Source organism: Infirmifilum sp. NZ (assembly GCF_022693705.1).
Classification (GTDB): domain Archaea; phylum Thermoproteota; class Thermoprotei; order Thermofilales; family Thermofilaceae; genus Thermofilum.
In genome coordinates this window covers 1196448-1309765 of record NZ_CP094288.1, presented here as the reverse complement: position 1 = coordinate 1309765, position 113318 = coordinate 1196448, and the positions used below count along the sequence as shown (strand labels likewise).

At 56.6% G+C, this 113318-nt stretch carries 112 protein-coding genes and 5 tRNA genes (2 of these 117 cut by a window edge); 46 read left to right on the top strand and 71 right to left on the bottom strand.

The window, feature by feature from the left end; genetic code table 11:
- Nucleotides 1–504 carry the 3' portion of an AEC family transporter gene (locus tag MOV14_RS07145; RefSeq protein ID WP_318536639.1) on the top strand. It extends 372 nt beyond the left edge of the window, so only the last 504 of its 876 coding nucleotides appear in the window; its start codon lies beyond the left edge, outside the window; its stop codon occupies nucleotides 502–504.
- Nucleotides 505–553: 49 nt separating this feature from the next.
- Complete coding sequence (locus MOV14_RS07140; RefSeq protein ID WP_318536638.1) at nucleotides 554–1051, top strand: hypothetical protein; 498 nt, start codon at nucleotides 554–556, stop codon at nucleotides 1049–1051.
- Here MOV14_RS07140 and MOV14_RS07135 read toward each other — a convergent pair.
- Entirely contained in the window at nucleotides 1028–1975 is a 948-nt protein-coding gene (locus MOV14_RS07135) for an isoaspartyl peptidase/L-asparaginase family protein (protein WP_318536637.1), read from the bottom strand. The genes MOV14_RS07140 and MOV14_RS07135 overlap by 24 nt on opposite strands.
- A 66-nt stretch (nucleotides 1976–2041) precedes the next feature.
- Here MOV14_RS07135 and tatA point away from each other — a divergent pair, with 66 nt between their 5' ends.
- Both tatA and MOV14_RS07125 read left to right on the top strand, forming a co-directional pair.
- Nucleotides 2042–2383 carry a Sec-independent protein translocase subunit TatA/TatB gene (tatA, locus tag MOV14_RS09960; protein WP_326403626.1) on the top strand — a complete coding sequence of 114 codons (342 nt, stop codon included), beginning with the start codon at nucleotides 2042–2044 and terminating at the stop codon, nucleotides 2381–2383.
- A 66-nt stretch (nucleotides 2384–2449) separates the two neighbouring features.
- A complete protein-coding gene (locus tag MOV14_RS07125) occupies nucleotides 2450–3418 on the top strand; it encodes a hypothetical protein (RefSeq protein WP_318536636.1) in 969 nt (322 codons plus the stop codon).
- 14 nt (nucleotides 3419–3432) lie between these two features.
- On the opposite strand, the gene MOV14_RS07120 is transcribed toward MOV14_RS07125, so the two are convergent.
- The gene (locus MOV14_RS07120) at nucleotides 3433–3960 is read right to left on the bottom strand and encodes a nicotinamide-nucleotide adenylyltransferase (protein WP_318536635.1); all 528 of its coding nucleotides are present in this window, start codon (nucleotides 3958–3960) and stop codon (nucleotides 3433–3435) included.
- A gap of 252 nt (nucleotides 3961–4212) precedes the next feature.
- Here MOV14_RS07120 and rnhB point away from each other — a divergent pair, with 252 nt between their 5' ends.
- The 3 genes from rnhB (at nucleotide 4213) to MOV14_RS07105 (ending at nucleotide 7175) form a co-directional block, all read left to right on the top strand.
- Nucleotides 4213–4848 carry a ribonuclease HII gene (gene rnhB / locus MOV14_RS07115; RefSeq protein WP_318538147.1) on the top strand — a complete coding sequence of 212 codons (636 nt, stop codon included), beginning with the start codon at nucleotides 4213–4215 and terminating at the stop codon, nucleotides 4846–4848.
- Between the two features lie 31 nt (nucleotides 4849–4879).
- Nucleotides 4880–5485: an acyltransferase gene (locus MOV14_RS07110; protein ID WP_318536634.1), complete on the top strand. Its 606-nt coding sequence runs from the start codon at nucleotides 4880–4882 to the stop codon at nucleotides 5483–5485.
- Nucleotides 5486–5567: 82 nt separating this feature from the next.
- Nucleotides 5568–7175, top strand: coding sequence for a xylulokinase (locus tag MOV14_RS07105; protein ID WP_318536633.1), 1608 nt, complete (start codon nucleotides 5568–5570; stop codon nucleotides 7173–7175).
- On the opposite strand, the gene MOV14_RS07100 is transcribed toward MOV14_RS07105, so the two are convergent.
- The 4 genes from MOV14_RS07100 to MOV14_RS07085 form a co-directional block, all read right to left on the bottom strand.
- Entirely contained in the window at nucleotides 7170–7427 is a 258-nt protein-coding gene (locus tag MOV14_RS07100; RefSeq protein ID WP_318536632.1) for a winged helix-turn-helix domain-containing protein, read from the bottom strand. The genes MOV14_RS07105 and MOV14_RS07100 overlap by 6 nt on opposite strands.
- Nucleotides 7428–7469: 42 nt before the next feature.
- Nucleotides 7470–9395 carry an acetate--CoA ligase gene (acs, locus tag MOV14_RS07095; RefSeq protein ID WP_318536631.1) on the bottom strand — a complete coding sequence of 642 codons (1926 nt, stop codon included), beginning with the start codon at nucleotides 9393–9395 and terminating at the stop codon, nucleotides 7470–7472.
- A gap of 125 nt (nucleotides 9396–9520) precedes the next feature.
- Nucleotides 9521–9612, bottom strand: a tRNA-Ala gene (locus MOV14_RS07090).
- 86 nt (nucleotides 9613–9698) lie between these two features.
- On the bottom strand, nucleotides 9699–11177 hold the full coding sequence (locus tag MOV14_RS07085; protein WP_318536630.1) for an amidohydrolase: 1479 nt from the start codon (nucleotides 11175–11177) through the stop codon (nucleotides 9699–9701).
- 35 nt (nucleotides 11178–11212) lie between these two features.
- On the opposite strand from MOV14_RS07085, the gene MOV14_RS07080 reads away from it, so the two are divergent.
- The gene (locus tag MOV14_RS07080; protein ID WP_318536629.1) at nucleotides 11213–12070 is read left to right on the top strand and encodes a class I SAM-dependent methyltransferase; all 858 of its coding nucleotides are present in this window, start codon (nucleotides 11213–11215) and stop codon (nucleotides 12068–12070) included.
- Nucleotides 12071–12120: 50 nt separating this feature from the next.
- A complete protein-coding gene (locus tag MOV14_RS07075; protein ID WP_318536628.1) occupies nucleotides 12121–12411 on the top strand; it encodes a V-type ATP synthase subunit F in 291 nt (96 codons plus the stop codon).
- On the opposite strand, the gene MOV14_RS07070 is transcribed toward MOV14_RS07075, so the two are convergent.
- From MOV14_RS07070 to MOV14_RS07055, 4 genes are read right to left on the bottom strand one after another with little or no spacing between them, the layout of a single operon-like run.
- A complete protein-coding gene (locus MOV14_RS07070; RefSeq protein ID WP_318536627.1) occupies nucleotides 12408–13043 on the bottom strand; it encodes a V-type ATP synthase subunit E in 636 nt (211 codons plus the stop codon). The genes MOV14_RS07075 and MOV14_RS07070 overlap by 4 nt on opposite strands.
- Nucleotides 13044–13048: 5 nt before the next feature.
- Nucleotides 13049–13399, bottom strand: coding sequence for a hypothetical protein (locus MOV14_RS07065; protein WP_318536626.1), 351 nt, complete (start codon nucleotides 13397–13399; stop codon nucleotides 13049–13051).
- The gene (locus MOV14_RS07060) at nucleotides 13381–13710 is read right to left on the bottom strand and encodes a V-type ATP synthase subunit F (RefSeq protein ID WP_318536625.1); all 330 of its coding nucleotides are present in this window, start codon (nucleotides 13708–13710) and stop codon (nucleotides 13381–13383) included. Before MOV14_RS07060 ends, MOV14_RS07065 begins: the two co-directional genes overlap by 19 nt.
- Before the next feature lie 29 nt (nucleotides 13711–13739).
- Nucleotides 13740–15077, bottom strand: a complete 1338-nt coding sequence (locus MOV14_RS07055; protein WP_318536624.1) for a phosphomannomutase/phosphoglucomutase — start codon at nucleotides 15075–15077, stop codon at nucleotides 13740–13742.
- A 266-nt stretch (nucleotides 15078–15343) separates the two neighbouring features.
- Between MOV14_RS07055 and MOV14_RS07050 the strand changes: the two genes are divergently transcribed.
- On the top strand, nucleotides 15344–15748 hold the full coding sequence (locus MOV14_RS07050; RefSeq protein WP_318536623.1) for a Trm112 family protein: 405 nt from the start codon (nucleotides 15344–15346) through the stop codon (nucleotides 15746–15748).
- Here MOV14_RS07050 and MOV14_RS07045 read toward each other — a convergent pair.
- Entirely contained in the window at nucleotides 15735–17450 is a 1716-nt protein-coding gene (locus MOV14_RS07045) for a glutamate--tRNA ligase (RefSeq protein WP_318536622.1), read from the bottom strand. The two genes, MOV14_RS07050 and MOV14_RS07045, sit on opposite strands and share 14 nt — an antisense overlap.
- Nucleotides 17451–17563: 113 nt before the next feature.
- Between MOV14_RS07045 and MOV14_RS07040 the strand changes: the two genes are divergently transcribed.
- A tRNA-Ala gene (locus MOV14_RS07040) sits at nucleotides 17564–17635 on the top strand.
- A gap of 11 nt (nucleotides 17636–17646) precedes the next feature.
- On the opposite strand, the gene MOV14_RS07035 is transcribed toward MOV14_RS07040, so the two are convergent.
- Entirely contained in the window at nucleotides 17647–18519 is an 873-nt protein-coding gene (locus MOV14_RS07035; RefSeq protein ID WP_318536621.1) for a hypothetical protein, read from the bottom strand.
- Complete coding sequence (locus MOV14_RS07030; protein ID WP_318536620.1) at nucleotides 18516–18920, bottom strand: hypothetical protein; 405 nt, start codon at nucleotides 18918–18920, stop codon at nucleotides 18516–18518. The genes MOV14_RS07035 and MOV14_RS07030 overlap by 4 nt, the downstream gene beginning before the upstream one ends.
- Between MOV14_RS07030 and iorA the strand changes: the two genes are divergently transcribed.
- Together iorA and MOV14_RS07020 are read left to right on the top strand one after the other, a co-directional pair.
- Nucleotides 18911–20821 (top strand): indolepyruvate ferredoxin oxidoreductase subunit alpha, encoded by a 1911-nt coding sequence (gene iorA / locus MOV14_RS07025; RefSeq protein ID WP_318536619.1) that lies wholly within the window; start codon nucleotides 18911–18913, stop codon nucleotides 20819–20821. The two genes, MOV14_RS07030 and iorA, sit on opposite strands and share 10 nt — an antisense overlap.
- Before the next feature lie 5 nt (nucleotides 20822–20826).
- Entirely contained in the window at nucleotides 20827–21414 is a 588-nt protein-coding gene (locus MOV14_RS07020) for an indolepyruvate oxidoreductase subunit beta (RefSeq protein ID WP_318536618.1), read from the top strand.
- Here MOV14_RS07020 and MOV14_RS07015 read toward each other — a convergent pair.
- Genes MOV14_RS07015 through MOV14_RS07005 form a run of 3 tightly spaced genes read right to left on the bottom strand, consistent with a single transcriptional unit; the run spans nucleotide 21376 to nucleotide 25048 of the window.
- Nucleotides 21376–22527, bottom strand: a complete 1152-nt coding sequence (locus MOV14_RS07015; protein WP_318536617.1) for an NAD(P)/FAD-dependent oxidoreductase — start codon at nucleotides 22525–22527, stop codon at nucleotides 21376–21378. The genes MOV14_RS07020 and MOV14_RS07015 overlap by 39 nt on opposite strands.
- 18 nt (nucleotides 22528–22545) lie before the next feature.
- Complete coding sequence (locus tag MOV14_RS07010) at nucleotides 22546–23157, bottom strand: hypothetical protein (RefSeq protein WP_318536616.1); 612 nt, start codon at nucleotides 23155–23157, stop codon at nucleotides 22546–22548.
- A 4-nt stretch (nucleotides 23158–23161) separates the two neighbouring features.
- Entirely contained in the window at nucleotides 23162–25048 is a 1887-nt protein-coding gene (locus MOV14_RS07005; protein ID WP_318536615.1) for a hypothetical protein, read from the bottom strand.
- Between the two features lie 323 nt (nucleotides 25049–25371).
- Here MOV14_RS07005 and lysS point away from each other — a divergent pair, with 323 nt between their 5' ends.
- Together lysS and MOV14_RS06995 are read left to right on the top strand one after the other, a co-directional pair.
- Nucleotides 25372–26997, top strand: a complete 1626-nt coding sequence (gene lysS, locus MOV14_RS07000; protein ID WP_318536614.1) for a lysine--tRNA ligase — start codon at nucleotides 25372–25374, stop codon at nucleotides 26995–26997.
- A 30-nt stretch (nucleotides 26998–27027) separates the two neighbouring features.
- Entirely contained in the window at nucleotides 27028–27354 is a 327-nt protein-coding gene (locus MOV14_RS06995) for a hypothetical protein (RefSeq protein WP_318536613.1), read from the top strand.
- Here MOV14_RS06995 and MOV14_RS06990 read toward each other — a convergent pair whose 3' ends face one another.
- The 3 genes from MOV14_RS06990 to MOV14_RS06980 all read right to left on the bottom strand — a co-directional run bounded on the left by MOV14_RS06990 (nucleotide 27355) and on the right by MOV14_RS06980 (nucleotide 30214).
- The gene (locus MOV14_RS06990; protein ID WP_318536612.1) at nucleotides 27355–28977 is read right to left on the bottom strand and encodes a hypothetical protein; all 1623 of its coding nucleotides are present in this window, start codon (nucleotides 28975–28977) and stop codon (nucleotides 27355–27357) included. It abuts the gene before it with no gap.
- A gap of 124 nt (nucleotides 28978–29101) precedes the next feature.
- Nucleotides 29102–29767: a hypothetical protein gene (locus tag MOV14_RS06985; RefSeq protein ID WP_318536611.1), complete on the bottom strand. Its 666-nt coding sequence runs from the start codon at nucleotides 29765–29767 to the stop codon at nucleotides 29102–29104.
- Nucleotides 29768–29803: 36 nt separating this feature from the next.
- Nucleotides 29804–30214 (bottom strand): hypothetical protein, encoded by a 411-nt coding sequence (locus MOV14_RS06980; RefSeq protein ID WP_318536610.1) that lies wholly within the window; start codon nucleotides 30212–30214, stop codon nucleotides 29804–29806.
- A gap of 44 nt (nucleotides 30215–30258) precedes the next feature.
- Here MOV14_RS06980 and MOV14_RS06975 point away from each other — a divergent pair, with 44 nt between their 5' ends.
- Complete coding sequence (locus MOV14_RS06975; RefSeq protein WP_318536609.1) at nucleotides 30259–30552, top strand: hypothetical protein; 294 nt, start codon at nucleotides 30259–30261, stop codon at nucleotides 30550–30552.
- Here the strand turns inward: MOV14_RS06975 and MOV14_RS06970 are convergent.
- The gene (locus MOV14_RS06970; RefSeq protein WP_318536608.1) at nucleotides 30542–31156 is read right to left on the bottom strand and encodes a hypothetical protein; all 615 of its coding nucleotides are present in this window, start codon (nucleotides 31154–31156) and stop codon (nucleotides 30542–30544) included. The two genes, MOV14_RS06975 and MOV14_RS06970, sit on opposite strands and share 11 nt — an antisense overlap.
- A gap of 237 nt (nucleotides 31157–31393) precedes the next feature.
- Between MOV14_RS06970 and MOV14_RS06965 the strand changes: the two genes are divergently transcribed.
- Nucleotides 31394–31693 (top strand): hypothetical protein, encoded by a 300-nt coding sequence (locus tag MOV14_RS06965; RefSeq protein ID WP_318536607.1) that lies wholly within the window; start codon nucleotides 31394–31396, stop codon nucleotides 31691–31693.
- A gap of 259 nt (nucleotides 31694–31952) precedes the next feature.
- Nucleotides 31953–33377 carry a transposase gene (locus MOV14_RS06960; RefSeq protein WP_318536606.1) on the top strand — a complete coding sequence of 475 codons (1425 nt, stop codon included), beginning with the start codon at nucleotides 31953–31955 and terminating at the stop codon, nucleotides 33375–33377.
- A 254-nt stretch (nucleotides 33378–33631) separates the two neighbouring features.
- On the opposite strand, the gene udg is transcribed toward MOV14_RS06960, so the two are convergent.
- The 7 genes from udg to MOV14_RS06925 all read right to left on the bottom strand — a co-directional run bounded on the left by udg (nucleotide 33632) and on the right by MOV14_RS06925 (nucleotide 42379).
- The gene (gene udg / locus MOV14_RS06955) at nucleotides 33632–34285 is read right to left on the bottom strand and encodes a type-4 uracil-DNA glycosylase (protein ID WP_318536605.1); all 654 of its coding nucleotides are present in this window, start codon (nucleotides 34283–34285) and stop codon (nucleotides 33632–33634) included.
- Nucleotides 34260–34667 (bottom strand): aconitase X swivel domain-containing protein, encoded by a 408-nt coding sequence (locus tag MOV14_RS06950; protein ID WP_318536604.1) that lies wholly within the window; start codon nucleotides 34665–34667, stop codon nucleotides 34260–34262. The genes udg and MOV14_RS06950 overlap by 26 nt, the downstream gene beginning before the upstream one ends.
- The gene (locus MOV14_RS06945; protein WP_318536603.1) at nucleotides 34664–35863 is read right to left on the bottom strand and encodes an aconitase X catalytic domain-containing protein; all 1200 of its coding nucleotides are present in this window, start codon (nucleotides 35861–35863) and stop codon (nucleotides 34664–34666) included. The genes MOV14_RS06950 and MOV14_RS06945 overlap by 4 nt, the downstream gene beginning before the upstream one ends.
- Nucleotides 35864–36055: 192 nt before the next feature.
- On the bottom strand, nucleotides 36056–38830 hold the full coding sequence (locus MOV14_RS06940; protein WP_318536602.1) for a cytochrome c biogenesis CcdA family protein: 2775 nt from the start codon (nucleotides 38828–38830) through the stop codon (nucleotides 36056–36058).
- Nucleotides 38831–39074: 244 nt separating this feature from the next.
- Complete coding sequence (locus tag MOV14_RS06935; RefSeq protein ID WP_318536601.1) at nucleotides 39075–39989, bottom strand: type II secretion system F family protein; 915 nt, start codon at nucleotides 39987–39989, stop codon at nucleotides 39075–39077.
- Between the two features lie 3 nt (nucleotides 39990–39992).
- On the bottom strand, nucleotides 39993–40850 hold the full coding sequence (locus MOV14_RS06930) for a type II secretion system F family protein (RefSeq protein ID WP_318536600.1): 858 nt from the start codon (nucleotides 40848–40850) through the stop codon (nucleotides 39993–39995).
- A complete protein-coding gene (locus MOV14_RS06925; protein ID WP_318536599.1) occupies nucleotides 40847–42379 on the bottom strand; it encodes a type II/IV secretion system ATPase subunit in 1533 nt (510 codons plus the stop codon). The genes MOV14_RS06930 and MOV14_RS06925 overlap by 4 nt, the downstream gene beginning before the upstream one ends.
- A gap of 109 nt (nucleotides 42380–42488) precedes the next feature.
- Here MOV14_RS06925 and MOV14_RS06920 point away from each other — a divergent pair, with 109 nt between their 5' ends.
- The 4 genes from MOV14_RS06920 to MOV14_RS06905 are packed head-to-tail and all read left to right on the top strand — an operon-like array spanning nucleotide 42489 to nucleotide 46019.
- Complete coding sequence (locus MOV14_RS06920) at nucleotides 42489–43454, top strand: hypothetical protein (protein WP_318536598.1); 966 nt, start codon at nucleotides 42489–42491, stop codon at nucleotides 43452–43454.
- Nucleotides 43451–44752: a hypothetical protein gene (locus MOV14_RS06915; RefSeq protein WP_318536597.1), complete on the top strand. Its 1302-nt coding sequence runs from the start codon at nucleotides 43451–43453 to the stop codon at nucleotides 44750–44752. Before MOV14_RS06920 ends, MOV14_RS06915 begins: the two co-directional genes overlap by 4 nt.
- Before the next feature lie 57 nt (nucleotides 44753–44809).
- Entirely contained in the window at nucleotides 44810–45583 is a 774-nt protein-coding gene (locus MOV14_RS06910; protein WP_318536596.1) for a KaiC domain-containing protein, read from the top strand.
- Entirely contained in the window at nucleotides 45576–46019 is a 444-nt protein-coding gene (locus MOV14_RS06905; RefSeq protein ID WP_318536595.1) for a helix-turn-helix domain-containing protein, read from the top strand. Before MOV14_RS06910 ends, MOV14_RS06905 begins: the two co-directional genes overlap by 8 nt.
- Here the strand turns inward: MOV14_RS06905 and MOV14_RS06900 are convergent.
- The 4 genes from MOV14_RS06900 to MOV14_RS06885 form a co-directional block, all read right to left on the bottom strand.
- Entirely contained in the window at nucleotides 46016–47647 is a 1632-nt protein-coding gene (locus tag MOV14_RS06900) for a glycosyltransferase (RefSeq protein WP_326403624.1), read from the bottom strand. The genes MOV14_RS06905 and MOV14_RS06900 overlap by 4 nt on opposite strands.
- On the bottom strand, nucleotides 47638–49569 hold the full coding sequence (locus MOV14_RS06895) for an alpha-amylase/4-alpha-glucanotransferase domain-containing protein (protein ID WP_318536594.1): 1932 nt from the start codon (nucleotides 49567–49569) through the stop codon (nucleotides 47638–47640). The genes MOV14_RS06900 and MOV14_RS06895 overlap by 10 nt, the downstream gene beginning before the upstream one ends.
- Before the next feature lie 54 nt (nucleotides 49570–49623).
- Nucleotides 49624–49717: transfer RNA gene (locus MOV14_RS06890), tRNA-Thr, on the bottom strand.
- Nucleotides 49718–49853: 136 nt separating this feature from the next.
- Nucleotides 49854–49970 (bottom strand) — tRNA-Glu (locus MOV14_RS06885).
- Nucleotides 49971–50110: 140 nt separating this feature from the next.
- Between MOV14_RS06885 and MOV14_RS06880 the strand changes: the two genes are divergently transcribed.
- A complete protein-coding gene (locus tag MOV14_RS06880) occupies nucleotides 50111–51382 on the top strand; it encodes a metallophosphoesterase family protein (RefSeq protein ID WP_318536593.1) in 1272 nt (423 codons plus the stop codon).
- 1 nt (nucleotide 51383) lies between these two features.
- Nucleotides 51384–52073: a hypothetical protein gene (locus MOV14_RS06875; protein ID WP_318536592.1), complete on the top strand. Its 690-nt coding sequence runs from the start codon at nucleotides 51384–51386 to the stop codon at nucleotides 52071–52073.
- 421 nt (nucleotides 52074–52494) lie between these two features.
- On the opposite strand, the gene MOV14_RS06870 is transcribed toward MOV14_RS06875, so the two are convergent.
- From MOV14_RS06870 to uppS, 4 genes are all read right to left on the bottom strand, one after another.
- A complete protein-coding gene (locus MOV14_RS06870) occupies nucleotides 52495–55026 on the bottom strand; it encodes a carboxypeptidase regulatory-like domain-containing protein (RefSeq protein WP_318536591.1) in 2532 nt (843 codons plus the stop codon).
- A gap of 2 nt (nucleotides 55027–55028) precedes the next feature.
- Complete coding sequence (locus MOV14_RS06865) at nucleotides 55029–55469, bottom strand: hypothetical protein (RefSeq protein ID WP_318536590.1); 441 nt, start codon at nucleotides 55467–55469, stop codon at nucleotides 55029–55031.
- Nucleotides 55470–55720: 251 nt separating this feature from the next.
- Nucleotides 55721–55873, bottom strand: a complete 153-nt coding sequence (locus MOV14_RS06860; protein ID WP_318536589.1) for a hypothetical protein — start codon at nucleotides 55871–55873, stop codon at nucleotides 55721–55723.
- A gap of 46 nt (nucleotides 55874–55919) precedes the next feature.
- Entirely contained in the window at nucleotides 55920–56708 is a 789-nt protein-coding gene (gene uppS, locus MOV14_RS06855; protein WP_442786681.1) for a polyprenyl diphosphate synthase, read from the bottom strand.
- Between the two features lie 44 nt (nucleotides 56709–56752).
- On the opposite strand from uppS, the gene deoC reads away from it, so the two are divergent.
- Genes deoC through MOV14_RS06830 form a run of 5 tightly spaced genes read left to right on the top strand, consistent with a single transcriptional unit; the run spans nucleotide 56753 to nucleotide 60484 of the window.
- Nucleotides 56753–57475 (top strand): deoxyribose-phosphate aldolase, encoded by a 723-nt coding sequence (gene deoC / locus MOV14_RS06850; protein ID WP_318536588.1) that lies wholly within the window; start codon nucleotides 56753–56755, stop codon nucleotides 57473–57475.
- A 58-nt stretch (nucleotides 57476–57533) separates the two neighbouring features.
- Nucleotides 57534–58580, top strand: a complete 1047-nt coding sequence (locus MOV14_RS06845; RefSeq protein WP_318536587.1) for a hydroxymethylglutaryl-CoA synthase — start codon at nucleotides 57534–57536, stop codon at nucleotides 58578–58580.
- Nucleotides 58581–59750, top strand: coding sequence for a thiolase domain-containing protein (locus tag MOV14_RS06840; RefSeq protein ID WP_318536586.1), 1170 nt, complete (start codon nucleotides 58581–58583; stop codon nucleotides 59748–59750).
- Between the two features lie 10 nt (nucleotides 59751–59760).
- On the top strand, nucleotides 59761–60165 hold the full coding sequence (locus tag MOV14_RS06835) for a Zn-ribbon domain-containing OB-fold protein (RefSeq protein WP_318538144.1): 405 nt from the start codon (nucleotides 59761–59763) through the stop codon (nucleotides 60163–60165).
- Nucleotides 60166–60190: 25 nt separating this feature from the next.
- Entirely contained in the window at nucleotides 60191–60484 is a 294-nt protein-coding gene (locus tag MOV14_RS06830; RefSeq protein ID WP_318536585.1) for a hypothetical protein, read from the top strand.
- Nucleotides 60485–60492: 8 nt separating this feature from the next.
- On the opposite strand, the gene MOV14_RS06825 is transcribed toward MOV14_RS06830, so the two are convergent.
- From MOV14_RS06825 to MOV14_RS06815, 3 genes are all read right to left on the bottom strand, one after another.
- Nucleotides 60493–61566: an SPOUT family RNA methylase gene (locus tag MOV14_RS06825; RefSeq protein WP_318536584.1), complete on the bottom strand. Its 1074-nt coding sequence runs from the start codon at nucleotides 61564–61566 to the stop codon at nucleotides 60493–60495.
- Between the two features lie 25 nt (nucleotides 61567–61591).
- The gene (locus MOV14_RS06820; RefSeq protein ID WP_318536583.1) at nucleotides 61592–62899 is read right to left on the bottom strand and encodes a hypothetical protein; all 1308 of its coding nucleotides are present in this window, start codon (nucleotides 62897–62899) and stop codon (nucleotides 61592–61594) included.
- Between the two features lie 304 nt (nucleotides 62900–63203).
- On the bottom strand, nucleotides 63204–64025 hold the full coding sequence (locus MOV14_RS06815) for a winged helix-turn-helix domain-containing protein (RefSeq protein ID WP_318536582.1): 822 nt from the start codon (nucleotides 64023–64025) through the stop codon (nucleotides 63204–63206).
- A gap of 119 nt (nucleotides 64026–64144) precedes the next feature.
- On the opposite strand from MOV14_RS06815, the gene MOV14_RS06810 reads away from it, so the two are divergent.
- Nucleotides 64145–64882 carry a hypothetical protein gene (locus tag MOV14_RS06810; protein ID WP_318536581.1) on the top strand — a complete coding sequence of 246 codons (738 nt, stop codon included), beginning with the start codon at nucleotides 64145–64147 and terminating at the stop codon, nucleotides 64880–64882.
- On the opposite strand, the gene MOV14_RS06805 is transcribed toward MOV14_RS06810, so the two are convergent.
- On the bottom strand, nucleotides 64879–65271 hold the full coding sequence (locus MOV14_RS06805) for a hypothetical protein (RefSeq protein WP_318536580.1): 393 nt from the start codon (nucleotides 65269–65271) through the stop codon (nucleotides 64879–64881). The genes MOV14_RS06810 and MOV14_RS06805 overlap by 4 nt on opposite strands.
- Before the next feature lie 61 nt (nucleotides 65272–65332).
- On the opposite strand from MOV14_RS06805, the gene MOV14_RS06800 reads away from it, so the two are divergent.
- The 4 genes from MOV14_RS06800 to MOV14_RS06785 all read left to right on the top strand — a co-directional run bounded on the left by MOV14_RS06800 (nucleotide 65333) and on the right by MOV14_RS06785 (nucleotide 68520).
- On the top strand, nucleotides 65333–65848 hold the full coding sequence (locus MOV14_RS06800) for a hypothetical protein (RefSeq protein WP_318536579.1): 516 nt from the start codon (nucleotides 65333–65335) through the stop codon (nucleotides 65846–65848).
- Nucleotides 65849–66043: 195 nt separating this feature from the next.
- Nucleotides 66044–67276: a phosphoglycerate kinase gene (locus MOV14_RS06795; protein WP_318536578.1), complete on the top strand. Its 1233-nt coding sequence runs from the start codon at nucleotides 66044–66046 to the stop codon at nucleotides 67274–67276.
- 41 nt (nucleotides 67277–67317) lie between these two features.
- Nucleotides 67318–68076 (top strand): proteasome assembly chaperone family protein, encoded by a 759-nt coding sequence (locus tag MOV14_RS06790; RefSeq protein WP_318536577.1) that lies wholly within the window; start codon nucleotides 67318–67320, stop codon nucleotides 68074–68076.
- A 9-nt stretch (nucleotides 68077–68085) separates the two neighbouring features.
- Complete coding sequence (locus tag MOV14_RS06785; protein ID WP_318536576.1) at nucleotides 68086–68520, top strand: Hsp20/alpha crystallin family protein; 435 nt, start codon at nucleotides 68086–68088, stop codon at nucleotides 68518–68520.
- A gap of 4 nt (nucleotides 68521–68524) precedes the next feature.
- Here MOV14_RS06785 and MOV14_RS06780 read toward each other — a convergent pair whose 3' ends face one another.
- Nucleotides 68525–69283 (bottom strand): helix-turn-helix domain-containing protein, encoded by a 759-nt coding sequence (locus MOV14_RS06780; protein ID WP_318536575.1) that lies wholly within the window; start codon nucleotides 69281–69283, stop codon nucleotides 68525–68527.
- 234 nt (nucleotides 69284–69517) lie between these two features.
- Between MOV14_RS06780 and gap the strand changes: the two genes are divergently transcribed.
- Nucleotides 69518–70543 (top strand): type I glyceraldehyde-3-phosphate dehydrogenase, encoded by a 1026-nt coding sequence (gap, locus tag MOV14_RS06775; protein ID WP_318536574.1) that lies wholly within the window; start codon nucleotides 69518–69520, stop codon nucleotides 70541–70543.
- Between the two features lie 3 nt (nucleotides 70544–70546).
- Here the strand turns inward: gap and MOV14_RS06770 are convergent, their stop codons facing one another.
- The 5 genes from MOV14_RS06770 to MOV14_RS06750 all read right to left on the bottom strand — a co-directional run bounded on the left by MOV14_RS06770 (nucleotide 70547) and on the right by MOV14_RS06750 (nucleotide 75229).
- Nucleotides 70547–70819 (bottom strand): DUF504 domain-containing protein, encoded by a 273-nt coding sequence (locus MOV14_RS06770; protein WP_318536573.1) that lies wholly within the window; start codon nucleotides 70817–70819, stop codon nucleotides 70547–70549.
- Entirely contained in the window at nucleotides 70816–72000 is a 1185-nt protein-coding gene (locus MOV14_RS06765) for a radical SAM protein (RefSeq protein ID WP_318536572.1), read from the bottom strand. The genes MOV14_RS06770 and MOV14_RS06765 overlap by 4 nt, the downstream gene beginning before the upstream one ends.
- A 38-nt stretch (nucleotides 72001–72038) precedes the next feature.
- On the bottom strand, nucleotides 72039–73862 hold the full coding sequence (locus MOV14_RS06760; RefSeq protein WP_318536571.1) for a threonine--tRNA ligase: 1824 nt from the start codon (nucleotides 73860–73862) through the stop codon (nucleotides 72039–72041).
- Nucleotides 73863–73914: 52 nt separating this feature from the next.
- A complete protein-coding gene (locus MOV14_RS06755; RefSeq protein ID WP_318536570.1) occupies nucleotides 73915–74082 on the bottom strand; it encodes a hypothetical protein in 168 nt (55 codons plus the stop codon).
- A gap of 244 nt (nucleotides 74083–74326) precedes the next feature.
- Nucleotides 74327–75229 carry a carbohydrate kinase family protein gene (locus MOV14_RS06750; protein ID WP_318536569.1) on the bottom strand — a complete coding sequence of 301 codons (903 nt, stop codon included), beginning with the start codon at nucleotides 75227–75229 and terminating at the stop codon, nucleotides 74327–74329.
- Nucleotides 75230–75357: 128 nt separating this feature from the next.
- Between MOV14_RS06750 and MOV14_RS06745 the strand changes: the two genes are divergently transcribed.
- Nucleotides 75358–75942, top strand: coding sequence for a hypothetical protein (locus MOV14_RS06745; protein ID WP_318536568.1), 585 nt, complete (start codon nucleotides 75358–75360; stop codon nucleotides 75940–75942).
- 1 nt (nucleotide 75943) lies between these two features.
- Here the strand turns inward: MOV14_RS06745 and MOV14_RS06740 are convergent, their stop codons facing one another.
- From MOV14_RS06740 to MOV14_RS06720, 5 genes are all read right to left on the bottom strand, one after another.
- On the bottom strand, nucleotides 75944–77752 hold the full coding sequence (locus tag MOV14_RS06740; RefSeq protein ID WP_318538143.1) for an ATP-dependent DNA ligase: 1809 nt from the start codon (nucleotides 77750–77752) through the stop codon (nucleotides 75944–75946).
- A gap of 60 nt (nucleotides 77753–77812) precedes the next feature.
- Nucleotides 77813–78616, bottom strand: a complete 804-nt coding sequence (locus tag MOV14_RS06735; RefSeq protein ID WP_318536567.1) for a thioredoxin family protein — start codon at nucleotides 78614–78616, stop codon at nucleotides 77813–77815.
- A gap of 84 nt (nucleotides 78617–78700) precedes the next feature.
- Nucleotides 78701–79345 carry a TIGR00296 family protein gene (locus tag MOV14_RS06730; RefSeq protein WP_318536566.1) on the bottom strand — a complete coding sequence of 215 codons (645 nt, stop codon included), beginning with the start codon at nucleotides 79343–79345 and terminating at the stop codon, nucleotides 78701–78703.
- Nucleotides 79326–79814, bottom strand: a complete 489-nt coding sequence (locus tag MOV14_RS06725; protein ID WP_318536565.1) for a Mut7-C RNAse domain-containing protein — start codon at nucleotides 79812–79814, stop codon at nucleotides 79326–79328. The genes MOV14_RS06730 and MOV14_RS06725 overlap by 20 nt, the downstream gene beginning before the upstream one ends.
- Nucleotides 79815–80507 (bottom strand): CBS domain-containing protein, encoded by a 693-nt coding sequence (locus MOV14_RS06720; protein WP_318536564.1) that lies wholly within the window; start codon nucleotides 80505–80507, stop codon nucleotides 79815–79817. It lies immediately after the preceding gene.
- A gap of 219 nt (nucleotides 80508–80726) precedes the next feature.
- Here MOV14_RS06720 and MOV14_RS06715 point away from each other — a divergent pair, with 219 nt between their 5' ends.
- The 3 genes from MOV14_RS06715 (at nucleotide 80727) to MOV14_RS06705 (ending at nucleotide 83802) form a co-directional block, all read left to right on the top strand.
- On the top strand, nucleotides 80727–81035 hold the full coding sequence (locus tag MOV14_RS06715; RefSeq protein WP_318536563.1) for a hypothetical protein: 309 nt from the start codon (nucleotides 80727–80729) through the stop codon (nucleotides 81033–81035).
- A gap of 747 nt (nucleotides 81036–81782) precedes the next feature.
- A complete protein-coding gene (locus MOV14_RS06710; RefSeq protein ID WP_318536562.1) occupies nucleotides 81783–82247 on the top strand; it encodes a hypothetical protein in 465 nt (154 codons plus the stop codon).
- Entirely contained in the window at nucleotides 82240–83802 is a 1563-nt protein-coding gene (locus tag MOV14_RS06705; RefSeq protein WP_318536561.1) for a transposase, read from the top strand. Before MOV14_RS06710 ends, MOV14_RS06705 begins: the two co-directional genes overlap by 8 nt.
- Nucleotides 83803–83816: 14 nt before the next feature.
- Here the strand turns inward: MOV14_RS06705 and rqcH are convergent, their stop codons facing one another.
- From rqcH to MOV14_RS06680, 5 genes are all read right to left on the bottom strand, one after another.
- The gene (rqcH, locus tag MOV14_RS06700; protein WP_318536560.1) at nucleotides 83817–85667 is read right to left on the bottom strand and encodes a ribosome rescue protein RqcH; all 1851 of its coding nucleotides are present in this window, start codon (nucleotides 85665–85667) and stop codon (nucleotides 83817–83819) included.
- 440 nt (nucleotides 85668–86107) lie between these two features.
- The gene (locus MOV14_RS06695) at nucleotides 86108–86629 is read right to left on the bottom strand and encodes a hypothetical protein (protein WP_318536559.1); all 522 of its coding nucleotides are present in this window, start codon (nucleotides 86627–86629) and stop codon (nucleotides 86108–86110) included.
- Nucleotides 86613–87362, bottom strand: coding sequence for an AAA family ATPase (locus MOV14_RS06690; protein WP_318536558.1), 750 nt, complete (start codon nucleotides 87360–87362; stop codon nucleotides 86613–86615). Before MOV14_RS06690 ends, MOV14_RS06695 begins: the two co-directional genes overlap by 17 nt.
- Nucleotides 87363–87414: 52 nt before the next feature.
- Nucleotides 87415–92691 carry a carboxypeptidase-like regulatory domain-containing protein gene (locus MOV14_RS06685; RefSeq protein ID WP_318536557.1) on the bottom strand — a complete coding sequence of 1759 codons (5277 nt, stop codon included), beginning with the start codon at nucleotides 92689–92691 and terminating at the stop codon, nucleotides 87415–87417.
- Between the two features lie 1316 nt (nucleotides 92692–94007).
- Entirely contained in the window at nucleotides 94008–94196 is a 189-nt protein-coding gene (locus MOV14_RS06680; RefSeq protein WP_442786703.1) for an RNA-protein complex protein Nop10, read from the bottom strand.
- Between the two features lie 136 nt (nucleotides 94197–94332).
- On the opposite strand from MOV14_RS06680, the gene MOV14_RS06675 reads away from it, so the two are divergent.
- The gene (locus MOV14_RS06675; RefSeq protein WP_318536555.1) at nucleotides 94333–94746 is read left to right on the top strand and encodes a metal ABC transporter permease; all 414 of its coding nucleotides are present in this window, start codon (nucleotides 94333–94335) and stop codon (nucleotides 94744–94746) included.
- Between the two features lie 222 nt (nucleotides 94747–94968).
- Here MOV14_RS06675 and MOV14_RS06670 read toward each other — a convergent pair whose 3' ends face one another.
- The 6 genes from MOV14_RS06670 to MOV14_RS06645 form a co-directional block, all read right to left on the bottom strand.
- Complete coding sequence (locus tag MOV14_RS06670) at nucleotides 94969–97965, bottom strand: S8 family peptidase (RefSeq protein WP_318536554.1); 2997 nt, start codon at nucleotides 97963–97965, stop codon at nucleotides 94969–94971.
- Nucleotides 97966–98039: 74 nt separating this feature from the next.
- Nucleotides 98040–98282, bottom strand: coding sequence for a hypothetical protein (locus tag MOV14_RS06665; protein ID WP_318536553.1), 243 nt, complete (start codon nucleotides 98280–98282; stop codon nucleotides 98040–98042).
- Nucleotides 98283–99554: 1272 nt separating this feature from the next.
- Nucleotides 99555–99770, bottom strand: a complete 216-nt coding sequence (locus MOV14_RS06660) for an RNA-protein complex protein Nop10 (protein ID WP_318536552.1) — start codon at nucleotides 99768–99770, stop codon at nucleotides 99555–99557.
- A 2-nt stretch (nucleotides 99771–99772) separates the two neighbouring features.
- The gene (locus MOV14_RS06655) at nucleotides 99773–100573 is read right to left on the bottom strand and encodes a translation initiation factor IF-2 subunit alpha (protein ID WP_318536551.1); all 801 of its coding nucleotides are present in this window, start codon (nucleotides 100571–100573) and stop codon (nucleotides 99773–99775) included.
- Between the two features lie 308 nt (nucleotides 100574–100881).
- Nucleotides 100882–101079, bottom strand: a complete 198-nt coding sequence (locus MOV14_RS06650) for a 30S ribosomal protein S27e (protein ID WP_318536550.1) — start codon at nucleotides 101077–101079, stop codon at nucleotides 100882–100884.
- A gap of 1 nt (nucleotide 101080) precedes the next feature.
- Nucleotides 101081–101368 carry a 50S ribosomal protein L44e gene (locus tag MOV14_RS06645; protein ID WP_318536549.1) on the bottom strand — a complete coding sequence of 96 codons (288 nt, stop codon included), beginning with the start codon at nucleotides 101366–101368 and terminating at the stop codon, nucleotides 101081–101083.
- A gap of 291 nt (nucleotides 101369–101659) precedes the next feature.
- Between MOV14_RS06645 and MOV14_RS06640 the strand changes: the two genes are divergently transcribed.
- From MOV14_RS06640 to MOV14_RS06625, 4 genes are read left to right on the top strand one after another with little or no spacing between them, the layout of a single operon-like run.
- Complete coding sequence (locus MOV14_RS06640; protein WP_326403765.1) at nucleotides 101660–101992, top strand: transcription factor S; 333 nt, start codon at nucleotides 101660–101662, stop codon at nucleotides 101990–101992.
- Nucleotides 101993–102048: 56 nt separating this feature from the next.
- Nucleotides 102049–102792: a proliferating cell nuclear antigen (pcna) gene (gene pcn / locus MOV14_RS06635; RefSeq protein WP_318536547.1), complete on the top strand. Its 744-nt coding sequence runs from the start codon at nucleotides 102049–102051 to the stop codon at nucleotides 102790–102792.
- A 10-nt stretch (nucleotides 102793–102802) separates the two neighbouring features.
- Nucleotides 102803–103852, top strand: a complete 1050-nt coding sequence (locus MOV14_RS06630; RefSeq protein WP_318536546.1) for a DNA primase large subunit PriL — start codon at nucleotides 102803–102805, stop codon at nucleotides 103850–103852.
- A 3-nt stretch (nucleotides 103853–103855) separates the two neighbouring features.
- The gene (locus MOV14_RS06625; protein ID WP_318536545.1) at nucleotides 103856–104962 is read left to right on the top strand and encodes a DNA primase small subunit domain-containing protein; all 1107 of its coding nucleotides are present in this window, start codon (nucleotides 103856–103858) and stop codon (nucleotides 104960–104962) included.
- A 186-nt stretch (nucleotides 104963–105148) separates the two neighbouring features.
- Here MOV14_RS06625 and MOV14_RS06620 read toward each other — a convergent pair whose 3' ends face one another.
- Nucleotides 105149–107356 (bottom strand): STT3 domain-containing protein, encoded by a 2208-nt coding sequence (locus tag MOV14_RS06620; protein WP_318536544.1) that lies wholly within the window; start codon nucleotides 107354–107356, stop codon nucleotides 105149–105151.
- A gap of 418 nt (nucleotides 107357–107774) precedes the next feature.
- Between MOV14_RS06620 and MOV14_RS06615 the strand changes: the two genes are divergently transcribed.
- Nucleotides 107775–107936, top strand: coding sequence for a hypothetical protein (locus MOV14_RS06615; protein WP_318536543.1), 162 nt, complete (start codon nucleotides 107775–107777; stop codon nucleotides 107934–107936).
- Here MOV14_RS06615 and MOV14_RS06610 read toward each other — a convergent pair.
- The 9 genes from MOV14_RS06610 to MOV14_RS06570 form a co-directional block, all read right to left on the bottom strand.
- A complete protein-coding gene (locus tag MOV14_RS06610) occupies nucleotides 107920–108402 on the bottom strand; it encodes a hypothetical protein (protein ID WP_318536542.1) in 483 nt (160 codons plus the stop codon). The two genes, MOV14_RS06615 and MOV14_RS06610, sit on opposite strands and share 17 nt — an antisense overlap.
- Nucleotides 108403–108497: 95 nt before the next feature.
- Complete coding sequence (locus MOV14_RS06605; protein ID WP_318536541.1) at nucleotides 108498–109085, bottom strand: hypothetical protein; 588 nt, start codon at nucleotides 109083–109085, stop codon at nucleotides 108498–108500.
- Nucleotides 109085–109438 (bottom strand): OST3/OST6 family protein, encoded by a 354-nt coding sequence (locus tag MOV14_RS06600; RefSeq protein ID WP_318536540.1) that lies wholly within the window; start codon nucleotides 109436–109438, stop codon nucleotides 109085–109087. The genes MOV14_RS06605 and MOV14_RS06600 overlap by 1 nt, the downstream gene beginning before the upstream one ends.
- A 47-nt stretch (nucleotides 109439–109485) precedes the next feature.
- Nucleotides 109486–110316: a UbiA family prenyltransferase gene (locus MOV14_RS06595; protein WP_318536539.1), complete on the bottom strand. Its 831-nt coding sequence runs from the start codon at nucleotides 110314–110316 to the stop codon at nucleotides 109486–109488.
- Nucleotides 110317–110398: 82 nt separating this feature from the next.
- A tRNA-Arg gene (locus tag MOV14_RS06590) sits at nucleotides 110399–110509 on the bottom strand.
- 78 nt (nucleotides 110510–110587) lie between these two features.
- Nucleotides 110588–110896 (bottom strand): 30S ribosomal protein S10, encoded by a 309-nt coding sequence (gene rpsJ / locus MOV14_RS06585; RefSeq protein ID WP_318536538.1) that lies wholly within the window; start codon nucleotides 110894–110896, stop codon nucleotides 110588–110590.
- A 64-nt stretch (nucleotides 110897–110960) separates the two neighbouring features.
- Nucleotides 110961–112262 carry a translation elongation factor EF-1 subunit alpha gene (gene tuf / locus MOV14_RS06580; RefSeq protein ID WP_318536537.1) on the bottom strand — a complete coding sequence of 434 codons (1302 nt, stop codon included), beginning with the start codon at nucleotides 112260–112262 and terminating at the stop codon, nucleotides 110961–110963.
- A 138-nt stretch (nucleotides 112263–112400) separates the two neighbouring features.
- Nucleotides 112401–112964 carry a (d)CMP kinase gene (gene cmk, locus MOV14_RS06575; RefSeq protein ID WP_318536536.1) on the bottom strand — a complete coding sequence of 188 codons (564 nt, stop codon included), beginning with the start codon at nucleotides 112962–112964 and terminating at the stop codon, nucleotides 112401–112403.
- A 5-nt stretch (nucleotides 112965–112969) separates the two neighbouring features.
- Nucleotides 112970–113239: a hypothetical protein gene (locus tag MOV14_RS06570; protein WP_318536535.1), complete on the bottom strand. Its 270-nt coding sequence runs from the start codon at nucleotides 113237–113239 to the stop codon at nucleotides 112970–112972.
- 60 nt (nucleotides 113240–113299) lie between these two features.
- On the opposite strand from MOV14_RS06570, the gene aspS reads away from it, so the two are divergent.
- A protein-coding gene (gene aspS, locus MOV14_RS06565; protein ID WP_318536534.1) for an aspartate--tRNA(Asn) ligase crosses the window boundary here: on the top strand, nucleotides 113300–113318 show its 5' end (the start). 1253 nt of this gene lie beyond the right edge of the window; 19 of the gene's 1272 nt are visible here — the first part of the coding sequence; the start codon lies at nucleotides 113300–113302; its stop codon lies beyond the right edge, outside the window.

The window sequence follows — 113318 nt, the reverse complement described above, 5'->3', positions numbered from 1 at the left end:
AACTCCGTCTCTAACGTCTTAGCTCCCACGCTCTCAAGCAGGATCAGCTCCCCATACTCTCTGGCAAGAAGAATCCTGTCCTTCCCGCCAATCACCGCCGTGATGCTGGGACTGGTGCTAGGAGCAGTAAGGGTAACTTTGCCCAGCCTCGTTATACAGCTCCTGAAGCCGTTTTCCGATGCCGCTGCGACCATAGCCCTAGTCCAGTTAGGGGTTGAGTTCGGCGTTAAGCCTGCGCTTGACCCAGAGGGGTTAAAGTCCTACGCGTACAGGCTCGCCGTAGTAGTTCCCCTCACACTTCTGTTCGTCAAGACAGGTATCCTCGAGGGCGTGGATAGGGGCGTGGCTGTCCTAGAGAGCGTTATGCCCAGCGCCGCGTCCTGTGTACCTATCTCGCGGGAACTTGGCTTGGACGCTAAACGGGTGGCACGCATAGTTGTGACGTCCACGCTTGTAAGCACCGTTGCTGTTCTACCTCTGCTACTCGTCTTCGTTCGGCTGTAGCCTCGATACGTTTAGTTTATTTGTATCTTCGGCTTCATGTAATCGGAGTATGATCAGGTCGATCGTAGCATTGATCGTCTCAATCCTGCTTCTATCGACAACGATAGTTACCTCGCTGGAGAGGCAGGAGGGTCGAAGCGAGGAGGTGAGTACAGCGACCCAGATCAGAACCCTTTCCTCTAACACAACAACGGTACCTTCCCAGCCGTCAGGCAACATCACAAGACATACGCAAGCGACTGCAGGCACGGTCTCAATGCTCTTCGCATCGCTAGTTCTGGCTCTCGGCACACTCTACGTTGTCGCATCAGCACTGAGGGTTAGAGTTGCGCACGGCTTCCTTGAGAGAGAAGCATCGAAGGTCAAGCTCTCAAAAGCGACCTCGTCAGCAAGCCTGTTTTTCGCGCTGCTTTCCGCTGCGCTCGCCGCAGTTAACGCCAACCTCTCGCTGCTTGTCTTCTCGTCAGTGCTGGCTGCGGTATCAGCGCACATGTACATAAAGGGCAAGAGGACAGAAAAAGTGCTAATGAGGCTCCTCGCTTCCTAGCAACGCTACCCGCGGCTCTCCGCCCTTAAACGTGTAACCTCTCAGGAAAACCTCACAGTTGGAGTGAATCCCGATGTTCCCAGCCGCGTCGAGGGCTATCAACCCGATTGTGTTTTCCTCGGAAAACAGCCTCGTGACCTCGTGCACCACGTCACGAACAGCCTGCTCAACGCTTACGCCGGACTTCACCTTGAAGGCCACTCTCGCCGCTGCAAGGTACCTGGCGATGAGCTCCCCGATACCGGTAGCAGAGACCGCCACCACTCCGTTCTCGGCGTAGACGCCTGCTCCGGGGAGGGGTGTGTCGCCCACACGTCCCGGGAGCTTCAACCACAGCCCGCCAGTGCTGGTGGCAGCCGCCAGGTTTCCATCCCTGTCTAAGGCAACTGCTCCGACAGTATCTGGTAGAAAAAGCCTGACGATCTCAAAATTCCTCCTCCATAAATCATAGCCGAGGCTCCTCACCTTTTCGAGAAGCTCTCGATACCTCTCGAGGAGCCTTGGCGAAGGGGGCGGGATACGCTCGAAGCCCAAGGCCTCTGCCAGCTTATCGGCCCCGTAGCCCACGAGAAAGACGTGATCTGTTCTCTCCATGACCTTGCGCGCCAGCGACACGGCATTCCAGGTGTACTTTAGCGAGGCTACGGCTCCGAAGCTTAGGTCTCTCCCGAACATCACGCTCGCGTCAAGCTCCTGCTCTCCCAGAAGGTTAAGTGATGCTCCTTTTCCCGCGTTGAAGACGCCGGAGCCTTCCATGCTCTTCACCGCCGCTTCAACCGCATCCAGAGCGTTTCCCGAGGATAGCGCACTCATGCCATCATAGAGGGCTGAGCGCAATGCCTCCTCGATCGCTGCCCGCTCCTCCAAAATAGAGGGTCTGAACCTCCCCGCACCGCCGTGAATTACGAGCACTTCTCGTGGCACAGCTTAGGCAAGGCTTTCATGGAAATATTTTTTACCACCCTTGCTGAGCTAAGCTTTGGTGCGCAAATGTACCCGGTTGGAGGCTACCCGGTGATCCCCCTTCAGTTCAACATAGGTCCCACCGAGATACTCCTCCTCATCGTAATCGCGCTAATACTCTTTGGGCCGAAGAAGCTTCCCGAGCTCGCTAAGGCCGCCGGTGAGGCTGTCAGGATATTCCGGGAGGAGAGCCAGAAGATAACCTCTTCGGTTGAAGAGGCGGCATCCCCTAAACCCCAAGCAACCTCCCTCTCAGATGAGGAGCTTAGAAAGCTCGCCGAGAAGCTTGGCGTGGAATCCGAGGGCAAGTCCAAGGAAGAACTCGTTGAAGAAGTGATCAAGAAGGCTAAGGAGAAAGGCCTCATATAGCCGTTCAACAGCATTTTAAGCAATACATACATTTTGCTGCAAGCTTTCTCTTCTTCCTAGAGGTTCATGGAAGTCCTGCTTAAAAAGAGGCCGAAGAAGTACCTGCTCGACTACCTGGCTCAGTCCAGCCAGAAAGTGAGTGAAGAGATCTCCAGAGTGGAGCGGCTTTACGAGGAATTGTTGAGGAAAGGCGAGTCCAACGCCTTCTTGAAGGCCCTCGTAGAGAAAATAGCATCCGAGCTCACGATCCCCGACCCACCCCTCCCGCCCGAGTCCGAGGCTCTGCCTCAGAGGCTCGAGGAGTACGAGAGGGGTCTCAGGTCTCTTGAGGAGGTGCTTACACAGACACTGAGCTTCCTTGAGAGAGTTGAGAAAGTGCTACCGGAGGCAGACAGGGCTGTCGAAAGAGTTGAGAGCTACGTGAAGCTCGTGAGCCCGCTCAACCCAACGATGGCCTCTGAAGCCGCCAAAGCAGCGGCAAGGGTGAGAAGGTTTCAAGAGCTGCTACTGAAAGAGCCTAAAATGTCCACTCTGGCAGACCTCGAGAGGGGGCTGGAGGAGCTCGATAGAGTAGAGAGAGCTCTGAGAGCCGAGTACGAGAAGGCTCTCGGTTTCATACTCAGAGATCTGCAGGCGACACGAGAAGTGGCTAGAAGGGCCGTTGCCGCCGCGGTTCTCCAAGAGAAAAGCGTCCTAGAAAGGGAGATCGAAAATCTTAACAGGCTGGAGCAGGAGCTCGTGGAGCTCAAGGTGAACCCCCAGCCGCTGGACACGCAGAAGTTCTACGCGGAGCTTAGAAGGATTAAGAGCACTGCGGAGGAAGTCCTGAACAAGAACCTCGCACCTAGTGAAGCTAAGGTTCTCGAGTCTGTGCTGTGGCTGGCCTCCTCGAGCGACAATAAAGTCTTCGAGTTCTCGGACTTCGTCGAGCTCGTAGCCAGGAGAGGAGAGGTCGGCACAAGCGAGGCACTGTCCGCCCTGTATAGGCTATCGAAAAGCGGCGCAGTGAAGGTGGTTGTGCGGGTCCTCGGGTAGCTGCTCTGCCTGAGCTAGAGCTTGAACACGACGTTCTCGGTTGAAGCCAGCAGGCGCAGTCTATCCTCCCCTCCTATGCTTTTAATGTACTCGGCAACCTCCACTGGGACAAGCTCATCCCACTTACCTCCCTCTGCGATCAGCCTCCTCACAAGCCTTCCCTGGAAAAGCTCCCTATCGAAGTTTGGCGGCCTCACGACCTCATATCCCTTAGCGCGTGCAAGGAGCTCCACAAAGGGATTGCCAGTGCAGACGGCTTCGAATCCAGGTACACGCTTCTCAACGTAGTCTAGCCAGAGAGAATTGTCGGGAATGTTGTCTAAGGGAATCACGTAAAGCCTGTCCCAAACCTCTCTGAGCGCGCGCCTCAGCATCGTAATCCTCTCCCCGGCGGTGAAGGGGTTCTCGAACGTGAAGCTGTACTGCGCCGCCGTGACCAGCACGATCACCTCCTCGCTGATCCCGAGTAACCAGCGTAAGGCTTCAACGTGTCCTTTGTGAACAGGTTGGAAACGTCCTGGGAACAATGTCCTACCGAACACAGAGTAGATAGGCCTGCGGAGCTAAAAAGGGTGTGGTCTTGCCCCCTCGGGGTTCCAGGGAGGAGCGTTATAATTCTTCATATGTGCTGTGACCGCTAAGCGTCGAGGGGGCCACGGATGTAGCTCGAAACCCTCCCACAACATCTTCTCCAACCCTCGGGAGTGAGAGAAAGCATAAGTCGAACACAGAAGAAAACGGGTGAAAAACTAAAAAGTACCATGGATTACGTATCTAGGAGTTGAGCTTTGAGCGTGGTTGCAGGTATCGACGAAGCGGGTAGGGGGCCTCTCATAGGGCCAATGGTTGTCGCGATCGCGTGTGCCAACCCTGTTAAGCTCAAGTGGCTGGAGGCTTTGGGCGTTAAAGACTCAAAGCTCGTTTCCCCGGGACGCCGGGAGAAGATACGGAGAGCTTTAGACAGCATCCTAGAATACTCCGCTTTGCGCGTTGTCCCTCCGGACGAGATAGACAAGGCTGTGCAGAGGGTAGGGTTCGCGAGCTTAAACGAGCTGGAGCTTAGGGTCATGGCTGAGCTGGTGCTCGAGGCGAGGAAAAGGGTTCCCGTCGAGAAAGTGTACGTGGACTCCCCTGACCCGGTACCGGAGAGGTTTGGCAGGAGGCTGTCTGAGCTGATAGGCGGAGGAGTTGAGGTTGTGGCCGAGAACCACGCAGACAGAAAGTACATTATAGTTTCAGCAGCTTCGATCATCGCTAAGGCCGAGCGCGAGAGAATAGTGAGCGAGCTCAAGAAGATCTACGGCGACTTCGGTTCAGGGTACCCATCGGATCCAAAGACCCTCAGGTTCGTCGCCATGTGGATTGAGAGGAAGGGGGCACTACCTCCAATAGTCCGCAGGTCCTGGAGCACTCTGAAAAACCTTAAGTAGTATCCCTTGGGGAACAAGGAGGGGGTTACCTATGAGCCAAAGAGGCTTTTACGCGCACCCCACAGCGGTAGTAGAGGAGGGCGCGGAGGTGGGGGAGGGGACGCGTATATGGCACTTCGCGCACGTGAGATCCGGGGCGCGCATTGGGAGAAACTGCAACATAGGTAAGGACGTGTACATTGACGCTGGTGCCGTGGTGGGGGACCGGGTGAAAATACAGAACGGCGTGTCCGTCTACCGCGGCGTGGTCATCGAGGATGACGTCTTCGTGGGACCGTATGCGGTGTTCACGAACGACAAGTACCCTCGAGCATTCTCCACCGACTGGGAGGTCGTTCCCACAGTCGTGAAGAGGGGGGCAAGCATAGGGGCCAATGCTACGATCGTGTGCGGAGTCACTATAGGCGAGTACGCCATGGTCGCCGCCGGGAGCGTTGTAACGAAAGACGTCCCACCTCACGGTCTCGTCGCGGGGAACCCGGCCCGCCTCATAGGCTTCGTGTGCTACTGTGGGAGGCCGCTTAAAGAGAAGGTTGGTGAGACTAGTGAGAGCGTTATCTTCAGGTGCTCCCACTGCGGTCGAGAAGTTGCTATAAAGAAGGAGCACCTCAAAACCGCTGGAAAAGCTAGCGGTTAAAGCTTATTACCGATAAATGTGTCATTGAATAAAAGCGCATAGTAACTACTCTTTATCTCATAGCGGACGCGATTTACACACGATGCAGAAGGAGTACATTCTAGCCGTAGACGTTGGCACAACCACTGTTAAATCGGCCCTGTTTCACGTAACCGGCAAGCTTCTCGCATTAGAGGGGCAGGAGTACCCGACATACTTCCCGCGCCCGGGGTGGGCGGAGCAAGATCCGGATGACTGGTGGAACACTGCAGTGCAGGTAGTTCGAGGTGTCCTCAAGAAGTCGAGGGTGGATCCTGGGAGTATTCTAGGTGTGTGCGCAAGCAGCCAGCGGGAGACCATGGCTTTCCTAGATGAGAGCGGGCGTAGCCTCGGACGTGTTCCAATTTGGATGGACAGGAGGAGCGCGCCGCAAGCCGAGAAAATAAAGGAGAGGATCAACCCAGAGGAAATATACAGGAAAACGGGTCTAGTCGTCGACGCAACGTTCACCGCAACGAAGCTCTTGTGGTTCAAGGAAAATCAGCCCGAGCTTCTTAAAAGGGCTAAGGTGGGCCTGCAGCCTAAAGACTACATTATTTACAGATTGACCGGGGTAACCGTCACAGATCACACTGTAGCGTCGCGAACGATGCTTTTCAACATACACTCCCAGCGCTGGGATGACGAGCTGATAAGAGACCTCGGGCTAGGCGAGTACGCTGACCTCCTCCCGGAGTCGCTACCTAGCTGGGAAGTCGCCGGCGAAGTTACACCCGAAGCTGCCTCCTTGACCGGCTTGAGGGCAGGCACGCCGGTGCTAGCCGGGACGGGGGACAGGACCGCCGAGATCCTCGGGGCGGGTATCCTTGACCCCAGCCGAGTGGAGGAGTCTACGGGCACTGGTTCGACTACGGCAACCCTGCTCAGGGAGCCGCGCCTAGACCCAAAGATGAGGTTCTCTGTGGGGGTTGGGCCTATACCTGGCACGTGGGCCCTTGAAGCTGGTATGTCGACCGCTGGGGCTATACTGAGGTGGTTCCGGGACAACCTCGCTGAGGGCGTTAACCTGCTGGCTAGCTCAACCAAGCGCAGGGCCTACGAGTACCTAGATATGGAGGCCGAGTACGTTCCACCCGGATCCAACGGCTTAATAGTCCTACCGTTTTTCTCCGGTGCTCGGAGTCCGCGTTGGAACCCCCACGCTAGGGGCGTCATCTTCGGGTTAACGGTGTTCCACACGAGGGCCCACATCTTCAGAGCCATGATGGAGGGGGTCGCCTACGAGTTGAGGAAGATCCTAGAGGTTCTGAGAGAGTTCGAGATAAAGCCGTCGGAGCTCGTGCTGATGGGCGGGGGTGCGAAGTCGCCCACGTGGGCTCGGATTAAGTCGAACGTCACAGGCCTGGAGGTGGTTTTGCCGGAGCTACTGGACGCCGCCCTCGGCGGTGACGCCATGCTGGTGGCGGTTGCCAGCGGGGCCGTCGGCAGCTACGGAGAGGCGGCGAAGTTGTTCTTCAAGGAGAGAGTGAGGATCAAGCCCGAGGCAGGCGCCGTGGAGATCTACAGTCGCTACTACTCCCTCTACGAGAGGCTCGCCGAGGTCCTTAACGACTATTTTAAGGAGGTCTCGCAGTTAGCCGAAGTACCGGTGGTCACTCCACCGTGGGACATCGAGAAGCTTGTCCACCTGCTGTTAAAGCTCGAGTCATAACCTACCCACGTACTCTTTGAGCCAGACAACAACCCTCTCGTAGCTTTCCCTGCCCTTCTGCGTCAGCTCTATGTATTCCCCGTCATCCCCCTCAACAACGCGCAGAAGCCCCTTTTCCTCCAGCCAGCCGAGGTATCTGGTAAAAGCCGGGTAGTTGAGCCTGCTCGCCATCTGGAGGTGGGTCTTCTTCATCCTACCCTCACTGTAGAGCGCGTCGAGTATACGGGCGATCACTATGAGGTCGACTCGCATTATCAACTAGAAGAGAGGGGAAGCAAGAGAAGATAAATATTTTCATTGACTTCTCGAGTTCCCCACAATCATCTTCAGCTCCTCGATAGCGGAGGGGTCTTCGATAGTGGTGACATCACCCAGATTCTGCTCCCCCTTCACGATCGCCCTTATGACACTCCTCATTATTTTACCGCTCCTTGTTTTAGGGAGCTTTCGCACGAAGAAGATGTTAGCGGGCTTTGCAATCGGCCCTATGGTCTCCGAGACGAGGTTCATTAGCTCCTCTTCGAGCTTAACGCTCGGCGTAAACCCCTCCCGCAATACCACGAACGCTACCGGGACTTCTCCCTTAATAGGGTCGGGCTTCCCGACTACAGCGGCCTCAGCCACGGCCGGGTGCGAGACTAGAGCGCTCTCCAGCTCCATCGTCCCAATCCTGTGCGCCGCAACCTTCAGAACCTCGTCTGCCCTGCCGAGAACCCAAAAGTACCCATCCTCGTCTCTCATGGCGTAGTCGCCCGGGTAGTAGAAGCCCGGTAACCTGCTCCAGTACGTTTCGATGTAGCGATTAGGGTCGCCCCATACGCCCAGCAGCATGCCGGGCCAGGGCTTCCTCACCACCAGGTAGCCCTGAGTGTTTGGAGGAGCCACCGCGCCGTCTTCCGTTAGAACCTCCGCATCAACGCCCGGGAGTGGCAGGGTGCAAGAGCCGGGCTTTAAGGGAACTAGGTCGATGCCCGCGGTAGGAGCTATCATGAAGCCTCCGGTCTCTGTCTGCCACCACGTGTCGATGATGGGGCACTTGCCCTTGCCCACCACCTTGAAGTACCATTCCCAGGCCTCGGGGTTTATTGGCTCCCCGACGCTGCCGAGTATTCTGAGCGACGATAAATCATGCATCTCAACCCAGTGGTTGCCGTAGCGCATGAACATCCTGATCGCGGTTGGCGAAGTGTAAAACGCGGTGACTCCGTGCTTCTCGATGATGCTCCATGTCCGATCGGGGGCTGGGTAGTCCGGAGCCCCTTCGTACATCACGGTTGTTAGGCCGTGCATTAAAGGCCCGTAAACCACGTAGCTGTGACCTGTTATCCACCCGATGTCGGCTGTGCACCACCACACGTCTTCATCGTTGGGGTTGAAAGCCCACTTTAGCGTCCAGTAGACCCAGACTAAGTAGCCCCCCGTGCTGTGGTAGATTCCCTTAGGAGCACCGGTGGTACCGGATGTGTAGAGGATGAATAGCGGGTGGTTAGCGTCCAGCTTCTCGGGCTCAACGTACGCACTCCTGCTTATGCCCTCCATTAGGGTGTGGAACCAGAAGTCCCTCCCCTCAACCATGTTCACGTTCACCCCCGCGCGCTTAACAACGATAACGTTCTCGACAGAGAACGTCTGCTCCAACGCCTTGTCGGCTATCTCTTTAAGCGGCACTACTTTCCCCCGCCTGAACCCTCCGTCGGCTGTCACGAGGAGCTTGGCCCTCGAGTCGTTGATCCTTCGGGCCAAGGAGTCGCTGCTGAATCCCGAGAACACCACAGTGTGCACAGCGCCGATCCTGGCGGCAGCGAGCATGAAGATCGGGAGCTCTGGGATCATCGGCAGGTAGAGAGCTATTCTGTCACCAGGCTTAACCCCGAAGTTCTTGAGGAGAGCAGCCACCCTGTTAACTTCCACATACAAGTCCCTGTACGTGTACTTCCTTACCTCGCCATCCTCACCCTCCCACACTAGCGCGACCTTGTTCTTCCTCCAGGTCCTGACGTGCCTATCCAGCGCGTTGTAGCTGGCGTTGATCTTCCCCCCGACAAACCACCTGTAGAAGGGCTTCTGGGAGTCGTCCAGCACTTTGTCCCAAATCCTGAACCACTCCAGCGCGCGGGCGTGCTCGTCCCAGAACTCTTCCGGGTTTTCAAGCGCCTTAGTCCTGAGCTCTTCGAGTCTAGTCGTGAGGACCTTCCTCTGCTCTACCGGAAGCACACCCATCGTTGATCAACAAACACGATTAAGACAGTCACTGAATAGCATTCCCGTGCATTTATCATTACAAAACATACGCGGGCATAGGAGATGGAGCCGGCGTAAGCCATTTGTAAAAATTTTCGGTAAAGTGGACCGGCCGGGATTCGAACCCGGGACCTCCGCCGCGCTTGGGGCGCGGAGCCCTTGCAAGGGCGACATCCTCCCGCTAGACGACCGGCCCTCAAACTGCCCAAAGAGTTAACGTTATTTATTCTTTTCCTGAGATAGATCCTCGATGATGACAGCACGTCAGTTTGAAAGATGATATTATTGGTCTTTGCTGACGTGAGTTAGACCGGTTGGAAGTAAAGCCACTTCTGCTCTCACCTCCTGAAACTCCTGCAGAGAGCGCGGCGGGCTCCTGACGTTAAGGACGACTAGCGATCTGCGTGACGAAGGGTCGGAGACATAGAGGGTTAATGCCTGCTCGAAGCTCAGGCCCTCAAACCACGTGTAGTTGTGTATCGCCAATCCTTCGGGTGCGCCCCGGTGCACCGCGGCGTAGATCCCGAGCCAGGGGTTTATTGGCTCCACGGGGGAGTCGGAGGAGCCCATTACGGTGGCCCCGGTGCTGAGCAGGGATTTGTACGTGTAAACCCACTTCGTCCGCTCCCCCAGCCTCTCAGCGATCCACGTGTCGCTGAGCACGAAGTGCGGCTGAACCGAAATCCTTGGTCTCAACTCTGCTATGGCCTCGAGGAGGTCGGGGGGCGTTACCGAGGCGTGCTCTACTCGGAGCTTGCCCGCGGCACGCCGGGAGGCCTTCAGGGCTTCTTCAACAGCTCGGTCGCCTATAGCGTGTACGGCGGTCTCCAGCCCCTCCCCCGCTGCCTCGGCGGCTATTTCGGCTATTTTCTCAGCGGTCAGCAGTAGGCTCCCGGAGGTCTCGCCGTCGCTGTAGCGCTCCCGAAGGGCAGCCGTCCTGGCGCCTAAGCTTCCGTCGGCAAAGATTTTCACTCCCTGAACAAGGTCAGGGTAATGGCTGTGGACGCCTTCGAGGAACGACTGGTAGTCAATGTACGCCCTGTACTCCTGGATAAATTCCCCACTCTCCTTCAAGCTTTTTACCAGCTCGAGCTCGGATCGCGAGCTGGACATCGAGTGAAGCGAAGTGACCCCATAGGAAAGGTACTCAGAGAGCAAAGTTTTCACCAGGCTCTTTACCTTCTCCGCCGGGGGCGGCGGAATCTTGGATAAAGCGTACCCGACGAGGTCTTCGAAGATTATCCCCGTGGGTTTACCGTCCTCAACGTGGATAAATTTCCCGCCCTCCACGCTTGGCTCAAGCAACCCGAGGATCTCCATGGCCTTTGTGTTGAGAAGGGCCGCGTGCCCGCACACCCTCACCAGGAGTACCGGGTTGTCTCTCGAGACGTCGTCGATGTCATAGCGCGTGGGGAAGCGCTTCTCGGACATCTTGTCTTGGTCCCAGCCCCTACCTACCACCCACTCCCCCTTGCCAGCCGATAATACCGCTCTCCTCACTTGCTCCCTCAGCTCCTCCAGGGATCGAACACCCCGGAGGTCTAGCCTACCGCGGCTTACAGCGGTGGAGTAAAGGTGCATGTGAGCGTCCGTCATGCCGGGAACAACCAACCTCTGATCTACATCGAGCGTCTTGACCGGCTCGAACCTCCTCACCCCCTCCTCTCGGCCCGCGTAGAGGACCCCTTTCCCCGGGGAGAAAACGATGCTGTCCACGTCATCGTTGAGGGGGTAAGACACGTTAACCAGGGCTAGGCGCATGGTAGGGTATTTAGCGCAGCTCACTATATAAAACTGTGCCATCCCTAAGAGAGTTGCTCAAGGATCTGATACCCGGGGATCTTTTGAAACTCGTTCCATCCAGCTTCGACATAGTAGGCTCTAGGGCTGGAGCCGTCGCGATCGTCGAGATACCTGAGGAGCTTGAGCCGTACAAGAGGGTTATCGCGGAGAAGATAATGGAGCTGCACAAGAACGTTAGAGCGGTGTACAGGAAACTCGGGGAGAGGACCGGCGAGTACAGGGTACGTGAGCTGGAGCTTATCGGCGGAGAAAGCGTGAGGGAGGTCCTGCATAAGGAGCACGGCTACCTGCTTAAACTCGACGTGACGCAAGTTTACTTCTCCCCCCGCGAGGCTACCGAGAGGCAGAGGGTCGCTAGCAAGGTTAAGCCCGGAGAATTCGTTGTCGTGATGTTCGCTGGGGTAGGCCCCTTCGCAATTGCCATCGCGAAAAAGCAGCCGCTGGTCGATAAAGTGGTTGCCATCGAGATCAATCCCGTCGCATACAAGTACATGGTGGAGAACATCCGGCTTAACAGGCTCGAGGGGAAGGTTGTGCCGGTTCTAGGCGATGTCCGCGAGGAGGCACCGAAGTTCGCTGGCAAGGCTGATAGAGTCGTGATGCCTCTACCGAAGGGCGCCTACATGTACCTTCGCGAAGCCTTCGCGTGCTTCAAGCGCGAAGGGGGTGTCCTTCACTTTTACTACTGGGACCGTGAAGACGATCTGTTCAAAAGAGGGTTCGAGATCGTTAGGAAATCGGCAGAGGAGCACGGCTTCAAAGCAGAGTTGCAGGAGGCGCGTGTCGTCTCCCCATACGCGCCGAGAGTGTACAAGCTGGCCTTCGACGTTTTGCTGAGCCGAAGAATATAAAGCCGCGATAAGCTATTGCCACGCAACGCTCTGCCTTAAGGGTGGACCAGGTGTTTAAGACTGGTATGAAGTTAAGGATCGGTGCGGTAGTGCTAAGCGATTTAGAGAAGGCTATGCTCAAGAGTGGCGTGGACAAGGTGTACGTAGTCTCAGGGGCTCAGGAAGCCCTCAAGGTGATAGACGAGGTTGTTAGGAAAATGGACGTGGACCTTTTGCTAGTCGATGACGTCATTGCCAATCAGATAGGAAAGAGCAAGCTCTCCGAAATAAAATACCGGAATCCTTTCCCAGCGATCGTCGAGCTTGAGACAAACCGGGTTCCGAAGCCCGTGAACTCTTAGCGGAGCTTTAGGAGCGTGCTTAGGAGCTCTGGGAACGTTTTCTCCCTTATTTCAGTCAACTTCGCCTCAAGCGTTCCGTTATAGTACTCCCTCCCGTCGCTGGAGACCGCGATTATCCCCCCGCTACACTCCACCTCCTCCCCTAGCGACACCTCGAGGTCAGGTTTCAGCTTTGAGAGAGCGGTCAACTTCTCTCTGATTATCTTGTGGACTTTCTGGGAGTCGCCGGTACACGGGTGTACGACCAGCTTGGAGGCACGCATACTCTGAATCGCCTCCTCGAGCCTGCGAGAAAGGAATATGTCGTAGTACTCGGGGTTCTGCTTGAGCTCGCGCACCACTTGGGACAGCATGCTCTCAAGATAGTTGAGGGCGTAACTGTACCTCTCTGCCAAATACTTACGCCTTATCTCAAGCCTCCTCGGCGCTAGCTCGCTCTCAGCTTTCTGGCGCGCCTCAGCGATGAGCTGCTTAATCCTCTGAGCCCTTATCTCCTCTGCTCTTGCAGCGGCTTCCTGGAGTATTTTCTGGGCCTGCTCCTCGGCCTCCTTTAAAATTCTGCGGCTCTCTTCTTCGGCAGCAGCCCTGAGCTCCTCGATCAGCACCTCCATCAGGCTTTTGTTCGTGCTCATGCGCATCACCTAAGGAGAGCTTCAAGCAGGGCTTTCCGTACCTCGTTCTCGTTCTTCGCCAGGGCGATCTTCACCATCTTCAGCTTTTGGCGCTCAGCTCTCTCAAGGGCATCCAGGCTCTCCTGAACCTTGCGCAACTCCTCCTCGAGCATTCTTTTCACGCTCTCGTCTAGGGCTACGTCTTGGGCCTTAGAAAGCATCAGCTTAGCCTGCTCGCGCGCCTTTGCGATAATCTCGTCAGCGATCTTCTTGGCCTCAGCCACACGGGCTTCGGCTTTCCTCTGCTCCTCCAGTATTACCCTGATGTCTAGCTCATCCGTCAACGAAGCAGCGCTTCTTAACCTTTCGTGACCCATTTGAGCCTCACCCCTACGGCTAGCGAAAGCCTGCTATATAACTCTTCCAGGCGGTTAGTGGACGCTTTGTCGGATGATGGGATTACCACGACAAGTGGCGGTTCCTTCATTATCGAGGTGACCTGGTTGAGGCGTTCTCTAACAGCGGAGTAGATCTCGCCCTCCAGGAGAGCCACCCTGTTCTCGAGGATCTTCGAAACTATATTCTCGACCTCTTCGGCGTTCGGCTTCTTGCCCACCTTGATAACCTCGAATCCCAGAAGCCTCAAAGGGTCCACGGTCTCTGTCGCGCCAATGGCGACTATGCTCACGGGCGATCCCGATAACGTAAAACACGTCGTTATTTATCTTTTCCTTTGATCAGCTCCTCGATATCTCTCAGTACCTTTCTCTCAATGAGCCCGAGATCCTCCGGTTTGTATGCCTCTATAGTGACCCTTATCACCGGCTCCGTGTTTGAAGCCCTTACGAGGAACCAGCCCTTATCGGTGTCCACGCGCACTCCATCTATTGTGGTAACTTTATCGTACTCCGCAGAGTACTTGTTCTTTAAGGCTTCTACGATTCTGAACTTCTCCTCGTCGGGAACATCCACCTTAAGCTTCTTGGTAGGGGGCATCGCCACGCGGTATCTTGAGACGGGGCCCCCCAGCTTCTCGACCGCCTCAAGCATGAAGAGCAGAGACAGCACACCGTCGTCCAAGTTGACGCCGTTGTAAGTCACGAAGTGCCCGCTACTCTCCACGCCCAGCTCAGCCCCGGATTTAACTGCGTCGAGGATCATGAATATCCTGCCTACGGGGACGCGTATGACCCTGCCTCCCATCTCGGCTACAACCCTGTCAACCACGCTTGAACACTCAACGTTAGCGGCGACGTTTGCCCTGCCCATCGCGCGGAGCATCACCACAGCTGCCTGCTCGGGCGCCAGGGGCGACCCTGTCTCATCGAAGAATATCACCCTGTCCCCATCCCCGTCGAATGAGACCCCTATGTCCGCCTTTAGGTCCCTGATCAGAGCCGACATGTACGCAGTGTTTTCAGGTGTGGGCTCGCTACCTCTAACCGGGAAACGTGGGTCTACGTCGCAGTTCACCGTGATGACTTCATAGCCCAAGTCTCTGAGGAGCCTTGGGACCACGAGAGAGGCCGAGCCGTTCCCGCAGTCGACGAGCACCCTAAGCCCTCCGGAGTGACCTCCAACCTTGTGAAGGAACTTGATGTACTCTGGGAGAATCTCCCTTGCACGCAGCGAACCATAGCCGCTCAAGCCAGCCCACATCACCCCCGATTCGAGCAAGCTTCTTATCCTCTCTATGTCCCCCAGGCATATCGGCTCTCCGCCAGGCCTGAACATCTTTATGCCGTTCCACTCAGGAGGGAGGTGTGAGGCCGTAATGTAAGCAACGTGGTAGCCCAAGTGCTTCGAGGCGTAAATAGCCATTCCGATGGGCCCGACACCCGAGTCGACGACATTAGACCCCGCGCCCATCAGACCGCTCGCCAGTGCCCGCGCGAGTATAGGAGAGCTGAATCTGACGTCGTGGCAGACGCAGTAGTCCCCGCGTTCCAGGTTGGAAAGAGCGGCCCCTATTAGGGCTACAACGTCCGGTGTGAGGTCCTTCCCGAATACTCCTCGAATATCGTATGCCCTGAAAATATTAGTGGGTAATGCCACAGGAAAGCCTACGGTTACTCGACCTAATATTCGTTTCTGAGTGGGTAATCGTGGTAAAAGTTACTTCTTACTATTTTTTAGTTGCTTCTCCCCCGTGTCGACCTGCGTTGTTGCAACCGTTCGTCGCCCCCATCTACTCCTCGGGGCAGACCAACCGAGCAGTACATTGCACTGTAGGGCGAACTCGAGGCCGAAGAAAGATGATTATTAAGGGGGCTTGTGGGAACCAAAATACCTATATATTTTGTGCGACCTGCAGGGGGTGTATGAAGTTCCGCTTAATGGATCTGTTGGCGTGCCCCTACGACAAGCATTTCCCCCTTGAGCTCTACGTGATCGAGAAAGTCCGATACGAGAGGACTTTCACCTTCAAGAGCAAGCCCGCCTGCGAGCTCTACTGCGCGTTTAAGGGAGTAAAGGTTGAGGAGCTTAAGGGTTCTGACCCAGGGTGCGACGAGTGCATCAAGTACGAGGTGAAGACAGGTGTCCTGTACTGCCCCGAGTGCGGCAGGTGGTGGCCGATCAAAGACGAGATCCCGATAATCCTCCCGGATAACCTTCGTAAAAAGGAGAGTGACTTGAAGTTCCTCGAGAGCGTGAGAGAGAAGCTACCCGAGAAAATAGTGATGGGTGGAAAGCCCTGGAACCTCTCGCAACCTACTCATGAGTAAAGACGTAGAGTCCGGGCTCCTCCACTCTGATGAAACCTATCCTTACGAACTGGACTCTGTCTTCCCTTTTGAGCTGTCGGGTCGCCGGCTCTCCTAGGCCTGCTATAACTTTTACAGTGTCGCCCTCAACCTTCAGGATGCGACCAGGATTGTTGTCCTCCTTGGGGACCCACTGGATAATCTGAAGATCCCTCTCTTTAGCGTACCCAACATCGTTGTTTAAGAACTCTAGAGTACTCCCTCCGTCAACGACCCGGAAGTTTCCAAGGCCCATTAACCTAACCTCGTTTCTTCCGGCGAGCGAGTCGCTCTCTACCACGACGCGCGGCTCGCTAAACTGGATCCTGCGCTTGCCGCGTTCGGGGTACGATGGGTGGACCACGACCTCCGCTGTGACAGGGGTTTGCAGCCCTCTGAGCTCTACTTCGCGAAGAGGCTCTCGAACAAACATGTACCTGTTCGATATCGGCTCGAGGTACTTCTTGTTCAGGGCGTGGATCTTCTCGATGCTTATAGTTGCGGTTGAAGGCTTGATCCCAACCTCGAAGACCATGTCCCATATTGTCTGAGGCAGTATCCCCCTCCTTCTGAGAGCTATGAGGGTCCCAAGCCTCAGGTCATCCCACCCGTCGTAGAGCCCTTTCTCGATGCCCTTTCTTATGACGGACTTGCTCAGAATCATGCCCTCAAGGTTGAGCCTGCCGAAGTGTATACCTACTGGCGGCTTCCACCCGAGGTGCTTGTACACGTACTCCTGCTTAAGCGTATTGACGGCGTGCTCCTCTCCTCTCAGGATGTGGGTAACCCCCATCAGGTGGTCGTCCACCGCGCAGGCAAAGTTGTAGGTTGGCCAGACGATGTACTTGTCTCCGACCAACGGGTGCGGGTACTTCTTCGTGTCTATGATGCGGAAGGCAATCCAGTCCCTGACAGAGGGGTTCGGGTGGGCGGGGTCTGTCTTTACCCTGAGAACCGCTTCCTCTTCACCGTACTCCCCGGCGAGCATCTTTTCCCACCTTTCGAGGTGCTCATCCGGAGGTAGCGTTGAGCAGGGATCGGGCAAGCCGGCGTCCCGATACCTCTTTATCTCGTCTTTGGAGTGCGTGCAGACGTACGCCCCGCCTCTCTCGATGAGCATTTTCGCGTGAGCGTAGTAGATCTCCATCCTCTGGCTCTGCACGTACTCTTCGTCCCAGCTAAGCCCGAGCCACCTCAGATCCTCCTTGATGAGGTCGTAGGCTTCAGGCATCGGACGCTTCGTCTTCGGGTCAGTGTCCTCGAAGCGCAGGATGAACTTGCCCTTGTACATAACCTTCGCGTAGTAGTAGCTCAGGATCGCTGGCCTAGCGCTACCGAGGTGAAGCACGAAGTCAGGGTTCGGGGCAAACCTGGTTACGACGACTCCTCCAACCTCGTCCACCCCAGGCAACGGGGGTAGACCCCTCCTCTCCTCCCTTCTCCCCCCGGCAAAGGCCTCAGGCCACACGTCCCTCAACTCTCTCTCCTGCTCTTCCAGGGTCATCGAGTTAACTCTCTCCACGACCTCTCTGACCACCGCGACGACGTCCCTAGCCCTAGCCCTCAGCTCTGGAACCTCCGCGAAGACCTTGCTTGCAACGGCCTTTACATCGGCCTTCCCACCGTACTTCACAGCGTTAGCTAGAGCGTACTTAAGGGCAATCCGGTGAATATCGAGCTCCATGAGCCTTCGCACTTAGGGGGACCAGCATCTACTAAACATTTTCGCATGCTCCTCGTCGGTTTACGGCGAAAAGCCTATAAGGCAACCATAACCATAACTCCTTGGGTCTGCAAGGGCCGGTAGCTCAGTGGGAGAGCGTCCGCTTGGCATGCGGGAGGTCCCGGGTTCGAATCCCGGCCGGTCCACTTCTGCCCTGTTATTTTACCTCGCTTAAGGCGAAGATACCCTTCAGCGTTAGCTCCACCTGCGCCTGTCTAAAGACCACGTAACCGTACAACAGTAACCGTCGAGCAATGCCTCTACTGCTGGGACCCAAGCTCGACGCTGTGTCCATGAACGCTCTGTGGCTCATCACGCCCCCACTCGCCTCCAGCTCGCTCAGCAGGGCCACGGCCAGCTCCGACTCGTCCCCAAACGCATACTTGACGAGGCTCTGCTCTCGGAAAATCACCGGAGACTTAAAGAGCGGCACATCAGCGCCGAGCGCTTCGTTCTCTCGGAGATTATATCTGCTCCTGCTGAGAGCACCCAACTGGAGCGCGCGGGGAAGAGCCAAGTGCCTAGCAAACGAGTAACCAGTGACACCCGAAGTTCTGAGCTTTTGCCACAGGCTGAACTGCGGCGGGTTCACCAAAACGAGGCGTTCCGTGCCCGAAGAGGAGAGAGCGTGAATGAGCGAGTGGAGATAGTCGGCTGTAAGGCTTTCTGCGTGAATACACGCCTCTTTTTGCCCAAGCGCGGCCAGCGCGGACGTGGCGGGTGCGAAGGGTAAGAGCTGCACGCTCTTGCTCGGCTTCGGCTTAGCCATGTAAAGGGCTACTCGCAGGACTTCCCACCAGTCATCCGGCTCGACTGCAGCGGCCTTGTGGACGGTGTGCGGCCCTGGGGCATCGGCTAGGAGCACAGTCAATCTCCCAGGCTTGCGCAAGCCCACGTCGTGCTTGAGGGCCTCTGAGATAAGCCACTCAGGCGCGTAAGCCCAGGGAGGGGTTTCCCCCCATGGGGTAATCGAGAACACGTTCCCGGGACAAGTCTCGCCGTAAACGGCTTCGATGAGCATGGGGTTCACAGAGGCCGGAAGGTGTCGGGAGGCTGCTGTGATGGCTGCTGGGGCGGGGTGATCGGTAGCATGGGTGGGATCCCCAGCTCCTTCAGTAGGAGCATCACTTCGAAGAAAACCATTGATGTTACGAGCTGCAGGAGCTGAGGGTCAGGGGGGCCGCGCAGGAGCTTGGAGCTCAGCTCCTCCAGCTCGGACCTGTCACCGACTGCTGAGAACTTTCCCTTCACCTTCACCGAGAAGACGGGGGGTGCGCTCTCGACGCTGGCTATGAACTCCGCCGTAAGCTGGTTTCCGGTGGCTGTAACGTTTAATGGGAAGTTGAGCTGCATGTTGACGTTTAGCGGCCCCTGGGGTGGCTCTGTGATTTTTTCAGCCTGTAGGTAGGTGAAGGCTATGGATGTTTGCACGAATAGGTTTAATTCTCAGCCTCGACTTAAAGATTGTGGCGAAAGCTGTTATTTCCGGTGGCCCCGGCGAGAGGAGGCTTCTGCTGGGGAACGAGGCGATCGCCAGGGGTGCGCTGGAAGCTGGTATCTCGGCAGCTACAGCTTACCCGGGAACTCCCTCGACAGAGATAGTCGAGTCTCTGGCAGAGGTTGCAAGGGACTATGGGATCTACGTTGAGTGGAGCACGAACGAGAAGGTGGCGCTCGAGGTCGGTATAGGTGTGTCAATGATGGGCCTCAGGGCGCTCGTCGCCATGAAGCACGTAGGGTTGAATGTGGCGTCTGACCCTCTCATGAGCCTCGGGTACACAGGAGTCGTGGGCGGCCTCGTGATCGTCAGCGCTGACGACCCGAACGCCCATAGTAGCCAGAACGAGCAGGATAACAGGATATACGGGATACACGCCAACATCCCCGTCTTTGAGCCATCCACGGTGCAGGAGGCCAAGGACCTTACGAGGGAGCTCTACGAGCTATCGGAGAAGTTCCGGATGAGCGTGATCCTCAGGACAACGACGAGGCTCGCCCACAGCAGATCCCCCGTGGTCTTCGGCGAGTTAGTGAGGCATGGTAGAGGGGCTTCGTTTCACAGAGACCCCGAGAGGTGGGCGCTACTACCTCCCTACAATTTGGTGAAGCACAGAGAGGTCCTTGAGAGGCTTGAAGAGCTTTCCAAGCACCTCTCTGACTTCAAGTTCAACTCAGTTGAAGAGGGTGAGGAAGACACCGCCATCGTGGTCTCAGGCGTCGCCTACAACTACGTTAAGGAAGCTCTTGAAGAGCTGGGCGTCAGGCTGCCTGTATTCAAGTTCGCCTCAGTTTTCCCTCTACCTCGCGGGCTCGCGCTGAAGGCGCTCTCCTACAAGCAGGTTGTCGTGGTGGAAGAGCTCGAGCCTGTGTTGGAGTGGCAGTTGAAGATTCTCGCATACGATGAAGGCATGCCTGCGAGAATTCACGGTAAGGACGTCCTCCCGCGGGTCGGGGAGCTAAACAAGGAGATTGTGAAAGCGGGCATATCGAGGATCCTAGGCATACCCTACGAGGCTCCTCCAGCACCAGTCCCGCTGGTGGAGCTCCCGAGGCGACCCCCGGTCCTATGCCCAGGCTGCGGCCATAGGTCCACCTACTACGCTGTTAAGCTTGCGGCTCAGCGTGCAGGTGTGAAGCCGGTGTACGCTAACGACATTGGTTGCTACACTCTGGGCTTTTACCCGCCCTACCAGATGGCCGACTTCACGTGGAGCATGGGGTCATCTATAGGGATAGGGCTCGGGATCGCGAGGTTCGGCAGCGAGCCTGTTATAGCGTTCATCGGCGACTCCACATTCTTCCATGCGGGAATCCCGGCGCTGATCAACGCCGTTTACAACAAAACACCCCTGCTCGTCATCGTCATGGACAACGGCGTGACTGCTATGACGGGCCACCAGCCCCACCCTGGCTCTGGAGTAGGGGCGATGGGCGAGCAGAGGCCTACCGTGCGCATCGAGGACATCGCGAAAGCCGTGGGAGTGAGGTTTGTGGAGACGGTCGACGCGTACGATGTTACCGCTGTGAGAGACTCGGTTCAGCGTGCCCTCAAGTTCTTGAAAGAGACGGGTGAGCCAGCAGTGGTGATCTCCAGGCGGCCCTGCGCACTTCTCGTGCTACGCGAGAGGAGGCGTAGAGGAGAGTCCTTCAAGCGTTACACCGTTGTGAAGGAGAAGTGCATCAACTGCGGGATATGCGTTGACAGGTTTGCGTGCCCAGCTATCGTGCGAGATACTGATGGGAAAGTCGCGATATTGCAGGACATGTGTACCGGTTGCGGGGTCTGCGCTGCGATATGCCCGGCTAAAGCCATTCAGCCGAAGGAGGGGTGAGGGGTGTGGTCAAGAGAAGCGTCATAATTGCGGGTGTCGGCGGCCAGGGCTTGATCACCATCGGGAGTATTCTCGGCGAGGCACTAGCGGCAAGAGGCTACAACGTCAGCGTAGGAGAGGTTCACGGCCTCTCTCAGCGAGGAGGGTCGGTAGTCGTCTTCCTCAAGTACGGCGACGGGGCTGTGTCTCCCATAGTCACGCAGAGCGAGGGAGACGTCCTGGTGGGGCTTGAGCTGATCGAAGCTGTTAGACGCCTGCCCTTGATGAAAAAAGACGGGGTTGTAGTAGTCAACGACTTCCTTCTCCCACCCCCGGGTTCGAAGACCGTGCCCGCACGCGACGAACTTCTGGCCGCTCTTCCACGCGGGAACACCTACGTTCTGGACGCCCGGGAGCTAGCGCTTAGAGCTGGGTCAGACATAGCTTTGAACATGGTCATGCTCGGAGCCGTTGTCGCCACCGGGGTGCTCGACTTAGAGTCTTCTGAGGTAGAGGGGGTCCTTTCGAAGAGGTTCAAGGGGGAATTCCTGAAAATAAATCTCCAAGCGCTTAGGCTAGGATACGATAGCATAAAAAAGGGACCTAAGTATTGACAGGTAGAGCTCAGGCCTCTTTCTCAGAATCTCCCACCCGAGGTTCAGCATCACGCGCATCTGTTCATCCATGTGACCGTGGCGCGAGATAATCTCCTCCCCACCGATCTCTTTAACGCTCATCAGAATATAGTCCAGCTGCCCATCAGGTATTCTGTTAAGGACTCTCCTCAAGAAACGCTGACCTGAGATCTCCATCCCAAGCGCTCTCTTTACGCCAGCAGAGTACGCGCGCGGCTCACACGCTTTGAGGGCCTTAGCCAGTAGCAGAGCCGCTGTGGAGTGGTATACCAGCCCCCCTCCGGTTGTGGGTTTTGTCTGCCCAGCCGAGTCCCCAATGTAGAAAACGTTACCCTTAACCTGATCCGCGAGCCCTCCCGTGTAGACTCCCCCTCCTATAACTTTCCGCAACGCTCTAGGGCGTACTTCCCCGTCCGTGAGCCGCTCTAAGCGGCGTAGGAGGTACCTTATCCTCGTAAGCACCATGCCTTTTGATGCTACCCCGATCCTGTATCTCTCCTCGTCGAGGGGGACGGCCCAGGCGAAGAAGCCGTGCGAGAGCTTCGAGCCCAGAAAGATGTACACGTAGTCAGTCTCCGCGCTGTAAACTTGTATATCGTACTGGAGGGCTGGTAGAACCCACCTGCGAGCATCAGGCTTCCGAGACACGAGACTCCTTAAACCTCTGGCATCTACAAGGTACCTCGCTCTCAGCCGTTTAGTGCCGATTTTTACGGAGACACCGTCTATCTCAGCCTTAACCCCTAGCACGACGTCGGCTCTTCTAGAGACGATGTCGAAGAGTTTTTGCTCGTAGAGGGGCCGGTCGACAACTGCGGCTACGCGCGCTTCCTTCTCAACAGTCAGTCTAAAACCGCTCGGCGAGACTATGTGTGCCCCGCGAACGTAGTTCATGGCTACCTGCTCCGGGTTTAGCCGCAGGGCTTTCTCGATGCCGCTGAGGCTAACGAGGCCCGTGCAGTGCTCCGGAAAGCCTACCTGTGCGTCTTCCTCAATTAGCAGGACGCTGAGCTGCCCCGCGATTTCAGCTATGCTCCTTGCCGCTTGGAGGCCTGCGGAGCCTCCACCAAGTATAATTACGTCGTAGTCCATCCCATTTCTCCTACCCTGTTAAAAGTAAGTTTCACGCGTCAGCAGCTTTAAGTCGCGGGAAAGCTGCTTGGCGATTCCTAGGACAAGTTTCTCCTGCCTTTCGCTCTGAAGCCTGAAGCGCTTAACGAAAGCTTCTCCCTCCGACTCCGCTTTTGACGCCAAGACTTTGAGGAGCTCGAGCGGGGATTTGTCGTTGTAGGTCTTCTTGAGGGCTTCAAGCTCCGCGATCACGTCTGCCCCCTTTCTCAAAACAAAGCCGTTCAGAAGAACCCAGCTGTTCGAGAACGCCGAATAGACCTTCCTCGCCTCAGCTATCCCCCTGTCCGTCAAGCGGATGGAGTTGACGTATCTCCCACTCCTGAACTCCATCTTTTCCTCGATGAGGCCCCTCTCTTTCAGGGAGGCAAGGGACCGCTCGATGTCGGAGGAAAACGGGAGGAAAACCGATGGGGACGCGGAAAGCGGAACATAGGGGTAGAGGAACAGGATGACGTGCAAAACCTCTTCCCCGTAAGAGGGGGTTCGTCCGTCAAGGTACAGCAAGAGAAGTGTAAAGTCCTCGTGGGTGGGCGCGAAAACCGGCGTTAGGCCAATCTCCTTCGCTACCTCTAGCCGCCAGTCCTGAGACAAGGCTTCACACCTCAACGATGTGTTGTGACTCTTTCTTAAAACCTTTAGCTACTCTCCTCACGGCAAGCACGACGAAGAGTATGAAGAGAATAAGGAGCGCCAACTCCACGTGGCTTGTCGTTATCGTGAGGCCGTAGAGGCGGGCGATCACGTCCAGCTCGACGAGCTTGAAGGAGTCAGATACGATGGTCAGGTTGAGCGTGCGTTCCTCGATAGCAAGCTTGTACGAACCGCTAGGGATGAGACCGAAGTCTACACGGCCTGAGCTATCTGTGACCGCTTCTCTCTTTACACCTGCACCTATCAGCGAGACCTTAAACCCGCTGAGAGGCTGGTTGAGCGCTCCTACTAACTGCACTCTCAGGCGGTACACCGGAATCGAGAGGACGAAGGTGTTTTGCGAGTCGGACACCTCAATCACACCTGTGAAGACCTTGTCGCCAGACACGTATACCTCGTAAGTGTAAACGCCCGGGAGAACCCCTTCGATCCTTGCCTTCCCACTTAAACCCTGAGCGGAGTAGTTCACCACGCCGCTTCGAAGGAGCAGCGTGAAGTTTTCTATCAGTTCCCCGCTTCCAGTGCGGAGCAATGTCACCTGCACACCGGTCGTATTGGTGGTTATGGGTAGGTAAGCATCGCCAGTCATTTTTACGCTGGTCTTAGCTATGATGCTGTTTGCCAGGTAAGCCACGATAATGTACTCCCCCGGAGGTAATGGACACACCAAGCCCTCTCCGTCCTTGACTGCTCCCGCGGTGACGACCCTCCCGCTTGAGTAGACTGTGAAGTAGGCGTTACGGACTCGACCGCCCGTCTTATCGTAGAGGGTGAAGCTGAGCGTATATAGTGGCGGTGACACCGAGAGCGTGGGCGGGGGAGTCGTCACTATCACGTCCACCAGCGAGACTCCTCTAGCGAAGAATCTGAACGTTAAGGTGGTGTTGTCACCGCTCAGGGTTATGGCTCGCCCAGAGGGGCCTAGCGTTAGCGACTGCCCCAACACGCGGTAGGTGAGGTCCGTAGCTCCGCACAGGCTACTCGGCTGCTTAACATCGAGACTCACGCTGTAAGATACCCTCGGGAACTCTACCTCGGATGAGTTTACCGCCGCGAGGATGACCTTAGGAGGGTTTCCTTTGAGAATGTTGATGACCTGCGTGGCATTCATAGGAGCAGGACTACTGGCGAAGACATACTCCTCGGGGTAAGGGGGAAGCCTGATCCTTGAGCCGAAGAGTCCCTGCAAACCGTAGAGGTAAGAGTACCGAACGCTTATAAAGCCCCCCTTGAGGCTCACGTTCTCGAACGGTACCAGTACCTCAAGAACTGTCAGCGTTTCACCTAGGACAGTGATCGTCGAAGAGTTCACGGTGAAGTACGGCTTGTCCATTATTCCACTCGTATTGCTTCCGCGCACTAGCACCTCAGCCTTGATGCCTAAAGATACAAAGCCGGGAACACGTGGCACGGTGATGTTAATAGGCCTGTCCGTCGACCCACCTGGGACAGCAAAGAACGCCAGTACCGGTGTTCTCGACTGCGTATCCGCGTAACGCATGATCACAGTATGCGGCAGGCCATCTAACTGCAGGACAACAGCATACCACAACACTCCGGTACCGGGGGGTGGAACGTAGCTATACCCGTCGACTTGAACATCCACGGGCTGCTTCCCAGAAGAGGGGTCGTTGCGAACCACAACGATCTTTCCGCTTGTCGTGAAACTGAGTGTCTCGCCGCTGAAGGATATGTAGGTATTTCGCCACGAGTTTCCATCCCACTCGAGTACTTCGGCGTAGTTTATGTAAAGGACTGGAAGAGCCTTTAAAGTAGCCACAATTAGAAGTGAGGAGAGGGCAAAGAGTAGTGCGGAGCGCATGTAAGACATACGTCCCTTACGGCCCACACTAATTTGAAAGTAACGTGCACCTACCTCCTTCTCGCCTAAGCTTTTCCTTTGACCACCAAGCCAGCTTCATGATACGTGTATCCCTGCGCCAAAGTCTCGGGCGTATGTAGTCTTTGTAAACAATAGTTCTAGTAATATTGCCAAAATCCATTCTTCTGGGCGTGCCCGAGAGGGAGTGCACAAGAGGAGTGGTGCCGGTCTCTGAGATGGGTTAAGGAGAGATAGGTAACATGTCGACTAGAGAGCAGATGCTTTAACGCACCAGGTTTATAACTCGCCACCATTTCTCCGTTAGTGATCCCATGAGCGGTGCCCACTGGCTGGAGTCCGTGGCAAAGCGTGTTGTATCAGAGTATGCTAACAGCGATCTGATAGTCGGGAACGGTGGTCTATCGGTCTCGGGTCTACAGCATGTGGGTAGGCTTAGGGGAGAGATAACAATAGTCGATACTGTTCTGAGGCTTGCTAGGAAAAACGGCAAGGAGACAAAACACCTTTTGACTCTATATACTGTAGATGCTTGGAAGGGTAAAGAGGGGCAGCTGAGGCAGTTTAAGGACGTCGAGGAGGCGCGTGGATACATAGGGTGGCCGCTGTATAGGGTCCCAGACCCTCACGGATGTCACTCGAGCTGGGTCGATCACTACTGGGAGGACTTCGGCTCCTACCTTGAGCGGTTCGCGGAGAAAGTCGAGGTCGTCACGACGAAAGACCTTTACGAGAGGAACGAGAAGATGCGGGAGTTCGTGCTCTTATCTGTGACAAGTCTACGCGAGAAGGTTATCAGCACAATCAATAAGTATCGGGGGGAAAAGAAGCTCAGCAGAGACGCTATCCCCTTCCAGCCCATCTGCGAGCGATGCGGCCGCATTGATACGACGGAAGCCCTTGAAGTGGATCCTGTCAATTTCCGGGTTCGGTACGTGTGCAAGAACTGCGGGCATGAAGGCTGGCAGAGCCTCAGCGCCGGGAAGCTCAACTGGCGGGTTGAGTGGGTGGGAGTGTGGTACTCCCTTGGAGTAATGTTCGAGCCTTACGGAAAAGACCACGCCACCCCTGGTGGCTCAAGGGATAGCTGCAACGACCTTGCTACTAACGTGTACGGGTTCAAGCCGCCCGTAGGCCTGGCATACGAGTGGGTTGGGTACAGGGTTGGAGGAAAAGACGTAGGAGACATGGGTTCGAGCGACTTCATAGGTTTTTCCCCGAGGCAGTGGGTTGAGGTTGCTGAACCAGAGGTTCTGAGGTTCCTCTACCTCCTCACACCGCCTATGAGGCGGGTTGTCCTGAGCCTAGAGGAGGTTCCAAACTACTACGACGCCTTCGATAAGGCGGAACGCGTGTTCTACGGGCTGGAGGAGGGGGACGAAGACGCGTCAAAGAGCTATGAGCTGGCTTTGCTCGGAAAACCCTATCCAAGCCCCCCGTTCCAGCTACGTTACATGAACGCGATGATACTCTCGCAGGTTCTCCCAAGCAGAGGGGAGGATGTAAACGAGGTTATTGAGAGGCTAAGAGAGACAAAGCAGCTCACGCGTGAGCTGGAGCCCTGGGAGCTCGAGAGAATGAAGACCAGGATTGCGCTGGCTAAGAGGTGGCTCGAGCTTTACGCTCCGGAACACTACAAGATATCTATTGTGGAGAAGCCACCGATGGAGGAGTTGGCTAAAGTTCTGGATGAGCGTGTAGCGAGGCTTTTGAGAGATCTCTCAGCCTCCCTGAGTGCTCTAGACCGGTGGGATGAGGAGGCCATTAAAAATGCCATGATGTCGCTTAAGAAGGACAAGGAAGAGGAGAGGAGATTCTTTCAGGCACTTTACCTGCTGTTCTTCGGCAGAAGCAGTGGGCCAAGAATCGCCCCCTACCTCGCTATGCTTAATAAAGACTTCGTGATTAGGAGGTTAGCCGAAGCTTACTCGTTGACTTAGGTGGTGTAAACGTCCGGCTGGTCAGACTACATGGGGGAGAAGACGAAGCCTAGCACACTGCTCCTAATCGTGACGTTCATCCCGCTCTTCCTTAACGCCGGTATATTCGTGATCACCGAAGGGTTTAACGTAAACCCTCACAGCTCGCCCCTCATTTACGCTATAGGATCGCTGATCCTAGCGGCAGTAGCAGTGCTGGCTGCAGTAATCGGACTCACGATGGCTAAAGACGAGGAGCCGGAATGGGGATCCAAGCTACCGTTCAAGGTTATAGAGGGGGTAAACATCTTCTCTATCCTACTTTCGGTTATGTTCGCGCTACTCGTGTTCCTCGTATACTTCCTTAAAGGAGCGTAGCTAGCCCAGTAGCTTTTTCAGGTTCTGGATTTCTTCGTCCCGCTTCCTTATCTCCTCCCTCAGCGCCGCGTTTTCGCGCTCCAGTTGCTGCACCTTGGCCTCGAGTTCGGACAGCCGCTTCAGCTTTTCCTCTAGGGCTTTCTCGCGTGAGTCAAGTTCGAGTTTCCTAGCCTCAAGCCGTTCCCTCAGTTCTATTAAGGCACTTTCCTTTGATGCAACCATGCGCTGGTAGCCTACCAGCTCCCTCTCCTTGTCAAGGAGGCGCTTCTCCCACTCGATGAGCCTCTCCTGCTCCTTCATCAGCTTCTCGCGGTATGGTTCTAGCTCCTCCTTGATCAGGCGCTCTTTAGCCGCTACTTCCTCGCTGAGCTTTTTGAGCTGGGCTTCTTTCTCGGCGACCTGCTTGGACAGCTCCTCGTACCTGCTCATCAAAGCGCTGACACGGCGCTCCTTCTCTGAGAGCTCACGCTCAATCCTAGCGAGCTCCTCCATTTTCTCCGCATAGCTCTTCTCCCGCTTCATCAGATCCTCTTCCCAAGCCTTGAGCTTCTTCTCAAGCTCCGCCAGCTCAAGCCTCAATTTCCTCAGCTCATCACTCTCGCCCGCAACTTTAGTGGCAAAGGCCTTGAGCTCCGCTTCTCTCCTCTCGATCTCCACCTGCTTGGTATTTAGCTCCGCCTCCTTTTGCCTAAGGAACTCTATGTACTTGACCAGCTCACCTACCTCCGGGATCCTCGACACCGCCTTGGTCAATTGCTCAAAGAGGGGGGTTAAAGCCCGCTCGCGCTCAAGCAGGTCTTTTTCCTTCTGCTCTAGAGCCGCACGTAGCTCTTCCAGCTCTTTGACCTGCCTTGATAAGCTCTCCGCCTTGGCCGACAGCTGAGCGTACTCGTCGACCAGCTTTGTGTACTTTTGGGTTTCCTCGGTCAGAGCCTTGACTAGGGCCTCGGCGTTCTCGAAAGTTGTGCTGAGACCCTCAATTAGCTTAGCCATGTTGTCAAGGGAGTCTCGCAACAAATTGTGAGTCTCCGAGATTCCACGTAGCTCATCCACTACCTTCCTTAGCTCCTCAAGACCCGAGGTTCTTGATTCAAGTATTTCCTTTAAGTTCGCGATTTTAGAGGATATAGAGTCCTCTAAGGTAGCAGTTTTGGAGCTCAAAGCCTCGGAAAAACTATCAAGCTTGGAGCTCAGAGTCTCGCCAAAATTCTCAAGCCTTGTTACTAGTTCGTCCAGCTGAGCCTTGAGGGAGGGAAGAGTGCTGAAGTTAACCTCACTCTTCTGTAATGTGTTAAGGATCGTTTCAACGCTGTCTAAAAGTGCATCAAGTGAGGATTTGAGCTCATTTACTACGCCTAGATTTTTCTGAAGCTCAGGTAACGTCTCAAGAACGGTCTGCTGCCTTTGAAGCATCTCAACGGTATCAGCGATCATTCCACGTAGCTCTTCTAGTGAAGCTTGGAGCTGTGCTTGGAGAGTCCTGAGATTTGTTCTTATAGGCTCTTGCAACGACTCCGGTAAAGATGAAATTTTGCGATCCATGCTTGAAAGAGATGCCTGAATCTGAGTGATCACGTCTTCCTCAGCTGTCTCCTTTTCCTTTGTCCGACGCAGAAAAGACACCTTTACACCCCAATTTCGATACAGTAACTAACATATAATTTAGTATCGCTGAATATTCACCCCATCGAAAACGCATTGATGCAGTGTCTCTTATTCTTTGAAAAGAGAAAGCTCGGATGAAAAGTTAGGAGGGAGTTGATGAGCCCGACGCGGCTTTTATTTGAGCTAGCTCGGAGAGACGCTTCTCCACATTAAGCATCCTAAGCGAGATTTCCTGGTTAGATATACGCAACTCATTGACTGCGGCTAGTAACAGTTCTTCAAGCCGGCCCACCCGCTGCGAAAGTTCGCTAAGAAGCACTTCAGTGTCCTGGTACTTTGTCCTCAGAGTGCTGACTTCTGCTTTCACAGAAGCCGTCGTATCGGTCATCACTAGCTCTACCTCTTTCATCTGCGAGAGAATAGTATTCACATCTCCATTAATGATTTGAATCGAGTCGTAGAGCTTATTGATTTCCTGAGAAAGCTTTTCAAGAAAAACATCCATCGAGATCTTTATTTCCTGGGTCATACTTCTAGACTCTTGTTTAAGCTCTTCGAGAACCTTTCTATTCTCTGAGGTGATTTTTTCTCCCTCAATTTTGAAACCTTCAAGATGGCTTTCCAGTGATTTTTCAAGCTCCTTAATGCTATCCACCAAAGACCCAACGCGGGAGTTCAGAAAATCAACTGTTACCTTTAAGGCGTAAACGCCGTTGTTGAGTCTGCGCAGAGCAGCAAGCAGGACCGCAATGTCCCCTTCCCCGACCTCCACTATCTCGACTTCGTCTCCTGATTCAGGATCAGACATACCTCTGTTCAAAAGTACACGCGCATGGATAAATTGCTATTGCTGATCCATGGGCCCCGTGGTCGCTAAACGCTCGCTGGATCTCGAAGCTCGTATCTCGTTTACCATTTTCTCTATAAGCTCCTTGTCCGTCTTCGAGAACTCCGTCTTCTCGATTACGCGCGCACCCTTCTCGGTGAGCTTGTAGTACGGCTTGTATAGGTTAAGGTAGCTGCGGCCCACGGAGTACACGACTTTGAGCAACCCCCTCTCAGCTAAGCTTTGAACCTTTTCGTCGAGCTCCTTGGAGAACGGTGGTTGTCCTGAAAACTCGAAGCCTAGGTCAACTCCGTAATCTTTCTGAAGCCTGAATGCCAGCTCGTGAAGCCTCCGCCTGGATACCGCTTTCCCGTAAGAGTAAAGTAGGTAGAGAAGCCTCTTATCGGCCTGGTCCAGTTTCACCGGCAATAAAAACCACCAACTTCGCTCTTGAACAGAAATTATTAAAAAGTTTGTGCGAGGCGATAGGCGTGGAGTATCTTGGGAAGTGCGAGATCTGCGGGAAGGAAAACGTAGAGCTTTACAAGTGCAGGGTTTGTGGTAGGAGAGTTTGCCGGGAGCACTTTAGGGGGGATAAGGGTATATGCGTCGCATGCGAGGAAACAATGTGCGAGGTCTGCGGCAGAAAGCTCGCGGTAGGCTACTGCGCTAGGTGCGGTAGACTCGTGTGCGAGGACTGTAGCGTTGAGCGAGGTCCAGCTCTGCTTTGCATCGAGTGCTACCGGAAACTCGGAACTACTCCCTAAGCCTCATTTTGTATACTCCTCTTTTCGCCTCAACCACGACCAGGCCGGAGTAGTCGCTGTTGTATAAGTTGAACTTAACCTGCCGCGCGTCGACGCCGGCTTTTTTCAGCTCGCCCCTGAGCCGTGAAATTAGGCTATCTGTCGCTCTCTTCAGGAGCTCGCCGTGAGCCTTCACTATGCTGGAATTAGACAGGTAGATACCCCTTAGCTTAACGCTGACGTAGAACTTAAGCAGGTATGAGATGTTCAGCGCTATCAGGGAGAGAAGAAGCGCGAAGTACGATATTAAAGGCTCGTAGTTGAGCAGGACCAGGATTAAGGCGCCTACCATGGAGGCGAAAGATGCTATGAACATCGCATCGGAAATAGAGTCTATTCTCTTGAGCCTTGGGTAGGATTTATCCCGTGACGGGATCAAGGCTATTCTTGTAAGCGCTTCACGGAGCTCCTTCCACAGATCTCCCTCCAAGCCGAGCTCCGACAGGTTGCGCAAAGCTCTTGAGGGGTTAAAAAGCCGTAAAGCACGTATAGCGTCCAGGTCTTCTATCACTTCCTTTAAAAGCTTGGCCCTCCTTCTTGCTCTTTCCCGAGGGGTGAGAGACACGATTTTTTTACGCCTAGCAATGCTATTTTTAGTTTTTCTCTTGTTTCCTCCTGTGTTTGACTCGCACTTTCCCTCACTCCCGAGAGCTTGGAGGGGGGGGTTGTGGGAGGGTGTTCGAGCAACACCTATACGCCTCCATCGGATCTTATCAATCTCAGTACCTGTGAACACTTATAACCCCCTTCTAGCGCTTAGCCTTGATGGTCGAGGTCAGCGGAGAGGTCTGAGGGGAGCGTGGTGAGGTGGCTCGAGCTGACCGGCCTCGCAAAGACTCTGTGGCGCCTCAGACAGCCCAAGCCCATCAGCAGGGCATTCGGCACGCGCAACACCAGGCACATAGCCAGCGCCCTGGAGAGGCTCCGCTCAGCCGGATTCGTGAAAGAGGCGGTGGTCGGCAACGTGTGCTACGTCTACCTGACTGAGAGGGCCTGCGGACTGCTCGCGCTGCTAGGCTACAGCATCGAGGAGGTGGCGTGCGGCGAGGTTGCCCTGAGGCTCATCCGGCGCGGAGCCTCAGCTGCCTCCTGTGGAGCATGACTGTTGCTATGTGGCTGCATACCCTCGCCCTGCGGACGTAGCCGTAGGCCCTGAAGAAGCAGTCGCACCCGTACCTTCTGCCGCTCATCCAGACGTTGTACCAGGGGTAGGTGTCGTCCGGCTTAGCCGCTATGAGTTGGCGGTTGCCCCTTTAGTTGTGTTTTCAGTTTCGGCGTTTATTTTCGGCGCAGGGATATAAGGCCGCGTAGCGCAACTATGTGCGGGGCTCAAGCGCAGGCAGGGCTCGGGGCCGCAACGCGTGCCAGGCTCCCTGGAAGTGGCAACATGGGGCTGGGAGAACAAGAGGGGCGGCGATAGGCTCGTCGACGTCTACAGGGTCTGGGAGGTAAAGGCCAGCAGGGAGGTGAGGCTGAGGCTTCAGCGGCTCTATGTGAGGCTGTCGAGCGCGGTCAAGGAGGCGTGCAAGGTCCTCAAAGAGAGGCACGGCGAGGCCTTCAGGGAGGAGCCGGAGAAGTTCAGCGAAGAGCTGATCGGGGAGGCTTCGAGGATTGCTGGGCTGCCGAAGGGCCTTTTCTGGTACGCCGTGGAGTGGCGCAGGATGGTCGCGGAGGCCAGGAGGAAGTCGAGGAGGCGCAGCAGGTTCACCCCGCCTCCAGTGCCGCTACTGGTCAAGGTGGTCAACAGTGGCGAGAGGCTTCACGGCAACACTGCCGCTGTTGCGGTGCTCGACGCCTCCAGGGGCGAGCTACGCGTTCCCAGCGCTAGCGTCGCGATAAGGCTGAAGCCCTCAATGGTCAGGGCTGTGCTCGAGGACATCGAAAGGTTCGGCGACGTCAAGCTCACGTTGCAGCTCACCGCAAAGGGGAGACTGAGGCTGGTGGCTCACCGCAAGGTTAGGCGGGCGTGGTGGGACGGCGACGTCAAATTGGCCATCGTAGCGGTGGACGTGAACTCGAATCACGGGCTCTATGTGATGGCCTTCGCCTTCGACAAGGACGTGAGGCTGGTGGCTCAGCGCGTGTTTAAGACTCCCAACACGACGTTGCTGAGGCTCCTCGCGGCTGTCATGGCGAGCTACTCCAAGGTTAAGAGCTGGGAGCAGGCCGTTGAGAGGTTCAGACAGGAGAGAGGTGCCGAAAAGCTGGGGAGAACAGGGAGGGGCTACGCGGTGGAGGAGGCCTTGAGGCTGGCGGAGAGGCTCAGGGCGAAGATGAACCTAACGCCGGAGCGCGCCGAGAGGATTGCCAGGCAGGCCCTCAGGAAGGTGAAGAAGGTGAACGAGGACTGGGTCAGGGCAACCCTAAAGGAGCTGAGAGACCTGGTCAGGAGGCTTAGGGACCAAGGCTATATGGTCGTACTCGTCGCGGACGTGCCCAGGGCCGAGTCCCTCAGGGGAACGAAGCTCCAGCGAACACTGCTCAGGGTCGCGGAGAGGCTGGAGAACCTAGCGCTCTACGAGGGCGCCAAGTGGTTCCAGCCGGAGAGCAACATCAGCGGGAAGCAGTGCCCGGTCTGCGGAGCTCGGGGCGTAGAGCTGGAGAAGCGCTACTACCGATGCACCAGGTGCGACGTAACCTACGGCAGGGACTGGGCCGCTTGCGCCAACGCCGCCAAGCTCTTCCTAAAAGCCTGCAAAGCCGAGAAAAACCTCGAGGCGCTGAGCAGGTGGCTGCGCGCCTCCAAGGCACTGGTCCACGGAGCGCCGCGAAACATGGCGAGGTAGCCCAGCGACATGCAGGCCCCGGCTCCAGTTCCCGGCACGGCGACACAGAGGGATGGGCCGCTTGCCGGGTGCCGCGCGCGGCGCGAGGAGGGGATGTGCCCGCGGCAACGCGGGCTGAAGGCCGCCCAGCCAGGGCGGCCCGCCCCGAAAGGGGGCGACCCATGACCCTAGGGGGCCCTCAGACAAGTGAAGGGGGCAAATGAGCCAGGCGCGGCCAGGAAACAGAATATGGGCGAGAAGGCTAATGCTATTCCCTAATGGAAGAACATGTCTAGCGAGCTCTGACCTCGGCTTGCCTGAGATTTAATCAGCGTTGAAATGCGCTGGAAGTCCTCTTCAAGTAGTGCTTTTAGGCGTGGGTTGTAGAGAGCCGCAGCAGGGTGCAACGTCGGGTAGATTGTTAGCTGTCCCCACTTCGATTCAGCCTTGAAGACTTTCCCCCTTATAGACATTATGGATTCAGCCCTGTATCCGTACAAGCTTAGGAGCGTTCTCGTGCTGTGCCTGCCAAGGGTTACTATTAGGCGCGGCTTTATGAGCTCCAGCTGCCTGACGAGGTAAGGTAGGCAGGCCTGTATTTCCTCGTCGCGGGGATCCCGGTTTGCTGGAGGTCTGCACTTCACGACGTTGGTTATGAAGACGCTTTCTCGTGGCACGCCGATCGAGTGGAGTAGGGAGTTTAGGAGCTGGCCTGCAGAGCCGACGAAGGGCCGGCCTTGCTGGTCTTCGTTAGAGCCCGGAGCCTCACCGATAAAGACGATGCGGCTGCACGGGTCGCCTTCACCGGGTACAGCGTTAATCCTGGTGGTGGAAAGGGGGCAGCGCGAGCACTTTCTTATCTCTTCAGCTACTCTTTCGAGCTCCTCGCGTACTCTAGCACACTCACTCGTTGATTCTGAGCTCTGCATGATCCCGCCCCACGCGCAGTTCTCCTAGCGCTCCCGAGGGTATCTCGCCCAGAGCCTCCTCACTTATGCCGGTCATGGACGGAATGCCGGCTATTATGCACCCTATTATCACAACTTCGTCGGGCTTAACCGTGACGATGCCTGCTGGAGCTAGGCCGCGCTTGGCTAACCTGAGCAGGATGTAGGAGCCAACCGTGCTACCCTTCGAGTGAGGGAAGACCAGCACCTTGCCAGCAAGCTTCACCCCCTTGAGAGGGTGTGAGGGCTCGACGACCTCAGAGGTTGCCGGATCGACGCCGCCGAAGAAGGTTATAGGCTCCTCTGAGACGAGCACCTCGCCCCTCCCTATCCCCTCCGAAACAGGGCGCCCCACAACTCTCATCCGCCACCACCTGCAGCATACTCCAGCGCTTCTCTGCGGGACTTCAAAACGACCTTATAGCCTTGCGCCTTCAGGTAGAAGGCCGCCTTACCTGAGTCCGTCACAACCTCTCTCCCCGCGTACATGGAGAGGGGTGAAACAACCATGCATGTATCCGCGAAAACGTACAGGTTCTTTGCCCTGAGCTTCTCAACGTGCCCGCTAATCGCTTCATACACTTCTCTGCTTGTGTAAAGTATTACTCTTCGCCTTGCCGGCCCTCTATCAGAGAAGAAGCTAACTACGTCCATAACTTCTTCGAGAGATAAGTGAGGGCAGCCAAGCACCACCACCGCACTTTCGGTAGGGCTCCCCTGGTACTCTTCGAGAGTCTCATACAAAGACTTCGCGTCCACAGGCACCCTCTCCAAGTCACGTGCCTCGTAGCGCTCAGGGGAGATGCCTTCGATCAGAACAAGCCCCGTCCCACCCGCTGCTCCAACAGCCGCCAAAAACACCTTTATCTCTGGCACGTTCTCCCGCCTCAGCGGTAAGCCCCTAACCAGCGGCACCCTATCGCCAGCAGTCCTGCCCACTACGAGGCCTGCAACGTGGTAGAGCCCTCTCTCAGCTACAAGCGATCCCACTTCTTCGAAGTCTATTATGAGCTGGGGTCTCCTGTTCGACTCCAGGTGAAGGCCAGCAAGGGGGGCTCTCCCAGATATGGCCTCGAGGAGGGCGAGCGGGCCCCCGTCCCTGTTTGTCCTAGCTCCGATAACGCTGTTGGCGTAGAGCACCGCGTTGCTCTCAGACCACGCTATGTGATCCCCGTAGCTCACCTTTTCGTACAGGTAAGGAGTGCAGGTGAGAGTGGGCCTAACGCCGATCTCGGATAGAGCCTTGATTATTCTGTTCTGCTTCTCGACGAAGTCTGCAGAAACTCTCATGTACGGCCAAAGCGCCGTGTCGAAACCCCCCGGGTTCATCGTCGCCGGGACGCTTACCCGCGCGCCACTCCGAGCAAGCTCCTCGAGGAATTCTAACCCCTCGTCTCCGATGTTCTTGTAGGAAACCCCCGACACATGGGCGTGCTTAATCCTAATTAGGCGCTCAGCCCCCAGCGCCTCACCCACCTTGACGACAGCCTTGAGCGCAAGGGCCTTACCCTGCCCGAACTCACCGTTCAGAATCTTCTCCTCTTCAGGCTCCAGGTACACGTTTCCCTCTTTCTAGGCCCTTGTTAGTTCCCTTTAAAAGTGTCGTCAGCAGGAGCTCAGCTAACAACTAGCCGAGAAAGGGAGGGGGTGAGGTTTGGTGCCGTGAAAAGGCTCAAACCCGCAGTTGCCAAGTGAAAAACTGCTCCCAGGGCTTATTCACCGCGAGAGATTTAGGAAAGAGAAGAGCTTGTTTCAGCGGAAAAGCACTATATAAATCCCCAGCAAGATCAGGAGCAGGCCGAGTGCAAGCTCGGTCCACCTCCTCAAAGCATTCAAATGCACTGTGACTGCATCGACCATTAAGAGTAGCCTCCCGCCGATAATCGTGCCCGCCGCTATGGCAACGAGGGGTAGGACGAAGACGAAGTTGTAAAGCAGTAGAAGGAGGAGTGCAACCGCAGGGCTCTCGCCTGCGAGCATGTAGGTAGCTACGATGTATGGTCCGCTACTGCAGGGTAGAAGCGTAAAGCTCACAGCAGCTCCGGCGAGGAACGCAGCGACAATACTACCCTTCTGAGCCCTTGTGAGAAATAGCTGCGACGCGCTGTTGAGTTTCTGGGAGATAAGGTCGAAGTATCGGCGAATGTTGGAGGAATAGGCTTTCTGCCCTGCATGCTCGTCTCTGCAGCCCTCCTGCCACGTGAAAGTCGACTGGATCACCGCGTAAGCACCTGCCACCACTGTAACCATAGCAACGAAGTACTTCAGCCAGCTGAAGAGAGACATGAACCTTATCAACCCTAATCCTAAGAGTAGGTAGCAGACGTACACCGCCGAAATGAACGCGACGGAGGCCGACACAGCCTTCCTCCTCCCGCTTATCCCCATGACGGCCATGATCAAAGCCGCGAACACCATGAGAGTGCAGGGGTTAATGGAGTCCGCAGCCGCTAAGGCTAGGATCGTAGGCAGAAGCTCGCTGGTCTTTGTTGTTGGAGTGGGGCTTGGAGGTGGGGCCTCCTGCAGGGCAATCCTGTACGCTTCGGTCGAGTTGAATGAGCGGTACACCCACTCACCCTGGTAGGTGACCACTAACGTGGCATTGCCCGGGTTTAAGCTCAGGATTTTGATCCAGCTTGCCTCGTCCTGGGGACCAACAACGACAGCAAGCAACCGTTCTCCCTTAAACACGAGCGTCAGGGGGACTACCCTGGGGAACTCTCTTAGGGCAAGCTGGTACAGGTAGTTGTACTCCGCAAGGAACGTTTGGTTGGAGATATCCTTGAAGACTAAACGTTCTACAGCTCTGCTGAGCAACTCTCTCGTCTGCCTGCAGTCGGGGCACGTCTCCTCTCCGTACACGACGGCCGTAATGCTGGAATTTCCCTCGACCGGGGTGTTAGGTTCTGAGGCATTGAGGCCCTGCTGAGTGTAAGTGCTGTTTACTATGATTCTTATCTCTGTTCTGCCACGAAGGCTGACAGTTCTGGTTTGAGTAAAGTTGCCGTAGGATACAACTACGGTGTAATTACCCTCCGGAAGTAGCACTTCGAGGTACCCTACGCCACGAGCCAGGCTCGCATTCCCTCTGTAGACGATAATCTCGGGCTGGCCACCGGTCGTCGATGACGCGTAGACGATGAGGGGGCACTTCACCCTTTGCAGCACTACCGTGTACCTCGCGTTGCTGGTTAGGTTCACCGGGACTGTTACAGCCACGTATCCTGGAGTTGTGATTGTGACGTTGTAAAATCCGCTGGGTAAAGTCAAGTTGAAGCATCCTGCAAAACAGCCTACCGTTGCACCGTTCACGATCACGGTGAGGTTGCCGATACTCCCTCCTTGCTCGGGGACTACCTCAAAGGTCAGAGTATAGCTACTACTCGCTGGGGCTCTTTGGAAAATCGCCAGATTGGTATCACCTACAACGTATAATTTCCCGTTAGTGTAGTGAGCGTCTCTGACAATGAAACCAGCATTAACGATACCCGTTATCCCGCTGAGGTTACCCAGCACGACGATATCATTGTCCCACGCGAGATAGGTTCCGTCATCGTACACCCTTAGACCGATCTGATCGCCCTTCGAGTAGGGCAACGGAATCTGAAGCTCCCTTAGAGCCCTATCTGCGAAGCTGTATACGGAGAGCCTCACCTCTAGGCCGTTGAGGGCGAGCGAGTACAGGAGCCTGTAGCTAGGCTCGGAAACCCCCTGTAGCGGTAAAGGTAGTTTGAGTTTTCTAAGTGGCTTGATGCCTGCTCCTGATAGTGTGATTTCCTCAACGGTCGAGTTGTCGTAGACGATGCCCATGTTGCCTGTGGGTAGCCTTACTAGCGAGAGAGCATGACAGATCGTGTAGGAGCTCTCACCTCGCGGCGTAATCAGAGTGATTACTTTCTCGTTTTGCATGAGGCAAATGTGGCACAAAGTCTCTACAGACAGCGCGACCACGCTGTCACCCAGCGGCAGCACCTGTAAACCAGTGTTAACAAAGGATTTCAGGTACGTTCTACGGCTCAGGTCCAGAGTAAATCCCACTAGGTACTTGCCCGTCAGTATGTACAGTGTCGACCCTGCTACAACGGCTTTCCTAACGCCGCTCAGATCGGTGCCGGGAACCCTAGGGGACTGAAGATGTATTTTCCTAATGATGTCGACGAGGTGGACATAAGAGTAAGGAACCTCGGCGTTTTTCACGAACTCGGTTACCACTAGTGTCGAGTTATCCAGAAATATGGGGGATACATCGGAGAAGCTGTTGAGCTGGAGCCTGTAAACCAGCGATAGATTCGACGCGTAAACGTCGACAAAGCGCTGGTAGTACCTGTTGTCTCCGTAAGCCACGGCTACAAAACTGCCATCCTGGCTTACCGCAACTGAGAGTATGTTAAACCGGTCAAACGAGACCACCGACGAAGACCAGTGCTCTGAATCAGCAATCAGCAAGAGGCTGGACAGTGCAATAAGAAAAACTAGAGGAAGACTCAGGATCCTTTTCGCGATCATCCAGCTCTTCCTTCTTTTCACCTTCGACCTTAAAAACGATATCTTTCGGGCTATATACCTCCCTTTGCTTTACGACACACCTTCTTTTACCCCCACATTCAATCTTGCTCCTGTGTCTATCAGCTACGGCGATAAACGATTGTTAAGCCGATACAGCATCTCCTCAATACTTAAAAATCATGAGAAGGTCGGGGTGATCCGCGCAACGGGGAAACACTGATCTGCTAGCTTAGAGCAACCAGCTGCTTGATGCAAGAGAACGGTGTCACGGTGAGCCTACGACTGTGAGGGGGGTCAGGTACATTCCTGCGAGAAGAAAACCGGCGGAAACGATTGAGAGCTGCACCGCCGAGTGGATTAACCCCGCGGAAGCCCTCCCGTGCTTCATCTTGCCTACAATTAACCCTCCGGACAGGGCTGTTATCGCACCGGAGTACAGCATTATGGTCTCGTAGAGTGGTGGGTCGAGGGCCCCGAAGAAGCCTCCTGTTCTCTGCAGCGCGCCTAGGGGTATCACGAATACGTAGAGTATTGTCAGCGCTAAGACGAGGTAAATTATCGTTGATATGTAAACCGTTATCACGTGTGGGTTTATCGTGGTGGACTTCTCATCCTCGTAGGTTTTTAAAGCCGCGAAGATGTCGGCGGCAGACTCGAGAACGTCGATTACCCTGCCACCGCTCTCGTTAGCCGTTACCAGTATGGTCACAGCTTTCTCAACGTTTAAGTCTCTGACCCTCACAGGTATCCTTCTAAGAGCAATGTTTAGGGGCTCTCCCAGCTCCACCTCTACGAGCGCCTTCTTGATCTCGGAGCTGAGCGGGCCTGGAACCGTCTCCGCGACCGACCGCAGGGCCTCGTGTAGCGTTAAACCAGACCTAACGGCTTCCGCTACGGACTTGAAGAAGTGCGGGAGTATGCTCGTTATCCTTGATATGTACATCCTGTTAAGGGTGTCCACAATAGCGTAGGGGAGGAATACCAGGATCAGCGCGGTGAGCAGTAGCACGTTAACGCGCGTAGACGTCACCACTATCAGTGCACCGCCTACCAGCTTCAAGCTCGAAAGAAGCTCGTAGCGTAGCCCCACTAGTACATACGCGATCGGAATTGCGGCCAGCGCGAGCCCGAGGGATAGTAGGACCGCCGTGCGCCTAGAGTCGAGCATGAAGTAAGGCATTACCTACACCCGCGACATCAATCCATCTATAGCTACGTAAATGCCAACAGCGGAAAACGGGATGACTATGAAAGTCAGCACGAGGATCAGAATGTCTGGAGAGAGGCCGAGAACGCCCCCGCCGAGGATGTTCATCACGATCAACATGGTTATGAACATCAGCGGCGCGGCAACCATCATCGTTGTGTACACCTCTGCAAGCATGGACAGAGTGTTTACGAGGTTGCGTAGCCTTTGGGTTTTCTCGTCCAGCATCAGCTTCGCGTAGTGCATCAGCACGCTCTTCAAATCACCGCTAGTTATGTATGCTTCTCTCAGGGCGAGAGCGAAGGACGAGAGGGCTGCGCTCGGTGATCGGGCTGACAGCCTGGCTAGAGCGGTGACAGTGTCGAGGCCTAGAGCCTTGATATCCCTCAACACCAGGAAAAACTCTCTGCGCAGATCCTTATTCGTCTCATAGACCGCAACCCTCTCCAGGAGCCTTTCAAGACCCATGCCTGAGGACGCTAGCGACGCCATGTATGCCACCGTAAACGGGAGGTCTTTCTCGATGCTTACGCGCCTTGAGTATGCCCTGTAGACAGGGTAGTACAGCATAAATCCCGTGAAGATGAGTAGAACCGCTAAAGTGAGGGTGAGGGAGGCTGGCACGGCGAAAACCGGGGCGATTTTAAAGATGTAGGAGTGGACGAACAGGAGGACCGAGAACGTTGAGGCAGCCGCGAGGACAAGAGCTTTCACGATGCTTTCAACATACGCTTCAAAGGAGATGCTGAAGCCCGCTCTCTCGTAGTACCTCCTAAAAGGCTCCGCTATTTGCAGGAATCTAGCCGTAAAGGCTTCAAGCGACAGGGGACTCACCTTTGCTTAACTTCTTCCCTCGCGTAGTAGCCGTCCATCAGGAGGCGGTAGGTCACCTCCGGGTTTCTGTAGTAATCCCTAACAACCCGGCTTATCTGCTCGTACGAAGTCATACCCGCCTTAGCCATGTACTCTATCACGGATACTCTTCTCTCCAGCTCCTTCTGGACCTCGCTCAGGGTCGTGAACTTTTCCTCCGCTATCCTTCTAATGTGCTCGCTCTCCGCTACCTGCTCGATCCTGTCCAGCACCGGGTTAACCCTGAAGACCTCGCGTGAAACAACTGTTTTCCCCTCCTCGTCTACCCCCAGCAACTCCTGTACGCTAACAACACGCCTGACGATCCTCTCGCCTATCTTCAGCCTTCTCACCAGTATAACGACGTTCATCATGGGTAACAGGAAAATGGGGACGTTCATGGGGGGCGAGATCAGCCTCTTCACAGCGTAATCGATGTTCTCCGCGTGGAGGGTGCACATCCCAGCGTGACCGGTCGCTATAGCCTGGAAAAGCGTAAATGCCTCCTCTCCGCGGACCTCGCCGATAATTATGTAGTCTGGCCTCATCCTCATAGCGCTTTTGAGGAGATCGAAGAGGTCGACGTTCCTGACCCACTCCTCGTAGCTGGGCCTGGTTACAAGTGGGACCCAGTTCTCGTGGGGGAGGCGTAGCTCGGGGGTGTCTTCGATCGTCACAACCTTAGCTTCGGGCCTAATGAAGGTTGCTACGGCGTTGAGTGTCGTGGTCTTCCCGCCCGCGGTAGCGCCGACCACCATCAAGCTCCTGTTGTTCTCGATCAGGTACCAGAGGTAGGCCGCAAGGTTCGGTGAAATGGTTCCGAGCTTCACGAGGTCTACTAGGGAGAAGGGGACCTCGCGGAACTTCCTGATCGTGAATGTTCCTCCGCGTCTCGAAACCTCGTCTAGGGTTACGTGGAGACGGTATCCCATGGGCAGAGTGCCCTCGACGATGGGTTGAGCGACGGAGACCTGCTTGCCGGCTCTGTAGGTCAGCTTTAAAAGCAGGCTCGCCAGCTCCTCCCGATCCTCAAACACCACGTTCGTTGGGATTGACTCGTAGCGCTTGTGCCACACGTACACGGGGACGCCGACGCCATCGCAAGAGATATCCTCTATCTCCTTGTCTTTTAGGAGCGCGTCTATGCGGCCGTAGCCTATAGTATCCCGCATAATGTAGTAGAGGTACTTGTCGAATGACTCGCTCGAGACGCTTATTTTGTACTGCTTAATAACGCGTTTTACCTCCTCTTCGAGAAAGGACTCGGGATCGCTCGTCAGCTTCCTGAGCGCCTGGTCATACCGTTCGGTCGATGATACCAGAAGGTTTCTTTTTATCCTCTCGAGGATCCTAACATCCTCGGGTGTTAGAGGGGGCTCCACTAACCGATACTCGAGCGCCCCGTCGCGCTTCCTGACAACGAGAGCGTATGCATAGGGGGGAGCTATCTCGTAGAACTCGAGTAGAATCTCGCCCCCGTCCACTCGAGTGTTGATAAGCTGCGCGCACATAAATTCGTCCTCTGTGTAAGTCGTTGAGTTCGGTTAAAAACGTAGTGTCGTGATTAATTAAAGGTAAAAGTATAATAGCTGTATTTTCACATTGCATATAGGTGTCATCGTGGCCGGGCCTGAAGCGCTTCACCGCAGCGAGGCGATGTACCTTAAGTCCCTCGCAGGCGCTCTTCAGGAGCTGGTAGTCTGCCTCTTCGAAAGCGGGGTCAGCGAGGTGCTTTCGAAACCAGCTGGTACTAGCCCCTGCTCCAGGATCGCAGAGAAGTACGGGCTATCCCAGGACGCTCTCCTCGAGGAGGCGGTTAAAAGAGGCATTTTGAAGCCCCTCGTGGCCGATAGGCTTGTCTTCTGCCCAAAGTGTGGTCACACGGGCTTTAAGGTAAGGTACAACTGCCCCAGCTGCGGGTCCCAGGACGTTGAAAGAAACACTCTTTTCAGCCATGTACCGTGTGGTTATATCGGCGTACTAGAAGGCGCCCCAAAGGACGCAAGGGGGAACAGGCTGTGCCCCAAGTGCTCAAGACCCCTAGGCGCTCAGGGGAGAGATTGGATCGTAATCGGCGTAACCTACAGGTGCAGGAGCTGCGGCCTCACATTCAACGTTCCTGTAGCCTCCCTTGAGTGCCTTTCCTGCGGCGCCGTTTTCGACCACAAGGATGCCGTTTACAGGGAGGTGTACAGGTACTCCGTCGAGAGGACTGTCTTAGCGGAGATCTACGGGCAGATCCTCAGCAGGAAGATCGCAGACGCCGCGGCTTCACAGGGATACAAGGTGCATATTGACGCTGAAGTAACGAGCCTCAGCGGTTTGAAGAAGAGGGTTCCGATGCTATTGGAGAAGGGCTCGCAGAGGTTCGTGGTTTACACAGTCTACCCCCGTGATGCTGACCCCGCGAAAGTGCGTGAGGAAGTGCTGAGCACTTACGGGAAAACCCTGGACACAGGCGAGAAGCACCTGATTGTCGGCGTAAGGGTGCCTACCGACCTCTCAAGGAAGCCGGAGCACGTAGAGGTTATAAGTGGAGAAAGCAGCGAGGAGGCTATAAGGAAGCTTAGGGAGAGGCTGAAGTGAGCTTGCTCCTCCTTGAGAATAAGAGATGGTTACGAGCAAAGGGGCCAGTGCGCGTTAATCCTCGCCATGTGGCGGCGTGCAACGGTGTGCATATCCTAGAGTTTAGCATAGGTGGCGTGAACTACGTACTACCGCTCGAAAAGTGCGCGTGCTCTCCAAGGAATAGCGCTATCTACAACGGGGAGCGATACTGTGAAGCAGAGTACTGCGCGGATTTCCTAGAGAAAATAATCAACTGCGATTCCATCAAAGTCAAAGGACGCGTGCTAGGCCAAGCCTTAAGGGTGCGCGGCTCGATAGCAGAGGACGCTACAAACCCGCACGCGCTTGTGTCTTCCGAGAGCGGCGAGAGATTCGTTCTCAAGGGGTACAGGTTGGCTTCGCGCTTCAACCCCGAGCCGGCGTTCCTGGAGTACTTGAGCGATACGGGTATTGCACCCCAGCTCATCCTCTCCTACTTTGTCGGCGACCAGCCGCTTGGCGTTATGACCCGGTACATCGAGGGGGGCATCGACCCCGGCTCAGTACTCTACAATTCCCTTATCAGCACGCTTGGCGGGGGCTACGAGATCCCGGCGGACTTGCTGGAGGGCGTAGCTACAACCGTCTCCTTTTTCCACAACAGAATGCTCGAGTGTCGGGGAGAGTGGTGTTGCCCTCGTGAAGCGGGGCCGCGCGATATTGAGAAATGGGCACGGCGAGTAAACACTTACCGACAGAGGCTCCGCGAGCTCGGGTGGGATAACGGGCTCTCAGGAGATTTCGAGCGCCTCGCTGAAGAGGGTTTTCGAGGAATGCTGGGACACAAGATCATTAGAACGCACGGAGACCTACACTTCTCCCAGATGCTGATGCAGAAGGATAGGTTCTTCATCGTGGACTTTGAGGGGGAGCCTGGCAGGCCCCCGGAGTTTCAACAGGACCTCGAGCCAGCTGTGCGCGATATAGCTTCGATGCTGAGAGGAATCTCTTACATAGCCTTCTTCGCCCTATCGAGTAGCTTGCGGCTTGATAGTGCGGAAACATTCAATTTAATCATTAGGGGTAGCGATCCTCGCGTCCGGCTCGTGCGCGAGTGGTCGCGTGAGGTGAGTGAGAGGGTCGTGGAGGCCTACCGGAGAAGTGTGGACAAAAGACTTCTGCCTGGGTCGTCGCTGACGGACATCTTTAGGCTAGTGGTTCCTTGGTTCATCGAGAGGGCTCTCTACGAGGCCTACTACGAGGCGATGTACCGCGCTGAAAACGTGCGGGTTGCGCTTGCAACTCTTTACAATCTCATTCCGCCACTTATCGATTGAATCCGGTAAAAAAGGTTTAATATTTTGGGCAGGAAAAGAATACTTGGGTGATTGTAAATGAGTGTTATTGAAAAAATAAAAACTGGTATTCCTGGCTTCGACGAGCTCCTCTACGGCGGCATACCGAAGCGAAACATAGTTCTACTCTCGGGGGGACCTGGAACAGGTAAAACGATATTCTCCCAGCAGTACCTGTTCTACGGGTTGTCAAACGGGGAGGCAGGCGTGCTAGTAGCGTTAGAAGAGCACCCCGTTCAGATACGGAGAAACATGGCCTCGTTCGGCTGGGACGTGCGAAGATTCGAAGACGAGGGCAAGTTCGCGATTGTCGACGCTTTCACTGGAGGGATCGGCGAGGCGGCGAAAAGGGAGCGCTACGTCGTTAAGAGCGTGGATGACGTTGGTGAGCTGATAGACGTGGTGAGGCAGGCGATACGCGACGTTAAAGCCGAGAGAGTTGTGGTTGATTCGGTTTCCACGCTGTACCTCACGAGACCTGCGACGGCGCGCTCCGTTCTTATGCAGCTTAAGAGGGTCCTCTCAGGCTTAGGGGCAACATCCCTGTTCGTGTCGCAAGTGAGCGTGACTGAAAGAGGGTTCGGGGGACCGGGCGTAGAGCACGCCGTAGACGGCATCGTCAGGCTTGACCTCGACGAAATCGACGGGGAACTAGTTCGATCTCTTATCATATGGAAGATGCGCGGAACAAAGCACGATATGAGGCGGAGGCCCTTCGAGATAACGGATAAAGGGATCATCGTGTACAGTGACAAAATAGTTAAATTGAGGGGCGCTACCTACAAGGTGGAGGTGGGAGGTTCTTATGAGTGAAATACCCCTCAAGCCTGTTGGAAAAGAGGACGTGAGGAGGCTCGAGCTATCCCTTATCCTCGGCACGCTGCTTAGACCTGAAGTCATCGATGCCATCAGGAACGCTGAGGACAAACTCACCTGGCTTGACAGCCTCGTGGTCGCCGCAGGAGCTCTTGCCCGGGAGCGCGCAGGCTACTCCATAGTTAAAATCGCGGAGGAGCTTGGGAGAACCGAGGCGACTATAAGAAACCACCTCGCGGCTAAAACGGAGGCCGGTAAGCTGGTGAAGGAAACATACGAGAAGCTCTTACAAAGCGGAGGCAAGCTCGACATCCCGATCCTAGGAACAGCGTCTCAAAGCCAGGTTGAAGAGCTGAGGAAGAGAGTTGAAGAGCTTGAGAGAAAGCTTGAGAACGTGCGGAAAGCTCTCGAGGAGATCCTCCGCTCTATCTAGCGGAGCACCTCCTTGTAAACTGCCAGGAGTTTTTCTGCGGATTTCTCCCAGGTGAAGTAGGATTCAACCCTGTCTATTGCGTTCTTCCGAATTATTTCACCAGCATCTATGTAGTTTTCAAGCAGGTCTGCGAGCCTTCTGTCACCGATCTTTCCGAGGTACTTTTCGAGCTGGCCTTGATTGGATGCCTCCATGAACGCCAGCATGTCTCGCAGAGAATCTGCTAACTCGTAAGGATCCCCGGGCTCGACGTGCAACCCTGTGCCTTTGATCCCGAACTTTCGTATATCGGTGACAGTCTCCTTCAAACCTCCAACTCTTGAGGCGACAACCGGACAGCCAGCAGCCATCGCCTCCACAGCCATGATGCCGAAGGGTTCCCATCTCGACGGGGCTGCGAAGACGTCTGCTGATAGATGGGCAAGCTTGTAAATCGAGGGGGCGACGCCGAAGATCACTCTGACGTTTCCAGGATACTCCCGGGAGAGGCTAACCAAGAGGTCTACGTAGCTTTCACCGCCCCAGACAGGTAGCACCAGGAAGATTACCCTAGCCTCGCCCAAGTCCTGCAGTAGGAGCTCTACGGCCTCGGCAAGCACGTCGAAGCCCTTCTGGCGCGAGAGCCTGCCGGTGGTTATCAGCAGAGGCCCGTCGAAGCGGAACGCCTCGACCCCGAGGTCGTCTCTTAAAGGTGGGGCTACCCTCTCAGCGATATAGTTTCTCAGCCTGTCGTCCTGGAGCTTTGGTTCGCCTGTCGGCAAGTTGCCCAAAGCATGGAGAAGCAGGTATCTGCGTAGCTCAAGCCTGCTGGGGCTCGACCCGTAGAGCTCGCGGAGCTTCTCCCCATGCAGGGATAGAACCTCACGGTATAGTGACTCGTAGCTCCAGTCCGTACCATTGTAAACGAACGTTCCTCGGCCTAGGACGTCCTCCCCGAGAGCTGACCGGAGGTCTTCCTCAAGGAACGATTTACTCACGGTCACCAGCTTATCTGCCTCCGCTAATCCTATCCTTTCAGCGACTCCATTTGTCCTCTCGTAAACCTCACGTAGAGGGAGCTCCGTGTACCTACCATTCAGGTAGACTGTGTGAGGCCAGTCCAGGCGGAGGCCCACCTTTTCAAAGAGAGCTTTATCCAGCTTTTTCCTCACTAATAGGTGAACATGATAGATAAGCGCAGGCTTCGCTCGGGTCCCGCGTTGCTCCTTCGCCTTAAGGAGCGGGAGTACGGAGTGCCAGTCGTGGAAGTGTATGATGTCGGGCTCCGCTAACCCCAGCCTTTCCTTCTCCGCAAGGAGGAGCGAGAAGGCAGTGGTGAAGTCTATAATTTTGCCCTCTAGTATGTCGTCCGCGTAGACGCGCGGGTCGTCCAAAAAGCCGCCGTGAACCTTAATGAAAGAAACGTTACCATGTGCTGTCTTCTCAAACACATAGATTTTCCCGTGGGCGTTCAGCTCTGCGGTCTCTGACGCTGGGTCGATGCTGGGCGAGTGGGCAGGCAGAACTATGACGGGGCTAACTCCTTTCCCCGCCAGGGATGCGCAGAGGTTTGTAGGAACCTCAGCTAGCCCTCCAACCTTGACGAAGGGCGTGGCCTCAAATGTGAGCATCCAGACGTTTAGAGCCAACGCAGAACCACCTGCGTCTCAAAGGACTCGCCAGGGTTTAATGCCACAGCGTGGTTGAACACTATGCCTAGACCTTGTATCTCGCTTTTCAGGCCTCTCTCAGTCCTGGACGTGCTCTCAATGGGTGCTATCCACACTTCAGCGTGCTTGGAGCTCTCGATGACTATCTCGGGCGCACCGTCCGATTGCACCCTTATAGTCCTGGACCAGGGGCTCTCGAACCTCTCGCCCATACTTCTCCTCGAAACATCGTCCACAGTGTACACAGGCACCTTGTCCTCAGCGTAGGAAAGCCGTGGCATTATCGACAGTTCTATCGATATTCTCGGATCGATGAACCTTTTCTCCAGGTTTCTCCAATAGTAGGAAACCCTTAGAGCGCGGCCCTCGTTATCCGCTTCGTACACCTTCGTAACGTGTATCCGTGCAGGCTGGCTTTTCACGCTCCAGTCCCGACCCACTGCGGAGAGGACGACCTTCCCCTCCCCAACGTACTCTACTATGTACCTTCTCAGTGCGAGGTCGCTCACGTCGACGAATGGAGTGTTGCTAATCCAGTCCGACAGCTTAGTATCCCGCCTCCAGATGTGCTCTCTGAACGAGACGCGGCGATACCAGTCGGGGTTCGCGCCCTGAACGCCTTGGAGATAGGGCTCCGCGTAGCGAGTCATGGTGTTTATCAGGTTGTGCTCCTTTCCGTCCGCCTTGATGTCTAGCTCGAAGAGCGTTCCGCCGTCGTCCGGCTTCAGGTACAGGTTAGAGTGCGGTGTTTCCAATATGAGCTCGTCTTTGCCGTCGTAATCTAAGTCCAGCTCCTTTACGCGGTACCACGAGCCAACGAAGTATGCTCCCCTCTCCTCAGCTATACGCTCGGCCCTGATCAAGTGCTCGAACACAGCCTGTCTGAGAGACGGGATGTAGGTGCCGCCGAAGAGCCCGTGCCAGTATGCGTCGTTGCACTGGGCCAAGTAGTAGCTCTCCCACGCCTCCTGGGGTGCTTTGAGCTTTGACAGCTTTTCCTTAACATACAGCATTTTCTTGTGCATGTTGTTGGACTCTCGGTACTTTCTGAGGAAGTTGGGAAAGTACCCTCCGCTCCACTCCATCATCTTGTCGTAGCTCCAAGGCCCCAAGTAGGCCAGCCCGGAGTACCCGTGCCTCTTCAGGTACATGGAGGGGGTGAGTGTCTGTATGGAGTTGTCTTGCATCAGGTATGTGAGGAATAATCTTAGCCAGGGTTCCGCCTGATCGCGGGGCCACCACTCCCCGAACTTCTCCGCGTCACTCCCCCAGAGCACGTACCTTGACCCACCGCTATCCTGAAAACTTCTTATGTAGTCGAGGACTTCCGCGTGGGGACGCCAAGGCAGGATGTACCTGATCTTCGTGTCTATGAAGAACACGCCGACCTTTTGACCCGCGTACTCCGTTAAAAGCGCTACATGCGTATCGTCCTTCCACAAGCCAGACCTGTAGCCGACTTCATCGTCGAGGATGACGTATTGGTAGCCGGCTTCCCTAATTGCTGGTGGAAGAGTGGGATCCCAAACCCGCTCAGCGAGCCATGCGCCCTGGGGCTCTACCCCCAGAGTCTCTATCACGAGCGCTTTTCCCCGCTTCAGCTGCTCTACTCTGTCCTCCCAGGGGAGTAAAGCGAGTATGCTTTCGGAGTATGTCCCTCCGAGAACTTCAAATCTGCTTGACTCCAGCGCTTTCCTCAACCTCTCGAGAAAGTCTGGGTAGAGTTTCCGCCAATGCATTAGAAGCGGGCCGCTAAAGTGCAGAGTCAGCGGCAGATCCCGAAAAGTTTCGAGGACCTCTAGGAGCATCTCATAGCTGTTGCTCTGAACTCTGTGCATAATGCTGTGCTTCTGCCCCACAGGCTGGTGGAAGTGCAGGACGAAGATGAACGACGACTTCACGCGCTTTATTAGGCTAGGTCTCAAAAAACGTTTTCGTAGTAATGCGCGCAGAAAAGCCCCGGCCGGGATTCGAACCCGGGACCTTCGGCTCCCCCGGAACACCTTAACCTTACGAGGCCGACGCTCCACCAGTCTGAGCTACCGGGGCTATTCACTATCATTCCCGGGGGCTCTTATCAGCTTTTCGCCTTCTTTGAGGTGCGAGACGAGGCTTTCCGTCGGTTGTCTACATGATCGACTACGGCGACTTCGCGTAACAGGTAGCAATCAAGTGCGGAGTGGAGTGCCCCGGCCGGGATTTGAACCCGGGATCTTTGGCTCGAGAGGCCAATTTGAGGCCGGCCGTTCACGCCGTATCCTCTCGGCCCTCGTGCAGGCTGACCGGGCTAGACGACCGGGGCTCAACCTGTGTTTGCATGATGGGTTTATTAACTTTTCCCAGGAAGGGTGCGAGCGAGCGCGCCCGGCCTCGCGGTGAGCATTTTTATAAGCTGGAGGGCTTATTCTTCGCGTCCATGCATGGCGACCTGGTGTTCAAGATATGGCTAAGCTCAGGATGCTCGCAGTCTCAGATGTCCACGGCAAGGAGGACATTGTGGACCAGTTCATAGAATGGGCGAGGAGAGATAATGTTTCCTACGACGTGATCGTCGCCGCTGGAGACATCGGGAACCCTCAAAGGCCTGGAAGCATGTGCAGAATACTCAGCAAGGTATCCAAGAGCTTACAGAAACCTGTATACTACGTTAAGGGTAACTGGGACGTTGAGCGGGAGTGCGGCGCGCAACAGGTGTTCGACCTTGACGCCACAGGCCCTGTTTACTTCGGCGATATAGCATTGGTGGGGCACGGGAGAAGGGTGGAGCCGTTCAAACTCGAGAGGCAGACGAGGGTTGTTGTGCTCGTGACGCATTACCCTCCTTTCAGCATTTTGGACCGCGGGAAGGTTATTGACAGTTACCACCACTCTCCCCATGCCGGTGTGGTGGAGATAAATTACCTCATCGACCACTACCGACCCCGCGTCCACATCTTCGGTCACAGCCATAGCTTCGGAGGCCTAGAGGTGGAGCACAACGGCACCGTCTACGTCAACGTGGCTAGGCTTGACAGGCTCCTTAAGACCGGTGAACCGATAGGCAACTACGCGTACATAGACGTCTCGGGCAACGGAGATGTAAGAGTCGAGTGGAGATTCATCAACGGTGTCTGGAAGAAGTGCAGCGGGTGCGGCCGAGTAGTCCACATTCCTGAGAAGTGGGCTCTTTGCAGAAAGTGTGCGCACAAAGCCGATTTGAAGTTCGCGAGGGTTAGCGGCGTGCCCTACAGGGCTCTTCTGTCTTTCAGGGACGCGTCAACAGGGGCTCTTGTTGAGAGGAGGGAGGTGAAGATTCCCTTTTACACACTCAAAGACAACCTTACCCTTGAAGACTTCCTGGACATTATCGTCACAAGGGTCTTTAAGGACGTGTTCTCATCAGGTGGGTCGAAGATCCTCGAGGTTCCTAAAGACAGGGTCATAGAGTTCTACGGCTCCAGGAGGAACGAGGCACTCACCCCATTTAGCGAGTACCTTTTCTCGTGCAACGACGCTGCGGGGAGTCATAGGCTATGCCTCATTATGAAAATCTTCTCTGTTGATAAGAAAGCCCACGTGTTCTGGGAGATAACCTCCGGTGAGGCGGATTCGATGAAGATAAGCGCAGAGTACGTGCTCTTCAAAGAAGGTGCTCTAAACTTGGATTCACAGCTCGTGAAAAAGTTGGTCAGCTCGGGTTTCAAAGCTATATCTTATACTCTCGAGGCGGTTTAGTTTGTCCTTTGTGGAGCGTGAGCTCTACCGTAAGCTCGTGCACCTGGCTTTGAGCTTCCTGCTTCTTTACCCGTTCTTCTTCCCGCTACCGAGCTTCCTAAATGTTTACATCTATTATTCCCTAGGGTTGCTGGCAGCGGCCCTCCTCAACAGCATCGTCGTGAAAAGGTTCAAGCTCAAGACCGAGCTGGAAGATTTTTCCAGGGAACTCCACAGGTTCATCGACAGCTTTGGTGAAAGAGTTCGAACGCCCTTCACGGTGCTCGAGGAGGCGATAGACGAGTTCCACAGCTTCATCGAGAAGCAACTATCCCTGCTTGAGAGAGATTACGAGAAGAGAGAGGGCTACGTCGGTCTGCTGTACGGTATGATAGGTGCTGTTGTGAGTCTCCTAATAGACCCTTGTCACACCTTCTACGGTGTTGTTGCCTTGGCAGCCGTTGACGCGGTGGCCTCGATCTCAAGCCTCCTTCTCTGGAGAAAAGGTAAAACTCTTGGAGGAGAGGTCATAGCCCTTCTCGTGTATCTTTCACTCCTGCTTTTATGCGGAGGCAGCGTTATGCAAGCAGTTGTGACTTCAGTCATTGTAACAGTAACCGAGTTCATCTCGCCGGAAGATAACTTAACTGTCCCTGTTGTAGCAACCGTCATCACTGCAGCGCTGAGCCTACCCTCAAGATGCCCCGTCTGACGGCTGGCCGCGCCTGGCTAAGCCACTCCCTCACCTTTCTGAGACCCTCTTCGAGGTGTTACGGGTTCCCCTGGGAGTGGTCGCCCCAGCGTACTTCAGCATGTGACGCCGCAGGCACACTCCCTACTAGCGCTGTGCTCGAGTAGGTTTGCCGAGAAGGAGCGGCTGAGAAGGGGAGGGATCAGAGAGAAGCGGAGCTGCTCCGCCTCAAGCTCTTAGGCTGAAAACAGTAAAGCCTTTCCCCTCTCCAGCTTACCTTACCCACACACCTGCTGCGATTATATAGCAAGCTCGAGTCCCAAACGCTTGTCCAGATACTCTCCCGTAACCTCTTCCTTCACTGGTTGGGAGTGAGGAGGCTGTGGGTCGAGCAGGGCAAGAAATGAGGGAAAACTAAGAAGGTAGCATTCTTAGTTACGGTTTAAGCGTAATCGCCACGTAGGCCAGTATGGAGAGAATGAATATGGCTACTATAAGGCCAGATATCACTCTCTTCAGCTTGTCCTTTCTCCTTGGCACCTCCACCACCTACTGCAAGAGTGGCCAGGATGAGGGCACAGCCGAGTATTATTAAGGTTTCTGGGGCTACCAAACTCTCAAGGCTAATCGAACTTGGTGCACGCGCTAACTCTTCGAGCTCGCGCTTCGAACCTACACCCATAAAGACGATACTTCCCTCCTTGACTACCAGAACTGTTGGAAAAGACGTAGCGTTGACCTGGCTCGCGAGCTGCACGTCGTCCCTGCCGATGTACCATGTGATATTGTTGTCGAGCATGTACCTCTTCAGGATTTCGGGTGTATCAGAGGGCGAGACCGTAAGGGAGATCACGACAGTGTCGTTTCTCTGCGACAGGCTTCTGAGGAGCGGTATCATGTACTTGCACCCCGTGCACTGCGTGTAGAAGAGCTCGACGACGAGCGTTTTCTCCCGGGATAGTGACGCGAGGTCGAGCTGCTGGCCGTTGTACTGCGTAATGGTGCCAAGGGATATGGTTTTTGATACGTTGCGGCTTAGTTGCACCTCGCTCCTGATACTCTCGATGATCTCCGCCAGGCTTGCCCTGTTTTCAGCTTTCACGGGAGAACAGTTTACCAGCAGGGCCTGATCGGTGGTATCGCGCCACTCGATGGTGGTAGTGTTCAAGCGGCAACTGTAGCCCTTAGGTGAGTCGATTAGTGATACAATGTAGCTTCCGGCCGCAAGCTTTACGCGGGTTACAGGCTCTCCCTTCGTCCTAACTTCGATGGCGTTATCTGCGGCGCCAACTCCTACGAGTTTCAGCGTAACGGATAAGTTTGCCTCCGAGATGACTGTCAGGTTGAAGAATTTCTTCTTCAATACTAACGTCAGGTTTCCACCCTGCTCTTTGAGCTCTAAGCGGATAGTCTGAGGAGTATAGAGAGGGGCTTCGGCCTTCACGGTATAGTTCCCCCTCAGCAGCTCCACGGAAAGGGTTCCTGAGGCCGGTGTTAGTAACTCGTAGGACTCTGGGCCTTCAATCGTGACCCTTGCTCCGGGTAACGGTTTCCCGTTGTCGCCTACGACGTTTACAGTCAAAGTATACCTTTTCGGTGGTTCCTTCACCATTCTCGTCTCCAGGAACATTGTCGGCTGGTTAACCGAGAGCGGGAAATTATTCTCCGAGAACCCTTTTCGAAGTATCTCCACAGAGTAGTTACCCGGGGGAACTTTAAGGCTTGCCCACCCTGAGGAGTTTGTGACCGCGCTATAGGTACCCGAGCTACCAACCAAGGTCACGCTTGCGCCGTCGAGAGGGTTCCCGTCCTGATCCAGGACCCTGAGGTGGATCGTGGAGTTGCGAAGCGGGTAGACGACCACAAGGAAGCTGTTCCCGTACTTAGCCGCAAAAATGCTACCCGATGCCTTTCCATCGACAGGGTCCCAGGAGACGCTGGGCCACGCAATGCGGTAGCTGGCGATAAGCGTAGGCGGGTTTTTGTAGTCAGTAGCGTAGACGAAAACACTGCTCACCGTGAAAACAGCTATAGTGTCCCGCGTGAAAACCCCTATACTGCGTTGAGTCGGGACCTTCAACACCTGAGAGCAGCTCAGAGATACATCACAGTAGTTCACAGAGCCGTCCTGGAATACGACCACGAACCTGCTCCCGATAGGGGTTATCTGCACTGCTTGCTGCGCCATCTTCTCTGAAACCACCCTCAGGTCAGGCAGTGTCAGGACGAGGGTTCTGTGCTGGCCGTTTTCAGACTTCACCTGTTGCGCCAGCACGTAGCCCTCGCCCACGGCCTTGATAGTCAAACCCGTCTGAAGCGAAGCCACTTTCACAACCCCGTTAGGCGAAACACTGTAGACTTCGACTTTGTTGTCTGTGAGCTGGCATAGCTCGCAGAGAGTATCGATAGTCTCGGTCACCAGGTAGTTCCCGTAGAAGTCTAAGGAGAAAACCTTGCACAGGACGTCGTTGGAGTTGACGTCTCTTTCGAATACCCTCGACCTTTTGATGAGGTCTACGAGCACAAGCCTTTCTAGCCTAGCGCCCTTGTAGGTGTACATTACGTCTAGTGCTAGAAATCGGCCGTCCCCGCTTAAGGCCGCTCGGAGGACATATGACTCGTCGCTTCTCGAAATGGCGCTCATAGAGGAAAGTACGTTCAGCGTGGAGGGGTCCAAAATGGCTATGAGGCCCGATGAGTCCACGACCACCAGAGAGGAGCCGCTGTAGAACATCCCAACGCTATCCAGCCCTGTAGGCTTGATCACCCCTGAGGTGACCCGCCCCGTGCTGTAGTCGATCAGCGCCACTGTGCCGTTTGAGAACGCGACGTAGACGCTCTCTCCCACCGGCAGAAAGGACTCTATCACCGACCTGAACGTTCTTACCTCGTAATTGTACACGGGGGCTGAGGTTGCGGGACGAAGAGCGAGAAAAAACAGTAGCAGTGTGGGTATAAGCAGGAGCCTTCTCATCGCTACTCAGTCTCCTTCAAAAGTATCCTGACAGGTATTCCGTTGAGTGTCTGAACTAGTATGGAGATCCCGGTCAGCTCTTCACCAGATGACAGGGAGCTCCCAAGCTTGTGAAGCACGTCCCTAATGCGCGCGAGAGCTTCCAGCGACTCCCTCTGCGACTCTATAGTCTCCTCGAGCACGTTTAGCTCGTCAACGGCCCTCGCGTTGACGACAACCTTTAATCCCATGTAGTCGATCTCGTTGAGCGAGGACAGCTTCTCTCCCAGGAGGTCCTCCAGCACTCTCTCGAGGGCTTTCATGCGCTCCGCCCTGACGCGCACCACTTCGTACCTTTGCTCAAGTTGCTGAAGCATGTCCTGTATGCTCGCTATCTGGGCTTCGACGTATTTTAGTAAATCATCAAAGCTGTTGAACTGGTATATGTTGTACGACACATCCACCACTTTCTAGCCCCACTTAGCGTTTAAAAAAACTAACGTATACGTACCCGTGATCACCTACCAAAGCTCCTCCTTTTCTGCCCCCACTGGCCCCCTTAAAGTCGTCGTCATCTCTGGTCGGCCTCGGGGTCGCCCCACGGAGGCGCCGCATCGCCCGTTGCGGGCCTGCCCCTCTAGGGGGGCTTCCGGGAGGAGCACCCGGCGGCCGCGGCGCCCATTGCGGGCAGCGGCGGCCAACCGCGAGCCGGGGCCTAGTGTTGCTGGGCGCCTAGGCGGTAGTGCCTCGCTGGCTTTTCAGCGAGCTCCTTGACCTCGGCTTCGTCGAGGAACAGCTTTAATGCATGAAACGCTGGAACACTTTCCCACAACCCACCTCTCCAAGCCCTCGGGACAAGGGAAAGCATAGGCCGAACATGGGAAGAATCCAGGGAAAACTAAGAAGCAAGATTGTTACCTACCAAACCTGCGTTGCCTCGACTGGTACACCCTTATGGCGCGAAGAAGGTCGATCTTCCTGAATTCCGGCCACAGGACATCTAGGAAAACCAGCTCCGAGTAAGCTATCTGCCAAAGCAGGAAGTTGCTTATCCTCTCCTCCCCACTCGTCCTGACCACTAAGTCTGGGTCAGGGTAAGGCAGGTCACCCGTGTAGAGGTACCTTTGGAAGACCTCCTCGTTTATGTCCTCCACCGACAACCTGCCTGCCTGCACGTCCATGACGAGCCTTCTCACAGCATCGATGATCTCCCTCCTCCCACCGTACGCTACCGCAATGTTTAAGAACCTCTCTGAGAACCTCGCTGTGCATTTTTCCAGCTCCTCAATCTTAGATATGAGACTCGGGGACAGGGAGGCCCTGTCACCGATGAACTTCACGCGGACGCGGCGCTTCTCAACCTCCCCGGAGGCCTTCAGCTCCTCGATTTTCTCCTCCAGCAACCTGAGTATCTCCTCAACCTCCTCCCTGCTCCGCCTCATCAGGTTCTCCGTCGATAGCACGTAGAGCGTTACCGTCTTCACCCCTAAGTCGTAGCACCACTTGAGAACCTCCTCAGCTTTCTCGGCGCCGTGGCGGTGCCCCAGCCAAGGTGGAAGCCCTCTCGATCTAGCCCACCTTCTGTTGCCATCAAGGATGAATGCAACGTGCCTTGGGATGTCGCCGCTTTTCACTTCTTTCTCGAGCAGGTACTCGTACAATCTGTAGACGCCAAGCACCTCTGCGAGCGCTCGCCACATCAAGTGTATCAATAAATTTATGAGCGAAGGCAAGATATTAACCATTTGTGCAGAAGATTCTCGCCAGAAGTGTAAGTGACACTGAAGATGTTGTTGAGGCTGTGGCTAGGGTGATTGACCACACAAATCTAAGGCCCGAGGCTACTCTCCCAGATTTAGAAAGGACGTGCCTGGAGGCAGTTCAGTACGGCTTTTACGCTTGCTGCGTTCCACCTTTTTTCGTCAGTAGGGCTAGACGCGTGGTGGGTGAGAGTGTAAAGGTAGCAACGGTGGTTTCCTTCCCACATGGGAACTCGCCTGCCGAAGTCAAAGAGAGGGAGGCTAGGAGGGCCTTCGAAAGCGGTGCTGACGAGGTTGATGCCGTTATTAACATCTCCATGCTGAGGAGTGGTATGGTGGCAGAGGCCGTGGAAGAGGCTAAACGCCTCCTGGAAGTAGCCAAAGAGTATGGTGGGGTTCTCAAGGTGATCATTGAGACGGGGTTCCTCGACGGCAAAACGATACACGACGTCTCTAGGGAGCTTGCTAGAGCAGGTGTGCACTTTGTTAAGACGTCTACAGGTTTCGGACCACGAGGTGCTACACCCGAGGATATCCTGATTATTAGGAAAGCCGTCTCTGGGACATCGACGCGTATAAAAGCTGCGGGGGGTATTAGGACTGGTTTGCAGGCTTTGTACTTCTACCTCCTGGGGGCAGACCGAATAGGAACAAGCAGCAGCATACAGATAATCGAGGATCTCCGGAGAATTTCGTCAAACAACGTATAGAAGAACAACAAGCGTAAAAATTATTATACCACCCCATCTTCTACACCTCTGACGCAGAATGAAAGGACTGGCGTCAATCTACGGCTACGGGGCGTACATCCCCATTTACAGGATTGAGACGAAGGAAATTGCGAGGGTGCACACCAAGGGTGGGGAGAAGGCCCCAGTGAAGACTAAAAGCCTCCCAGGACCCGACGAGGACTCATTGACCATCGCGTACGAGGCCGCGAAAAACGCTTTGAAGAGGGCAGGCATCGACCCCTCCCTCATCGAGGCACTCTACATCGGATCTGAAAGCCCGCCCTACGCCGTTAAACCGTCGGCTACGGTGATAGCCGAAGCCCTTGGGTTCTCGAGGAAGCTCTACGGCATAGACATGGAGTTCGCCTGCAAGGCGGGAACCACAGCTGTGATCAGCGTAGCAGCCCTGGTTTCAGCTGGAGTGATAAAGTACGGCGTGGGCATTGGCACCGACACAGCCCAAGGTAGACCCGGGGACGAGCTCGAGTACACGGCGGCCGCCGGGGCAGCCGCCTACGTCCTAGGTCCTCTCTCGAGGGATTCAGTAGCGACGATCGAGCATGTTTACAGCTACGTGACCGATACGCCGGACTTCTGGCGTCGGGAGGGTGAGAAGTTTCCAATGCACACCTTCCGGTTCACCGGTGACCCGGCGTACTTCCACCACATAGAGAGCGCTGCAAGAGGCTTAATGGAGGAGACGGGGTTAAAGCCCAGCGACTTCAACTACGTTGTGTTCCACCAGCCCAACGTGAAGTTCCCGCAGAGGATGGCGCAGATGCTGGGGTTCACGGAGGAACAGCTGCGACTGGGCCTGCTCTCAGGGGAGATAGGCAACACTTACGCTGCCGCGTCGCTGATCGGCCTAGCAAACGTTTTGGATCACGCTAAACCAGGCGAGAGGATACTCGTAGTTTCCTTCGGTAGCGGTGCAGGTTCCGACGCCCTTAGTATAGTCGTGGAGGAGGGTATTGAGGCTAGAAGGAAACTGGCGCCCAAAGTTTCCCACTACCTTTCAAGGAAAAAGCTCGTAGATTACGCCTACTACCTGAAGTACAGGAGGTACATCCACGGGGTGACCTAAATGGGCAACAGAGTGTTTATTGTTGGCGTCGGCGCCACAAAAATAGACGAACACTGGGACCTCTCACTCCGCGACTTAATGACCGAAGCCTCTAGGAAGGCTATACAGGACGCCGGCCTCTCAAAACGCGACGTTGAGGCGGTGTTCGTGGGCAACATGTCATCCGGCTACCTTCAAGGGCAGGAGCACCTTGGCTCCCTGCTCGCAACGTGGCTTGGAATACCGGGTGTTGCTGCGCATAAAGTCGAGGCAGCCTGCGCCAGCGGCGGGGCGGCCGTTCATAGCGCCTACTTAGCGGTAAAGTCCGGTGTCTACGACTGTGTGCTGGCGGTTGGAGCGGAGAAGCTCACAGATGCCACGACTAGTGACGCTACGAGCGCGCTGATGATGGCTGAAGACCAGGAGTACGTGGCTTTCGCGGGTTTCTCGTTCGTAGCCCTTAACGCCCTCGTTTACAGAACGTACATGAAGAAGTTCGGCGTTAAGCAGGAGGATATCGCTCTTTTCGCAGTCCACGACCACAAGTACGCAGCGAATAATCCTCTAGCCCAGTTCCCCAAGCCTGTGACCCTCGATGAGGTGCTGAGATCGCCCCCCGTCGCAGACCCGATAAGGCTCTTGGAGAGCGCTCCTCTCGGGGACGGGAGCGCGGCGCTAGTTCTATGCTCCGAGGAAAAGGCCAAAAGGATCGGAAAAGACATACTTATCGAGCTCGCGGGGAGCGGGTTAGCCACAGACATACTTAGTCTTCACGACAGACCCGACCTCACAACACTGGCAGCAACGGTAAAGGCCAAGAGCTCCGCTTTTAAGCAAGCCGGCATTGAATCCAAGGATGTGGACTTGCTCGAGGTCCACGATGCCTTCACAGTGCTAGGCGTGATACACTTGGAGGATCTTGGATTCGCCCGTAAAGGCGAGGGGTGGAAACTCCTCAAGGAAGGTCAACTCGAGAGAGATGGCGACCTCCCCACGAACACTATGGGAGGCTTAAAGGCTAGAGGTCACCCGGTCGGCGCGACTGGGGTTTACCAGGTATACGACCTAGTCACCCAGCTAAGGGGGGAGGCCGGAGCTAACCAGGTCCCCGACGCGGAGATCGGCTTAGCCCAAAACGTCGGGGGTGTTGGGGGGACGGTCGTGGTTAACATCGTGAGAAGGGTGAGGTAGAGTGGCGTACATGAGGAGTGTTCCAAGGGTTTGGCGTGAAAGGGTAACGAAGTACAGGTTGATAGGGGGTGCTTGCAAGGACTGCGGGAAGACCTTCTACCCGTACAGGCGAAGCTGCCCTGTCTGTGGCTCTGATAACGTAGAGCCGAGGAAGTTGCCGGAGACCGGGGTCGTCGAGACATTCAGTATTGTGAGGTCGCCGCCCACGGAGTTCGTGGGCCAAGCGCCCTACGTCGTTGCTTTAGTGAGGCTAGACGATGGAACACTCGTCCCCGCGCAGATAACTGACGTTGAACCGGATGAAGTACACGAGGGGATGAGGGTAGAGGCCGTCCTCAGGAGGTACAGAGAGCAGGGAGAGAAAGGGATAATAGAGTATGGCATTAAGTTCAGACCTGTGATCAGTAACGAGTGAGGAAAAAACTGCTCGCGAGAAATTAGTGGAGATTTTTCTCAGTAACCCTGGTGTTGAGTTCACTCTCCACGATCTTCTCCAAATGCTCTCCCTCAGGAGCTCCGACGCGAAAAGGCTACTGGACGACATAAACCATGCGGCTAAGACTATCAGAAGAGCGACGAATAACAGCGCCTTCATCGCCATGAAACCCCCGGTTTGCCGCGACTGCGGGTATGTTTTCACAAGCCTAGAAAGCGCGCGCAAGCCCAGCAGGTGTCCCCGTTGCAAAGGCGAGCGGATATCAGAGCCAATCTTCATCCTGGTCAAGCGAAAGTAAGCCGTGTATCAGTCATTATTCTCCTCTGCGAGGACCCCCGCAATGGCCGTCAAAATAGACGGCGCGGCTACGTCGGTCGCTAAGGTGACCCCCGGCAGGACGTCTATCACTAAGTCCGAGAAGCGGAGCACGCCGGTCGGGAGCCCTTCACGCGATCCGATCAGTACTAGGACCTTGTCGTTATCCTCGAAAATTCTCCGCACATCTCGCTTGACCTCGCCGACGTACCTGCCTTTGGTAGACGTGGCAATTATGGGAATATTCCGCTCGCGGTAATCCCTTACTAGCTGGTAAAGGTCGAATAGGTTCACCGGCACCCTATGGACTTTCCTACTGTAGCTGCGCGTCTGGATGCTGTAACGAGAATCTATGCCTTCAAGCACACCTCTGATGAAGCTAGCCAGCGGCCGGGCATCGACAGGAGTATATGGTGTGATGACGAGTTCCTTTACCTCGAAGGACTGGACAGCCCTACCTATGCGGACTCCTACCTTGTAGGAGGCTTCGATGTCAGCGAGGTACGGGACCTGACCTATCACTATTTTTCTAAGGTGCACTAGAACGTTCGGTTTCCGATCGTAGCTTTTTCTGAAGACTACAGACCCCGGGGTAACGGAGACATAGGCGGTATCGCCCAGTACTTCAACCCAGAAGATCTTGTCAGGGTTTTCGAGATCGACTGGGTTGCCTCTCACGCTCTGCACGCACGCCCCCGCTTTGACGTTCACATCTATAGAAGTGAAGTTATGATGCCCTCTGCGTTCGGTGCGAACCGCGAAGGACTCTGACTCACCCAGCACCTGTGGAGCAATGCTCCTCACAGCCTCGCATATCTCTTCCAAGTCTGCCTTTACAGCCCGGTAAATCGGGAGAACTCTTTCGGCCTCTACTATTCGCGACGAGAGCTCTTTCGCCAACAGGTCCACATCGAATCCCTGGCAGTACACGAGGACAAGCCCTTGAAAACCTCCGGGCAGAGGCTCAGCCTCGACGCCGAGCTCCTCCTTTATCCGGCTTGCGGCTACTCTCTCGAGGCCTAGGTGGGTCGTTACGACCAGGCAAGGCCTAAGTTCCACGACCACGCACCCTCTGATGACGTGCGGGCTTTTAAACTGTCCTTGTGATTGTTGAGAAAAAGAAGCCGTCTGTCCGGTGGAGGTGGGGGTAAAGCCTGTAGCACCCCTCGCAGGGCTTGATCAGCCTGCTCTCGAGGCTCGGAGGGAGCATGGGCTTCAAGGGCTTGAAGGCTTTCTCCAGTTTTGCCAAAACCCTTTCACCCTCCTCTGGGAAGATCGAGCATGTAGAGAAAAGTATTGGGGCGTGAGGTTTAGATAACCTCAGAGCATTCCTAAGCAAGAGGACCTGAGTCTGACTCATTTTCTCCAGATCGCTCCGGCTCAGATCCCAGAGAGCGAGCCGCAGACCCGGGTCCCGCGGGATTGCACCGCTGTTAGTACACGGGGCGTCTACAACGACGCCGTCGAAACGCTTCATCGACTGGAAAAACCTCCCGTCAGAGCACACGAGGTCGTACACGCAACGAGACGAGTCCATGAAGCTCCTGCATAATGGCAATCTCTTCTGAGATACATCTACGGCTATGATCTCAGCCTCTGTCGCCTTGTTGCAGACAATAGAGGACTTAAGGCAGGGAGCTGCAGCTAAGTCGGCAATGAGGCCGCGAGGGTTGAGCGATAGAAACGCTTCCACGGCGATTACACTAGCCTTATCCTGGTAGACCGCGCCCTTTGGGAGCTGCGGTAAGGGATCATCCGTATTTAACTCTACCGACAGCAGTGATGGAGTATCCTCGTCTATCTTCACAGAAAAACTGCGCCTCGACAAATACTCCTTGACACAGTCAATCAAGCCGGGTTCAGTCACCCTTACCCACACGTGCCTTCGCTTTAACGACCTCAAGACATCCCTCGAAGCCTTTTCTCCGAACATCGCTAGGGCAGTCTCAGCTACCAACGGGGGTATACTTTCTTCGTAGGCTAAGCGTTGAGCGGCGGGTAACTCCTTGATTTCAAGCATAGCCTTCTCGATGGCGCGCTCAGACAGTAATGGCATAAGACTGTCGCTGAGCAAACCACCCCTTACAGCTTTTAGCTTGAGGCGAGTCTCCCAATTCTCCCGTACGAGGTAGAAAGCTACTAGGAAGGCCATTCTCCTGCGCAGAGGCAGAGACTCTTTACCGTGCTTCCTCAGAGTATATATTGCAGGCCCAATGCTTTCAAGCGTGCCTTTGGAAAGTAAGTAGACCGCTTTTCGCTCACCTGGCTTCAAGCTGAACTCCCCAAGAGCCTCTTGGAAAGCCGAGTCCAGCGACAGCGAGTGTCTCGATATAAGCTCTAGGACTCTAACGCTAGCCCTAAACACTACTGGCGTAAGGTTTTCGAGTACAATCTCCATGTGAGGCAATGGTACGTCTTAGCTTTTCTTCGTTTCGTCCCTGTGTTCGCCTCGGTCTTTTCCTTCTTATCCTAAGGCTTGAGTGAAAGTTAGAGGGGGGAGGCTGTTCGATCCCGGATAGGGTTCCCGACGCGACCCCAGGGGGCTTGCAGGGTGAGTGCACCGTGCTTGATCAGGAGCAAGACAACGAGGGCACTTAGCGTGGTGGTCGCCTTTACTGGGCGAAACGCGAAGAGCTTTCAAGGGAGCTTTTTGGACAGAGGGGCAGATGTGTCAGGCGAGGACGTTGCGCGAGACGCAGTCATTAGAAGAATCTTTGAATTATGAAGGCGATATTGTAGCTTACATACGTTGCTGTGAACACAGCTATGAACGCTCTCTCCGTCGGCAAACGCTTGTACACCTTTAGTGTAGCTGTAAGCAACCCGATGACGAGGATCTGAGCTAGGCGGAAAAGTACGTTGACGTACAGGATGTCTAGTGGCAGCAGGGCTGGGATGCTCAAGGGGAGCGTGGCGGCGAGAACCGTGGCGATGTACTCGATGCTAATTCTCTTCTCGCCTCCCATAAGCCTAGATGGAGCTTCAAGTGCTGTCAAGAGAACTAGGAGGCCTGCTAGCGCGGGGAGCAACCTGTAGACGCCCGTGAGAGGCAGGAAGAGCTGGTCGAGCCCAAAACACACGTATACACCGTAAATTGAGGATACCCCCGTCAGTACCGAGTAAGCCGCAAGCATGAGAAGCGACAGCTGGGCATCAGAGTACAGAAACGATACCAGGCTCTCCGGGACCAGCACTGGGAGGATGTACTTTTCTACCCATGCAGCGACGCCCTTTTTTTCCGAGATCAAAGTCCTTATGCGGGACTCGTTCTCCAGCATAAAACGATAGAGCCTAAAGCCCTTCTCCGTCAACACGTACTTACGCTTCTCGTTTTTAGTTATAAACCCCTCAAGCTTGTCAAGGTTATAGTAGAGGTTGCCGGTACTGGTTCCGACAGCTGACTTCAGCTCACTGAAAGAGGCCTCGCCTCTCTCACCCAGCGTCCTCAGTATAGCCCTCATGTAGGGGTTACCCATTATCGCGTAAACCTGCTCGAGGTCTGAATCGCGCTGAGGCTCCTGCATAGTGCGTGTCTAGCAACATGTTTTGTGGTAAATATAGCTTTAGGGCAACGCTTCGAGCCATGTCTCAGACCGGTAAGCGCGCACTATATTAGGCTCCTGAACTTACTCTTTCTTGCAGAATGCTGAGAATAATACCCGTGGCAGGACTAGCCGTCTTGAGCGAGGCCGATTTCGAAGAGCTTGACAGGAGGCTTTCGCTGATGGAGGGTACGGGAGCGTGGATACAAATCGTGACCACGTGGAACACACTTGTAGCTGAGAGCGTGGGCGAGGTGGTCGACGCATTTTACGACCGCAATCTCTATCTCGCGTCCCTAAGGTTCGGTTACGTCGCAGGTATCGATGTTGAAGACTTCGAGAAAATCTGCATGATAGCGGACGAGTCGGCGGGTAGGACTATAATTATCTTGAGACCCGGCGAGATCTCAAGTGAGGAGCTTGAGCAGATGTACGACGTAGCCGCGACATACAAGGTTAAGGTTCTCCTGGAGCCAGGGAATCCCTCTGAGCTCAGGAGAGTGAGCAGAGCTATCGGCTCCTTCGCCGGGGGAGTTATTGGCCTTTCAATGACCGAGGAAGACTACCCGTCGACAAATTCTTTCGCGGAGGCTCTGAGGAGCAACCTGCAGATAACTAGGAATCTTAACATCTCGAATTACGAGGAGGGCCGACCAGCGTCCATCCTCATCCCTTCGCAGTACAACAACCCAAAGCTGCTTCGATTTCTCGTCAAGCAGAGATTTGAGGGCTTCCTGACCCTCTTCTACGGGAGGGGGAGCGTCGACGACGCCTGGCTCATCCGGCAAATCCTAAGCCTAAAGGAGCAGCTCGCATTGCTCGAGGAGAGGGAGGATTAAAGAACCACTTCCAATACGAGCGCGCCGTGGTACCCACAGTTTTCGCACACGTAAAGCGGCGGAGTGAGGCCGACTACCCCGATTTCAACTATCCTAGTGCTCCCGCACACCGGGCATACTTTCACCGTGGGCTCTCTGCCTCTCTCCGCTTTGATTGCGAGAGGACTACCCTCGACAGCTATCCTCTCTTCAGGAACACCATTAGCAACCAAGAACTCTATGGCTTCGTCTTTGCTCGAGTACGGAAGACTGGAGAAGCACACTTCCCCTGCGCTCTCAACGCGAAGATTTAACTTCTCCTCGACCCATCGCCATGCCGAGCAGTCAAACTCGACGCACAGTACCTCCCCGCACCTAACTACGTTGTAGAACGTTTCAGAGTGGTGCATTGAGTCACTCCTCGCGGGCACACAAATTTATGCTTTTCACTATAACCTGAGGAGGGGTCGTATGGACGAGTGGGGGCTCAGAGCCTTGTTTTTAGCCGTAGCCGCACTAACGCTAGTCTCCCTCATCGTGCTCGGGTACTTTCAAGAGATCAGCCCCTCTGAGTCAAAACAGCTCTACGAGTCAACAGAACGGTACTTCGAGAGCTTACTGGTCCCAGGAGATTTCGAAGCTACGGCGACGAACGTGCTGGTAGATTTCGCGCCACTGGTTCTGTCGTGTAACATCCCCGTCATTGGGCCGATTGTGGCAGGAGCCACAGCCTACTATGCCGGCTACACCCTTAAAGCTCAGCATGTGGCCACCGGTCAAGGTGATTTCACCGTTATCGCAACCGATGTCGTCAACCTTCTCCAGATCATGGCTATTACTGTCGCCTGCGCAGAGGGATTATTCCTTACATACAAGGTCGTAAGGCGGGAAAAAGCAGAGGTCCTCGGTACACTAGCGGTTATCACAGTCGAGCTGGGGTTGATCGTCCTCTCAGTCGTAATCGAGGCCCTGCAAGCACTCGCTTAGCGGACCCTCCTGCCATTCTCGATTAGCGCTTTCGGCATCCGCTTCCTTGAGATTTTCTAGGTTTGGTGAACTTCACAGAGGAGCGGCCCAACCCGAGGAACCCCCGCTGGCTTAGCGGGAAAAATATCGTAATTAGACCTCGTTATTGCTCAATTTTAAAATATTAACGCAGTGTGATAGATAACGGGTGAACGCATGCTGGAAGGCTTTGGCATAAAAACGCTCGACGACGTGGATGTAAAAGGTAAAGTTGTAGGCGTAAGGGTTGACTTCAACTCACCTGTAGACGCTAAAACTGGAAAACTTCTGGACTACACCAGGATTATCGCCCACGCTGAAACGACGCTCCGGGAGCTCGCGAGCAAGGGAGCGCGAGTGGTTGTCCTTTCCCATCAGGGTCGCAAAGGTGACCCGGATTTCACGAGCCTGCGCGAGCACGCCGAGGTACTTAACAGGTATCTGGAGGGGAGAGTGAAGTTCGTAGACGATATATTCGGCGAGAGAGCAGTCCAAGCGATAAAGAGCCTTCGAGAGGGCGAGGTTTTGGTCCTGGAGAACGTTAGGTACTGGGATGGTGAGACTAAGACTGCTAGCCCCGAGGAGCACGCCAAATCGGAGCTTGTGTCTAGGCTCGGCCCTCTCATCGACGTCTACGTTGTAGACGCATTCTCTGCCGCTCACCGCCCTCACGCTTCACTCGTCGGCTTCGCCCCGGTCGTGAGGCACTTCGTCGCTGGCAGGGTCATGGAGAAAGAGCTTAGGGCGCTTTACAGGGTCCGCAACAACCCTGAGAGGCCGTGCATCTACGTGATCGGTGGTGCTAAGGCCGAGGACACTGCCGACATAATCAGGAGCGTGCTAGGCGGCAACATCGCAGACAGGGTACTTACAGGGGGGCTTGCGGCGAACCTGCTTTTGCACAGCGCCGGCTTCAACATAGGAGAGAAGAACTTGAAGGTTCTGGAGGAAAAGGGGTTCCTGAGCCTGGAGAAAGAGCTCAAAGACCTTCTATCGGCGTACAAGGACAGGATCGTCCTGCCTGTCGACTTAGCCGTAGAAAAAGACGGCAGAAGGGTCGAAGTCGAGGTTTCGAAACTACCCACTGATGGCTTGATTAAGGACATCGGGTCCCAGACTGCTAAACTCTACTCAGAGCTCATCAAGGGCTCGAAGACTGTCGTGATGAACGGACCCATGGGTGTTTTCGAGGACGAGAGGTTCGCCCAGGGAACTAGGGCGGTGTTTGAGGCTATGGCATCCTCCGGCGCTTTCACGCTAATCGGCGGAGGCCACACGCTAGCAGCTGCCTCGAAGCTCGGCTACATTGACAAGGTGTCCCACGCCAGCACCGGGGGAGGAGCTCTAATAGAGTACCTCATAAAGGGCACCCTTCCCGTTGTCGAAGTGCTGAAGAGATACTCGAGGTAGCGGAAACATATAATATGCTCTTTTTCCACTAAAGCCACGGTATGAAAACAGTCTGGTCTATTTCTCTCACCGAGGAAGTCCCTCAGGGGAGCATAGCCGTAGTGGGGCTACCCGACGTGGGGCTTGTGGGACCAATAGCGACGTCACACCTTGTGAGGCAATGGGATCTCAGGAGCATCGGCTACATCGACTCGCCCAGCATGCCTCCTGTGATACTCTTCCATGAGGCTTCCCCCCTACTGCCGCTTCGGATTTACGGTGGGTACAAGGGCAACGACTTCATACTGGTGGTGCACTCGGATGTCGCTATTCCTCCGCAGTCAATACATGGGCTCGCTGCATTCTTAACATCTAAGCTACTTGAGAGGGGGGTTAGAAGGCTCTTCCTGCTCGGCGGTATAGCGGTGCAGGACAGGCTGAACATCGAGGTTCCACGCACCTACGCGGCTTCCATAGAGCCTGAGATGCTGGACTACGCTAAGAGGATGGGCATCGAGCCTTTAAGGGAGGGCTTCATCGGGGGCGTCTACGCGCAGATTCTGAAAGAGGGTTACAAGAAAAAACTGGGAGCTCTAGCTCTGCTCTCCGAGTGCTTTCTGAACTACCCAGATCCGGGTGCTTCTGCCTCCACCCTGCAAGCGCTTTCCAAGCTCATTGGAAAAGACGTCGACGTCAAACAGCTCATCGAGCAAGAGGAGGAGATCAGGCTTAAACTCCGCGAGCTAATGAAGAGAACTATGGAGACTATGAAAGGTGCAGGTAAGGAATACGAGTACACTATACCTGCTCTGTACGTTTAGGTGAACGGCATGGAGTCCTGGGTAAGGAAACAACTCGAGGAGATCATGAAGGAGTTCCAGAGAATCAGAGAAGAAGTCGCCAGGTTCGAGGAAGAACTCTTTCAACCCTTCGCCGCTCAGGAGGAGAAAACGGTCGTCCCCCTCTACGAGGTCAGGCGATCATCCGACAAGATAAAAATCTGCGCTGACCTCGCAGGTGTTAAAGATAAGGAGAGCATAGACGTAAGGGTAGAAGGGAATGTTTTGAGGATCGAGGCCGTCTTCTCTAAACCCTTTGCCTTAGAGGAGTTCGCGTTTCTAAGAAGGGGGATTTCGAGGTACAAGCTCGAGATACCCCTCCCGGACAATGCCGACGTTAACAACATCAAGGCCACCTTCAAGAGAGGCATACTTGAGGTCGAGGTTCCTCTACGGGTAGAGAGGTTTAAGGTTAAAGTCGAGTGAAAAACTACTTAATCGACCTCAGCTTGTTTATCAGCTCATTTAAGTCCTCCACACGGGTCACAGCAAGGGGGATATTTTCCCTCTTCGCTATCTCCAGACCCAGCTCATCGACCTTCTTAACTCCGTGCAGGACCACTAGTGCTGGGCGCAGGCCGCCCATTCCGGCCTGCATAGACTTAACAGCGACCATTGGGCTCCTGCCGTAAGACACTCTGGTGAATATCGCGGCTCTTTGGGTTGTAGCACCGTACAGCTTTACGTAGTCGTACGATGGGACGTCTAGAACAAGCTTAATGCTGTCAACGAGGGTGTAGCCGAGCAACGGGGTCGAGACGAAGGCTGAGCCTACTATCAGGTCTGCCTCTATGGCCTCGCAGAAGCGAGCGATCGATATGGGGATGCTGAACTCGCGCATGTCTATCACCGCTTCCCTCAGGAGGTCGGAGCCTAGCAGTATGCGCCTGAGCCCTGAGAGAATTATGCCCCCTCTTTCAATGTCCTTAAGGATCAGGCTCTTCACGAACCTTGCAACGAACTTGGCTCCAGGAGACTTCCTCCTACCGCTTTCGTAGTCGCTTAGGACAGAGGCGGAGACGCCCATCTGGGCTGCGACTTCAACCTGCGTTAGGCTGAACTTCTCGCGCCACTTCCTCATTTCTCCTCCAGGGTTCTCGGACATAATAATTTCTCCAGCGATTTTCGCAGCGACCTCCCGGAGGGAGGGGTCGCTGAACCAGTCGTTAGCGCTTTTGCTTCGACTCATCGTGGATGGAGTTTGTACATCTGTTATAAATGCTTTAGCGATTTGTCGAATGCTCGACGGGCAGTTTTATTAGGTGTTCGAGTAATGTAATATCGGCTGTGAAGAAGCTCGGAAGGCCCGAATGATGGGGAGCTCGTGCAGGGCGGAGCCACTATGGAAAGCAAATAATTATTGGATGTGCTTAAACCTTCTTTATATCCCTATTCTGCAAAAATAATACTTGGGGACTAGACCATGACTTACCGCGTTGGAATAAACGGTTTTGGAAGGATAGGTAGAAACTTTCTGAAAGCAGCCCTGCAGAACGAGAAGTTCTTGAAGACCTTCGACGTAGTAGCCGTGAACGATCTAGCCGATGCAAAGACCCTCGCCCACCTCTTCAAGTACGACAGCGTGTTCGGCAGGTACAAGGGAAGGGTGGAGGTTCAGGGAAATAAGCTTGTCATCGAGAACTACGAGATAGAGGTTCTCAGCGTAAAAGACCCGTCTCAGCTACCCTGGTCTAAGATGGAGGTCGATGTCGCACTCGAATCTACCGGCCTATTTACAGACAGGGAGAACGCTTCCAAGCACCTGACAGCCGGAGCTAAGAAGGTCGTGATCTCTGCGCCTGCCAAGAACCCTGACATCACTATTGTTATGGGAGTGAACCACAAACTGTACGACCCGGGAAAGCACCACATAATATCCAACGCCTCGTGCACGACGAACGCCTTCGCGCCCGTGGTTAAGGTTCTGCACGAGAACTTCGGAGTAGTTGAGGGGATGATGACGACTGTCCACGCCTACACAAACGACCAGAGAATACTTGACCTCGTGCACAAGGATCTCAGGAGGGCAAGAGCCGCCGCGCAGAACATAATTCCCACGTCCACAGGAGCGGCCCAGGCTATCATGGAGGTGTACCCCGAGCTCAAAGGGAAGCTCAGCGCCATCGCGATACGCGTTCCAGTGCCCGACGGATCGCTGGTCGACTTCACAGCCCTGCTGAAGAGGCCAGTCACGAAGGAGGAGATGGACAGCGCGTTCAAAAGAGCGGCGGAGGGGGAGCTTAAAGGTATACTGCAGTACGTGGACGAGCCGATCGTCAGCAGCGACATCATCGGAAACCCGCACTCGTCCATTTACGATGCTCTAGCAAGCGACGTCCTTGGGAAGAACGGTGACATGGTTAAAGTGTTCGCGTGGTACGACAACGAGTGGGGCTACTCCTGCAGGCTAGTGGACTTAATGGTTTACCTCGCAGAGAGAGGGCTCTAGCAATCAAACATCAAAGCTGTAAATCGATTCTTTTTTACTGAAGATAACTTTACCTCCGCATTTTATCTCGATTATCCGGTGAAACGGGATAAATTTAGCTACTCCCCCAATCACCACCAGTAAGCCGTCCCGCGTGACACCGGTCACGCTCTCGCCAGTAAACTCCTCGATGCCGCCTTGAAAGCCCCTCGACAGGATTTTCACAACTACAGTCTTCCTATCAAGACTTTTATCCCAGAGAACCCTTTGAAAGAAATTCCGCATAGGGTTTTTCATCTCACGACCACCTTTCTCCTGTATCCGATCTCAAGCACTGCTCTAACGTGCGGCGGAATCCTCTTCTTCCCGGCCAGACGCAGGTAGATAAATTTTTCATCCAGCTGTAGCTCCGAGACTTTGACCGACGTCAGCTTCTCCACGAATTCTTTCACCTCAGACTCGTCTACAGCGGTCTGAATACTTGGACAATTAACAGGGCAGAGTGTGCAGAACTTACCGTCAATGTAGTCGAGCCCCGGGCATGGGGCACGGAGCCCGTCGTGGAGCATGGCCGTGTAGTTGTTCGCGCAGCAGGCGCTGAGGAAGGGGACTAAACCCTTCTCCCTAGCGATGGCCAGGGCTTCCTTTTTCACATCATGAAGCTCCAGTGGGAGCTGCTTCCCCTGCCTGAGCTCGGCTTTCACCCTTCTTCTGATCTCGGAGGTGTCGAAGCCTGCCTTCTCAAGGCGATCGAGTATTAAAGGGGTGACCCTAAACCCTCCGATCACAACCCCGACAGCTCCGTGGGCTTTAGACGCCGCAAGCATGTCGTCGACCTCCTCGCTGTTGACGCCAGGGATGAGCGGCCTGAGGAACACCACCGGGTGTAGCCCGTTTTTCCTCATCATCTTAATGGTCTCTAGCCTAGCTTCCGGGGATGGTGCTCCAGGCTCGAGACGCTCACTTTTTGTTAGAGTCACCAGCGTTACCAGGGGGCTTAAGGGAAGCTTAACAGAGGCTAAAGCTCTGACCTGAGTCTCTTTAAGAGCACTCTTGGTAGAGAACTGAGTGGGATTGCCAAGGTACCTGCTAAACGCTTGAAGGTACTCGAGCGTGCGGTGAAAAGCCGAATCGTCCACGAAGGGCTCGCCCAGGCTTCCAATTGCTATTAGGGTACCGAGCCTTCCCGGAAGGAAGGAGGGGTTTGATAGCAGGGCGTACGTCATCTCCTCCCCGCTAAGGGCGTAGATATTGTACACGGAGTTGCTAACCCCCATGTCCGGTAGGTAGCAGTAGGTGCACCGGTAAGCACAGCCAACAACGCTGTGCACTGTTGCGCCGCAGGGTCTGGGCGGCTTTCTAGCGTGGTAATCACCCCTAACCTTCAGGGCAACATCTAGGGGTAGCTTGTTCTCGAGCTCTCGCGTAAGAAGGATTTTCCTGTAGTAGAGGTCACGAGGCGAGAGCTTCAGAGCCAAAGAATGCACCGCCTCCCATTGGGCCCCTTGAGCCGCGGTTACCTGTACCTCGGTCTGAGGCTTAAATACCTTGGAAGCCTCGAGCTGACCAGCGGGTAGCCTTCCGTGTCCCTTTTGAGCCTGCTCAGCAGCTCGCGAAGGTCCATCTCCAGCTGTCCTTCTCCCCTCACCCTGACGCTCAGCCTCCCTGTTTCGGCCTCTCTCTTCCCTATGACCACCACGTATGGTATCCACTTAACCTCGGCGTCCCTTATCCTCTTCGATATGCTCTCGTCCCTGTCGTCTACGTCAACCCTGAAGCCCTCGGCCTCCAGCATGTCCGCAAGCCTGTCAGCCTCTGCAAGGAACTCTTTCGTAAACGGGATTACCCTCACCTGGACTGGCGATAGCCAGACAGGGAGGGAGGGTAGGCCCCCGGCCTTAGCCTTCTTCGCCGCGGTGTCGAGAACGGCGAAAATGTACCTCTCGATAGAGCCGATGAGCGCTGTGTGGATGATGACCGGGTGTTTGCGCTGCCCATTTTCGTCCACGTAGGTGATGTCGAAGCGCTCAGCGTTGCCGACGTCGATCTGGAAAGTTCCTATCTCCCTGGGTCTGCCGAGCTCGTCGATGATGTTGTACTCAACGTTGAGGACCCAGTAGTACTTGCCCTCCGGGACGAAGTGCAGAAGAACGGGCTTCCCCTCCGCCTCAACCAGCCTCTTAACATACTCCTTGTTGGCCTCGAGGAAGGACCTCGTCAAGTTGTATATACTGACGTAGTCGCGGCCCAGCTTCCGGATCTCCTCGTATATCTTCTCGTGCACCTTGAAGGAGAGCTCCATCGCCTCGCGAAGGTCCTTACAGAAGATGTGCAGATCAGGCATGGTGAACTTCCTGAGGCGGAAACAGAGTAGCAGCTCTCCAGGCTGCTCAAGCCTGTAGCTGTCAGCTATCTCGAGCATCCCGAGGGGGAGGTTCCTGTAGCTTATATCCCAGTCCTTTATCATTGCGAACTGCTGGTGGCACGCCGCGTACCTGAGTATTAGTTTCTTGTCGTCGACCTCCAGCTGGTAGAGTCTGTCTCCGTAGAGCTGCGCGTGCTGCAGAACGGGTTTGTGCTCGAGGTTGAAGGTGTTGGTGCCCCTCACCTTGTACACCGGTATCCCTAAGCTCCGGGCTACCCGCCAAGCGTACTCGGCAACCACTTCAACGATTATAGTGGCCTCTGGTCCGTACCGCATGTGGCCGAGGTCGCTCATGGGCTCCCACTCGAAGCCGAACTTCCGGCAGTACTCTAGGTACGACGGTTCACCCCCTTCGCGCCGGCGCTTGAAAACCTCTGCCTCGAGCAGTGCGACAAAGTCCTCCGGCAGTCCGCTGGGCAACTCCTCGACCCCAACCACCCTACCATCGGGGAGCATCACCGCGAAGTCCTCGAACCCCCTCCTGGCTTTTTCACCGGGCCTTATCGTTCTCGAGAGCTCGGAGAGCGGGTGTCCGTAGCACTCGACAGTGAAGCGCTTGTACCAGCCAAATGGGGCTCTCTTGACGCTCGCACCCTGCGCCTTCAACAGCTCCTCGATGGATTTCAGCAACGGTAACGCTTCGCCGGGCTCAGCGAGGTTGTCAGAGAGGTGCGCGTAAGGGTACAGCACGACTTCAGACGCGCCCACGCGAGTGTACACATCCCTTATCTCTTGAGCGGCTTTTTCAGCGATACCTGGATCTGAGGAGTCGCCTTTTTCGACGGTCACAAAGGCCACCAGCGCGTTTTCCGCGCGGCCAGTCCTGTTACCTTCAGATAGCTCCTCAGCGGAGTCAACGGCCTTCTCCCTTGCCTCGTACTCGAAGCTCCGTGCGTGGATGAGGAGGATCTTCAACTACCTCACCCCTTGATTCACGCGTAGCTTGAAATTAAACCTATCACGCAACTCACTCGAGGTCGCTCACCTTAGGGCCTAGCTTTTTGAGCTTGTCCCTGATCTTGCTGTAGACCTGCCTATCTAGCGCCTTAGCCTCCTCCTCGATCGAGAAGTCCTCCTCTTCCTCTTTCTTAGGCTTCAGAGCCTCGAGTTTGAGCTTGCAGGTGCCATCCGGCATTAAAGCGTGCCTCGTGCACCCGGAGAACTGGCATTTCCAGCCGATGCAGCTGTCCCCGATCCATGTGCAGAAGGCCTCAACCCCTCTTCTCGTTCGCCTATAAACGAGGGCGTTTTTGTAGCAAGTAAAGGCTCTGAAGGGGCAGAGTGGGGAACAACTCACATCGCTCTTCTGCATGGAATTCCCCGCATTGCAGGATATCTTTAGGGGTAACACGTTATTGAACTTTACCCTGCTCTAAACTTTAGAAGACGAGCGGCTCGTGACCCCTGGACTCAAGGAAGCTGTTAAGCTCGCTCAGTGTGGGAGAGGACTGCGCCCCCAGCTTCGTGGACTTTATGGCGCCAGCAGCGTTCGCTATGGCGAGGCACTTCTCGTAGGGCAGGCCGAGCTTCCAGGCAATTAGGAAAGCCGCGTTGAACGAGTCACCTGCACCTGTGGTGTCGACGGTGCTGACCCTGAAAGCCGGTACTTGTAGGCCGAGCCTGGGGATCCTCGAGCCGTGCTCCCCCTCCTTCACCACGAGTAGCCCGCAGTACTCCTTCTCCAGTGCCTCGCCGCCTAGGGCGTCGTACTCACGGGCGTTGACGAATAGCACGTCAACCAGCCCAAGTACATCCCTAATGTACTCCAACCCCCTTGAGGCGATCGCCATACCGGGGTCGTAGCTCGTCGAGAGGCCTCTCTTCTTAGCCTCCGCCAGCACCCATCGAGTGTAGTCGGGTTTAGTACTGCTCAAGTGAGCGTGGCTCACCCCCTTAAACAGAGCGTCGACGTCGATGAAGCCCGGCTTGAGATCCGTGTTTGCACCCCTTACAGCCACCATCGCTCTGCGGCCAGCATTGTCCAGGATTACCACAACCTTGCCTGTGGGTTTACTCGACCTGACCACGCAGTGGGTCGCCACGCCCTCCTCGCTCAGGTACCGCACTATGAGGTCCCCGTACTCGTCGCTCCCAACTACTCCTGCGAAGGTGACTCTAGCCTTTAGCCTGGAGAGGGCAACCGCCACGTTTGTTGCGGCACCCCCGAGCTTTGCAAAGAAGTCTTTCGCCTCCTGTGCCTCGTCTGCGGCTGGGATTCTGTCGACGAGGTAGTACTCATCTATGCTAGCGTTCCCTGAAACCAGGAAAGATGGGGCGGACACCATGAGAACTCAGTAGCATCGCAGGGTTATGTTTTTTCTTTTCCAGGCGGCGCCAGTGGGCAGGATCAGAGGAAAAGCAGATAAAGATAATTAAGACGTCTTCAACCTACTAAGCAGGTGCATATTGGTTGAGCGAGGAGGCTAAGAGGCTGGCTGAAGTGAAGGAGTACCTGGAGAGGAGGCTGGAGGAGCTTAGACGCGAGGAGACGTTACTCGAGGAGGCTTTACGGCTCGTGAACCAGGCTCTCTCCTCTACAAGCTTCATGAGGGCCTCAGAGCTCCTCCAGAGGACACCCCAGGCCACGGCCGCGGAAGCTAGACCCGCGGCTACCGCAGGGGCTAAGGCCGGGGGCACGCCACTCGAAGAGGCACTCATCACCTCCGCCACCACAGGCGAGCAGCTGGCTAAGGTTATCGTGTACCCTGAAAGCATCGAGATCGTCTTCACTAAAGAGTTTTCTGCCGGCACCCCACCCTTCGAGTCGTTCTTCGTGAGGAAAGTTCTAGAGGGCTACAAGAGGAAGGACGAGGACCTCGTTGCGAGGGGCGAAAAGTTGCCGGACGAGGTATTCGAGTACGAGATCGTGGAGGATAAGGGTCTGCTCAGGAAGATAATAATAAGGAACTACGGGGACAAGAGGGTGGCAAACGAGATTAAAAGCACTCTACGCTGGACCCTCAACAAGATGCTGGCGCGCTCCGGGCAAGAGTAGATCACTGCTGCAATACAGTCTTGCGCTGCGACTTGTACATCTCGATGAGCTCCGCCTCCGTGGTGGCCTGCTCGGGTTTCTTGTCAAACCTGTATCTCCCCGTAAACCTCGGGAACCTGATGGCTAGACCGGACTCCGCCTCTATCTTGCCTAGGGCGCAGGTGTGCAGGGGGCTGAGAGTTATCTCGGCTCCAATTATCTCTAGCACTACCGCGGGCACGAACCACACGTCTGCCTCGATTCTAGACACGACCCTTGGATGGCGATGGGGGATTCGATACGGTTCTAGGAGTTTCGGGAGGTTAGCTAGGTCCTCGTCGGTGAACCCCGTGCCCACCTTGCAGACGGTCTTGAAGGTGTCGCTCCCGGGATCATAGGCCGCCATAAGCAGGGCTCCGTAGGTGCCAGCCCTTTTCCCTCTACCGTGGAAAGCACCGACAACAACCAGGTCCACGGTGTCCGTCATCTCCATCCTGTAGTCACGCTTGAACTTGATCCAGAGCCAGCCCCTTGCACCCATCTGGTAGACGCTCTGGGCAGAGACGGACTTGCACATCACCCCCTCACAACCCTCGCTTATCGCCTCCTCGAAGAACAGGAGGAGGTCCTTGGGATTGTCGACGAGCTTAGCCATGGAGAGCAGCACGTCGTCGCTACCTTCGGGGACTATCGACTCGAGAACCTTTCTTCGCTCTGGGAGAGGCTTCTCGATCATCTCCTCGCCATTCAGGTAGATGACGTCGAAGAGGTAGACTCTCACGGGGTACTCCTTCATGGCTTTATCCACGTCGTACTTCCTCCTGCGGTGCATCAGCTCCTGGAAAGGCAGCATCTCACCCGTGTCAGGGTTGTACGCCACAATCTCGCCCTCAACTATAAACTCCTCGGCCTTGAGAGAGGTCATGTAGCTGACGACGTCGGGGTAGTGGTGTGTTATGTTCTCGAGGCGCCTGCTGAAGAGCCAGACTTTATCCCCCTTCCTGTGAGCCTGAACCCTCTCGCCATCGTACTTGTACTCAACCAAGCACTGCCCCCCGAGTTTTTCGATGATCTCGGCTGGATCGCTCAGGCGCTCGGCTAGCATGGGTAGGATTGGGATCCCAACCTCTATCTTGATAGATTTTACAGTGTCAATGCCCTTTGAAGCTAGCTCCTTGGCGATGAAGCCCAGGTCAGGCCTCTTCGTGTAAGCTCTCTCCAGGATATCCCTAGCGGCCTTCGAGCCGGTGAAGGCCACAGCTAGGGCGTCGAGTATGGTCATGTCTGCTATGCCCAGCCTGAGCCTGCCCGTGACCGTCCTCACGATGTACTTAGCCTCCTTCGGCTTAGCGTCCGACAGCAGGCTCGCAAGGGTGTTTATTTTCGTGTCCTGGCTCCCCTCGCCCGAGGCTAGGGCAATCTTCATCAGCGCGTTGTAGACCTGAGAAACTGTGAGCTCGCGCTTTGTGCCCTCCTCGCCTATGAAGCCGAGCAGACCCGCCGCCTGCTTCGGCCTGGAGAGCAACTGCTCGGCTACAACACCCGGATCGCCTACCTTTTTGTACAGCTCCTCCACGTTCTTGACAGGGACGCCTGTCGCCTTAGATATCGCCCTCAGCGTGAGCTTCTCCGCGACGCCCAGCTCAACTCCCTCGTAGTCTGGCCTGAGTTGCCCCTGGGTGAGGTAGATTACCTTGTCCAGCACGTCCACAGGCGTCCTCTTGAAGAGCGACACGAGGTAGTCTGTCATGGCCAGCCTGCTGGACGTGCTCTCGATCTTCTCGTAGAACTCCACGAGAACACTATAGGGTAGGTCATTAGCAGACACTATCAACCCCCCTTTGTAGAGTGCCCTACCTGAATTTAAAGGTTTGATCGCTCAATGCAACGCTCACTGCCGCGGCCTCCTCCTACCGCACGGAGGGTTGTTAGGATCAGGTACCGCGACATGTAATAACCTGCACCTACCCCTGGCCTGGTCGTAGAAGAGACAGGTGAAGCAGGTGCCGGCGACCCCCTCCTCCCTTGGAGAAGGCTGAGGCGCCACGGGCTGCACTTTCACCGGGGCTTTTTCTTCAGCCCGTACGGTTCTCTCGACAGGTTGCGGTTTAGGGTACTGAGGGGGCTGCTGGGGCTGGGGCTTGGTCTGCGGCGCGGGGGGTGCTTGCTTCACCTTGGGCTCCTCCAGCCTTGTGGGCTCTGGGGATTCGGGCACCTCGACGGGGGCTAGCTCTATGGGAGGGGGTGTCTCGACTTTTTTCTTCGGCGTTACCTGCTGCGGCTGGACCGGCTTTACCGGTGGCTCCTCCCTGGGAACCTCGACCGGCTGCAGCTCTTCTCGGGGTGCCTCCAGGGGCGGGATGCTGGCCAGCTCGGGGGAGAGGCCTCTAACGAGGAGCTTTATCTCCTGGCGGCTGAGGTACTTGCCCTCTACCACTTTCTCGTTATCCACGACCACGGCTGGAACCGCCTTGATCCCGTACTTCTTGAACTCCGCCACGTATATCCCGCCGAACACCTCCTCTAGGCTCTGAAGCCACTCCTCGAACTTCGAAGGGTCCTTCAGGCTGAGGAGCCTGACAACAAGGCGAGGCCTCTCCCCCTTAGGCATCGCGTTCATCTCAGCCTTAAAGGCCTCGAGCATTTCCTGGGCCTTCGGGTCACGGGGGAGGAAGACCTTTATCTCCTTGGCCACTTAGCCCACCACCGACTCCTACACGAATCCTCGTCACACACAATAATTAAGTTATCTTTTTTATTGGTCGCAAGGGTTCAGAAGCTAGGGCGGTATCTCCAGGAGCCTCTCGGTGACCTCCCCCCGTGGCGTCACCTCCACGAAGATCTGGGCCTGGAAGGTGTAAACCCTGAGCTTCCCAGTCCTCCAGAACGTCTCAGGGAGCCCTGCCTTTAGGCACGCGTAGCTCAGGAAAGTCTCCGTGTCCCAGCCCTCCTCGACCGGGACCTGTGGCAAGAGGAGACCCCTGGCCATGCCGTACTCGACTAGGAGCCCGTCGCGCCCGACCTTCACCTTGTCCAGGAGCTCCCTGTAGTCGTTGTAGTGGAGGGGCTCCGGCTTCGTCAGGACGCTGACCTCGAAAACCACCTCGTCCAGCTCCCTGGGCGTGAGCGGCGGGAACCTCGGGTCCTCTGTTGCGGCCGCGATCGCCGAGCGGATCGTGGCTTCAGCGAGGGGGAAGAGGGGCTCCGGGTACCCTATGCAGCCCCGCAGCTCCCGTCTAGCCTGCCTGGTGAGCGGGTTGACGACGATCTTCTCGATCGTTACGAAGACGCCGGAGTTCTCCAATAGGCTTCTAGGCGTCTCGGGGGGAGGAGAGATTATCACGGCTTTATCGAGGTACTCTTCCACAGCCCTCCTGGCGAGCCTGACGAGGAAGCCCCCCTCCTCAACAGAGAGCTTTACCATACTGAATGCACCTCACCCTTTCCAGCACTTTCTCCATCTCTCTGATGTGAGTACCGAGCCAATAAACTTGTCCACACCCCGTGCACACGTAGAACTCGCTGTAAGTCTGGAAAACCTTCTCAGGCACCCTGCCCGCGACGGCTTCGCGAGGGACGCGGAGTAGGGGGGAGGCACAGATAGAGCAGAGCGCTTTATCCGGCTTGAAGGCGGGCTCCACACCCAGCGCGCTCAGGACATGGGCGAGCACGTCTTCGTCGCGGCCCTGGGGGACGAGGAGCACCTTGAAGCCTCTCCTAGAGAGCCGGCTGTAGAGAGCCTTGTCCCTGGTGAGGAGGAGCATCCGGGGGTTCTCCTCCAGAGCGGACTCCAGCTCGCTGTCCTCGGCGTTGGGATAAAAGAGAGCCTTGACTCCGAGCAACCTAAGCCACCTTGCCAGCTTGCCCAGCATGCCGTCTACCAGCACCTCCATTCACACTACACCCGCTATCGCAGCCAGGGCGCTCTGAAGACTGGATGAGTCGTAGACGTGGACGCCGCCGGTCGTCCGGTGGGAGAGCATGGAGTACCTTTTGAGCGCGTCGACCGGGTCCAGCTCGTCCAGAGGCTCGAGCTCGAGCAGAGACCCCGCCACGCGCGAGACCCTCGTGTGGACCAGCTGGTGCTTCGAGTGTTCGGCACTGAGGATGTAGTGCACGACGTCGGCGACCGTGAGAACGCCGGTGACCTGGCCGGCGTAGCAAACTGGGAGCGCGATCGAGCCCCTCTCCCGCAGAGCCGTTACGGCCGTCTTGAGCGTGGAGTTGCACTTCAGGCACGGCAGCCTGTGGGGCTTGAGCTTCTCTAGGAGCGCTTGAGCGCTCAGCATCCCTGTTTCGAGCATGTAGACCACTAGGGAGCGCGGGGTGTAGGCCCTATTGCCCCTCTCTGATACGAGGTAGCTACCGGCGGAGACCTTCCTCAGAGCCACGCTGAAGGCCGGCCTGCCTGATATTCTGATGACCCTTACTCTGCTCCTACCACCAACAACTCTGGACAGGAGGGAGCCCAGGTAGACAAGCTCTCCCCCTACCGAGGCCACAAGGCTCTTGAACGCGTCCCGCCTCACTTCCTCCAAGACTCCCTGCAAAGTTTCGGCTTTCAGGACTCCCTCGCTGTATGTCACAATGATACTTTTGTAGCAATGCTACTTTTTTTAATTTTCCCTTGTTTCTTCCCGTGCTCGACTTACGGCTTCCCTCGCTTCCAGCTGGTTTGGAGAAGTTGCAGGAGGGTGTTCGAGCACCGCGTGCGCAGCTTTAGCGGACACAGTGTGTGTGATAACTTTACATCCCCCAGCCTCCTAGCACGATGGCCGAGGTAGACAAAGGGAGTTTGAGAGAGCGTGGCCAGCTGGCTCGAGCTCACCGGCCTCGCTAAAACGCTCAGGAGGCTCAGGCAACTCAAGTCCCTCAGCAGGGCATTCGGCACGAGGAACACGAGGCACTTCGCCTCGGCCCTTGAGAGGTTGCGCTCAGCTGGCCTCGTGGGGGAGGCTGTGGTAGGCGACGTGCGCTACGTCTACCTGACGGAGCGCGCCTGCGGCCTGCTCGCCCTGCTAGGCTACAGCATCGAGGAAGTGGCTTGCGGCGAGTCAGCCTTGAGGCTTATTCGGCGCGGAGACGGAGCTGCCTCCTGCGGAGCATCACCGTAGCGATGTGGCTGCAGATCCTGGCCTTCCTTACGTCGCCGTATGCTCGGGAGAAGCAACAGCTACCTGCTGAAAAACCCTGAAGTAGCAATAACTAGTGTAACGATGTTATACTTTCAGGGTAATCATCGGAATAAATATTACCCCCTTCTCCAAGGAGGGTATTGAGGCCCGCTGCCGCAGGCAACGGCCGGTGATCCGTGAGCCGGCTTCAGCGGCACGGGCCAGAGTGCTTCCCCGAGAAAACTGGCGCCCGTAGCGGGGGAAGAGGGGGCGCCTGCACTCTCGGGGAAAAGATAGTGGGGCGGGAGGGGGCAAAACAGCGTGCATAGTATGTAGCGAGCCCCGGCCACCTAGGCTGCAATGACCCCTTCGTGCTAGTGTTTAGGGGGGAGTGGCGGCCGGGGCCTGGGCACCCGAGAGCGAGCCCCTTAAAAAGTATTTTTTTCTCCCTCTAAGCCCACCCTCTCACGCTCCTCTGGGACGTGGCGGGACTGGGCTTAGAGGGAGGGCCGGGCCCCCCGCGAGGGGGGCGGCGGGCTACGTCTGTGAGGCGCCGCGCCTGTGGACGCTCCGGTCGCAGGGGCCTCCCGGCGCGGCTGCGGAGGCGTGAAGGTGCCGGCACGCGGGGCCGCGCTCTGCTCGTAGGGGCCCGGCTCTGGGCCGGTAGTGCCCGCCCGCAAGCCGGCTGCCCGAGGCCTGCGCCCCGCTCCGATCGCAGGGGCCTGGGCGCGGGCTAGGGCAAGGGGCTTGGCTCTCGGGCTGCCCTACCCCGCCGCCCCCTGGCAGCCGGCCCCCTGCCCTCGGGGGTGGACGGGCCGCTACCGCAACGAGGGCGCCGCCGGGCTGGGCGTGGCTCGGCGGGAGGGCCGCGCTGAACGCCCACGCGCCTGGGACCGCGCGCGGCGCGTGGACCGGGGTGGCGAGTCACAGGCTGTGAGATTATGCTCGCGACCGCTGGTGCTGATCGACGCGCTCAGCGCTGTGGACGCTAATCCGCGCAGGGCTCAGCCACAGCTAACCGCTACTCGTAGCTCAGCTACTGCTAGCAGGCTCACAGGGTGTGAGATATCAACGCCGCTACGCAGCGCCCCTGTGGGGGCTGGGCTGTGCTGCGGCTCCCCCGCACCTCACGCCTCTGGGCGTGGGGGCGGATGGGGGCCGAGGCTAGAAGCCCAGCCCCTACAGGGGTGGAGAGGTGAGGAGTATGAGTGAGAAGAGTGGGAGTAAGAGGAACGGGAACGGCGAGAAGCGAGTTGATGCCTACAGGGTTTGGCGGGTCAAGACCAACAGGGAGGTGAGGCTGAGGCTTCAGCGGCTCTACCTTAAGGTGTCGAGCGCGGTCAAGGAGGCATGCAGGGCACTCAGAAAGAGGCACGGCGAGGACTTCAGTGAGGAGCCGGAGAGATTTAGCGAAGCGTTGATCGAGGAGGCTTCGAGGCTGGCTGGGCTACCGAAAGGACTGTTCTACTACGCCGCGGAGTGGCGCAGGATGGTTGCGGAGACTAGGGGGAAGTCTAAGAAGCGCAACAGGTTCATGCCGCCTCCAATACCGTTGCTGGTCAAGGTGGTTAATAATGGCGGTAGGCTTCACGGCGCCAGTAGCGCCGCTACGGTGCTCGACGCGTCCAGGGGCGTGTTGCGCGTCCCCAGCGTTAACATTGCGATAATGCTGAGGCCCTCGCTGGTCAGAGCGGTGATGGAGGATGTCGAGCGCTTCGGCGACGTTAAGCTGACGCTGCAACTAACGGCTAAAGGGAGGCTCCGCCTGGTTGCGCACCGCGTGGTCAAGCAGGCGTTGTGGGACGGCGACGGTAAGCTCGCTGTGATCGCGGTGGATGTGAACAGCTCTCACGGGCTGTACGTGATGGCCTTCACTTTCGACAGCAAAGCCAGGCTCTTGGCCCAGCGCGTGTTCAAGCCTCCCAACACGACTCTACTAAGGCTCCTCGCGGCGCTGATGCACAGCTACTCGAAGCTCGGGAGCTGGAGTGAAGCCATACAGAGGTTCAAGCAAAGGAGGGATGTCAGAGGAATGCAGAGAGAGGGGAGGGGCTCAGCAGTGGAGGAGGCGCTGAGGCTCGCGGAGAAGCTCAGGGCGAGGTTAAACCTGACCCCTGAGAGAGCAGAGCGCATTGCAAGGCAGGCGTCGAGGAAGGTGAAGAAACTCAACGACGATTGGATTAGAGGCGTGCTCAAGGAAATGAGAGGCCTAGTCAGGAAGCTCAGGGATCAGGGCTACACCGTCGTATTCGTAGCGGACGTGCCCCGTGCCGAGTCTCTGAGGGGCTCACAGCTACAGCGAACACTGCTCAAAGTGACAAAGAGGCTTGAGAACCTAGCGCCCTACGAGGGCGCTAGGTGGTTCAAGCCGGAGAACAACGTCTCGGGCAAGCGGTGCCCCCTCTGCGGGAAAGAGGGGGTGGAGATTCAGAGAAGGTACTACAAGTGCACGCGCTGTTGCCTGATCTACGGCAGGGACTGGGCCGCAGCATTCAACGCTGCAAAGCTCTATCTGAAGGCGTGCAGAGCAGAGAAGCGCATCGAAGCGCTGCAGAGCTGGCTCCAGAGCCGCCCACGAGCGCTGGCGAAGAGGTACTACGCAACGGCACCAGAGAATGGCCAGCAGGCCCCGGCCCCAGTTCCCCCGGCTCCCCCTCGCGGGACTCCGGGGGTGCCGCGCGCGGCGCGAAGAGGGGATGTGCCCGCGGCAACGCGGGCAGAAGGCCGCCTAGCACGGCGGCCCGCCCCGAAAAGGGGCGACCCATGACCCGCTAGGGGCCCTCAGAAAGGTGAAGGGGGTAGATGAGGCCAGGCGCGGCCAACTCTAACCCACCTCTCGACGTGGAAGGTTCCGGAGGGGAGGAGCTTGAGTATGTCCGCAACCTTGACCTTCACCCTGCACTCCCTCAAGAGGAAGTCCGCGATCTTCCTGGAGGTGAGCTCCCTGGAGAGCGGGCCCGGCGTGAGCTTAAGGAAGCAGCCCCCCTGGGGGCTCCTCGAGGCGGGTAGGGCCACGACGTTGCTTCCGTCGTAGCCGACCAGGAGCTCCAGCGGCACCCCGCGGATCCAGTTCCTCTTCCCGTAGATCATGAACGCCCCCTTCCCCAGGTACTCGCCGCTGGGGGGAGACTTGGAGACCTGAGAGGCGGGGACCCAGAAGACGTCGATTGCCGCCAAGCCGGCCCTCCAAGCGCTGCTGTAGCAGGCGGCGAACTGAGCGGCCTCGTATATGTCCTTCTCGGGGACCTCGCGGCCACCCGTCTTCAGGACTGTTGCGGGAGCGCCGTGGATGTCCGCGTGCAGGAAAATGTCGCGGTCCTCCATGTACCTCCTGACCAGCAGCTCGTTCTGGCCGGCAGACTTGCCCGCGACGACGAGGAAGCCGTTGGTGGTGTAGAAGAACCTGAAGTCCCTGTACCAGGGCTCGCGCCCACCGCCTTTAGGGGAGACCCTCACCCTGACGGGCTCTTCCGGCTTAGCGGCGAGCTGCGGAATCCTCGCCTTAAGCGACTTAGCTTTCTCGAAGAGCGACTCCGCGTTCGCGTAAGCGCTCCTCCTAGCGTCCACCTCCACGTCAACACCCCCGATCGACACCACGATGCTCCACCTCTCGTGGTCTATGCTCTTGACCTCGGGGTGCGCGCTCCTCACAGCCTCCTCTATGCTCCGCCAGCTGAGCCCCTGCTCGCGGAGCGCTCGGTAGTGCTCGAGCACCCCCTGGATCCTCGGCGCGTTGTCGAGGACTAGGCGCGCGGCGGCCTCGAGGCTCCTCAAAGCCTCCAGGGCTTTCTCGGCCGGCGAGGACTCGGGGGCGTGCTCCTCCGCGAGCAGGGACTCGGCCATGTAGCGCGGGAACTCGGCTGGGAAATCCACCCTGAATGCCCGGTCGCTGAGGTGCAGCGGGTTGAAGGGGTACACCGCGCGCCGCGAGCCGGACTCGACCACGTAGCCGCCCCTCTTATCCTCGAGAGCCTCGACGAAGATCTCCCTGGCCTTCTCCAAGACGCGTACGGCCTCCCCGACCGACCCGGGAGCCGAGCTGGGGTCCACTCCAAGCCGGAAGGCCGCCTCGTACACGACCTCGGGCGGGAGGGAGGAGGCCTGGGAGAGAGCCGTGACGAGGCTCCTGCGGCCCAGCGCCAGGGCCTTCTCCGCAACGACGAGGGGGTGCTCTGAGGCGTCGGCCAGCTTGGGGGGCGGGGTGTAGGCTTCCCCCCGCTTGACGGAGCGGTCGCGCATCGACTTCTGCCTGTAGGCGTAGAGTATTTTGCCCTCCCCGTCCAGGAGGATGATGTTCCCCTCCCTAACCCACTCCAGGACGAGCGTGAACCCGTGGAAGTCGAGAGCCAGAACTCTGTCGTCGTTTACTACGCTGACGGCCGTGACGCGCCTGCCCTCCAGGTCCCCGAGCTGCTTCAGGCGCTGAGGAGCTGTGAGCTCCACATCACCGGGCGCGGGGCAAGGCCCCCTCCTCGGATGGAAGAGAAGCACCCCGCTCGAGAACTGGAGGACAGCTAGCTCACCCCGCAGCAGGGCCTTCGCCAGCCTGGAGCCCTCGAGGCCGGCGAACAGGTCCCAAATCTTGTACACATCAAGGAGGCTGACGCTCCTCCTAGACGTAGCGACAGACACAGTTTCTACAGGCCGCTACGGGTAAATAACGTTACCCCGCTCTCGCAGAGCGTGTAGCTTTACACGAACGATAGAGAGGCTGTACGCGACGGGCCGACGAGGATCGATACCCAGTAGTGTCCGCAACATACCCGGAGCGTCTGCCTTCTCTAAGCACCACTCGGCCAAAGCAGAGGGAGTCACCATGAAGCATTATGTGTTGACTCTCAGATGCGAAGGCGAGGATTTACCCCGGAGGTAAAGCAAGTAGCGCGTCCTCAGCGCTCACTATGCGATTGGGGTAAACAGCAAATCGGCGAGAAGTGTCAAGGAAATCACGATTCCCGTCGCCGTCAAGCCCAGCTTGCCTAGCATCCCGCGATCCACCCGAAGTCTCTGAGCCTATGAAAACCGCGGTAATCCAGTGCTGAGCTATGAGGAGGTTGGTACGCCGGGCGAGGTCACAGCTCCAGCAAGGTGCTGATCGGGTGGTAGAGCTCCAGGACCACGCGGCTGTCCCTCCTGGCGACAAGGGCCCTGTGAGTGTAGTAGACTCCGAGCATCCGCTCGCCGAAGCTCCTGCTCCCGTCCCAGTAGTTTATGAAGAGGGAGCCCAGGCCCCGGGACGCCCTGTCCACGGCTAGAGCTAGGAGCGACGCTACGAGCCCCCACCGCGACCTGTAGTCGAGCTGGAACGCGTGGAAGACGCGGGGAACGCTGTCCAGGACGACCAGCTCCTCCTCCTCCGCTCCGGCTAGGGCTGAGAGGAGCTCGAGCGGGCCGTCGGGGGTCTCGAACGAGACTCCGCGCCACCCTCCACGAGACCTCCACGCTGTCCCCGAGTAGTCCAGGTACAGGGCGCGCCCGCCTAGCCTCGAAACGAGCCTGTAGGCCGCGTCTCGCCGCCCGGAGCCCGGCCTCCCAGCGAGCTCGAGCACGAATCCGCCGCGCAGGATCTGCAACGGGTTAGGGCTCCTCGACACCGCCCTCACCTATCCTGAAAGTAGCCGAGGCTCTGCTCCACGGGCTCGAGAGGGCTAAGGCGTCCCTGAGCTCGCCGCGGCGCCTCAGCATGACCGAGAGGCAGGCGTAGGTGTCCAGGTGGGCTCCCCCAGCCGGCGAGAGGCCGTCGGCTGACACGACGTCCCTCGTCGCCACGACCACGCACCCCGCTTTCGCCACGCGCCAGAGGGCCCTCACGACGCTCGAGTACGCCTCTGTCCTCTCCCTCGCATCCAGAGCCTCCGAGCGCAGAAGCCCCGTCAGCTCGTCGACCACGAGGAGCCCAGCGTCCCCCGCGACGACCTCCTGGAGGGACTTGTCCAGGAGGACGAGGAGGTGCTGGAGGCTCAGGGCGCGTGCGTAGGTTATGCCGCCGAGGGCCTCAGAGGGCTCGAGGCCGCGGGTGAGGGCCATGGCGACGACCCTCTCGGGGGAGAAATCGCCCCGCGTGTCGATATACACCGCCCTCTTGCCCAGGCCGCCGGAGTCGGGCTGGAGCTGGACGTTGACCGAGAGCTGCATGCACAGCTGAGTCTTGCCGCTACCAGCCTCACCCGTGAAGTCGTAGACACAGCCCGGCTCGAGCCCCCCACTCAGGAGCGAGTCAAGGGACGGGGCGCCGACCCTGAGACGGAGAACGGGGGGCTGCCTAGCGTAGCCTCTCCTACTGTAGGGTGGGAGGGGGAGAATGCCGAGCACGTCTGAGACGGACACGCTAAAAGGAGAAGAAAAAAGGCAAAAAAAGGTTATTTTTAGCTTAAAGGTTCTAGCGGGTCTGCGTTCCTGCCTCGGCGGGTGCGATGACTTTGGCGAGCCTGCGGCGCCTGTAGATGCTGTACTCGTGGGCGATGATGAAGATCACGAGGACGAGGAGTATCAGGAGCAGTATTAGGCCGAGGAACTCGCTGCTGCTCATCTCCCAGCCGGCGATGGTCAGGAAGATGTCGAGCTTGAGCTCAGCTGTGGCAGACTGGCCTCCGGCGACGTTAGCGGTGGTGCTCGCGGTCCTGCCGCCCTTGCTGGCCGCTATTTCGTAGCTGCCCTGCGGGAGCTCCATGGTCACTACTCCGCTGGCGTCGGTGGTGAAGGTGCCAACATTCTTGATGGTCACGGTGGCGCCCTCGATGCCCTGGCCTCTGGCGCCGATGACCTTGACGGTGAGCTTGCCGATGGTGGGCACGGTTACTCCGATGGCGGGCTGCCTAGCGGCGGAGCCGGTGTAGCCGACGGCGAGGCCCTTCCAGCTGTCGACGCTGAAGCTTATGCTGCCTGGAGGCACCTCCTTCACGGTTATGCTACCGCTGCTGTCGAGGGTGTCGGTTATCTTCCTCCCGTCGGGCGTGGTGATGGTGACGGTGGCTCCGGCCATCGGGGTGCCGAACGGCGTGGTGAATGTGAGCTGCACGTCGTAGATGTCGAGCTTGACCTGGAAGACCTGGAGGCTGGTCTCGAACCTGCCCTTCTCGATCTTGATGGACTGCTTCGCGACAGTCCCTACGCCGGCGAGGTCAACGACGACCTGGTAGGCGCCGTGCGGAGCCTGGCCGTGGTCAGCGGGCGTCTCGGGGCTGTACTTGCTGCTCGCGTCAAACGGCCAGCTCTTCACGGTGTCCTTGGCGAGGCGCAGGATGATGCTCCCGTCGGTCGCAGGCTTGTGCTGCGTGACGACGCTGTCGGGCCACGTCACGGTGACGGTGATCTTGTCGAGTATGCTCTGGCTGAGCGCGCCGCCCTGCGCGTTTGTCAGGACGAGCTTAGCCACGTAGACGAAGGTCTCGAGCGTTGTGCCGGAGCCAGGCTTGTAGGTCCTCGGCGTGTCGTAGTCGGTGATGGTGTCGAAGATCACGATCTCCTTAGGTATCTTGCCCGCGGCGCGGAGCAGGTAGCTGTCGCGCCAGTAGACGAGGAGCTGGTACCTGAGGGTCTCGTCTGGCGGCACGAGGAGCACGACGTTGCCGTTAGCGTCGGTGAAGCCTATGACGCTGGGTAGGACTTTGGACCTAGGCTCTCTGCGGATAGCGGCGACCATCATGTTCTGCAGCGGCTTGCCGCTCCAGTCGAAGACAGTCACCTTGATAGCATCCCACTCGAGAGGCACGCACTGGCCGCCGGGCATGTTGTTGTCGAGCGTGAAGCTCACTGTTGTACAGAGGGTGTCGGGGTCCAACACGTCGGTGGTCTTCAGACCATAGGGCTTGAGAATGTCGTCGAAGTTGAGCTGGGTCAACAGCTTGTAGGAGATGCCGCTGACGCCGAGGAAGGCGAGGTTGCCGGTGAAGACCGGCAGGCTACCAATGGGCGTTGAGACGGTGGAGCCCTTGGTCGGGTAGAACGTTGCGGTGCCGTCGCTACCGGTGTACTGGGTTGCCAGCGTCGAGGTGGCATCTGTAGCGCCTACGGCGACAGCCGTGACGGGTTGGTTGGCGAGCGGTATCCTCTTGTCCCTGAGGTCCTTGCCGAAGACCTGGGCGCAGAAGCCCTCCATCGCAGAGGTGTAGACGACCTTAGCGACTCCGCTCCAGTACGTGACGTTCCAGGCGCCGCCGAGCATGTAATCGTGGTTGTTGCCGCGGAAGCTCTTTCCGTCCTTGTACCAGGTCGGGCTTGGCGAGCTTATGTCGTTGCCGCTTGTACTGACGCTGGTCTCGATAGCCTTCACTGTGATGTTGTACGGTCCTACGATGTAGCCGTAGAGCCCGCCTCCAATGCTCGGCGTGTCTGGGACGTTGGGCGTGCCGTACTTGCTGCCAGCGAGCACGTAGACACTGGTGATGCTGGCGCCGAACTTCACGGGAGCATTCTTGACCTTGTGGCCGGGCAACCACACGGCCACGGGTATGCTGATGACGCCGTTCTTGTCATCGTCGACTGCGCTCCAGGCCACCGCTCCAGGCAACCTGATGGCCGCGAAGTCGGGCTTAGTGATGCTCAGGTAGCTCGTCGAGTAGTCGCCTTTCAGCGCGGCTTCAAGGAGCTTAGTCCAGTTGGCGGCGTCGTTCCTGACGAGGGTGGCGTTAAGTCCGGGTACGAGTCCTGCTCCGAGCTTGCTGACGGTGTAGAGGTCTAGGTTGACGACCCAGGTGACGAGCCTGAGCTCAATCTCCCATCTCTTGCCTCCCTCCTTCCACCACTTAGCGCCGATGAACTGTACGATCGGGTGCTCGGTTCTGCCTTTAGCGTTGAGGAGCCAGGTGTAGTCAAGGCTATCGGTCTTGACCAGGGTCTGCTTGCCGCTGGTCTCGTTGAAGAGGATGACCTGGCTGCTGATCACGTTGCTGAAGTTGAGCGGCTCGCTGGGCTTGGGCATGGTGAAGTTGTAGTTGTAGACCATGACGCCTCCGTACCAGACGATGAAGCTGTAGTTGGCTCCGGCTATGAAGAGGTGCGGGTACTTAGAGTTGTCCCACTGGGTGCCCGTGAACTTGAACACGGCCTTGCTCTGCCCGTTGCCCCAGGCTTTATCAGCGTTGCCCGTGGCGTTGAAGATCCTGTAGGTGACGGGGATTTCGGGCCAGCAGAGGCAACCAGGACCTTCCTTGCACCAGAGGGTCAGGTTGTAAGCAGTGCCCCAGTCGGTGTCGTTGAGCGCGACGATGACTGGGGCTGCGCCGTTGCTGGTCGGGAGCTCCTCGAGGATGTTGCCTTTATGGTCGACGGCCTTGAGGGTGAAGCTGAAGATCCAGGCCGGCACGTCGATTGGGCCTACCTTGCACGCTGCTGGCTGGCTGGCGATCAAGGTGGTGAGGTCCCACTTGCCCACGAGGAGCCCGTCATCCTTGGGGTGCCTGATGTACGGCGTGTCTGGCGTTGTCTTCAGTGTGACGATGATGGAGTTGGTGGTAGTGTCGTACTTCAGCGGAACCTTCTGGAATGTTACAATGCCCTGGCAGTCGGTGACCGCGGTCTCTGTGTAGGTCTTGGTGGTCTTCTTGAAGTAGTCTAGCGTCACGCTGATGTTGACAAGCGGCGCGTTTTCGTCCCACTGAGTAACCCTGAGCTTGAGGTCGCCGACGGGGAATGTGTAGATGGCCTGGCTCATGTTAGCGATGTTACCGGTGACTACGAGCGGGTTGGGCCCGTCGACGGGGTCCATGAGCACGCCCTTGAAGGCGAGCTTGACGGTGAAGGTCCCCCCTGGGACGCTGAGCTGGGGGACTGTCCCGTTCACGCCTAAGCTTGTGCTGAAGGTGATGGGCTGGCCTCCGGTGGGCGTGTAGGTGATGACGAGCAGTGCGTTGGGGTCGTCGGTGATGGACAGGGGTCTGCCGCACAGGTCGAGCACCTTTATGTTAACGTTGTATACTTTGGCGATGAGGGTGAAGGACTGCGCCTCGCAGTTAAGGAAGTAGTCGGTGAGGTTGAGGGCGAGCTTGTTGTCGTCTGGCGTGACGTCGACGTAGTTCTCCGTTCCTGGGAGCGCGTAGAGGACTGTGACTGTGTAGTTGTAGAGCTTGCCCGTCGTAAGTAGGCCGAACGGGACCGGCAGGAAGCCGGGGTTTCTACCCTGCCTGACTATTAACGGTTTGCCTTCAGAGGTCGTGCCGCCGCCAAGCAGAGTGAAGGGTGGGAACTGAATGTAGCCAGCCGCGTCAGTGTACGTGTTGATGGGGTCGAAGCCGGGAGCCGAGATGATCACCATTGCACCCCCGAGGGGCTGGACAGGAGGCATCCCGCTGTCCTTCACAATGGCGGAGACCTGGACGACGGAGACGTGAATTTCGAACTCCCAGGCGGTACCGTCGAAGGAAGCCACCATCACCGGCTTCGTGGTGTCGCCAATGCTGACCTCCCAGGTGTCTCCGTCGCTGATGCCTGTCGAGTTAAAGCTTTCGGTGAACACATGTATCCCGTTGATCTCAGCGCTTATCGTGATGTTCTCTCCGTAGAGCAGGGTGTAGTCGGGCAGCCAGAACACCGGCTCGCCCGTGAAGTTCAGCGGACCCTCCATGGGCGCGTAGCCGGTGGCGGGGTTTACTCGGCCTACCCTCAGCTTCCAGCGGCTCGTCGCGAACTCGACTTTGATGACCGGCACTTCCCAGTTTATCAGCTGGTTGTCGCAGAAGTCGTACACCGACACCTTAGCCACGAACGTGTAGGCGCGGTCGGTGATCGTTAGGGCCTCGGTGTCCTGTGGGAACGGGAGATACGTGTAGTTGAATTGGTTCTCAGGCGGTACAGGTATGTTTTCGGTCGTGTTGAGGCCTACCTCCGTGGGCTGGAGCTCGGAGCGGTAGGTGCCGACCTGGACCCAGTCGAGGCCTGTGACAACAAAGTTGAGCGTCTCGCTACCGACCTTGACCTTGAAGCTCGCTACTTGACCATTGCCGGAGGTGTACTTGATTTCCCAGTAGATGTCCTTGTAGAGGGTGGTGTTCCACATCTTCTCGATGTGGAGGCAGTTGGGCGCCAGGGTGGGCTTGATGTCGACCTGGATCGCGCCTATGAGGAACGGCTTCGATAAGGCGTGGCTATCGCCGTAGCTGTAGAAGATTATGGGGCCGTCTTTGCTGAGCCTGACCTCGAAGTACGCGGGGTTGGTAAGCCCGCTCTCGGGGTCCTTGTAGTAGAGCGGGTAATCCTGGCCGCCGATGCTCGTCAACGCCTGGAAGGTGAAGTTGTAGAGATAGCCCAGCACTACTGCTGAGCCGTTGAGTCCTGAGACGAATGAGGAGGCGTTGAGTCCTTCTGTAATATCGAGCTTGGTTGAGTTCAGGAGGAAGGTTGTGCCGTATGCGTGCCAGAACACGGAGGCGTTGTAGGTGCCGTAGTAGATCTTGTTGGCCTCTAGGGGTGTTGGGCTAACGACGTTCACTGTGATGTGGCCGGTGCCGTTGGTGACTCCCCTAGCGTAGGCTATGATGCAGTTAGCTCTTTGTGTTTCGTTGAAGACGACTATGGTTACTTCCTGGTTGGCGAAGGGCGTGCCCCAGGGTGTTACAAGCTGGACGACTGCGGCCTTGACGGGTTTCGCTTGGGCCGTGTATGTTAGGGCGAGTGCTAGGATTGCTACTGCCAGTATTCCTAACAGGTATTTGTTGCTCATACTTTCCCATTCACCCCTTTTCGGGGTTCAGGGGGGTTTAGACTCGCGGGGTATTTATAGGCGTTCTTTTCTGATAATTAGAATCAGGCTTCCGGCTAATTCTGCTTCGACGAAAATCGATTATACCTCCCGGGTACTGATGTATATCTCTCCGTGCTTAAAGGTAGCTTCCCGAGGCTTCGTCGCGGCGCAGGTAGGACTCGCGGGGTAGCATTCGAAACCGGGGGCAAACGAGCCGTCCAGGCTTAAGCCCCTAAGGCTTGGGCACTGTTCCCGTCGCATCGTAGTCCCATGGAAAGGTCTCTGGCTCACCACACTATTCTCTATGCTCTCAAGCACCACTCAATAACTGGCAACGTGCTTATATATGCCTTCCGAGCCTGCCCCAAAGGCAGATTCTACTTTCGAAGGCTTTAGGGGGTAAAGCCTAAGCACTTCCATGAGCTGTTCTCAGGCGTCGGGGTTGCGCAACTACGCGAGCCTCGTATGCCCCTTAAATGCTACAAACCTTTCCTTTGTGGCTACAAAAGTGGTGGCGAACTTTTCCTCTATAGGCCCCAAATTTTCCTCTCTCTCTTTCGCCTCTCCTTTAAACGATCCACACTCATGAAGAAGCTAGTGGTTGCTCAAACCTCAATGAATTACTCATCTAGGATTTACTTCAGAAAGAAAAAGGAGAGAAAGTGAGAAAGTCTCAGCTCTTCATGTGGCGAAGCCTTCTTTCCCGGGGGCCAAGCTCCGTGCTTTCAACACCATCTCGATAGGTAATAAGCATTTTTTATGCGCTTCAGCGAAAACATCCAATCATACCCAGAGGGAGGTGCGGGAAGCCTGCGCCTTCATCCCTTATTAGCCGTGACCGCAATTAAGGTGACTTTGCACGCCCAACAGCATTTAGCCGAGCAAACGGAAAGCCAAGCTAGCCGAAATCCTCGGCCGTTCTTGAGCTTCGCATCCTTCCTTACGCGTCGCAGCTCCACCGCTAGCTGTAGAGCGCGCGGAGGAGGGCTTCGCGTGAATTCGTAAAGGCTCCTTTCCATCCCAGCTCAGCGCCGGGGAGAGCGTTGCTGCTGGGGTAGGTGTGTAAGCATCATCTCGCCGCAGCTTTTAATTGCGGAGCAGGGTGGTTAGCCACGTGCCCGTTTCCGCAAACACAAACGGTTCAGCACCCCCTTTTGAGGCAAAACCATCTGGTCAGCCGTGAAGACCGCAACGTTCCCCTCCCTCAACGAGGAAAGGCGGGTCGGCACCCGAGCGACACCCGTAGCCGCATTGCGCTCCAAATCTTCCTGAAGCTCAAAGCAAGCTGGCAGGACCTAGCAGGCTGTAAAAGCTTTCCCCGTTCGGTGTAGGTATCGGTCGGGCCTGTACTCCCCGTAGGGGTCCTCGGGGGAGAACTTCGCCGGGTGCGCTGCCCCGGGGGTGCCGCCGCAGTAGGGGCACTTGTCACGGCGCAGGGTGTACATGCCGCAGCTCGGGCACCTGTGGAGGAGCAATGAATCCACCTCAGCGGGGGTTAGCCCGCCACCTCCACTCCTCGAAGCCGCGATTCTGAATTGAGGCCGGCGCCTCGCTATTCCACGCAAACCGCCTGGGAAGCCATAACACCTTGAAGCCTTTAAACCTTCCTCCCCAAGACCTGTGGATGCGCGAGCGCGCCCCGTAACCGCTCAGGTCAGCCTTTGGTCGTACATTCTGGGCGATCCCCTGCTCTCGACTTGGAGTGACGTGGCCTACGCGCTCGTGGTCTCGGCCGCTGTAGCGGCTCTCAGCATTATACTCTACAGGAAGGAGGTCCTGATAGGGGTTGACAGGGACTATGCGATGCTTATAGGCTTGAACGTTAAGCTACACGACTACGCGGTTGTAACACTGCTCACTGTCGCAAGCGTGGGGCTTCTAAGAGTGGTAGGCTTCGTGCTGGAGCACGTGGTCCTGCTACTACCCTCAGCCATCGCAATTTCAACCGCCCGAAACTCAAGGGACATGCTGTGGGCTGGCTGGAAGCAAGCGCGCTGCTCGGGGCGGCGCCGGGTTAATCCAAACAGCACCTAAGTCTTCCCGCGGTGGCTGTGGGACAGGGGCCCGGCTTTGAACGGACCTGTACGAGGCATCCAACTCGCGGAGACCCGCGCGTAGGCCTTGCGTAAAGGAGGACGACCTGCAGGTGGCTCCCGACACTTAGAAAAACGTGTACGCGTCCAGAACAGCGGGTCGAGGGGACAAGAGGGGATGGGTTAAGAAAAAGGAAGAAGAGAAAAAAATTGTTTTTCGGGTTTAGCTGCCCGTCTTCAGGAAGCGTATGATGTTGTCCATCAGCTGGGCCCTGTCACCGGCGTCGCTGATTGCTTCGAAGCCGAAGCTCAGGTAGACGAGCCTGTACGGCGCTGAGGGCGCTGGAACCGGAGCCGGGAACCTCACACCCCCCGCCATCTCCAGGGGGTTGCCGTCGCTATCGAGGTAGAAGAACACGGGAGTCGAGTTGCCTGCGGCGCGGATCGCGTCGGGCCACCACTGGTTGTTTGCACCGTCCCCGCCTGATATGGCCAGCATCATCCCGTCGCTCACGGGGTCTCCTGGAGCGCCGGCTAGAGCGAGCGCTGCGCCGCACAAAGTTGCGCTGTCGCAGAGGTACTGGGCCCTCAGCCACTTCTCGTACCAGGAGGCGGCGTCAGGCGAGGGCGCGAAAGACGACCACGACCACTGCGCGTACACATTCAAGTAGTAGCCTATTTCCTGGCCTGTTATGAAGAGCCCTTTACTGCCCGAGGACAGGAAGCCCGCCAGCGCCTCCCTCTCGTACTGCGTCAGCGTAGTCCTCCAGTCGTCGCCGGTGAACCACACCACGGTCGCGTAGCGTGAGAGGTCGCCGGCGCTGGGAGGCCCGGCCTCAAACTCGTCCCAGTACACGTAGCTGTAGCCCGCGTCGCCGAGCGCCGACTTGAAGTACCCGGAGTAATCCCGTCTCCACGGGCTGGCGTCGTCGTCGACCAAGAGGATGGTGGGGGAGCTTCCCTGCACTTCGACTCCGAACATCGGCGTTCTCTTGTTGACTACGCCGACGCCTCCAGTCCCCTTCTGGTCGTAGACGTACCACCAGAAGTCGGAGGTCCCCGTAGCCTTAGCCGGGCTTATCGTCTGCACGATTGAAGCACCCTTGTACACGTTCGTGACAGCCCCCGAGGCCGCCACAGTGCCCCAGCATACATCGTAGGGGGACATCCCGAGGCCGTAGCTGTAGGTCTTACCCTGTTGAGGAATATACACTATGGTTTCCACGGGCCTCCCAATCCATAGAGAGTCCACGACGAGCACCGCGTAGGGGGGAGCGGTCAGGCTACCGGGGTTGCGCCAGTAGACCCTCACGCCGTCTGGGAGTATGCGCAGGTTAGCATTCATCTCAGCTCCAGCCGTCCTGTACCACCGGGGCAGGTCTGGGTGCTCCAGGCCATAGAAGAAGTTATACCACAGCTCGTAAATACCCAGCATTGCCGCCTTCCAGGTCGTCACCACCGTGACGTAGGTGGTTGGCTTGACCCTGACCATGTAGAAGTTGACGTCCTCGGTGATGGAGCCCGCGGTCACAGTGACCTGCGCGGTCTGCGTCACGTACCCTGACTTCGACACCTTAACCGTGTATGTGCCGGGAGCTAGGTTGGTGATCGTGAAGAAGCCGCCGTTCTTGCTGTACGTGTACTTCTTCGACGGCCCAATGACCTCCACCCTCACGCCTCCCAGCGTGTCGAAGAAGGGGTTCGGGTTCTCGGCGTCTACTATCTGGCCTCGAATGCCGGTGGCCGCGACGCCGAGGGCCTTTGCCAGGTCAACCCTTCTCGTGGTGACCGGGAAGCCCTTGTCGGGCCCGAGGGGCCTGCCCGTCGCCACCAGCTGCTGCATCACTTGAGTGTTGCTCCAATCGGGGTGCGCGGCCCAGACGCGCGCCGCAACCCCGGACACTATAGGGGCCGAGAAGGATGTCCCGGCCCACACGGCGAGCCCGGAGCCAAGGTCTAGTGTGAGGATCCTGTAGCCGGGTGCAGCGAGGTCAACGTAGTTCAGCGTATTCGTGCCGTAGTTGCTGAAAAACGTCTTCACGTCGAGCTCGTCCGTCGCAGCTACAGTTAAGCAGCTGGGCACTGCGGCTGGCACGGGAACCAAGTCGTAGTAGGGCGTCGAGGCGTTGTCATAAATGTAGGTGATGAGGTTGTCCGCGTTTCCAGCGGCTGCGACGACGATCTTGCCCTTCTGGTACACGGCGTAGTTGATCACAGATTCCATTAAGTTGTACTCGTCAGACCCGTACCACACGTACCCGCCGAGGCTCAGGTTTATCACCTTCACGTCGGGGTTGTCCGCCGCCTCTAGGATCCCCTGCATCACCCACTCGAATTCGCCATAACCGTAGGCGTCCAGCACCCTTACCGCGTAGATCCGGCTACTCGGCGAAACACCGGCTATACCGATCCCGTTGTTGGCTTTCGCGGCAATAACCCCCGCGACGGCTGTCCCGTGGCCGTTTTCGTCGTAAGGATCGTTATCGTCGTCAACGTAGTCGTGGCCCAAGATGACCTTGCCTGACAGCTCGGGGTGGTCGTACTGGACGCCAGTGTCAACGACGGCGACGACTGGCGCGCTGAGCGGGAAGGGTGCGAGGTCGTACCCTATCTTATCGAGGTACCACTGGTACGACAAGTAGGGGTCTGCAGTCTTTCCACTCGGACTCACCTCCGCGTTGCCGTTAATATTTCCTTCAAGCTTCCTATGCTCTACGGGGGGCGCGTAAACCTTGAAGTTCTTCGCCACGTAAAGGACGTTGGGGTCCTTCTTCAGCGCAGCCTCAGCTTCCCTCGCTTTCTCCTCGCTGCTGAACTTCAAGAGCTTGACCTCGGTTTCGACGCCCTTGACGCTTAGAGTGGCGAGGTGCTTTACGGAGGCTGCGCCGACGCTGGCGGTGATTTCAGCTATCTTGCTCTTGGGCGTGTAGGGCTTAAAAGCAACTATGCGCTCGCCTTTCGCGTAGTTGTCGCCTTGGCGGATCGAGTTGACGATTTCCTGCAACCGCTTGATCCCGTCTATGAGCTCCGGGGGTAGTTTATCCTTCAAGGCGGGGGGGATGTCGAGGTTCTTCGACTTTCCTGAATCAGCGTTCGTGGAGGCAGTGGTGGTTGAGGGCTTGCCTTGAACCCCGAAGATTGTTATAAAGCCTGTCGGTAGAGCCAATATAATTAGCAGGAGCACTGCGAACGCTCTAGCGAATGTTTTTGCTTTTCGCATCACTTAGTTTTTCCCGAATTCTCATATATATTTTTTTTCTGAAGCCTTTTCCCAAAATCATATATGTCGATATTTTAGGTAAAACGTCTGGAAAACTCCTCTAACAAAACCTCGAAGCTGGAGCATGTAGTCACCCCGCGTAGCCTCCCGATACTCTTCTCCCGCGGGTCGAGTACGAAGAAACGGAGGCGTATGCCCCTGGGGCTTCTCCATGACCGCGAAAGCCTCAGCGCAGCCCCTGTAGGCGCCCACACCTGCTCGAAGAAACTTTCAACCTCCCCGGCAACCCTAATGGGTTGCAAAGTTATTATACCCATGGGGTTGTTACCTTGGGTGGCCAGGGGTCTTCGGGGCTGGCGGGGGCTCTGCCCGCTTCCCGGTCACCTCAACCATTAACGATTTCCCTCTCCTACTCGGCTTTCCTGCGCAACTCCTCTATTTCGATGCTGTAGCTTGGACTCGTCCTCAAGGTGCCTTTTAAGCGCCCCTAGAATCCCCCCTTGGGGCGCGCCTTTTTTTACGCAGGAGGTTTAGGGCCTCGTACATCCAATCTGGAGGGTACACTGTTACCGGGTTCTGCCCCCCACATCCTTTTCAGTTTGACCAACCTCTCACCTGTACCACGGAGCGGGACCATTACATGCATTTGCGCTCTTCTTAACGGGTATTTGGAGAAAAAGAGTATTGGGTATAACTGAGGGTGACTTTTATTCACTGCGCTCATAAAAAGAATAGATAAGCATTTCCTTTTATTCCCCGCATTCATAAGAACTAGTGAGCGTGTGCGCGTTTTCATTTATGGCCACAGAAACAACCCCCCACGGTCACGAGGGGGTTCAGCTTCCCCCAGCGGCTACTTCCTTTTTCCCCTTTTCCCTTTTCTATCTGTGTAATCCCGGGGAGAAACTCACCGGGGCTGATGCACGCTTAACGCAGAATCTCCTCCGCGCCTAGAAAAGCGCAGAAAAGCGCTAAAGAGGGGAAAATGACTTATTGGGAGGGGGGCGGAACGCGTACACCGCTTCCCCCTGCATTTCCTTTCCTAATACCCCACACCCCCTTGAATTTTCATAATCGGGGAGAAAATCATCGGTGTTGGAGCTGGGTTACCTTATTTTCTTCCCCTAATATTCGGAAAAGCAAAAAGAAAAGAGGGGGGAAAAGATATTTTTGCTGGGAAAAAGAAAAGGGAAAATTCTACTCGGGGCTGGTCGAACAGCACGATTGTCGCCCCGCGCTCTCCTCACACCCCTGACGATCTCCCACAGCACGCTCTTAGCCACCTCCCTCGTCTCAGCAGGGGCTTTGCTTTCGCGCCGAACTGGCTGGTTTTTGCTTCAGAGAGGGAGCGCTTGACCATAGCCTGCGTGATCCTCCTCGCCGTGGTTAATGGCAGAAAAACGAGGGTGCTCGCGGGCTGAGGGGCGTGTGGCTACATATGCCTGGTTCCGTGCTTAAAGGCTATGCTGAGCAATGCTTACATCTGCTCTGGCTGTAGCGCTCTTCCCTGCGCTGACCCCGTAGGGCAGAAGGCTTTTACGAACCCGTTTACAGCCCTCCTCGGTTGCACTTCACGGCTAGCGGTGTAGCTATAATCCGGTTCCAGAAGAAGATAGGTTGGTCCGGGCCTGGCTGAGGATTTCGGCTAGCTTGGCTTTCCGCCTGTATTCCCCGTAGGGGTCCTCGGGGGAGAACTTCGCCGGGTGCGCTGCCCCGGGGGTGCCGCCGCAGTAGGGGCACTTGTCACGGCGCAGGGTGTACATGCCGCAGCTCGGGCACCTGTGGAGGAGCACGTGCTTCGCCACGCCTACTCGCCCTTTAGCTTCTGGTACGCGAAGGTGCAGCCGGAGCCCCGGGCGGCGCTCTCGATGGACTTCAGGATCTCCCTTGACAGCCTCTCGCTGTCGCGGTAGTTGAGCGCCTCGATGTCGAGCTTGTACCTGGGGGCTCCGAGCGTGTAGAAGCGCACGGTGACGCCCTGGGGGACCTCGACGGCCTCCTCCCAGGCTGTGAGGGCCTTCTTGAGCGCGGGTAGCCCTCCGTCGACGCACTGCAGCGTGATCAGGTAGCTCATCTTCACCCTCGGGAGCTTGATGTTCTGCCTGGCGATCTCGGCTACCGCCTTGGCCCACCTCTCGTCCACGCCGGCTTCGAGGAGGGCCTCCTCGCCCCTCAGGCTGGCCTCCTCCAGCCCCTTGAATATCTCGCCGTAGTGGTCCTCGAGCCTCCAGCCGACCTTCTCGTAGGCCTCGTCCAGAGTCTTCCTGAGCTTCTGGGCCGCGAGCTCGAGGATCTTCTCAGCCCTCTGGGCCCTCTTCCACTCGATGAGCTTCTCCCTCCGCTCGGCGTCCGAGACCCTACGGAGCGACAGGTCGACGAGCCTCCTGGCGGGGTCGACGCGTATCACCTTGAAGACGGCTTTCTGCCCGACCCTCAGCACCTCGCGGATGCTCCTGAACCAGGTGTGGCTCACCTCACCCAGCGGGACGTAGGCCCTGAGGCCGCCGTACTCGTCGAGCGTCACGAAGGCCCCGTGGTCGTGGATCTCCGCCACTGTTCCGATGACGAGGTCGTTTAGGCTCGGCACGCTCTCCCTCTTCCTGACCATCTACATCGCCGTCGAGGAAAAGAGCCCGGGCCTAGATATTTCTTCCGATAGACTACCCAGTCTCACTATTCTGTTTCTTCGGACTTCATGCAATCGGCAGGAGACTGGTGTTGTGTGGCCTCTGCGGGCCATAGCTCTCGGTGATAGCAACGCGCACAGTATCTCTTACACCGCGGTTCCCGGCTATGTACGAGATAAGCGGGGTTGAAAAATGCCGCTGGGTGTCATGCTCGTTAAAGAGAAGCCTAGAGGCACGGCTAGTTATGCAAGAACTCATCAGAGGAAAGCTTTAGGGTGTTGAAGCTTTCTTAGGAGAGGAACTCGAGTATCTCCGCCAGTATCAGCGCCTTGCCGCCTGTGGGCTGGACGAGGGCGCGGCCGCACTTGAGGCACTTCGCCTCGAGGGAGGAATGGCTGAAGACGATCTGCGTGTTCCCGCAGTCGGGGCACCTGACTTTCACGAACCTGCTTCTGGGCCTTGGGATGAGCTTCTCGACGTCGACCATGCTACTTCACCTTCTCGACTATCTCGAGCTTCTTGAGCCTGATGCCCTCCTTGTGGATCGTGTAGCCGCAGACCTTGCACTTGAGCTTCAAGACCTGCTTCTTGGTGACCTTGGCTGTACGCTTCTGCTCGGGCTTCCTCTTGGACCCGTAGCCCTTCTGCTTCCTGAGGTACCTCCGCTGCCCCTCGGCTAGCGTCCTCCTCTTTCCAGCCTTGTAGAGCGTGACCTCGTGCTCCGTGTGCGTCTTGCAACGCGGGCAGTAGGTTCTAATCACGTTGGGAACCTTCATCCCAGCGACACCTTCCCCTACAACACCACGTGGCTAATTTAAAGCTTTCTTCGTTGTAGTCCCCCTTAGCTGGTGTGTGGCGGGCTTCGCCCCTACGCTCCGCAACTTCTTCGCGCCAAAGACACGGCAACCGCCGCTCCCCTGCGGGGATAGGCGGGAGGCGCAGCGCCGCTAACTCCTCGGTTTTTCGGTGTTTGTCCGCTCTTCACGTTAACGCTGAGAGTGGAGGCACGTAAAACATTACGAAAGATTTATAGAGCCCCGTGGGTGGATAGCCCTCTAGGCGTCGCTATGGAATTTTGCCCTAAGTGCGGGGGCCTGATGGTACCAGCGGTGGTGAACGGCAAGAAGGTTTTGAAGTGCCAGAGCTGCGGCTACGTGAAGGAGCCCGCGAACCCTGGGAGGGCTTACAGGGTCGAGGAGAAGATTGAGCGGCACCCGCTGGATAAGGTAGTGGTTTTCGACGTAGACGTCGCCACGCTCCCAGTGGTTCAGTTCAAGTGCGAGAACTGCGGCAACGACAAGGCGTATGTATACGAGGTTCAGACTAGGGCCGGTGACGAGCCCGCGACGAGGTTCTACATCTGCACGAAGTGCCGCAAAGTTTACAGGGAGTACGCTTAGTAGTTAAGTGATAACTTAATTATTAGGGTTTTTGCACGATATAGCGGTGCTCGGAAATGGTCAGGTTCACGTTCCCTGACGCTAGGGAGTGGAGGTACATTATCGAGAGCCTCGCAACGATCGTGGATGAGGCGAACTTCGTCGCCACCCCTGAGGGCTTGACGCTGAGGGCGCTAGACCCCGGGAGGATCGCCATGGTGGACCTCTACATGCCTGCAGGCCTCTTCGAGGAGTACTCCGTCGAGGCGGAGACGAAGATAGGCGTTGTGCTGGACGATGTGAACAAGGTTCTGAAGAGGGCTAAGTCGGACGACAAGCTCATCTTCGAGGTGGGTGGCGGGAGGCTGACGATAATCCTTCAAGGCAGGGCTGAGAGGAGGTTCAGGTTCCCGCTGCTCGACATCGCGGGCCAGGAGCTGCCGACTCCTAAGCTGAACTTCACGGTGGCGGCTAAGATGCTCAGCGACACCTTCCGCGACGCCCTCAAGGACGCCTCTCTCGTGTCCGAGTCTGTGCGGCTGAAGGCCGAGGACGAGACTCTCTACGTCTCGGCCCGCAGCGATAAGGGCGAGATCGAGTCGAAGTTCACGATCGAGGCGGGGAGCCTGCTCGAGATCGACGTCAAGGAGCAGGCTGAGGCGAGCTACGGGATAGACTTCCTTGAGAAGATAGTCTCGAAGGCCTACAGGGTCAGCGACATCATGACCCTGAAGTTCGCGACGAACATGCCCCTCGAGATGACCTTCGACATAGCCGGCGGGGGGACGCTGAAGTACCTGCTAGCCCCGCGAATGGAGTAGGCTCGCGACAATGCCGGAGGCGCTTCGCGTAGCGCTAAGCACAGACGACTACAGGTGGTATCCCTTTCTCCCGGAGGCCCTCAGGGTAGTCCAGGAGCTCGGCTTAACGCTCGAGGAGCTGGGCGAGACCCCGCTCGGGCTCGAGATCCTAGAGGCTGCCAAAAGCAGGGTCCTGACGGTCATCGAGAGCGGCGCCTACCCACCGCCCAGCGATGACTACAGGCTGGAGGTCTCCGTGTTCACGACCGCCTTGCTCATCCTCTCTCAGGTCGGCGACAGGGCTCTCACCGAGAAGTTTGCCGTGGCGTTCTCGAAGAGGGTCTTCGAGAGCATTGAACGCGACTCCTCCAAGAGGCCGGAGCTCCTGCTCTACCTGGCGACGGTGTTCGGCTGGAGCTTCAGGGTTGAGGGAGGAGGCGTGAGCGTGCACTTCAAGGACTACGTGTACGCGCAGCCCGAGTTCACGGGCCCCTGGAAGCTCGTCAATAGGCAGGTGTCGGGGGGCTACGTGTGGGTCACGTGGCGGGAGTTCGCGAGGCTTCTCCAGACCGGCGTGAAGAAGCATGTGGCGAGGCTCGTCGACTCGGCCGGCGTGGATCCCTCCGCTGTCCCCGAGAGGCTCTACGCAGCCGTCGAGGAGGTCTCGCGCAGGTGGGCTGAGGCGAGGAGCGAGGTTCTCGCGTACGCGAGGGCTGGGTACAGGAAGGGGGACGCGTCCGTGTTCCCGCCATGCATAAGGGCACTCCTGGAGGAGATACAGAGCGGGAAGAACTTGACGCACAGTGCGCGGTTCGCGCTCGCGTCCTTCCTCCTATCCATCGGCTTCTCGGTTGACGAGACGCTCGAGGTCTTCAAGGCGTCGCCCGACTACAGGGAGGACTTGGCCAGGTACCAGGTTGAGCACATAGCCGGCCTTAGGGGCTCCAGGACTAAGTACACGCCGTACAAGTGCGACAACATGCGGAGCTTAGGCCTCTGTAGGTGGAGTTGCCAGGGCGTGAAGCACCCCCTCCAGTTCTTCTACAGGGCGGTTAGGGGAAGGCCACCCAGGGTGACTTAGTTGTTGTCTCTGGACGTTGTGAAGCTGTTCAAGTCATACTACGCCCGTAACACCGTTCCACCGCCCAGCAGTATAGAGAGGAGGGAGTTCGCCTTCAGCCTCTTCAACTCCCAGGGGATGTTCAGGCACATAGCTTTCAGCAACGGGGAGGAGATGAACAGCTTCCTCAGGGAGAAGGTCCCCCAGCACGCGTACTACTCGACCGCCTACTACTCCGACCCCGCTGCCCAGGACATGGACGAGAAAGGCTGGCTGGGCGCGGACCTCGTCTTCGACATCGACGTCGACCACATAAACACGCCCTGCAAGGTGCTGCACGACACTTGGAGGTGCCGGGACTGCGGGGCGGAAGGGTGGGGTATGGTTGAGAAGTGCCCATCGTGCGGGAGCGAGCGATTAGACAGGCAGACCTGGGTCTGCGATCAGTGCATAAGTGTGGCCCGGGAGGAGATCCTCAAGCTCGTGGACATACTCGAGGAGGACTTCGGGATCTCTAGAGACGAGATGTACGTCGCCTTCTCGGGCCACAGAGGCTTCCACCTCCACGTCGAGAACAAGCTGCTGGCGGAGCTCGACCAGGAGGCTAGGCGCGAGCTGGCGGACTACGTTAGGGGGCTGGGCATTGACCCGGACCTCTACATCGTGAAGGCCAGGAGGGGCTACGTTTATAGGTTTAAGCCCGACGACCCCGGGTGGCGTGGGCGGATCGCGAAGCTTCTCATGCTCAGGGAGGAGGCCGGCGCTGAGCTCGCACGTGAGGAGCTCAGGAGGCTCATCCTGGAGTGCGTCGCCGAGGCTAGGGCGAACATCGACGAGAAGGTGACGATGGACGTGAAGCGCCTCATAAGGCTCCCCGGCACGCTCCACGGCAAGACAGGCCTTAAGGTTCTCAAGCTCACAGTGCAGCAGTTAGAGGCGATGGATGCCAGGAGCGTGCTCGAGAAGGCTATAGCTCTCCCCGACGAGCCCGTCAGGGTTGAGATGGAGAAGTGGCCTAAGAGAGTGCTGACCTCGGTCTTCCCCGATGAAGCTGACGAAAGAACGCTGCCCCTATACCTTGCAGTCTACCTCGCGCTAAACGGCAAAGCCAGGATTCTGGGGCCGGCATAGCAGGTAGCCGGTGCTTTTCCACGTAGGCGGCTCGCCTTGTTGCTTCTCCCATAGAGAGCGATTAGCTCCTGTTTAACCTACATGCCGCTGCCTCGGCATAGAGAGGGGGTTCGTTCAAACAGAACAAATGCGGCGTTCACGCAAGACCTGCTTCAGAGGAGGATGCCTGGTTCCAGGAAAAGGGATTTAAGGTGATGTTGCTATCTTAACCTTGAATACCTTCACCCAGCCGTTCGGCTCAGACACGTAGACTAGCTCGAAGTTCTTTAGTGGCTGGAGAAGGTAGTGGGGACCGTTGTAGCCCTGGAGCTGCCCGAGGAAGGCGTCGAAGATGAACACCTGCTGCTTGTAGTTTCTCGTGTAGATCATCCTGTAGAGGGTCGCGTTGAGGGCTTGGGGCGTTGCGGCGGGCACCAGGAGGTATATCCTCTGGTTGTTGCCGAGGTCGAGGTACGCGTACGAGCCGTTTCTGTAGCCGTAGATGTAGTCTCCCGCGTCGAGCCCTATCCACTTCAGCATCTGCGGGCTCTTAGCCATGTCTCCGCCGAGCGCGGGGTGGATCATGGAGAAGTACACGTTAACGCCTGTGGACAGGGTGAGGGACTGTAGGGGCTCGAAGACGACCACGTACGTCACGTTCAGCTCTCTGAATATGCTGAGGGCCGTGTCCTCGTCGGACATGAAGGCCCTGGCTATTTTCTGGATCTGCCTGGTGTCTATAGTCGCGTTGTCGCAGGTGGTCTTGCGCCCCGTGTTCACGCTGATCCAGTAGCCGTAGTCCCACCACGTTGCTATCGTCGCATCGCGCGGCACGTTCAGCTTGATCCACTCCAGAGCGGAGATCCAGTCCATGTACTGGTAGTTGTAGTCGACCATGGGTATAGAGGACGTGAGTATAAGTGCCGGCTGATGCGAGTAGAGCGGCACCTTGGAGCCCAGGATCGACGGGGAAAACAGCAGCAACAACACCACGAGGACTAAGGCCACTACGGCGCCGGAAACACTGCCGCCACCACGCCTTCTGTAGGTCGCCGTGCGGGTAGTGTCGAGCACCCTATCGAAGAGCTCTACGAGGCCCATCGAGGCAACGACCGATATTGCGGGTGAGAGCAGCAGGATGAGCCTGACTATCGATGAGGAGAAGTACAGGGAGGTGGCGAAGTACAGCGACGCGAAGGCAGCCTTGAGGTCGCTCCTCATCCTCCTCGCTAAGATGAACACCGCGAATATGCCGAAAACGATGGATGATTGGAAGTCGTCGAAGAGCTGGTTCCACGACGGTACGGCGTGCTCCGCCACAGTGGTTACTCCCGGCTCTCTTATCGTGGGCAGGACAACGGCGAGGATCCTGCCCGAGATCAGCGACGTCAGACCCGTGACCGTCGCCACGGCGAGCAGAACTGCCAGTACTCCTAGGGCCGCGAGGCCGGCCCTCTTAATCTGGGAGGGGCTCAAGGTTCTGATCCTGGAAAAGCCTAGAAGCAGGAATACGGCGTAGACGGTGGTGGCGAGCGGGAGGAAGCCTACCAGTGAGAGAAAGGCGGTGTTAGGGCCGAACCTCGGCGTCGTGGCGACGAAGAGGGTGATTACGGCGTTCGAGGCAACGTAGACCTTGGCTAGCGTCCTGTCATCCGGGTGGATGAGCAGCCATAAGAGCGCGAGTAGCGCGAGGAAGTTCCATGGGTAGAGGTACGCGCCCCACGACAGGACGACGATGCCCTGCGAGAGGCCTGCCAGGATGGCGAGCGAGACGGACTTCCTGCGGTATGCTAAGAGAAATAGGTAGAAGCCGAGGAGCATGAAGGGGATAGCTAGGCCCTCGTGCTTGGCCCCGTAGTTGGTCCTGTACATGTACGCCCAGCTCAGCGCTATCATAACCGCGGATAACGCGCCCACCCGTTCGTCCTTGAGCTCCCTTCCAAGCAGGTAAGCAGTGAAGACCGCGAAGGCTGCTCCGACGGGGACTATTATGCCGTGGATGAAGTAGAGGTCGACTTGGAGGCCGAGGTCTCTGAGAAGCTCGTACGTGGCTACCGTGAAGAACGCTGCTCCGGGCTGGCTCGTGCCCCTGAGGTCTCTACCGCTCGGCGCCCAGAACAGGGTGTCCCTGGGCTTAGGGTTCTCGAGCCACCAGTGGTACCACCAGGCTAAGCCCCCGAGGAAACCGCCGTTGCCGTTTTCTAACATCTTGACGGAGAGGTAGTACTCGTAGTATGGGTCGAACTCGTTCAAGTACGTGCCCCAGTGGAGGGGGGCTAGTCGCGCGAGCAGCGTCACAGTGAATGCCAGGATTAGGATGACTGCAACCACGGCCCTAGTATCTCCAAGTGCTTCTAGAACCTTGAGGAGTCCTGACGCAACCTTCTTCGATGGCGTGTCGCTCCTGTCAGACACAGAATAGGTGCTCTGACCCCCGGTATTTATTTTTGTGCATCCCCCTCCAGCACGTACTAGTACTGCTTTTCGCTTCCCATCCTTATCTCTTCCTGCAACCGGGAAACGTTAGTGAGATTTTCTTCGGATCGCTGGACGCGGATAGAGTCTAGCTTACCCCCATTTTTTGCTTCAGGACCCGCGTGCATTCCCCACGAGCTCTGTTCTCCAGGCGCATCATCCCATCCTTAAGTCGAGCCGCGAGCTAGGCTACGGTTTTCCTGCAGCATGCGCGGATCCATATTCGCCTGAATCGGACACAGGGGCAAGGGCGCGGGATCGAGAGTGAAGGCGTTTCGCTCTGTAAGCTCAGGGGGCTTTTCAGGGAGGCTAAACTCTGGGCAAGCAAATATATCTCTGAGCGCCGATATTCAGGTCAATGATAACCGTTGTGTGCAGCAAGTGCGGTTACGTGTTCTACAAGGGTAGCAAGGTACCCAACCTCTACAAGATCTACGCCTCTGTGGGTGGGCGTTGCCCGAGGTGCGGTCGCGAGATCGACTGGAGGCCTGTAGAGGTTAAGGTTAAGAGGAGGAGGTAGCGTCCTGCACGGCCTTCTGCACGAGCAGAGCTCTTCCTTTAAGGTATAGCCTTAGTGCGTCGAGGGCATCGTCTTTGAATTTGCCCCCTAGCTTTAAGGGGGGTAGATTCGCCTCCTCTAGGAACACTACGTTCACGTTTGGCGGGTTGCCGGCTAGTAGCCTCTCGGATGAAGGTGTGCGCCCCACCATTAAGACCACCTTCCTGTAGTGCGCCGAGAGCACCCTTATGATTCTCGAGATCGCCTCAGGCGTGGATAGCCCGACGAACAGCACGTCGTCCTCTACTGCTATCACGAGGCCGGCTTTCGACTCCCCGGGGTCCACCGCTACTACGACCTCGTTGGCCCTCTCAGGCGGCCAGTTGAGGTAGACGCTTAGGACCGGCTCACCGATGGTTTCGTCGATCAGCTCGCATGGGACTACGAGCTCGGGGCTTAGCTGATCCAGTACGAAGTCACCCTTCATTCTCTTGATAAACTGCGCGAGTAAGCCCGCCTTCTCGCGGCACTCCGAGGCGATGCGCCTAGGCCTCGCACCCCGAGTGTTTTAAGCCCTGAGGATTATTTTTGCTTTTCAACACCCAGTTCCTCGGGTTCCAAGGAGGCAGACAGCCTCTCATCAAGGTCTTTTCCCGCCAGAACGAGCCTCAGCCCCGCCTCCGTTCTCTCCAGCCTCACGAAGTCCTGGGCGTAGAATCTGAGAACACGGTACGCCAGAGGCCTCCTCCCTGAGACCTCCTGCGTCGTCACCAGCACGGGCACTGCCCTCGACGCGGCTAGAGCGTAGAGCTTCGACGCGGCGAGCAACTGCAGCCTTGTGATAGCGCTTTCACGCATGTAGAACCGGAGGGGCAGGTAGTAAGCCGAGAAGCCGTCGTAGACCACGACGTCTATGTTATCCGGGATTAGGTCTAAGCTGAGGAGGAAGTGCAGTTCCTGCTTAAGGTTTGGAACCGCGGCGACGGCCACGCGGTCGCTGGGCTCAGGGTGTAAGAGCGAGTGCCTGGCCAGCCCGACGTATAGCACCTTGGACTTCGTTATATGGAGCGCAGCGGAGAGCGAGAAAGCTGTCTTGAAGGATGACGGGCCACCGTAGACTACGTGCAGGCCCGGCTTACCCAAAGCTCTGAGAAAACTCCTCGGAATCATTACTTCATGCCGTAGACCGTCAAAAGCAGGGTCACGGAGATGAACGCCAAGGCTATACCCGTCACTAGAAACATTGTTGCTAGGTTCGGCCTGGACCTGTACCTCGGGGCCTCGTACACCAGCAGTAACCCGGCTACGGCGAGAGCATACAGGAAGAGAAGTACCAGGAACTCGCTCGTGGTCTGGGAGCCTGTGCCCGGGTAGATGATGTACGTTCCAAGGGAGAATGGGGGTCTCTCGGCCAGAACGTAGACGAGGCCGGCCGCAATCGCGATAGAGAAAACCAGCAGTAGCCATGCGAGAGCGCTCTCAGAGAGTAGAGCTGAAGCTACACCAGACGCGCCGCGCCGCATACGAGGCTCAGAATCGCGCAGCTCATGTATATACTTTTGGCTTCGAGTTAGGGGAGTGTGAACGCCAGGATGGCCACCAGCATTCCTATAAGCGTGTTCCTCCTAACGATCCCCGCGGCTTCAGGAGTCGGGGTTCTTGCAATCGTGTAGATCGAATGGATGAATATAGCGTCCGTTAAAGCCAGCATAGCTACAAAGGGTTCCTTCAGCGCGAAGTACTGAGGGGAGGCGAGGCTTAGCGCAACGGCTAGCGCCATGAAGATGGCTGACACCAGCCCCGCTTGCTTGACCCCGATTTCGCAGGCGAGCGTGCATACGCCGACGCGTATGTCGCCCTCCAGATCCCGTACCCCCTTGGCGATCTCCCGTCCAATGTTCGCCAGGAAGGCTATCAAGAAGAAGAGTGACACTTTCTCCTCTACCGCGAGGCCTGTTGCAAGGGCCCCGTAGAGGAAGCTGCTTGCCGTTAGACCGGCTACGGCCAGGTTCCCGATGATGGAGAGTCTCTTCAGGTAGTAGTTGTACGCGTTGCCTATGGCCAGCGCGGCTAAGAGGAGTAACACGGGGTATGCTCCGAGTGGTAAAGCGAGCAGCAGCGCGGAAGTCGATGCGACGGCAGCAAAGGCGAGAGCCTCCCTTCTGCTCAAATCGCCCCTCACAAGAGGCCTCTCCGGGCTGTTCACCCTATCCTCCTCGATGTTGAAGATGTCGTTAAAGGCGAAGAGAGACATCTCCGCAAAAAGCGAGCTGAGAAAGGCCAGGACGAGCCTCAACGAGAAGCTAGCATTGACCGCAAGGTAGCCAGCCACGACTGCGAGACCCGTCATAACACCGTGCTCGATGCGCGACAGCTTCAGGTAGGCTCTGAATTTCCCCATAGTATCGTAGAGAGATCCATTCTGAATGTAATTAAATTTCTTCGCCCGGCAAGGGTAGCCCTGCATGAAGACTTCGAAGAGGCGGGCCCGCCGGGAATCGAACCCGGGACCTGCGGCTTACTCCACTCTTGCAATTTAGGACTGCGGCGCCTTTCGGCGTGGCCGCCGCGCTTCCTGACTGCGCTACGGGCCCCGAATAAGCGAAAACTAGTGCGCTTGATAAATTTTTCTCCAGGAGTTTGCAGAGGTCGCCGCAAGCTACCTAAGTATCTTAGACGACCTCTATTTCAACTCTAACCGAGGGGGGCACCCTGGTTCGCAGGAGCAGCCGAGTGGCTCTCTCGTCAGCGTCCATGTCGATGAGGCGCTTGTGTATCCTCATCTCGAACCGGTCGAAGGTCTCGTAGCCCTGTCCTGAGGGGGCGCGCCTTGTGACGACCCTCATAACCTGCACGGGGAGCGGTATCGGGCCGCGTATCTTGACGCCCGTCTTCCTGGCTATCTCCCTGATTTCGTTGCACACAGCCTCTAGGTCTTCCACGGAGGTGCTTGAGAGTCGGATACGAACCTTGCTGGGCATACAGCATCACGAGCAGAAAGAGTCAACACCCCACACTATAAAAACTTTACCCAGGGAGAAAGCTCTAGTAGCCCTCAGCCTTCCTGACGTCTATTACAACGCCGGCGGCGATGGTCCTGCCGGAGTCCCTCACTGCGAACCTGCCTAATGGCGGGAACTCGGAGTACTTTTCTACGACTACGGGTTTCCTCGGCTTGAACCTCACGATAGCGGAGTCACCCTGCTTAATGTACTGCGGTTTCTCCTCTGCGACGCTGCCTGTTCTAGGGTCGAGCTTCTGCAGCAGCTCCTCGAACGTCACCGGGACTGTAGCGGTGTGGATGTGTAGCACTGGGGTGTAGCCGGCGGCTATTGCGGTTGGGTGGAATAGCACGAATATGCGCCCGATGAACTCGTCCACCACTGTTGGCGGGTTGTTGACGGGGCCCACCACGTCCCCTCTCCTGATCTGGCTCTTCTCGACGCCCTTCACGTTGAAACCTATGTTGTCGCCCGGAATAGCCTCCGGGATTGGTGTGTGGTGCGTCTCGATGGATTTGACCTCGCCGACCGCCTTCGGCGGGTTGATTATGACTTTGTCGCCGACCCTCAGCACCCCTGTCTCCACCCTGCCCACGGGAACGGTGCCTACACCCTTGATGGAGTAAACGTCCTGGATCGGTATCCTCAGGGGCTTGTCGACGGGTCTCGGCGGCTCCTTGAAGTCGTCGAATGCCTCGTAGAGGGATGGGCCGTTGTACCACGGAGTCTTGTCTGGGGACCTCTTTGCAATGTTCACCCCTTCCCAGGCCGATATAGGTATGAAGTGTATCTCCTCCACCTTGTAGCCAACCATCCTGAGGAGCCTTGATAGCTGGTTCTTTATCTCCTCGTACCTCTCCTTGCTGTAGTTAACAGTGTCCATCTTGTTGATGGCCACGATGAGCTGGTCTACGCCCATCGTCTTGGCTAGGAACACGTGCTCACGTGTCTGCCCAGCTGGGCTGATGCCGGCCTCGAACTCGCCCTCCTTGGCGGAGACCACGAGTACTGCGCAGTCGGCCTGGCTTGCTCCCGTGATCATGTTCTTCACGAAGTCCCTGTGTCCGGGCGCGTCGATGAGTGTGAAGAAGTACTTCTTGGTTTCGAACTTGTAGAAGCCTAGGTCGATGGTGATACCGCGCTCCCTCTCTTCCTTCAGCCGGTCGAGCACCCAAGCATACTTGAAGGACTCGCGTCCCAGCTTCTTAGCCTCTTCTTCGTACTGCTGAATTACTCTGGGATCAATGGCTCCGACCTCGTAGAGTAGCCTACCCATCGTCGTACTCTTACCGTGGTCGATGTGGCCTATGACCACTAGGTTAAGGTGCGGCTTCTTCTCAGACATTGTCCCACCTGTCACCCTTTACACACTCTTTGATTATAAAAACTTAACTTAATGAAGGCATACCAGAGCGACCCACATGTTAAGCGCGAAGAAGCGCCTCCTTAGGTCCCTGCAAAAGCTCTCGAAAAACAGCTCGTTTCATGGATCAGTGAACAGCTCCGGATGCCTTCGCCTGAAACCCTCAATGTATGCTAGCACTACGTTCTTCACGTCCTCAGCGTCTAGGTGTTGTGTGGAAACTACGAGGTCGGCTACGCTGTAATCCCTTATGTTTAAGCCATAGTACTTCATCGCCCTCTCGTAGTTGCTCTTCTCCCTCTCTTCGATCTCCCTTAAGGCCTCCGCAAGCGAGATGCCATCACGCCTCGCTATGCGCTCCGCCCTCACCTCGCGCGGAGCGTCGAAGATTATCTTTATGTGGGCTATCTTGCTCAACACCCAGACGGACAGGTGACCCTCCACTACGACGCCTCCTTTAAGCGCTTCGCCGATCGCCCTCTGGTCTATCAGCAGGTCTATGCTCTCATCCTCCTCGGCTTTCTTATGCAGCTCAAGTAGGCTGACGCCCCTTTCGCGGGCTAGCTCCCTGAAGAGGCCTCCGCTTGAAACGTAGCGTAGGCCGTAGTGCTCTGCTATAAAGCGGGAGTACGTTGTCTTACCGCTACCAGGGGTTCCGCTCACAGCTATGACGACGCAGGGCAAGGCGATCAGGCTCCCGCGAGCTTACGTGCTGCTACTTTTATGCCGAGCTTCAAGCAACGATGACAGAGGTAGCCGCCGTAAATCCTCGTAGGCATCTTCACGCCCCCTCTCTCCTCCCTAGTGGTGAGCTTCGGGACACCTCGTATCGGCGCGCCGCAGACCGCGCACTTGGGGTAGTCATGCTTCTTGTCCAGGATCCTGAGCACGTGCCTGCCACCGGGGGTTCTGACGATTTTCCTCTTCTTGGTGCGCGACCTAAGCGCAGGCCTTACCATAGGACACCAAAGCGTTTATGTGCGAGTATTTAAGAAATTTTCGCGCGAAGGTGTTCGGCGTTGGGCACTAAGGCCGGAG

Coding starts and splice junctions, on each gene's coding strand:
- MOV14_RS07140 (WP_318536638.1), top strand. CDS start 554: ATGATCAGGTCGATCGTAGCATTGATCGTCTCAATCCTGCTTCTATCG.
- MOV14_RS07065 (WP_318536626.1), bottom strand. CDS start 13,399: ATGGGTCACGAAAGGTTAAGAAGCGCTGCTTCGTTGACGGATGAGCTA.
- MOV14_RS06650 (WP_318536550.1), bottom strand. CDS start 101,079: ATGGTCGACGTCGAGAAGCTCATCCCAAGGCCCAGAAGCAGGTTCGTG.
- MOV14_RS06570 (WP_318536535.1), bottom strand. CDS start 113,239: ATGGTAAGGCCTGCGCTTAGGTCGCGCACCAAGAAGAGGAAAATCGTC.
- MOV14_RS06805 (WP_318536580.1), bottom strand. CDS start 65,271: ATGCACCACTCTGAAACGTTCTACAACGTAGTTAGGTGCGGGGAGGTA.
- MOV14_RS07015 (WP_318536617.1), bottom strand. CDS start 22,527: ATGGACTACGACGTAATTATACTTGGTGGAGGCTCCGCAGGCCTCCAA.
- MOV14_RS06925 (WP_318536599.1), bottom strand. CDS start 42,379: ATGTGCGCGCAGCTTATCAACACTCGAGTGGACGGGGGCGAGATTCTA.
- MOV14_RS07110 (WP_318536634.1), top strand. CDS start 4,880: ATGAGCCAAAGAGGCTTTTACGCGCACCCCACAGCGGTAGTAGAGGAG.
- udg (WP_318536605.1), bottom strand. CDS start 34,285: ATGCAGAGCTCAGAATCAACGAGTGAGTGTGCTAGAGTACGCGAGGAG.
- acs (WP_318536631.1), bottom strand. CDS start 9,395: ATGGGTGTGCTTCCGGTAGAGCAGAGGAAGGTCCTCACGACTAGACTC.
- MOV14_RS06595 (WP_318536539.1), bottom strand. CDS start 110,316: ATGGGGAAATTCAGAGCCTACCTGAAGCTGTCGCGCATCGAGCACGGT.
- MOV14_RS07070 (WP_318536627.1), bottom strand. CDS start 13,043: ATGAGCACGAACAAAAGCCTGATGGAGGTGCTGATCGAGGAGCTCAGG.
- MOV14_RS06795 (WP_318536578.1), top strand. CDS start 66,044: ATGCTGGAAGGCTTTGGCATAAAAACGCTCGACGACGTGGATGTAAAA.
- MOV14_RS06645 (WP_318536549.1), bottom strand. CDS start 101,368: ATGAAGGTTCCCAACGTGATTAGAACCTACTGCCCGCGTTGCAAGACG.
- MOV14_RS06845 (WP_318536587.1), top strand. CDS start 57,534: ATGAAAGGACTGGCGTCAATCTACGGCTACGGGGCGTACATCCCCATT.
- MOV14_RS06790 (WP_318536577.1), top strand. CDS start 67,318: ATGAAAACAGTCTGGTCTATTTCTCTCACCGAGGAAGTCCCTCAGGGG.
- pcn (WP_318536547.1), top strand. CDS start 102,049: ATGGTCAGGTTCACGTTCCCTGACGCTAGGGAGTGGAGGTACATTATC.
- MOV14_RS06770 (WP_318536573.1), bottom strand. CDS start 70,819: ATGAAAAACCCTATGCGGAATTTCTTTCAAAGGGTTCTCTGGGATAAA.
- MOV14_RS07125 (WP_318536636.1), top strand. CDS start 2,450: ATGGAAGTCCTGCTTAAAAAGAGGCCGAAGAAGTACCTGCTCGACTAC.
- rpsJ (WP_318536538.1), bottom strand. CDS start 110,896: ATGCCCAGCAAGGTTCGTATCCGACTCTCAAGCACCTCCGTGGAAGAC.
- MOV14_RS06880 (WP_318536593.1), top strand. CDS start 50,111: ATGGCTAAGCTCAGGATGCTCGCAGTCTCAGATGTCCACGGCAAGGAG.
- MOV14_RS06655 (WP_318536551.1), bottom strand. CDS start 100,573: ATGGTCAGGAAGAGGGAGAGCGTGCCGAGCCTAAACGACCTCGTCATC.
- MOV14_RS06910 (WP_318536596.1), top strand. CDS start 44,810: ATGAGTGTTATTGAAAAAATAAAAACTGGTATTCCTGGCTTCGACGAG.
- lysS (WP_318536614.1), top strand. CDS start 25,372: ATGAGCGGTGCCCACTGGCTGGAGTCCGTGGCAAAGCGTGTTGTATCA.
- MOV14_RS06785 (WP_318536576.1), top strand. CDS start 68,086: ATGGAGTCCTGGGTAAGGAAACAACTCGAGGAGATCATGAAGGAGTTC.
- MOV14_RS06780 (WP_318536575.1), bottom strand. CDS start 69,283: ATGAGTCGAAGCAAAAGCGCTAACGACTGGTTCAGCGACCCCTCCCTC.
- MOV14_RS06665 (WP_318536553.1), bottom strand. CDS start 98,282: ATGGGTATAATAACTTTGCAACCCATTAGGGTTGCCGGGGAGGTTGAA.
- MOV14_RS06640 (WP_326403765.1), top strand. CDS start 101,660: ATGGAATTTTGCCCTAAGTGCGGGGGCCTGATGGTACCAGCGGTGGTG.
- MOV14_RS06810 (WP_318536581.1), top strand. CDS start 64,145: ATGCTGAGAATAATACCCGTGGCAGGACTAGCCGTCTTGAGCGAGGCC.
- gap (WP_318536574.1), top strand. CDS start 69,518: ATGACTTACCGCGTTGGAATAAACGGTTTTGGAAGGATAGGTAGAAAC.
- MOV14_RS06630 (WP_318536546.1), top strand. CDS start 102,803: ATGCCGGAGGCGCTTCGCGTAGCGCTAAGCACAGACGACTACAGGTGG.
- MOV14_RS06670 (WP_318536554.1), bottom strand. CDS start 97,965: ATGCGAAAAGCAAAAACATTCGCTAGAGCGTTCGCAGTGCTCCTGCTA.
- MOV14_RS06935 (WP_318536601.1), bottom strand. CDS start 39,989: ATGCCTTACTTCATGCTCGACTCTAGGCGCACGGCGGTCCTACTATCC.
- MOV14_RS07105 (WP_318536633.1), top strand. CDS start 5,568: ATGCAGAAGGAGTACATTCTAGCCGTAGACGTTGGCACAACCACTGTT.
- MOV14_RS06615 (WP_318536543.1), top strand. CDS start 107,775: ATGATAACCGTTGTGTGCAGCAAGTGCGGTTACGTGTTCTACAAGGGT.
- MOV14_RS06820 (WP_318536583.1), bottom strand. CDS start 62,899: ATGGAGATTGTACTCGAAAACCTTACGCCAGTAGTGTTTAGGGCTAGC.
- MOV14_RS06800 (WP_318536579.1), top strand. CDS start 65,333: ATGGACGAGTGGGGGCTCAGAGCCTTGTTTTTAGCCGTAGCCGCACTA.
- MOV14_RS07085 (WP_318536630.1), bottom strand. CDS start 11,177: ATGCGCCTAGCCCTGGTTAACGTGTCTTACCCCCTCAACGATGACGTG.
- MOV14_RS06610 (WP_318536542.1), bottom strand. CDS start 108,402: ATGAAGGGTGACTTCGTACTGGATCAGCTAAGCCCCGAGCTCGTAGTC.
- MOV14_RS06870 (WP_318536591.1), bottom strand. CDS start 55,026: ATGAGAAGGCTCCTGCTTATACCCACACTGCTACTGTTTTTTCTCGCT.
- MOV14_RS07005 (WP_318536615.1), bottom strand. CDS start 25,048: ATGTCTTACATGCGCTCCGCACTACTCTTTGCCCTCTCCTCACTTCTA.
- MOV14_RS06755 (WP_318536570.1), bottom strand. CDS start 74,082: ATGCCGGATGGCACCTGCAAGCTCAAACTCGAGGCTCTGAAGCCTAAG.
- iorA (WP_318536619.1), top strand. CDS start 18,911: ATGTTTGCACGAATAGGTTTAATTCTCAGCCTCGACTTAAAGATTGTG.
- MOV14_RS07045 (WP_318536622.1), bottom strand. CDS start 17,450: ATGGAGCTCGATATTCACCGGATTGCCCTTAAGTACGCTCTAGCTAAC.
- MOV14_RS07100 (WP_318536632.1), bottom strand. CDS start 7,427: ATGCGAGTCGACCTCATAGTGATCGCCCGTATACTCGACGCGCTCTAC.
- MOV14_RS06705 (WP_318536561.1), top strand. CDS start 82,240: ATGAGTGAGAAGAGTGGGAGTAAGAGGAACGGGAACGGCGAGAAGCGA.
- tuf (WP_318536537.1), bottom strand. CDS start 112,262: ATGTCTGAGAAGAAGCCGCACCTTAACCTAGTGGTCATAGGCCACATC.
- MOV14_RS06985 (WP_318536611.1), bottom strand. CDS start 29,767: ATGTCTGATCCTGAATCAGGAGACGAAGTCGAGATAGTGGAGGTCGGG.
- MOV14_RS06605 (WP_318536541.1), bottom strand. CDS start 109,085: ATGATTCCGAGGAGTTTTCTCAGAGCTTTGGGTAAGCCGGGCCTGCAC.
- MOV14_RS06815 (WP_318536582.1), bottom strand. CDS start 64,025: ATGCAGGAGCCTCAGCGCGATTCAGACCTCGAGCAGGTTTACGCGATA.
- tatA (WP_326403626.1), top strand. CDS start 2,042: ATGTACCCGGTTGGAGGCTACCCGGTGATCCCCCTTCAGTTCAACATA.
- MOV14_RS06860 (WP_318536589.1), bottom strand. CDS start 55,873: ATGCTTTCCCTTGTCCCGAGGGCTTGGAGAGGTGGGTTGTGGGAAAGT.
- MOV14_RS06685 (WP_318536557.1), bottom strand. CDS start 92,691: ATGAGCAACAAATACCTGTTAGGAATACTGGCAGTAGCAATCCTAGCA.
- MOV14_RS06725 (WP_318536565.1), bottom strand. CDS start 79,814: ATGGAGGTGCTGGTAGACGGCATGCTGGGCAAGCTGGCAAGGTGGCTT.
- MOV14_RS06840 (WP_318536586.1), top strand. CDS start 58,581: ATGGGCAACAGAGTGTTTATTGTTGGCGTCGGCGCCACAAAAATAGAC.
- MOV14_RS06835 (WP_318538144.1), top strand. CDS start 59,761: ATGAGGAGTGTTCCAAGGGTTTGGCGTGAAAGGGTAACGAAGTACAGG.
- MOV14_RS06905 (WP_318536595.1), top strand. CDS start 45,576: ATGAGTGAAATACCCCTCAAGCCTGTTGGAAAAGAGGACGTGAGGAGG.
- MOV14_RS07050 (WP_318536623.1), top strand. CDS start 15,344: ATGAAGTTCCGCTTAATGGATCTGTTGGCGTGCCCCTACGACAAGCAT.
- MOV14_RS06995 (WP_318536613.1), top strand. CDS start 27,028: ATGGGGGAGAAGACGAAGCCTAGCACACTGCTCCTAATCGTGACGTTC.
- MOV14_RS06600 (WP_318536540.1), bottom strand. CDS start 109,438: ATGCGGCGCGGCGCGTCTGGTGTAGCTTCAGCTCTACTCTCTGAGAGC.
- MOV14_RS06730 (WP_318536566.1), bottom strand. CDS start 79,345: ATGGTAAAGCTCTCTGTTGAGGAGGGGGGCTTCCTCGTCAGGCTCGCC.
- MOV14_RS06950 (WP_318536604.1), bottom strand. CDS start 34,667: ATGAGAGTTGTGGGGCGCCCTGTTTCGGAGGGGATAGGGAGGGGCGAG.